Genomic DNA, 115,343 nt, shown 5'->3' with positions numbered 1-115,343 from the left:
TTACTGAAAGAAGATATGGCGCAGTATTTACGAGTTGCAAAAACGATTCAAAATGCTTACATTTATAAAAATGGAATTGCGATTGCCAAAGTAGCTGGTGATGAGTATTATGATCAAGTATTAATTGCGCAATCAGCTGATACGTTGTTGACGATGACAGGTGTAATTGCATCTTTTGTTATCGCAAAACGTGGGGAAAACTTTATCGGAATTAGTGGGCGTTCTTTAGGAGAAGTGAACGTACAGCTAATTATGGAAAACCTAGGGGGCGGTGGACATTTAACAAATGCCGCTACACAGATGAAAAATATAACGGTTGATGAAGCGGAAGATAAACTTCAATTTGTTATTGATGACTATTTACAGGGAGGCACACAATCATGAAAGTAATCTTTCTAAAAGACGTAAAAGGTAAAGGGAAAAAAGGAGAAGTAAAAAATGTACCGGACGGTTACGCAAATAACTTCTTATTAAAACAAGGGTTAGCTGCTGAAGCAAATAACAGTAGTATGAAGACGTTAGAAGCACAAAAGCGCAAAGAAGAAAAAGACGCAGCAGCTGAACTTGAAAATGCCAAAAAACTAAAAGAAACATTAGAAAAATTAACAGTAGAGCTAAAAGCAAAATCTGGTGAAGGCGGTCGTTTATTCGGCTCTATTACAAGCAAACAAATTGTAGATGCAATGCAAAAAGCTCATAATATTAAGCTTGATAAACGTAAATTTGAAATGGACGATGCAATTCGTGCATTAGGATATACAAACGTAATTGTAAAATTACATCCTCAAGTAACAGCAACAGTAAAAGTTCATGTTAGTGAGCAATAAAAATAAGTTAGGCAAGGAGGATTGCGTATGAGTGATGTATTTGCTGATCGTACACCTCCGCATAATATAGAGGCCGAACAAGCAGTTCTAGGGGCGATTTTCCTTGATCAAGATGCGCTAACTTCGGCTTCAGAACTGCTGCTACCTGAATCTTTTTATCGGACAGCACACCAAAAGATTTTTGGGGTTATGCTTGAACTATCTGATAAAGGAGAACCAATTGATTTAGTTACCGCAACAGCAGCACTTGCTGACCAAGGGTTGTTAGAAGAAGTTGGTGGTGTTTCCTATTTAGCTGAATTAGCGGAGGCTGTTCCAACAGCTGCTAACGTAGAGTATTATGCACGTATTATTGCGGAAAAAGCACTTTTGCGTCGTTTGATTCGAACGGCAACTCACATTGTATCAGATGGTTATGAACGCGAAGATGATGTAGAAGGCTTGCTAAATGAAGCGGAGAAAAAAATATTAGAAGTATCACATCAAACAAATGCAAAAGCATTCCAGAATATTAAGGATGTTCTTGTAGATGCTTATGATAAAATTGAACTTTTGCATAATCAAAAAGGTGAAGTTACAGGGATACCGACTGGATTTACTGAATTAGATAAGATGACAGCGGGATTTCAGCGTAACGATTTAATCATTGTGGCAGCCCGTCCTTCGGTGGGAAAAACGGCATTTTCACTGAATATCGCGCAGAATGTGGCGACTAAAACAGATGAAAATGTCGCGATTTTTAGTTTAGAGATGGGGGCTGATCAGCTTGTTATGCGTATGCTTTGTGCGGAAGGAAATATTGATGCGCAAAGGCTTCGTACGGGCTCATTAACTTCAGATGATTGGGCAAAGTTGACAATGGCAATGGGAAGTCTTTCAAATGCTGGAATATATATTGACGATACGCCGGGAATTCGTGTTAGTGAAATTCGTGCGAAATGCCGTAGATTAAAGCAAGAACAGGGACTTGGCATGATTTTAATCGATTACTTACAGCTTATTCAAGGTAGTGGGAAATCTGGTGAAAACCGTCAGCAGGAAGTGTCTGAAATTTCCCGTACATTAAAAGGAATTGCGCGTGAGCTACAGGTTCCTGTTATTGCCTTATCTCAGCTCTCTCGTGGTGTTGAATCTCGTCAAGATAAACGTCCGATGATGTCTGACATTCGTGAATCGGGAAGTATTGAGCAGGACGCCGATATTGTGGCGTTCTTGTATCGTGAAGATTACTATGATCGTGAAACAGAAAATAAAAACACGATTGAAATTATTATTGCAAAGCAACGTAATGGTCCGGTAGGTTCTGTAGAACTCGCATTCGTGAAGGAATTTAACAAATTCGTAAACTTAGAGCGACGTTTTGAAGATGGACATGCGCCGCCGGCATAGTAGGAGTATAAAAAAGAAACACATTTCTTATAATAAGATGTGTTTCTTTTTTTATAAATAAAAGATAGGGCTTTCATGGTGTGAATAAAGAATTCTTACGAACGAAACAGATAAAACATAAAAAAATGTTCGTTTTTAAATTGACTTCTCTTTTCATTTTGGTACAATTATATTGTTTGAAAAGTTCGTTTGAAAATTGCGGAGGTGCTTGAATAATGTCTTCAGTAGTAGTTGTAGGAACACAATGGGGCGACGAAGGAAAAGGTAAAATTACTGACTTTCTTTCTGAGCATGCGGAAGTAGTTGCAAGATATCAAGGTGGAAACAACGCAGGACATACAATTGTTTTCGGCGGTGTTAAGTATAAATTACACTTAATTCCATCTGGTATTTTCTATAAAGAAAAAATTTGTGTTATCGGAAACGGTATGGTAGTAGATCCAAAAGCATTACTTATAGAGTTAAAATACTTACATGATCGTGGTGTAAGCACTGATAACTTACGTATTAGTAACCGTGCTCACGTTATTTTACCTTATCATTTAAAACAAGATGAGTTAGAAGAAGAGAGTAAAGGTGATAATAAAATCGGTACAACGAAAAAAGGTATCGGTCCTGCATATATGGATAAAGCTGCTCGTATTGGTATTCGTATGGCTGATTTATTAGATCGTGAAGCATTTAAAGAAAAGCTTGAGCGCAGTTTAGCAGAAAAGAATCGTTTATTTGAAAAAATGTACGATACAGAAGGTTTCAGTGTAGAAGAAATTTTCGAAGAGTACTTTGAGTATGGACAACAAATCGCACAATATGTATGCGATACATCTGTCGTATTAAATGATGCATTAGATGAAGGTCGTCGTGTATTATTTGAAGGTGCACAAGGTGTTATGCTAGATATCGACCAAGGTACGTATCCATTTGTTACGTCTTCTAATCCAGTTGCTGGTGGCGTAACAATCGGTTCTGGTGTTGGTCCTTCAAAAGTTAATCGTGTAGTAGGTGTATGTAAAGCATATACAAGCCGTGTTGGTGACGGACCATTCCCTACTGAACTTCATGATGAAATTGGTCATCAAATTCGTGAAGTCGGTCGTGAATATGGTACAACAACTGGTCGTCCACGCCGCGTAGGTTGGTTTGACAGCGTTGTTGTTAGACACGCACGCCGCGTAAGTGGTTTAACAGATCTATCTTTAAACTCTATCGACGTATTAACAGGTATTCCAACTGTGAAAATCTGTATCGCTTATAAATATAATGGAGAAGTTCTGGATGAAGTGCCAGCAAACTTAAACATTTTAGCGAAATGTGAGCCTGTATATGAAGAGCTTCCAGGTTGGACAGAAGATATTACTGGTGTAAAATCATTAGATGAGCTTCCTGAAAATGCAAGACATTATGTAGAGCGTGTGTCTCAATTAACAGGTATCCAATTATCTATGTTCTCTGTTGGTCCAGATCGTAATCAAACAAACATCGTTCGTAACGTATACGGTGGTTAATTGATATAGAATTGGTTTATGTAAGAAAAAACTCATGTGAACATGAGTTTTTTCTTATCTTTTATAAAAAAATATAAAAAAGGTATTGTAAAAATAAAAGCTATTATGATATGATAACTCTTGTCGTCACGAAAATATGACGTTGGTGAGTATGAGCCATTAGCTCAGTTGGTAGAGCATCTGACTTTTAATCAGAGGGTCGAAGGTTCGAGTCCTTCATGGCTCACCATTTTATTTTTCGTGGCCCGTTGGTCAAGTGGTTAAGACACCGCCCTTTCACGGCGGTAACACGGGTTCGAATCCCGTACGGGTCATGTCTTTATATATGTTTTGTGGTCCCGTGGTGTAGTGGTTAACATGCCTGCCTGTCACGCAGGAGATCGCCGGTTCGACCCCGGTCGGGACCGCCACTTTTGTTTATACCACCATTAGTGGTTTTATATATATGTTTTGGCTCGGTAGCTCAGTCGGTAGAGCAGAGGACTGAAAATCCTCGTGTCGGCGGTTCGATTCCGTCCCGAGCCACTCTCAGGATATTAAGTGGGCCCACTTAATATCCTTTTTATTTGTTCAATTTTACAAATGAGAGTAGTTATTTTACAATAGAATGAGGAGCCTCTAGCAGTTGAAGCTAGGGGTTTTTCTGTAGATGGTACATGTTCCATTTATATGTGGATCATACGTGATTCTATGAGAATAGAGGAGAAAATACTCAAACAAAGGATACGATTATTTGGTTATATACCATACAAATAGTTGTGAATGTTTGAGAATGATTGACCATATTTTTATTAGGAGGAAACAAACAATGATGGGAAAGAAAATCTTAGTCGTTGATGATGAAAAACCGATTGCAGATATTTTAAAATTTAATTTAGAAAAAGAAGGCTTTGAAATTGTAATGGCACATGATGGAGATGAAGCCATTGAAAAGGCAAATGAAGAACAACCAGATATGGTTTTATTAGATATTATGTTACCAGGAAAAGATGGATTAGAAGTTTGTCGTGAAATACGAAAAAGCTCTGAAATGCCGATTATTATGCTAACTGCAAAAGACTCTGAAATCGATAAAGTATTAGGGCTTGAGCTTGGTGCAGACGATTATGTAACAAAACCGTTTAGTACACGTGAATTATTGGCACGTGTGAAAGCAAACTTACGCCGCCATCAACAAGGCGGAGCAGCTGAAAAAGAAGAAAACACAGAAATGGTTATTGGACCAATCGTTATTAATCCAAATGCGTACAGTGTAACGAAAAGAGAAGAAAGCATTGAACTTACTCATCGTGAATTTGAATTGCTTCACTACTTGGCGAAACATTTAGGACAAGTTATGACACGTGAGCATTTATTACAGACGGTTTGGGGTTACGATTATTTTGGGGATGTACGTACAGTAGATGTGACAGTACGTCGTTTGCGTGAAAAAATTGAAGATAACCCAAGTCATCCAACTTTAATTGTAACAAGACGTGGAGTAGGGTATTACTTGCGTGACCCAGAGCAGGAATAGTATATGAAGAAAGTTGGTTTTTTTCAATCGATTCATTTGAAGTTTGTGCTCATATACATGCTATTAATTTTGATAGCGATGCAGGTTATTGGTGTATATTTTGTTCGGGAACTTGAGAAGAGTCTCGTACAAAGTTTTAAAGATTCATTAACGCAGCAAACAAATTTACTGTCTTATAACTTGAAACAAGAGTTTGCAAAAGAGCGTGAAAAAAATGATGTACCTTTAGATGAGGCACTTAAAACATCAATTACTGATTTTGCTTTAGACCGGAAAAAGGATATTCAAGAAGTACGTGTTATTGACAAGGATAGGCGTTTATTAGCCATATCTAATCCATCTCCATCTAAACAAGGCATGGTAGGGAAAACAGTAACAGACATATCAGTCCAAAGGGCCCTTGTCCAAAAAAAAGCTGAAGGAAAAATTGAGAAGGATGGAACTACTGGACATCGCGTTCAAGTTATGGCAACCCCAATTGAAAATGATAAGGGGAACATAATAGGTGTCATTCACATCGTTGCTTCTATGGAAGATGTTTATAAGCAGATGAAGGATATCAATCAAATTTTTGCAACCGGGACAGTGATTGCTTTATTAGTAACGGCAGTTTTAGGAATTTTATTAGCTCAAACAATTACAAGACCAATTTCAGATATGCGAAGACAAGCAATTGAAATGGCAAAGGGAAATTACTCTCGTAAAGTAAAAGTCCATAGTCACGATGAGATCGGTCAATTGGCATTAGCGTTTAATAATTTATCAAAAAAATTACAACAAGCACGTTCTTCGACTGAAAGTGAAAGACGTAAGCTTTCGTCTGTTTTATCTCATATGACAGATGGAGTAATCGCTACTGATCGAAAAGGAGATATTATTTTATTAAATGACCCTGCAGAAAAGATGTTAAACGTTTCACGTGAAACGGCATTAGATCAGTCTGTTTTAGAAGTGTTGGGCATTCAAGAGGAGTTTACACTTGATCATCTCTATGAAGAACCAGATTCTGTGTTATTAGATTTTAGTACGCGAAATGAACCGTATATTCTGCGAGCTAGTTTTTCCGTTATTCAAAAGGAAACAGGTAAAGCAAATGGTTTAATCGCTGTATTATATGATGTGACAGAACAAGAGCGTATTGATCGTGAGCGCCGTGAGTTTGTGGCGAACGTGTCACATGAACTACGGACACCGTTAACAACGATGCGTAGCTATTTAGAGGCACTTAGTGATGGTGCATGGCAAGACCCAAATATTGCACCGCAATTTTTAACAGTTACACAAGAAGAAACGGAAAGAATGATTCGACTTGTAAATGCATTGTTACAATTATCTAAATTAGATAGTACAGAACATCGTTTAATGAAGGAATGGGTAGACTTTACAGATTTCTTTAATAATGTTATCGATCGTTTTGAAATGTCAAAAGAACAAAATGTAATCTTTAAACGTTCATTCTCTAAGAAGTCTCGATTCATTGATATGGATGCTGATAAAATTACACAAGTTTTATATAACATTATTTCGAATGCTTTAAAATATTCTCCTGAAGGTGGAACAGTAACATATCGCTTGCGTGATCGAGAAGATATGTTAGAAATTAGTGTGAGTGACCAGGGAATGGGTATCCCAAAAGAAAATGTAGAGAAGATTTTTGAACGTTTCTATCGTGTAGATAAAGCGCGTTCAAGGCAGATGGGTGGAACGGGCTTAGGTTTAGCTATTGCTAAAGAAATGATTGTGGCACATGGTGGATCGATTTGGGCAAAAAGTGAAGAAGGAAAAGGAACAACGATTTATTTCACTCTTCCAATGGCGAAGGAAGAAGAGGACGATTGGGAATGAATATGGAGAACTTTAAAACCATTGTTCTGATTAATCTAGTTGTCATTAGTCTGTTCCTTACTTTTAATTTATGGACGTACGTACCAGATTCTAATTCAATGCAAAGCACAAAATTTGTCCAAGGGAATGCAGAAGCACTAAAAAAAGATTTTTCAAATGTAATTGTCCCATCTTCTATGATTGTTCATAAGGATAAGAAGCATTTTGTAAATGAAAAGAGAGACAATATTAACTTGTTATATAGAGTTCTTGAAAAAGGTGAGTTTCATGATTTTAAGGATATCACGAGCTCTATCTCTAAAAGTGATTTCCTCTCTTATGTACATGGAGAAGGGAAGATTGAGATTGTCTTTCCGACCGAGGTTCCGTTTGATGCGATTAGGGGCGTATTAACAATTAAAGATAAGAAGTTAGATATGTATAATTTTGATCGTATTGTTATTGACCCTTCTAAAAGTCGGGATCAAAATATTGATGTGAATTTTGTTTCTTATAACCATCGTAAATTGTATAGAATGACATTAACAGGTGTAAATCTAAGTGACATTGTAAATGCACAAAATCAATTTTTAGCTTTAGCAAGACCTTATTTTGCTTATGACATAAATGATACAAAAAGAATATTTTTACCGGATGGTTCAACAGAAATGCAGGATTTTTTATATTTTACACGGGATTTGCCTGTAGAATCATTTAAAAATGTCCTATTTAGTGACCCGCGTTATGTGACTCCTATTTCTAATGAATTAGAAGAAACTTATACGGATGGTATTCGTCTTATGCAAATCAATAAGCAGAACCGAATGTTAAAGTATACAAATTCATCCGTGGTTAGCGGTGCACGTATGTATGGAAACATCCTTATGCAAAGAAGTTTCGAATTTGTTAATAGTCATAGCGGCTTAACAGATGCATATAGATTTGATTATCTAAATTCCAAAGGGAAAACAAAGTTCCGTTTATATGAAGAAGATTTACCAGTATTTAATAGCGAAGGCATGACTGCATTAACACAAGTATGGGGAGCAGAAGAATTAATTAGCTATAAGCGTCCATTATTTAATTTGGAGATTAATAAATATGAGGATAAAAAGACCGTACTTCCGGCTGGATGGACTGTTATAGAATCATTACAAAAAAAGTCGAATCTAGATAAAAAGTTAATTCAAGATATAGGAATTGGTTATAAATTAGTACCAGAAAATGGACCAAATGGACCAAATGGGCAGGTTGCAACTGGAAGCTTAAAGCCGATTTGGTATGTGGTTTACGGTGAAGATCATCAAGTACTTGAGTGGAGTGAAGAGAAGGAGGGAGAGCTAATTGGACTGGAATCGGATTAAGACAATATTTATTGTTACCTTTTTTATTTTAGACCTCTTCCTCGTGTTTCAATTCATTCAAAAGCAAGATAGTAACCAATTAGAGTTAATGGCAGAAACAAAGGTAGATCAACAGTTAAAAGATGATAAAATTACAGTTGGTGATTTACCAAAAGAACCAAAGAAAGATTCCTTTATTACAGCAAAAAATAAGGTATTTAAAGAAGAGGATATCCGTGCCTTAAAAAACCAAACAGTTAGTTTACAAGATGGAAACACAATTGTAAGTAAATTAAAGGAACCATTACTAAATGCAAAGACACTGTCTAAAGATAAATATAGTGATTTCTTGAAAAATTATGTGCTAGATGGTCAGAAATATGAGTTTGGTAAGGCAGAAGCAACAAAAATTTATTTTTTTCAAAAGTATAAAGATAAACCTATCTTTTATAATGATCATGGGATGATTGTTGTGGATGTAAATGAAAAAGGTGAATTTGTTTCATATACCCAAACAATGTTAACTGATTTAAAAGAGATGGGTGAGAATGAGAAAGCAAAAGAACAAGAGATTATTACAGCTCAAACAGCTTTAGAAAATTTATTCTTTAAGATTGAAATAAAACAAAATACGCATTTTAAAGAAGCACAGATTGGATATGCAACTCTTGTTACATCTACTGCTTCTAATATACAAGTGCTTGCTCCAACATGGAATTTAAAAACAGATCGGAAAGTAGATTATTTTGTAAATGCTATTGAGGGACAAGTTATTGAGTTAGGGAAAGAAAAGGAAAATGAAAAAGAAAAAATAATGGAGTGAGCAGAAATGAGTTTGCATTTTAGTGTACTTGCAAGTGGCAGTACAGGAAATGCGCTATATGTAGGAACTGATAAACAGAAATTGCTCGTTGATGCAGGCTTGAGCGGGAAAGCGACAGAAGCTTTATTTCGGCAAGCTGAATTGGATATTCAAGATATATCAGGCATTCTTGTAACTCATGAGCATAGTGATCATATTAAAGGTCTTGGTGTGTTAGCACGTAAATATCAGTTACCTGTGTATGCAAATGAAAAAACGTGGAATGCTATGGAACATTTAATTGGTAATATTCCAACGGACCAAAAATTTGTTTTCTCCATTGGTGATGTGAAAACATTTGGAGATATTGAAGTGGAATCGTTTGGCGTTTCTCATGATGCGGCAGAACCGATGTTTTATGCATTTCATCATAATGATAGGAAATTAGCCCTTATTACAGATACAGGGTATGTGAGCGACCGCATGAAAGGTATCATTAAAGGCGCAAATGCCTTTGTATTTGAAAGTAATCATGATGTTGAAATGCTTCGTATGGGACGCTATCCATGGAGTATAAAACGACGTATTTTAAGCGATGTAGGTCACGTTTCTAATGAAGATGCTGCACTTGCAATGACTGATGTTATCACAGATGAGACGAAACATATTTATTTAGCGCATTTGAGTTTAGATAATAATATGAAAGAACTAGCACGTATGTCTGTTGCGCAGGTGCTAGAAGAGAAAGGTTTTGCAGTTGGGGAAGCATTTGATATACATGATACGGATCCAAAGGCACCAACGAAAATTCAATACGTATAATTCTTGGTTTTAGTAAACAATAAAGGAGAATATAGTTGTTTTCGGGAGGATTGGTGAACAAGTATGTCCTTTATTGATGAAGAAGAATTTCGTATGAAACGAACTGGTAAAAAGAAGCACAAAGGTATCGTTATTTCTAGTATAGCAGGAACAATTGTTGGGGCTTCATTGTTTGCATTTGGAGCCCCTTTATTTTCTGATTCTGGTTCACAAACAATGAAGCAAGCGGAAGCAAGCGAAGGTACACCATCGCAAACAAATACAATGCGAGTAGGACATTCGGGATTTGTAGATGCTGTTGATCGTGCTTCTGAGGCTGTTGTTGGAATTATTAACATACAACGTGATAATTTTTCAGAAGCAGATGCGGAAGCAGGGACAGGATCAGGTGTGATTTATAAGAAAACAAATGGTCATGCTCATATCGTAACAAATCATCATGTTGTCGCAGGGGCAAATCGTATTGAGGTGAGCCTAAGCGACGGTAGAAAAGTACCTGGTAAAGTATTAGGTAGTGATGTAGTTACAGATTTAGCGGTTTTAGAAATAGATGCGAAACATGTAAAGAAAGTCATTGAGATAGGAGATTCGAATACAGTTCGTCGTGGGGAAGCGGTAATTGCAATTGGAAACCCACTTGGATTACAATTCTCAGGAACTGTTACGCAAGGGATTATTTCTGCAAATGAGAGAATTGTTCCTGTAGACTTAGATCAGGATGGGCACTATGACTGGCAAGTTGAAGTATTGCAAACAGATGCAGCTATTAACCCAGGAAATAGTGGCGGTGCACTGGTAAATGCGGCAGGACAATTAATTGGAATCAATTCAATGAAAATTGCAGCGAAAGAAGTAGAGGGAATTGGACTTGCTATTCCAGTTACAAGAGCAGTTCCTGTTATGAATGAGCTTGAAAAGCATGGAAAAGTAAGACGACCGTATGTTGGGGTTGAACTTAGATCTTTAAATGAAATTCCGAATTATTATTGGTCTGAAACGTTGCATTTACCAGGTAGTGTAGCAGCGGGTGTTTGTATTTTAGATGTGAAAAGCCCATCTCCTGGTGCAAATGCAGGACTTCGGGAACATGATGTAATTGTGGCTGTTGACGGAAAGCAAATAAACGATATTATCGGATTCCGAACGGTATTATATAATAAAAAAATTGACGATAAAATGACTCTGACATTTTATCGTGGTACAAAACGAGCAACAACAACGGTGAAATTAGGTAGTCAAAATTATTAAGAAAACAGGAGGATAGTCCTCCTGTTTTCTATTGTGGAATAGTGAGGTGAAAAAATATGAAGTTACCTTGTTGTTTAGAACATGTAGAATTAGCATTAGATATCATTGTGGATGAGTGTGAAGTGGCACCAGTTATCAACAATGTGGATAACTCAAAAAAAGAAGAAAAAACATGTGAATTTTGTCAAAACAAGGCGACATATGTTGTATCGAACACAGATTCTCACACAATATGTGGGTAGTTATTGTGGATATGTGGATAAGTTTTGTGGATAACGTGTTTGTAAGGTGGGGAATACGTGTGAATATCTCGATTATTTCGATTGGAAAATTAAAAGAAAAATATTTAAAACAAGGTATTGCAGAATACTTAAAACGACTTTCTGCGTACGCAAAAGTAGAAGTGATTGAATTACCGGATGAAAAGGCGCCGGAAAATTTAAGTGAAGCAGAAATGTTAATTGTAAAAGAAAAGGAAGGTATACGCATACTAGATAAAATTTCAGATGATACGCATGTGATTGCATTAGCAATTGAAGGAAAACAAAAATCATCAGAAGAATTTTCAGCAAATCTTGATCGTCTTGCTACATATGGAAAAAGTAAAATAGCATTTGTTATTGGGGGATCACTAGGGCTTAGTTCGGAAGTGATGAAGCGCTCTAACGAATCACTTTCATTCTCAAAAATGACATTACCGCATCAGTTGATGAGATTGGTGCTTTTAGAACAAGTATATCGGGCGTTTCGGATTAATCGTGGTGAACCGTATCACAAGTAAAAGGAACTACCTGTTAGGTGTGGTGTAACGATGAGGATAATTTGATATATGGAAAATATTTTGCATTAAAGTTTTTACAACATTGTAGTTATCCATTAGATCATTACTATTACGCAGGCCATTGGAAAAAATCCCCGATGGTCTTTTTAATGCTTCGTAATAATTGAACAAATAATTGTTTAGGTTGTAGTGGAATAAGTACAATACAATTATGTTCTTCTAAACAGAGAAAATGGTAAAATTAGTTTCCTAGAATAAGTATGTTTCTATTTATAAAAAATTGTGCTGTAATATTGATAGAACAATTTTTCATCTTGTTCTAAGCAGTTAAAGAAGTGGGGAATTGAGGTTGAAAAAGTTTAAGAAATTTTATTTAGAGATTACGAGTGTATGTAATCTTGCATGTAGCTTTTGTCCGCCAACAGAACGACAGAAGCAATTTCTTTCTGTGGAGGATTTTTCTAAGAGATTAGACCAAATTAAACCTCATACAGACTACATTTATTTACATGTAAAAGGTGAGCCGTTGCTCCATCCTAAAATAGACCAATTGCTAGACTTAAGTCATGAAAAAGGGTTTAAAGTTAATATTACAACCAATGGAACGTTAATTAATAAAAAGAGGCATAAATTATTAAATAAACCTGCACTAAGACAGATGAATTTCTCGCTTCATAGTTTTGACGGTCATCCAGGATCTGAAGATAAAGAAGGGTATGTAAGAAGCATCCTTTCCTTTATTAGAGAAGCAACAAGTCAATCAGAATTAATTGTTTCATTGAGGCTATGGAATCTTACACAAGACAATAAGACGAATCTGGAAATACAAAGAAACAGACAGTTATTAGAAATTATTGAGAAAGAATTTGATTTACCATATAAAATTGAAGAGAAGATTTCACCAGGAAGTGGTGTGAAGCTTGCGGATCGCATCTTCATTAACCAAGATTACGAATTCCAATGGCCGGCCTTGCATGAAGAAGAGGACGATGGAAGGGGCTTCTGTCATGGTCTTCGAAATCAAGCAGGAATTTTAGCAAACGGAACTGTTATTCCTTGTTGTTTAGATGGTGAGGGAATTATTAACCTTGGAAATATTAATGAGGCCTCATTCTCTGAGATTATTGAAAGAGATAGAGCCAAAAATATTGTAGATGGATTCTCACGTAGGGTAGCAGTAGAAGAACTATGTAGAAAATGTGGATACCGTAAGAGATTTGGAAAATAGATCGAATAAGAAAAAAATGAGCAAGTACGAAATAAAGTACTTTGCTCATTTTTTATATGATAATCAATATTTATTACATTTTTAATATACTTTATCACCATTAAAGATTGAGTTTTTCACGACAACATAATCCACAGTACGAATTGCATCTAATTTCGTTCCACCAGCATAAGAAATAGAAGATTGAAGATCTTGCTCCATTTCAATCAATGTGTCTTCTAAAGATCCTTTATGTTCGACAAACATTTTTTTGCCTTCTACGTTTTTCTTTTCGCCTTTTTGGAATTCTGAAGCTGAACCAAAGTATTCTTTGTAAAGCTTTCCATCTTTTTTAATTGTTTCGCCTGGAGATTCTTCATGACCAGCAAATAATGAACCGATCATAACCATAGTCGCACCAAATTTAATGGATTTTGCTACATCACCATGAGTACGAATACCACCGTCAGCAATAATTGGTTTGCTTGCAGCTTTTGCACACCAGCGAAGTGCAGCTAATTGCCAGCCGCCAGTTCCGAAGCCTGTTTTAATTTTCGTAATGCATACTTTACCAGGCCCGATTCCTACTTTTGTTGCATCAGCACCAGCATTTTCTAATTCTCTTACTGCTTCTGGAGTTCCAACATTTCCTGCAATAACAAAGCTTTCAGGTAAATGTTGTTTAATATGTTGAATCATTTTTATTACCGCATTGGAATGACCATGTGCGATATCTATCGTAATATATTCAGGACAAAGCTGCTCAGCAGCTAATTGTTGTACAAACTCATATTCTTCTTCTTTAACGCCAACACTAATGGATGCGATTAATCCACGTGAGTGCATATCTCTAATGAAAGAGATACGTTTTTCTGGCTCAAAACGATGCATGATATAGAAATATTTATTTTCAGCTAAATATACAGCAATCTTTTCATCTATAATTGTTTGCATATTTGCAGGTACGACAGGTAATTTAAATGTATGTTTTCCTAAAGTGACACTTGTATCACACTCTGAACGGCTATTTACTATACATTTTGCAGGAATTAATTGAATATCTTCATAGTCGAATACTTTTTCCACGAATTACACCCCTAAATACGAATATTTTATTTTAAAGATAGAAAAATGTTCGTCCGAATGATAATGTACATCATTTTTTTTATTAAGTCAAAGGTTTTAATGTTTATTTATTAAATATAGGGGTGAAATTTAAAAATATCGTAATTAATACCGAATTAAATTACTATATTGTTTTTATATTGTTCGTTTTTTAAAAAACTATATTATAAAAAACAATTGGTAATACCGAAAAAATATTTCAAAATATAATAATGGAATAACAAAAAAGAAGGGTATGAAAAATAACCTTCTTTTTTGTTATTTATTATCTTCAAGAGATTGATATTTCTTTTTTAATTCTTTTAAATCATTTACCAATTGATCCCCAATTATAGGAGCGAGGTCTTCGTATATAGGAGATAGTGTTTTTTCCCATTCTTTCCTTTCTAAATCAGTTAGTCTATGAATTTGGATGGATGAATTTTGTTTAATAAGTTCAAGTTGCTTTTCATTCATTTGAATGGATTGATGATTGTTCCATTCGGTGGTTTCTTTCATTGCTTCAAGTAATATTTGCTTCGTTTTTTCTGTTTGTTGATTCCATGTTTTTTGATCCATCATAACAACATAGCCTAAATACCCATGATTACTAATTGTCAAATAGTTTTGAACGTTATAAAATTTTTTAGAGTAGATATTTGATATTGTATTTTCTTCGCCATCAACTTTTCCGGTTTCTATTAATTTATATGTAGAATTAAATGAATCTTGATGTGCATCAACATTTAATAAATCAAATTGGGATTGGATCACATCACTTTGCATAATGCGAAAGGATTGTCCCTGTATATCTTTAGGTGTATGAATAGGCCCTTTATTTGAAGTAATTTGCTTAAAGCCATTTGACCAATGGGCAAGACCTTTAATTTTATCTTTCTGTAAGGAGTGAAGTAATTGGTCCCCAATTTTTCCGTTTAAGCCTTCTTGAATGGCTTCATAACTTGGAAAAGCAAATGGCAGATCTAGTACGCCCCATTCGTGAGACAGTATTCCAAGTTTTGAGGTAGAAGGGGCGATAAAATGAACTTGTCCAGCTTTTAAAGCATGTATTTCTTCTATATCAGAATAGAGGCTCCCGTTTGGGAAAATTTCTATTTTTATATTTCCGTTTGATTTCTCGTTAACAAGCTCAGCAAATTTACTAACCGCAAGTCCTTTAGGTGTGTTTTCTGCTACAACATGACTAAATTTGAAAACAATTTGTTTGTTTAGTCCTTCTTGGTCATCGTCATAAGCAAGTTTATCTTTGGAAAAAAGACTGTGAAATCCTACAAATAAAGCGCTAGTAATTAAAAAAATAAAAAGGAGTATAAAGGTAGCAATTTTTTTCATTTTAAACCTCCTCGTAGGTCGTTATTGTAAGCATACCGAGAAGATTTTTATTCGTAAAGATGCTTTTAGGGGAAAGGGGGACGGACAGTGAAACAATTGCCTATACGCTGGAAAATTACGATTTTATCCTATGCAGTAGTTATTTTTTCATTACTTATAGGTGGAATTATTATCATTGCAAATATTCAACAAAAGGAAGAAAAAGAATTAAGAATTAGATCTATGAATACGGCGCGGACGGTAGCAGAGCTGTCAGATGTAAAGAAATCACTTCAGGAAACAAAAGGGTGGTTTACATTGAATCCAGCTATTGAAAATATTCGAGTGATTAATGAAACAGACTACATAGTAGTAATGAATATGGGGCGAATTCGATATTCTCATCCTGTAAAAGAAATGATTGGGAGGCCATCAAAAGGAACGGACGAAGAACCAGCATTTGCGGAGCATATTTACTTTTCAAAGGCAAAAGGAGAGATAGGTACTGTAATTCGTGCTTTTATGCCTATTAAGGATCAGAATTTAAATCAAATTGGTGTTGTTGTTGTAGGGAACAAAATACCAAACTTTTGGGAAATTATGCTTGGATTAGTAGAAGAGATTATTTTTATTGTTATATTAACTTTAATATTTGGTTTGATTGGTTCATTGATGCTTGCCAATCATATTAAAAAACAGATGTTTCAGTTAGAACCTTATGAAATTAAACGAATGTTAGAAGAACGAACAGCAACCTTTCATTCGATTAATGAGGGTGTGATTGCAATTGATAATCAAGAAATTATTACTATTTTTAATGAAAAAGCAAAGCAAGTTTTTCAGGTAAACGGGAATGTTGTAGGGAAGCCTATTCGTGCAGTTTTAAAGGATACGAGACTGCCAGAAATCGTGGAGAGGAATCGGGCGGTATATAATGAAGAGATAAAAGTAAGTGGAAAGGTAATTTTAAGTAATCGCATACCAATCAAGAAAGATGATGAATTAATTGGAGCTGTGGCAATCTTTCAAGATCGTACTGAAGTTACAAAACTCGCAGAGGAATTAACAGGAGTGAAAACCTTTGTAGAGGCACTTCGAGTACAAAGCCATGAGCATATGAATAAACTTCATACAATAGCAGGTTTAATACAACTTGGTAAAGCAGATAAGGCATTACAACTTGCTTTCCACACTTCAGAAGAACAGGGAAGTGTAACAAATTTTTTAAATGAAACGATAAAAAATGATGCGATTGCAGGTCTTCTTTTGAGCAAGATAAGCCGCGGCAAGGAATTAGGGATACAAGTTGTAATTGATCAAAATAGTTATTTAGAAGCATTTCCTTATCAATTAGATCAACATGATTTTGTTGTATTACTAGGTAACTTAATTGAAAATGCGTTTGGATCATTTGAACAAACGGATGTGGAGAATAAGAGAATTGATATTAGTATTGAACAGTCTGAAGATGTATGTGCGATATTGATTGAGGATAATGGATGCGGAATAAAAGAGGAGCATTTACCAAAAGTGTATGAGAAAGGATTTACTGTAAATAAAATTAGCGGGACAGGTTATGGACTTTTTCTAGTAAAACAAATCGTTGAAAAGGGAAGAGGAGAAATTAGCATTTCATCTTTTCAAGGTGAAGGAACTTCTTTTATCATTACTTTTCCAATGGAGATGGGAGCGGAATTGTATGAAATGTAAAGAGGAAATTAAAGTACTATTGGTGGAAGACGATCCGATGGTTCAGGAAGTAAATAAAGAATTTATTAGAAGCGTAAAGGGATTTCACGTAGTTGCTGTTGCTAATAATGGTGAGGAGGGGATCCATCTCGCCAAAAAAATAAATCCAGATCTCGTTATTTTAGATATTTTTATGCCGAAAAAGAATGGCATTAAGGTATTGCAGGAATTTCGAAAACAGGAGTTAGAAACAGATGTAATTGTTGTTTCAGCTGCAAAGGATAGGGAAACAATTAAACTCATGCTTCAAAATGGGGCAATGGATTATATTATTAAGCCTTTTAAGTTATACAGAATTCAGCAAGCTTTAGAAAAGTATCGACAATATAGAATGAGTCTGAAGGAATCTGGGGCAATTTCACAAGAACAACTTGATGTATTATTATATGCTGGACGTTCTAAGAAGAAAGTAAGCAATTTGCCAAAGGGATTAAATGAATTTACATTAAATGAAATTGAGGCTTATGTAAAAAAACAAGATGAACCTCGTTCTGCAGAAGAAGTAGCCAGTGCGATCGGGATAGCTAGGGTTACGGCTCGGCGTTACTTAGATTATTTGGAAAAAGAGGGATTCATTCGTTTGGCAGTACAATATGGAGGGGTTGGAAGACCAATTAATCGTTATGTGTATCGCGAAGTGAAAAAGTGAGACCAAAATGACCAAAATATTCGTTATGACCATAAACTTCTCACTTTACATTGAAAACGCTATCATTATGTAAAAATATAAGGGTGGGAAAGTTTTCAAAAAAGGGGAGGAGAAATGAAGGTGAAACGATTATTTAAAAATTTAACCTTTCAAGTATTAACAGCTATTGTGCTAGGTGTATTAGTCGGGCTCATGTGGCCAAGTGTTGGAAAGGAAATGAAGCCGATAGGTGATACATTTATTAATGCTGTAAAAATGGTAATTGCACCAATTATTTTTTTAACAATTGTACTTGGTATTGCCAAAATGGGGGATATGAAGAAGGTTGGTAAGGTCGGTGGAAAAGCTTTTATTTACTTTGAAGTTGTGACAACATTCGCACTTGTTGTTGGATTAATCGTTGTAAATGTTATGAAACCAGGTTCAGGTCTTAACTTTAATGAACTTGCCAAAGGAGACGTATCTAAATATACACAAGGCGGAGGACAGGGTATTAATTGGATTGACTTTGTTACTCACATCGTCCCTTCTAATATGGTTGATGCGTTTGCTAAGGGTGATATTTTACAAGTGTTATTCTTTTCAATTCTCTTTGGGGTAGGTTTAGCTGCGCTTGGCGAAAAAGGAAATTCGGTGATTGATTTCTTAGACAAACTTTCACACGTATTCTTTAAAATTATTGGCTATGTAATGAAAGCCGCTCCACTTGGTGCATTTGGAGCAATGGCTTATACAATTGGTCATTTTGGACTGGCTTCACTCGTACCACTTGGAAAATTGATGATGTCAGTATATATTACGATGTTCTTATTCGTGTTTGTTGTTTTAAATATTATTTGCAAGATATACGGATTTAGCTTATGGAATTATTTGAAGTTTATTCGAGATGAAATATTAATTGTACTAGGAACAAGCTCTTCGGAATCCGTACTTCCGAGAATGATGAACAAGATGGAGAGATATGGCTGTTCAAAATCTGTTGTTGGTCTTGTCATTCCGACTGGTTATTCTTTTAATCTGGATGGTACATCTATTTATTTATCCATGGCAGTTGTCTTTTTAGCACAAGTATTTGGTGTCGATTTAACAGTCGGGCAGCAAATTACGATTATTTTAGTACTTATGTTAACGTCTAAAGGCGCTGCCGGCGTAACAGGAAGCGGATTTATTGTGTTAGCATCTACGTTAGCGGCACTAAAGGTTATTCCTTTAGAAGGATTAGCATTGCTTCTCGGTGTCGATCGTTTTATGAGTGAGGGAAGAGCCATTGTGAACTTAATTGGCAATGGAATTGCTACAATCGTTGTTGCAAAGAGTGAAAATGAATTTGATGAAACGAAGCATGCAGAGGCAGTTTCCAATATGAAAGTGTTAAAAGAGACAAAGGAAGCTGTATAAATCCATATAGAGCATAAAAGCAGACTTTATTTTGAGTTTGCTTTTTATTTTTATCAAATGATAAACAAGAGATTTCGATTAGGGAAATAATTGCAGTATAATGAAATATAGGTAATGACAAATATAATATTTAGATTATGGTTAAATAATAAATAAATGAAAATACATAACAAAATGAGGTTAGTACATGAGCGGAAAAAGTTTTAAAGAGTATGCATTGAGTAAGGAAATTATAAGAGCACTTACTAGTTTGAAATATGAGAATCCAACAGAAGTGCAGGGAAAAGTAATTCCAGTGGCACTAGAAAAGAAAGACCTTGTCGTGAAGTCACAAACTGGAAGTGGAAAGACGGCTTCTTTTGGGATCCCGCTTTGTGAAATGGTCAAATGGGAAGAAAATAAGCCGCAAGCATTAATACTTACACCAACGAGGGAGCTTGCTGTACAAGTGAAAGAGGATATCACGAATATAGGAAGGTTTAAACGAATTAAGGCAACAGCTGTTTACGGGAAATCCCCGTTTGCACGACAAAAATTAGAATTAAAGCAAAAAACACATATTGTTGTCGGAACTCCTGGGCGCGTGTTAGATCATATTGAAAAAGGTACCCTACGCTTAGAGAAACTAAAGTATTTAGTGATTGATGAAGCAGATGAAATGTTAAATATGGGCTTTATCGATCAAGTAGAAGCAATTATTGATGAATTACCTACAAATCGGATGACAATGTTATTTTCTGCGACATTACCAGAGGACGTGGAGAATTTATCACGCACATATATGAAATCGCCAATCAATATTGAGATAAAGGCATCTGGCATTACGACAGATAGAATTGAACATAGGCTTTTAGAGGTGAGAGAAGACGAGAAGTTTTCGCTTCTGAAGGATATCACAACTGTTGAAAATCCAGATAGCTGTATTATTTTCTGCCGTACACAAGAAAATGTAGACCATGTATTTAGACAGTTAAAACGTTCTGGCTACCCTTGTGATAAACTTCATGGCGGTATGATACAAGAAGATCGTTTTGCAGTAATGAATGATTTTAAAAGAGGGAAATTCCGTTATCTAGTAGCGACAGATGTGGCAGCGCGAGGAATTGATATTGAAAATATTACCCACGTCATGAACTATGATATTCCATTAGAAAAAGAAAACTATGTACACCGGACAGGAAGGACGGGGCGTGCTGGTAATAGTGGAAAAGCAATTACATTTGTAACGCCATATGAAGAGAGATTTCTAGCAGAAATTGAAGAATATATTGGTTTTGAAATTCACAAAATAGAAGCTCCGTCAAAAGAGAGTGTTACAAAGAAAAAAGCAGCCTTTGAAGGGAAAATAAACACGAAACCAATTATAAAAAAAGAGAAAAGTGCAGGCTTAAATAAAGATATTATGAAGTTGTACTTTAATGGTGGAAAGAAAAAGAAGATTCGTGCGGTAGATTTTGTCGGTACAATTGCTAAAATTCCAGGTGTCACAGCGGATGATATAGGAATTATTACGATACAAGATAATGTTTCTTATGTTGATATATTAAATGGTAAAGGTCCACTTGTTTTAAAAGTAATGAAAAACACAACGATAAAAGGTAAGCAGTTAAAGGTTCATGAGGCAATTAAGTAAAAGAACTACCCATCCGAACAGGTGGGTAGTTTTTAATGGTTAAGATTCTTTCAAATCATCAACTAATTTCTCTGCCAAACGTCTATACATATTACTCATTGTTACAAATGAAGTTAGCAGTAAAAATTTTTCTAACTCCGTATCTTCACATGGAGCAGCAGTTTTTACTTCAGCCACTCGGTTATCTACATCCCTTTTAAAATTCTCAACATTTATTTCTGTAAGTTCAAGATAATCTTTATAAAGGGTGTCTAGCACAAAGGTATCCTCGTTTATTAGTCTCTCATTGAGTTTCGTCAAAGAACTTTTAATATCATTAATTGAGAGAGCTCCTTTTAATTGATAAATTAAACTAATTAAAATCATATGGTCTTTTGAGTATTTCTTATTTTTTATAGGGATGAATAATTTTCCTTTTGCGTAGTTATTAATCATCGTTTTTGTAAGTACTTTTTCATCTTCTGTTCGTGTTGTATCACCGTAGTTATTTTCAAATAATTGAACCACTTGATCTACGTATAAATCTACATTAGGGATATCTTCAAGTGTAATATTTTTTTCTAAATGTAGTGTTTCGAGTAAGTTCTGTATGTTTTCCATATAAACCCTCACCTTTATAAGAATAATGTACAATTTATCTTTAAATATGGTATTACGAAACAAATAAAATGTAAATGTTGACCTCTAGGTTAATTGTGTATATAATTACATGTAGTTATCAAAACTACATGTAATTATATAAGGGGTTGTTAATGTGAATGCTTATGTAAGAGAACCAGTTAATGCGTTTACCCATCTAGGAGGCGCTATTTTATCATTTATTGCTTTGCTAGCTATGCTTGTTAAGGTCTCTGTAAAAATGCCATCTGTTTCTACAATTTCAGCGGTTATTCTATTTGGAGTAGGGATGATGGTACTTTATGCAGCCTCGGCCGTGTACCACAGTGTTGTAGCAAGCGAGCGTGTTATTTATTTCTTTAGAAAACTGGATCATTCAATGATTTTTATCTTAATTGCAGGCACATATGCACCTTTTTGTTTAATTACATTAGAATATGCAAATGGTTTATTATTATTTGGGTTAGTGTATGCAACTGCTTTGTGTGGTATTATTTTTAAAATGTTTTGGTTCAACTGTCCAAGATGGTTATCAACAGCAATTTATCTAATGATGGGATGGTTAATCGTTTTATTTTTCCCACCATTATCAGAAAATCTAAGTATAGAGGGTATTTTGTTCTTAGTACTTGGTGGTGTTTTTTACACGATTGGTGGATTTATTTATGGAGCTAAACCAAAATGGTTAGAATTTAAATATATGGGGCATCATGAGATTTTTCATATTTTTGTGTTATTAGGTAGTCTTGCTCACTTTGTATGTGTATACTGTTATGTAATTTAAGAAACAAATCGATATATTCTATTTATATAGGGGCTACATATCGTGCGGTATGTGGTCTTTTTTTACCCCGCATTAACGGGCAGTAATACTCCCACCTCAAAATTCGGCGGGAGCACAGAAGTTAGGTGGGAGATAAACTGCCCGTAAAAGCCCGATTGGTTCAACTAATAATCAGTGGGGGATGAAGAAAACCCCCGCTGATTAAAGTTTCACTTTATGGGAGGGGGAAGCGATACAATTAGAAACAACCTAAAATTAGGATGAATCTAATTGTGTGTAATCATTCATGGACGGAATAAAGGATTGCTTTCATAAAGCCAAATGAGTTGTTCCTTCACGTGCTAATACACTTGTTGAATGAACAATTTGTTTAGGCACGTTATTTCACCTTCCGTAAAAAATAAATTTAAAATATTCTATGATAGAGGTATGCCTTGTACAAGGCATATGATTTATTCTCTTTCTTTTTAACAGAAATAGGTTTTGACTGTAATTCTAGAATTTTCCTCGTTTATTTTTTGAAGTAATACTGTTATGATGATGTTATCGTTTTCAAGGTAAGTATATAGTAGGATAGGGGAATCTATTTGTTGCATCGAAAGAGATACATTTTATTGAAAACGTTTTAAATATTGCTGGATTTTGCTTATATTTTGTATTACTTCAATTTTAAAGGTAGGAAGTCTGACTTATTTTTCACGAAAGATAGCGGAACCAGTTATTGATATATTATTTTGATTTTATGTATTCCGTTCTAAATAAGAAGAAGAATACTACTAATATAATTTTATGATATGAGGAGGACAGTTTGTGAAAAGGAATGATTTTTCACATCAAAATGTATGGGTTATGTTGGATTATTACTTTCAGGTGCAGCGCTATTTTTAAATAGTCTTGTTATATTAGGGAAAGCAGAAGAAAAAAGTGCGGGTGTTTTTAATTTATTTGTAGGGGTGCTACAAATTGTAATTCCGTTTTATCTCATTATGATTTCCGATCAAAGCAATTGGACTGTGTATTCATATGCAGCCACTTTCTTATTTGGCTTAACTTATTTGTATGTAGGTATCACATTTATTACAGGAATGAGTGGTAACGGACTAGGATGGTTTTGTTTATGGGTAGCCATTGTTGCATTATTCTATATGGTTGTATCGTTTGTTCAATTTAACGATATCGTTAATGCACTGACTTGGTTTATGTGGGCACTTCTTTGGTATTTATTCTTTGTATTAAATGTACAAAAAAAGAATATAAACCAATATCTTGGAAGGATAGCATTTGTACAATCATGGGTAACGCTTACGCTTCCTTCGCTTCTTTATTTTATGGGAATATGGGGAACACCGGTGGTATATCAGGCATGTGTTTATGTGTCAGTACTTTCTATTTTATATTTTTGTTATTGTATTTTTAAATATCGAGTACGATAATTGCTGTAGTTGGAGAAGCAGAGAATCTGTATGGAGATTCTCTGCTTTTTATATATGTGAACAAGTATAATAAGGGTAGCACTTAGTAATTCAGTCATCATAAGAAATTAGAATAATTAGGGAATGGTGAATATGAAAAGGGTATTAGTACTAGGCGGAACTAGATTTTTTGGAAAACGATTAGTTGAAAGTCTTCTGGAAGCCGGAAATGATGTGACAATTGCAACGCGAGGAATTGGAATTACGAAAGATTCTTTTGGTAGTGCTGTTAAAAGAATTGTTGTAGATCGAGAAAATGAAGGGGCACTTCAGGAAGCGTTAGTAGGAGAAAGTTATGAAGTTGTATATGATAACCTATGCTATAGCTCTAATGCAGCAAAAATTATAGGAAATGTACTGCATAATAAAGTAAAGAAGTATATCGTTATATCCTCAATGGCTGTATATGAACCGATGCAATCTTTAAAAGAAGAGGATTTCAATCCGTATCAGTATCCGATTGTTTACGGAGATAGGAAAGATTTTTCTTACAGTGAAGGAAAAAGATTAGCAGAGGCTGTTTTATTTAAATATGCAACATTTCCTGTAATTGCAGTACGTTTTCCGGTTGTCATTGGTGAAAATGATTATACAAAGAGACTGCAATTTTATGTTGAAAATATCGTAAAGAAAACGCCTTTTGTAGTAGAGGATATAGAAGGAAAAATGTCTTTTATCCATGAAAAAGAGGCAGGAGAGTTTCTAGCTTGGCTTAGTACGATAGATGTAAGTGGCCCAATTAACGCATGTAGTAATGGTGTTATTTCCATGAGAGAAGTTATTGATTTTGTAGAAAGAAATACAGGGATGAATGCTTATATTGAAGCTAAGGGAGAAAACATAGCCCCGTATAATGGAATGACAAATTGTACGATAGATAATACGAGAGAGAGAGCTAGGGTTTCAGTTTAGAGAATTAAAGGTAGATATACATAATATATTGAGAAATTATATTGAAGTAATTTGATGGTTATTTATAAATCCCCCAGTGGCAATCTGGGGGATTTTGGAGGATTTCGACGATACTACTTTTACATTACCAAATTTACCTTATACGTATAATTAATGTTTTTGTGATTGAATTGCTTGTAAATACTTTTCATTTACTCGATCCCAGTTGACCGTGTTCCACCAATTTGTAACAAACTCTGGACGACGGTTTTGATACTTTAAGTAATAGGCGTGTTCCCATACATCAATTACGAGCAATGGGATTTTTCCTTCTTGCAAGGGTGTATCTTGATTTGGTGTGCTCATGATAGAAAGCTCCTCACCATCAAGTACAAGCCATCCATATCCACTTCCAAAACGGCTAATTGCTGCTTTGGAAAGCTGGTCTTTTAAGTTGTCAAAGGTATTGAAATAATAATCAATTACTTTTGAAACGTCTCCATTAGGTTCGCCTCCACCTTTCGGACTCATCACTTCCCAAAAAAGACTATGACAGTAATGCCCACCACCATTATTTCTTACAGCAGTAACAATATCTGATGGAAGGGTGTTTAAATTACATAATAATTTTTCTAAAGGTTTGTTCTGCAATTCTTTATAACCTTCCAAAGCTGTATTTAAATTTTTTACATACGTGGCGTGGTGCTTCCCATGATGAAGTGCCAAAGTATCACTATCAATATAGGGCTCTAGCTCGTCATAGTCATATGAGAGCTTAGGCAAATGAAATGAAGACATATAGTTCACCTCCTTTCAACCAAAAGTTGCATTAGGTAAAAAAAATTTACATAACTCAAAAATACACTCGTTTTTTTAAGAAGTCAATAAAAAACATATAATTCTATTAATTTTCTGAAAATATGAGTTCTAGTAAAGAACAGGAACTTTCTTGATTTCGTTTGTTACTACATTTGTTTTTGCTTATACTGTAAAGTAGTAGTGTCTTGTTGAAATAAAAGGAGATTGCTTATGAACAAAAGGAAAGCATTAATAGATGAAGCAAGAGAATTTATTATAACTTGCTATCAAGAGCTTGGTAGAGAAGAGCGAATAGACGGGCGTCTCAACCAAATTGTATCGGAAATAGAACAGACGGGGACGTATGAGCACACCTTTGATGAGCTTGTTCATGGTGCACGCATGGCCTGGAGAAACAGTAATCGATGTATCGGAAGATTGTTTTGGAATAAAATGCACATACTAGATGCTCGCGAAGTGAATGATGAGGAGGGTGTATATCAGGCACTTATTCATCATATTCGCTATGCAACAAATAACGGGAAAATTAAACCGACAATTACAATTTTTAAGCAGTATAGAAATGAATATGATAATATTCGTATTTATAATCATCAATTGATTCGTTATGCGGGATATGAAACAGAAGTAGGAGTGATCGGAGACTCGCATTCTTCTTCATTTACAGCGTTCTGTCAGGAACTTGGTTGGAAGGGTGAAGGTACGAATTTTGATGTATTACCACTTTTATTTTCTGTTGATGGAAAAGAACCCGTATATAACGAAATTCCTAAAGAAGAAGTAAAAGAAGTGAACATTGAACATCCAGAATATCCATTTTCATCTCTTGGAGCGAAGTGGTATGGGGTACCGATGATTTCAGATATGCGCTTAGAAATTGGTGGGATTTCTTATACGGCGGCTCCTTTCAATGGTTGGTATATGGGAACTGAGATTGGGGCTCGTAATTTGGCGGATCATGATCGTTATAATTTCCTTCCTGCTGTTGCAGAAATTATGAACTTGGATACATCTAGAAATAGTACGCTATGGAAAGATAAAGCATTAGTCGAGTTAAATATAGCTGTTTTACACTCCTTCAAAAAGCAAGGGGTAAGTATTGTCGATCATCATACAGCAGCACAGCAATTTGCACAATTTGAAAAGCAAGAAGCTGCTTGCGGCCGCGTTGTGACGGGGAATTGGGTCTGGCTTATTCCGCCGTTGTCACCGGCGACAACTCATATTTATCATAAGCCTTATCCAAACGATATTCTTACTCCAAATTTCTTTCATAAATAATAAAAAAGCATTGGAATAAGAGATTTCAATGCTTTTTTGTTTGATTGAGTCTAGTCTAGTACTTTTCCTTTTGTTTCAGGTACACACACTAACATTGTAATTAAACCAATTGGATAGATGATAAAGATAAGGGATAATGCTCCAAGTAAATGGCCACCTGTAGCGAGTAACCCAATGATTATTGGTCCAAAACCAGCTAAACCACGTCCTGTACCAAAAATGAAGTTCTCAGCTGTCGAACGTGCTTCTGCTGGATAATTTTCTGCCAGAATAGCTCTAAATCCCCCCATCATGCCGTTAGCGAAGAAACCGAGTAACGCGCTGCCCCATAATAATAATGTTGCATCTGTAAATAGGAAGAAGTAAACCAAACAGTATATAGTACCACCAATGTAATAAATTGCGAAGGTTTTACGGCGCCCAATTTTATCTGCCAGAATCCCGATTGGTTAGGCTAATAACCAGTGGGGATGGAGAAAAAACCACGAATTAAAGTTTTAATTTACATGAATGAAGAAGTTGAACGACTCGCATGAACTTGTATATAAACAATGGGCAAGGCCCTCGAATATGATAATAAATTATAAGGTGATTTGTTTAGGGTGGATGAAAAATTATGGGTTCAAGAAGTTTAACAGTTACGGGAGCATGGTTTCAAGCTGGTGGAAATATTATATCGGCCATTGGAGCTACAAGAGCATTTATTGGGGAGGAAGATGTAGAGGATGCATTAACGATTGTTGGGGAATCGGTGCAAGCAATTGGGGGTGTCTTGCAAGGGCTGGAACAAACGGAAGATACAGAAGGAGAAACTGAGAATAAAGAAGACACCAAACAACTAAATGGATCATTCAAGAAAATGGAAAATGAAGATGAAAGCATCGGAAAATCCAATGATTCCATAGAGGAAACAGGGACTGAAATGCAGCTGAGCGAGAAATCAGGTTGTTCATTGGGAAGGACAAGTGCGTTCGTACAAGCATTAGGGAATACTTCCGATGTAATTGGAACGGCCCTTAATCTAGAGAATGAAGAGAAGGAAAATGATTATTTAATTATAGCTGGGAATAGTTTGCAGTCTTTCGGTGCTTTTTTAGCAGTTGTTGATGAACTTAGGGATACTCAAAATATTCAATGGTTAGGGGTTATCGGGAACTCATTACAAACAGTAGGAGCAGGATTACAAGCATTTCAAGCTTTATATAATGTACTGAAAGAAGAAGAAATGGAAAAAAAGAATGAAAATGATAAGGAAAGTAGTAATAATCAGAAGAATGAAGAGGAAAAGAAAGAGAACAAAGTTGATGAACAATTAATAGGGCTAATTGGGAGCTGGGTACAGGCAACTGGAGCGGTACTTGGTGCGATTGGAGAAACAATAGAGCCTGAGGATTGATGAAGGGATGTTTTCAAAATAAAGAAAACATCCTATTTTTATATAATTTTAGTTTCGTTGGTTTATTCATCCTTGACTCTTACTCCATTATTTTCCGATAATAAAACTAACTAAACAAATAAAGGATGAATCACAGATGCTAGATTTAGTACTTATGATGATCGAACGTGTTGGACTAATTGTTATATTAGGTTTTTTACTTTCGCATATTAAAACATTTCGACGTCTTCTGCATAAACAAGACGGGTATACAGACAAGCTCATGCTTATTTGTATTTTTTCATCATTTACAATTGTAAGCAATTATACAGGGATTGAAATTGCAGGTAATACAATTATGAATGAAAATTGGCTACAAGGTGTCTCTTCATCGAGTACGATTGCCAATACGCGTATTATGGGAGTTGGAATTAGTGGTTTATTAGGTGGACCCATTATTGGGATTGGCGTTGGATTCATTGCTGGCATTCACCGCTATATGCTTGGGGGGACAACGGCAATTAGTTGTGCGGTTTCTTCTATCTTAGCAGGTTTTATTACTGGTTATATTGGTCGTATTTTTCAAAAGCATAATCGTACCGTCACACCTAAATTTTCGGCTATTTTAAGTGTTTTTATTGTATCTTTAGAAATGGTAATGATTCTGTTTATTGTAGAAGATGGACTTAATATCGTGAAAACGATTGCAATTCCGATGATTCTCGTGAATAGTTTCGGTAGTTTTATTTTACTTTCTATGGTGCAAGCCATTTTGCGCCAAGAAGAAAATGCAAAGGCTTTACAAACTCATAAAGTACTGCGGATTGCAGATAAGACACTACCGTACTTCCGTCAAGGCTTAACAGAAGAATCTTGTAAGCATGTGGCACAAATTATCCATCGTTTTACAGGGACAGATGCGGTATCCTTAACAGATACAGAAAAAATATTAGCACATGTTGGGTTAGCAGCAGATCACCACATTCCCTCTCATAGTTTAATTACGGGATTATCGAAAGAAGTATTAAAAACAGGGAAAATAATGAAAGCGAAATCACGAGAGGTTATTAATTGTCAACATGAGGGATGTCCATTGCAAGCAGCGGTAGTAATCCCATTAACATCACATGGGAATACAATTGGGACATTAAAGCTTTATTTTAAAAATCCAAATCAGTTAAGTCGTGTGGAAGAAGAATTAGCAGAAGGATTAGCGAAAATTTTTTCGACACAGCTTGAATTAGGAGAAGCAGAATTGCAAGGTAAACTGCTTCAAGACGCAGAAATAAAGGCATTGCAGGCACAAATTAATCCGCATTTTCTATTTAATGCAATTAATACGGTGTCAGCTTTATGCCGTACAGATGTAGAAAAAGCAAGAAAGCTCTTATTACAACTTAGCGTTTATTTTCGTTGCAATTTACAGGGGGCACGTCAGTTGCTTATTCCATTAGAGCAAGAACTAAATCATGTACATGCATATTTATCATTAGAGCAAGCGAGATTTCCAAATAAATATGAGGTAAAAACGTACATTGGAGAAGGGTTACAGACAATTTTACTTCCACCATTTGTATTGCAATTGTTAGTAGAAAATGCACTGCGCCATGCTTTTCCAAAGAAACAACCGATTTGCCAAGTAGAGGTTCATGCACATGCTAAGGGAGATATGATTCATTTTCAAGTGAAGGATAATGGTAAGGGAATTGAAGAGGAGCGTCTAGAACAATTGGGAAAAGCGGTTGTGTCATCAAAAAAAGGGACTGGCACAGCTTTATATAATATTAATCAACGGTTAATGGGACTGTTTGGGAAAGAAACAATTCTTCATATTAAGAGTGAAGTAGGAACAGGGACAAAGATTTCATTTACAATACCGATTCAAAACATAGGGGAGGAAGAAGGCAGTGTTAAAGGTATTAGTGGTTGACGATGAAATGTTAGCGCGGGATGAATTGAAATATTTATTACAGCGTACGAGAGAAGTTGACGTAATTGATGAAGCCGATTGCGTGGAAGATGCATTAGAAAAGTTAATGGGGAACAAGCCAGATCTTGTCTTTTTAGATATTCAGCTTTCAGATGATAACGGATTTGAGATTGCGAATATATTAAAGAAAATGAAGAATCCACCGGCCGTTGTTTTTGCAACAGCATACGATCAATATGCGCTGCAAGCATTTGAAGTGGATGCATTAGATTATATTTTAAAGCCGTTTGATGAAGAGCGGATTGCACAGACACTGAAAAAATATAAGAAGCGCAAGCAGGGTGAAACGGAGAAAAAACAGGATGTAAAAGCTCCAGATGTTACGACGGAGATGTATAAGCTTGCCCTGCCCATAGAAGAGTCCATTGTACTTGTGAATATTGAGGATATTGTTTATGTAGGGCTTGTGGACGGAAAGGTGACTGTAAAGACGATTCGAGAAACATATGCAACCCATGATACACTTGTTATTTTAGAAAAGAAGTTACCACAAACGACTTTTATGCGTGTTCATCGCAGTTTTATTGTGAATATCAATCATATTTCAGAAGTACAGCCATGGTTTAATTCCACGTATAACTTAATTATGAAAGATAGTTCGAAAGTTCCAGTAAGTCGCACGTATGCCAAGGAACTTAAAAAGCTGCTTCGTATTTAAGAAGCAGCTTTTGTATTTCATCCTGTTATTTTTGTAACTAATTCTGTATATTTGACGTTCCGATATGTAAGCGCTTACTTAATCGTTTGCATCATATACAATAAAGGTACCAAATCGAAAGAGGTGGCCAAAATGAGTACAAAAAAAGTATACAGTTTCTTATCACAAGTATTTGTTTTCTCAGCTATTATGTTGGTTTCTCATATTATTGCAACGCACTTACCAATTCCAATGCCTTCATCAGTAATCGGATTAGTTATTTTGTTTAGCCTATTATGCTTAAAGGTCATTAAATTGGAGCAGGTTGAATCACTTGGAACAGCGTTAACAGGTATTATCGGATTTCTTTTCGTACCATCTGGTATTTCTGTTATTAACTCTCTTGGTGTAATGGGACAATATTTTGTACAAATCATAACTGTAATCGTTGTGGCAACAATTATTTTACTAGCAGTAACTGGTTTATTTGCACAATTTATTCTAGGTAAAGAAGAAAAAGAAACAACAGATACAAAACAATTAGATGTTGCACATAAAGGACGCAAACATGGAAAAGTTGCGTAACCATTAGACCAAACAAGGTTAGGAGGTAATGAACATGGCAAGCACAATGACTCCATATTTCGGAATTGTCGTTTCATTAATCGCATACGGGATCGGAACATTCTTATTTAAACATTCAAAACGATTCTTCTTATTCACACCACTGTTTGTAGCAATGGTACTTGGGATTGTCTTTTTAAAAGTTGGTAACTTTACATTTGAAGAATATAATACTGGTGGTAAAATGATTAGCTTCTTCTTAGAGCCAGCAACAATTGCTTTTGCAATTCCGTTATACAAACAAGTTGATAAGTTAAAAAAATATTGGTGGCAAATTTTATCTGCTATCGTTGTTGGATCTGTTTGTTCAGTAATTGTCGTGTTCATTGTTGCTAAAGCAATTGGATTAGATACATCTGTAATGAATTCTATGTTACCACAAGCAGCAACAACGGCAATTGCTTTACCGATATCTGAAAGCATCGGTGGTATTCCAGCAATTACATCTTTTGCAGTTATCTTTAACGCAGTTATTGTATATGCACTTGGCGCTTTATTCTTAAAAACATTTAGAGTGAAAAATCCAATTGCAAAGGGCTTAGCACTAGGAACAGCAGGACATGCGCTTGGCGTTGCAGTTGGAATTGAAATGGGCGAAGTGGAAGCAGCGATGGCAAGTATTGCAGTAACAGTCGTTGGGGTTGTAACAGTAGTTGTTATTCCGATGTTTATGCCATTTATCGGTTAACAAAATATATTCGATAAAAAGGAAAAGCAAGCTATTCGTAGGACAGATTTCTACTGATAGCTTGCTTTTTGTGTTACAGTAGTGGTAAGACCCATTTTAATATGGGAAGAAAGGAGATTTTCCTTAAATCTTCATTAATACTTTATAGAATGCGTTCTGAAAAGGACAATTGTATTGTAAAATAGAAAGGTAACACCATGTATCCCGAGCTTAAATCTAGCGAAAGCAAAGAAATTGGTAGAGGATATTCATAAACGTCAAATTTGTGTGGGAGATAAAGAAAACCCACTTTGTAAAGTTTCACTTTATAGGACAGGAGAGATCACTCGTCAATTATGCAAATGAAAAACCTGTTTCAAAGCAAAGGATTTCAGAGGTTACTTGTATTACTCTTGCTAGCTCTTATGTTATATGGGCTAAAAAGCATGTTCAATTTAATTTTAATTACGTTTATTTTTACGTATTTAATGGATCGATTCCAAAAGTTTATTTCTCGAAAATTGAATCATTTCATGCCAATTAATCGAAAGATTATTATAGCATTCTTATATGTAATGTTAGTTGGTGGAATTTCCATCACGTTATTTAAATATTTACCAGTATTGACGGTGCAAATTTCACAATTGATTTACCAGTTCAATGTGTTTCTTAAAAATCCACCAGACAATGAGATTATAAAGGCTTCAATTAACGCAATTAACCATATGGAGCTTTCAAAATATGTCGGGCAAGGTGTAGATATTCTTTATAAATCTATTGCCAATGTCGGAAAGTTTGGTTTGCAATTTTTACTTTCTCTCATTTTAAGTTTATTCTTCTTATTGGAGAAAGCTCGTATTGTGGCCTTTACTGCAAAATTTAAAGAGAGTAGGCTGGCCATTTTTTATAATGAAATCGAATATTTCGGGAAGAAATTCGCTCGTTCGTTTGGAAAGGTAATTGAAGCGCAGTTTCTCATTGCGGTTGTTAATTGTATCCTATCAGTAATTGCACTATGGATTTTAGGATTTCCCCAGTTACTGGGGTTAGCGTTAATGATCTTTTTACTCGGTTTAATTCCAGTAGCTGGTGTAATCATTTCGCTCGTTCCACTTTGTATGATTGCTTATAATATTGGTAGCATTACTTATGTAGTTTATATTTTAGTAATTGTTGCTGTTATTCATGCACTTGAAAGTTATGTTTTAAATCCTAAATTCATGTCACAAAAAACAAATTTACCGATTTTCTATACATTTATGGTATTAATTTTCTCAGAACACTTTTTAGGTGTATGGGGACTAATTATTGGTATTCCGGTCTTCATGTTCCTTTTAGATGTGTTAGATGTGACGAGTGATGAAAAAGAGCTTGCCTAAAAATAGAGAGAAAGAAAAAGCATCGGGCGCCGATGCTTTTTCTTTTATAACTTCCATATATATATGCAATACTGTAAGAAGAATGAAAGAATAGGGGTGAAGTAAATGGCTGTAAATGAAAATATAGAACTTGCTACGTTTGCTGGAGGATGTTTTTGGTGTATGGTTTCACCATTTGAAGAGATGGAAGGTATCATTAAGGTTGTTTCAGGTTATACAGGTGGGCATAAAGAGAACCCAACATATAAGGAAGTATGTTCAGAAACGACAGGGCATTATGAAGCAGTACAAATTACATTTGATGCGAATAAAATGCCTTATGGAAAGTTGTTAGATATTTATTGGAGACAGATTGATCCGACAGATATTGGTGGTCAATTTCATGATCGTGGACAGTCTTATGAAACGGTAATTTTTTATCATAATGAGAAGCAACGTGAACAAGCGGAAGCTTCAAAAACAGCACTTGCTGAGAGCGGGCGTTTTTCAAAACCAATTGCAACAAAAATTCTTCCTGCTGCTATTTTCTTTCCTGCTGAAGAGTATCATCAGGGATATCATAAGAAAAATTCTTTTCGCTATGAACTATATCGTCAAGGATCAGGACGGGACGCCTTTATTAAAAAACATTGGCCGAAAGATAACGCACACTTAAAAGAACGATTAACAGATATGCAATTTTATGTAACACAAGATAACGGTACAGAGCCGCCTTTTCAAAATGAATATTGGAATCATAAAGAGGAAGGTATCTACGTGGATATTGTATCTGGTGAACCACTCTTTACTTCTTTAGATAAATTTGATAGTGGATGTGGTTGGCCAAGTTTTACGAAGCCGGTTATGTCAGGTAGTGTAAAAGAGAAAATGGATGTTAGTCACAATATGACGCGTACGGAAGTAAGAAGTAAGGAAGGAGATTCTCATCTTGGTCACGTATTCCCCGATGGACCAGGCCCAAATGGCCTTCGCTATTGTATTAATTCAGCGGCACTTCGCTTTATTCCGAAAGAGGAATTAGAGAAAGAAGGCTATGGAGATTTTCTAATTTTGTTTAATAATAAGAAATAACCTCGCATGCAGCGAGGTTATTTCTTTATTCTACGATTTTCTTTTTCTTTTTAAACTTGCTGAGTACTTCATACACAATTGGAACGATAAGTAGTGTTAATAATGTTGAACTTGTTAATCCACCAATTACGGTTACTCCAAGGCCTTTAGAAATTAATCCACTGCCTTCAAAGCCTAGTGCAAGTGGGATAAGAGCGCCAATTGTTGCGATTGCAGTCATTAGAATTGGACGTAAGCGAGTTGCACCAGCTTCTAATAAAGCTTCGCGTGTCGATAGACCTTCATTTTCTTTATGAATTACACGGTCGATAAGAACAATCGCGTTCGTTACAACGATACCAATCAACATAAGAGCCCCAATCATTGCTGATACACTTAATGTCTCACCTGAAATTAGTAAGGCAACAAGGGCGCCGATAATTGTAAATGGTAGTGAGAATAAAATTGCGAATGGCGCAAGAGCACCGCCAAATGTAACAACAAGAACGAAGTATACAATGGCAATCGCAGCTAACATTGCTAATCCAAGTTGCTGGAATGATTCTTGGATATCTTTTGTTACACCGCCCATAGAAATATCTACACCAGAAGGGAGATCCATTTTATCGACTTCTTTCTGAATAGCAGCTGATGCTTTTGAAACATCATCGGATGTTAATTTAGCAGTTACTTCTGCATAAACACGACCATCGCGATGAGTTACTGTATTAGATGTTTCACCTTCTTTTACAGTCATAACATCTTTTACAGCCACTTCATTTCCAAGTGGTGTTTTAATTTTACGGTTTGTTAAATCATCAATTGTTTGATAATCATGCTTTTCAGCTTCTACATATACGTTAACATCTTTACCGTCTTTTTTGATTGTAGTAAGAACAGGGCGATCGTGTGGATTAGAAAGACCCATTCCAATTTGAGCAGCAGTTAGACCCATTTTACTTAGTTTTTCTTGATCTGCGACTAATGTGTATTCTACATATGTTTTTGCAAGACTAGAGTCGATATCTTTCAAGTCTTTTTCTTTCTTCATGATATTTTGAATATCTTTTACGACAGGTTCGATATCTTCTGAGCTATCTCCATATACATACAGCTTAATTTCATTGCTACCCCCGCTAGCCCCAAAGTCTTGGTTTTTCCATTCACCTTTTCCTGTCATCTTTTGTAAATCTTTAATAACTTGTTCTTTTTCTTTCTCAAAGTTTTTTGTGTCATTATCATATTGAACAAAGAACATAGCTTGATTTGTGTTGCCTGGGCTCATTGGATTTTCTCCACCTAATGAGAACTGAATTGTTTTTACATCCTTCTTATTTTGGAAGTGCTTTTCAGCTTTTGTTGTTATTTTTTCAACATCTTCTAAAGTTTGCCCTGGTTCAGGGTTATACGTTGCAATAATCATTTTTTCTTCTTCAGATGGTAAGAAGCTAACACCGATAATCGGTACAAGTGCAAGGCTACCTACTAATAGAAGAACAGCTATGCTAGATGTAATGATTTTATGGTTTAATGCCCAATCAAGTATACGTTTATAGATATTTGCTAATTTACTTGGTTTTTCTTCATGATGAACTTGTTTTTCTCTCACACTTTCTTTTTTAAATAAAGAATGAGCTAACATTGGTACAATTGTAATTGCTACAAGTAGTGAAGCTAATAGTGCGAATACAATTGTTAAAGCAAATGGTAAGAACATTTCACCAATCATACCTTTTACAAGTCCAAGAGGTAAGAAGACGGCAATGGTTACGATTGTGGAAGACATAATTGGAACAAACATCTCTTTTGTTGCTTCACGGATTAAGTCCATGCCTTTTAATTTTTCGCCGGATAAGGACATGCGTCTATAAATATTTTCAATAACAACGATTGAATCGTCGACAACACGTCCGATTGCGACGGTCATTGCTCCAAGTGTCATCATATTAAGTGTAATATCCATCTGTTTTAGTAATAAAACAGCAATTAGTAAGGAGAGTGGTATAGAAACGACAGAAATCAATGTTGTTCGGATATTGCGTAAAAACAACATAATAATGACAATAGCAAAGATAGCACCGAAGATTGCTTTGCTAAGCATAGTATCAACTGATTTTTCAATTGGTGCACCTTGGTCAAATGTTGAGATGATTTCTAAGTCTTTATATTTCTTCTCAAATTCCTTAACTTGATCTTTGACTGCGTTTACGACATCAACAGTGTTTGCATCAGCAGATTTAACAATTTGAATACCAATTGCTTCTTTTCCATTTGTACGGGAAATAGATTCTGCCTTCCCAACTTCTTTAATATCAGCAATTTCTTCTAATGTAACAGTTGGGATACCATCAGATATCGCTGGATTCATTTGAGGTGCTTGAGCTCCTGCACCTGGATTACCTTGACTATTTGCTCCTGAAGGAACAGCAGGGATCTTCATTTCTTTTAAAGCTTTGATTGTTGTAATGTTTCCATCTACAGCAACTGATTTCTCAGTATCTTTGAATGTATATAGGCCAAGTGGTAAAGATACATCAGAGCCTTTAATCATATTTTTAACTGTATCTTCACTTAAACCTAATTCTTTCATCTTATCTTTTTTAAAGACAAGTTGTACTTCATCTACTTGTTGTCCTGAAATTTGAACAGATGCAACGCCATCAAGTCTTTTTAATCCTGGGACAATATTTTTTTCAACTTTTTCAGTTAAAGTGGCTAAAGATTCATCTTTACTCGCTACACTTAATGAAATAACAGGAAAGGCATTAAAGTTTACTCGAGAAACTTTTGGATCTTTTACGCCCTCTGGTAATTTTACATTTGCAAGTGCTTCTTTAATCTCGGTTTCAGCTTTCTCCATATTCTTATCAAAGTCATACTCTACTTGAATAGAAGAGGCATTTTGATAAGAGGAAGAACTAACAACATTGACCCCGCTCAAATTTTGCAGTTGCTGTTCCATCGGTTTTGATACCTTATCAGCTACTTCCGCTGGTGTAGCACCAGGATAAACCGTTGTTACTGTTACAACAGGTGTTGTAATGTCAGGGATTGTTTCGAGCTTCATATTAAGCCCAGAATAAATTCCTGCCACGGTAACGAGAATGGTTAATAGCCAAACTGCGAACTTGTTTTTTAACGAAAAGTTAATAATTTTGTTCATGTTTGCACTCCTTTTTATAATAAATATTGACCAACCGGTCAGTATAATACATAATATAACTGACTGGTTGGTCAGTCGTCAATAAAAAAGCGTGGTATGGTAAAATGAAAAAATTTGTAATGTTATGATAGAATTTTATAATGTGGGTATAAGCGTTTTTGAATAAATAGGAGAGAGAAAAAATGAAAGAAAAAGAACGTTTAATTATAGAAATGGCAATAAAGTTATTTGCAACTAAGGGTATGAATGCAACGTCAGTGCAAGAAATCGTAACAGCGTGTGGAATATCAAAGGGAGCATTTTATTTATATTTCAAATCAAAAGATGAATTGTTATTAGCGACAATTCGATATTATTATGACAAAATTTACAACAAGACGATGGCTATTGATGAAGAATCTTTGCTACCACGTGAAAAGTTTGAAAAGCAATTGTATTGCCAGTTTAATGATGTCCAAGAACATAAGGAATTTCTTATTATACTTGCGAGAGAAAATGCAATCCCGTTTAATAAAGAAGTAGAAGCTTTTATGGTGAAAATGAAGTTAGAGTCGCATGCCTTTTATCGAAATAGCTTATTATCTATTTATGGTGAAAAGGTTATTCCATATGTATTAGACCTTGTGTTTATGGTAGAGGGGATATGCCGAAGTTATTTAGAATTAATTATTTTTAATTTAGCTGAAATTGATATACCTCACGTCTCTACATTTATTTTAAAGAGAATGGATGATCTTGTAGAGGGGCTTGTACATTCTGAGGACATGCCCGTTTTGAAGGAAGAGCAAATGAACCAATTATTTGGTAGTTCAGAGCTTATTAAAGAGCAAGCAAAAGAGCATTTTTTACAGGAAATTATTACGTTTAAACGTACATTAGCAGATCAATTAGAAAATGATGAGTTGTTAGTTACTTTAGATGTTCTTGAATCTGAAATGAAATTGTCAAATCCGAGAATCCCAGTTATTCAAGGAATGCTGGCTAATTTAAAATCTTATGATGACTTGAGGGATTTTCGGTTGAGACTAGCTGGGTACTATCATATAAAAGTTAGGTAAGAGAGAAGAATATATTCATAATAAAAAAGGGATCTTAGTAGATCCCCTTTTTATTAGCTGTTAGATTGTGCCCATTCTTCTACGTTCCAAACTTTTGTTATCCAATCTTGGTAGAAGTCTGGTTCGTGACATACAAGAATAATGGTCCCTTTGTATGCCTTCATTGCCTTTTTCAGTTCTTCTTTTGCTGTAACATCAAGATGATTTGTTGGCTCATCGAATAGTAGCCAGTTACTCTCTTCACCCATTAGCTTACATAAACGAACTTTTGCTTGCTCTCCACCGCTTAATTGGCTTAATGGACGAGAAATATGCTCGTTTTTCAAACCACATCGTGCTAACATTGCACGAACTTGGTGCTGATCTAGACTTGGGAATGTATTCCATACATCATCGATTGGCGTTAAATTCTCAGCCTTTACTTCTTGTTCGAAGTATGCAGGTTCTAAGAAGTCACCAAGGCTTGTTTTCCCGCTTAATGGTTTAATTTTACCTAGGATTGTTTTTAATAATGTTGACTTACCAACACCATTACATCCAACAATAGCGATTTTTTCTCCACGCTCAATTGTCATCGTTAGTTTTGGCAATAATGCATGTGTGTATCCAATTTCTACGTCTTCACCTTCAAAGACAAAGCGACTGCTTGCGCGACATTCTTTGAAAGAAAATTCGGGTTTAATTGCTGTTTCTGGGCGATCGATACGCTCCATGCGATCAAGTTGCTTTTGACGGCTCTTTGCACGACCTGTTGTGGAATAACGGGCTTTGTTTTTGGCGATAAAATCTTCTTGTTTTTTAATGAATTCTTGTTGTTTTTGATAAGCGTTTAAATGTTGATTTTTATTGATTTCAGCTAACTCTAGGAATTTTTCATATGTCGCTGTGTAACGCGTCATTTTTGAGAATTCTAGATGGAAAATAACATCGACACATTTGTTCATAAATTCCGTATCATGGGAAATTAAAAGGAACGCATGTGGATATTCTTTCAGGTAATTTGTTAACCATTGAATATGTTCAACATCTAAATAGTTGGTAGGCTCATCCAGTAATAGTACTTCTGGTTGTTCAAGTAATAGCTTGGCAAGTAATACTTTTGTACGCTGCCCACCACTTAATGCAGAAACATCACGGTCTAATCCAATTGCATCAATTCCAAGACCACGTGCAGCCTCTTCAATTTTAATATCTAGTAAGTAGAAGCCACCTGCTTCAAGTGCATCTTGTATTTCTGCCATTTGGTCTAGAAGTTCTTCCAATTCTTCTGGTGTAGCCGTTCCCATTTTTTCTGTAATAATATTGAGTGTTTTTTCTTTTTCAAATAAAGGTAAGAATGCATCTGTTAATACGTCACGAATCGTTCTGCCTGGTGTTAAAATTGTATGTTGGTCTAAATATCCATAGTGTGTACCAGGTGTCCATTCTACGCGTCCCTCATCATGGATAAGCTGTCCAGTAATGATATTCATAAATGTTGATTTACCAACGCCGTTTGCACCAACTAATCCAACATGTTCTCCTGCCAATAAACGCATTGATACGTCTTTAAATAGTGTGCGGTCACCAAATGTATGACCTAAATTTTCAACTGTTAATAAGCTCATAGTGTCCTCCGTCCATTTCAAAATAGTATCTTGAATCATGATACTAAATTCTTAGAGATAATACCATCCTTTCAAAATGTATATTTTTTCAAAAATAGGATTGTTTTTTTCTGGAAAAGGGATATAATGTAATTGAACAGCGGTTAATTAAATTGTGAGGTATGAGAGATGTCGCCAAGAAGGGCAGTTAAACAAGAATTAACAAGAGAAATGATTATGAATGCAGCGAGGGACTTGTTTATAAAACAAGGGTATCAGCATACTTCCATGCGTAAAATTGCAGCAGCATTAGGATACAGTCATGGTTCGATTTATTATCATTTTAAGAATAAAGCAGAGCTTTTTTATGCGATGATTGAACAAGATTTTCAATTATTAAATGAAACACTAGATGAAATTAATGCTCTAAATTTAAAACAGGAAGAGCAATTAAAAGCAGTTTTATTTGGATTTATTGAATTCGGTTTACGAAATCAAAGTCATTATGAAATCATGTTCTTGATTAAAGATGATGAATTAAAAGAATGTTTAGCAGATGGACCAAATGTTAGTTATGAGAAGTTCGCTTCTGTTATATCTTCTTTATGTAAAGGAAATATAAATGCAATGACAGTATGGTCTGTTTTTTTATCATTACATGGATTTGTTGCGCATTATTGTGGAAGTGGTCAAACGTTTGAAGATGTACAAGATTTAGCTAAAGCGCATGTAAATTTTATTGCAAAATCGCTTCTGATGTAAGTGATTTTCTTTTTAATATTAATTGAACACCGGTTAATTAAAGGGGGATATGATGATGAAAAAGGCGCTAGTGTTGGGAGCATCTGGGGCAATGGGATATGCCATTACAAAAGAATTATGTACTCTTGGGATAGATGTGGTTGCTTTTGCGAGAAAGAGGGAGAAGCTAGAAACTTTATTCCGTGAGGAAGAAAACATACAAATAGTAGCAGGAGATGTATTTAAGCAAGCAAATATAATGGAAGCTGCTAAAGGTGTAGATGTTATATTTCATGCTGTAAATATTCCGTACACAGATTGGGGGACAAAGCAGCCAGAGTTACTAAAAAATATATTAGAAACGACGAAGTGCCAAGGTGCTAAATTAGCGATGGTAGATAATATTTATGCGTATGGAAAACAAGGAAGAGGGAAGGTAACGGAAGAAGCTTTAAAGAATCCACATACAAAGAAGGGGAGAATTCGTTTACAGCTTGAATTGATGGCGAAGCAAGCAGAGGTGCCGGTACTTATTGCTCATTTTCCGGACTTTTATGGACCAAATGCGGAAAGCACACTCGTTCATCATACACTGCAAGGTGTTCTTGCAAATAAAATATCTAGTTTTGTTGGGGATAAGAAGCTTGCTAGGGAATATATTTTTACACCGGATGGAGCTAAAGCTATTGTTGAATTAGCATTACGTGATGATGCATATGGGCAAAATTGGAATATACCAGGATCAGGTGTAATTACAGGGGAAGAAATGATTAGGCATATAAGAGAATTAACTGGATATACAAAACCTATAATGACTGTAAAAAAACGTATGATCGGAATGATTGGCCTATTTGATAAACAAATGAAAGAGTTTGTAGAAATGTTATATTTGACAGAAGAACCGGTTGTATTAAGTGGAGAAAAGTATGAGAGGTATATCGGTAAAGTGCCAAAGACATCTTACCGTGAGGGACTAAAGGAGACGATTTCGTTTTTAGAGAGAGAAACTAGATGAAGTGGAACTTTAATCAGTGGGGACTCTATTCCCCACTGATTATCAGTCCTCACCAATCGAGCTGCCCGTTAATGCAGGATAAAAAAGAAGAGCAAACTGTTCTAATATTGAACGGTTGCTCTTCTTTTTTATTTAAAATACCCTCGAACGATTCCTTTTAAACGATTTGCATGGAATTTACGTTTGTCGTTCGAAATATTTTGTGTCATACGGAATGTAGCGGCTGCAACCGCGCGTAAAAAGTAAGGGAAGCCATAATGTAAACGAATTACTCTTCCGAAACCACCGGCATAGGAAATAGCCCTTTTTAATGATTGCTCATTAATCACTTCTTCTTTTACTGGATGGTATACGAATAGGTCTTTTCTAAATAGTCCTGTATATCCATTTTTCATACCGCGCAGTACGAAATCAGTTTCTTCACCAGCTCCGTAAATTGTTCCAGATCCAACACCTAAATCTTCATCAAACATATCAACATCTTGTACAAATTGTTTCGTAAAGAATAGTGTGAAAGACGGTCCCATGAATCCGTACTTATCATTTAAAATAATATCGGTTTCTGGTGCATGTACTAATGAGCCTGTTCCTTCCACATTTGTAGTATTCGTTGATATAAACTGAATATCTTTATTGCTGTTAAATGTTTCTAGAATGCTTTCTAACACATTTGTTTCATAGATACAATCGTCATCTGGGAAAGCAATGATATCGCCATCAGCTACTTTTAAACCTGTATTACGGGCACGGGATAAACCTTTAATAGGGGTATAAATATAGTTTATGGCGAACTTTTCTTTGTAATCCTCAAATAGATCAGAAATTGGTGTATCATTTTGGTCAACTACAATAAGTTCGAAGTTTTTATATGTTTGTTTTTCTAATGATTGTAGTAAATCAAGAATATCGTCACGTCTACCACAAGTGGCCATGATTAAAGAGAATTTCAATTGTAACAGCTCCTTTAAGAGGTTGCATTTAAGCTTTTTTAAATCGTGCTTTTATTTTGTCTAATAGCATAAAGAGAATTTCATCTTTCGCTATGAATAGAATAAGTGCATAAGCGAATCCACATGCTAACATTGTGATGATAACTTGTAGGGTTTGTCCTGAAATTATTGTATTCACTAAGAATGCTATTGGTAAAAATGTCAGTGAATAAAACAGGTATCGTAGCTTTTGCATATCGAACAATGTGTAATTTACTTTTAATTTCTTTTTCACATAAATATATTCAAATATAATTAATAAACAGTTAGCAATTGTTGTTGTGAAAATTGCTGTTGTTGGTGTAAGTACATCAAAGTATATAAGCGCAATATTAGATGCAAGGTTTATGAAACCGCAAATGAATAAAAAGCGTACTAAAATACTTTCTTTCTTTTTCACGTAAATAATTTGGTTTGCTAAAATAGATTCAATTCCTACTGAAATCATATAAAATGCAAACACGATTAATGTATTACCAGCTCCAGCAAACTCATGTCCGCCGTAAATGACAACAGCTCCATGAGCAATAAGCATTAAACCGATAGCGGCTGGGAACAACGTAATGAAATATACTTTTGAGATTTTATTTAGTAATGCTTCATATTCTCCTTCAGTTGCGTTACCTGATAAATAGGAGAGTCTTGGAATTGTAACTTGTACAACACTTAACATAAGTGTATTAATAATGGTCATAATTTGAAAGGCCATTACATAGAAAGCAACTGCAGCTTTTCCGGCATATTCCCCTAAAACAAGGCGATCTAGCTGTGTGTAGAGAATATTAGCATTTGAAAAAATAACAACTAAAAATAAAGGTTTTAAATGTGGAACAATTGTTAAATTGGAAAAATCAAACTTAACTTGGCGCTTCACATATATAAAACTAATAAAATGGTTTAAAAATGTTGATAAAACTAACAAACCGGCAAATTGCTTATAGTCATCTGCTCCATGAATAAAAGTGAAAAGAAGCACAACATAAATCAGACGAACAATAACGGTTTTTTTCGTAATGAAATCATAATTCTCATGCGCTTCATTAAACCATTCTACATAGAATAAATTAGCAATGAAATTAAATCCGAAAATGAGAAGTACAGGAAATAAATCTTGGTTCCCATAGCCGATATAGCTAAAGAGTGAAAATGCTATTAAAGCCAGAATACTTGTTGTAACGTTAATTACATATAAACTCGTGAACAATTGTGCAACTTTCTTCTTATCATTTTTTATTAAGCTGATTTCACGCAATCCATATTGATATACACCAAATACAGCAAAAATGAAAAAATAATTAAAAATCGTTTCAGCAAAATTAACAGTTCCCATGGATTCGGCACCAAGCATCCTGTATGCGTAAGGTCCTACTAGAATTGGGAGAATAATATTAAAGGTATTCAGCAATATTTTATAGAAAATATTTGAGACAAGTGACTTTTGCATAATTTCACCTTTCCACACAAATGAAAGTTAAATACGTATCTTTCATGATCATTGTATTAATTATTGAAATAGATTCCTTCTGCATGTTCTATAGGAAGTAATTCAATATTAGAAGCAGAGTTAGAAGAATCCCAATCTGCATTTTTAATCATATAATTTGGTCCATAATTGTCTGTTAAATACTGCTCATAATTACTAGGAACAGCAAATGTTTCACCTTTAAACGGGATTGTTCCCATATTGGTAAATGTAGAGATTGCTCTCTTTGTTTTCCAACCAGTTGAAACGCGATATGTTTCATGATTTGTAAACGTTACATTTTTGCCACCTTCAAAGAAATAACACCATACTTTATCATCAGCTTCTTTAAAGTAGTAGAAAATATCTACATATACACCATGATAAACATATGTTTCCTCTACAGTTTTTCCATCAATCATAAATGCTCGTTCTTTTATAAAGCCTCTTTGTTTCATTTGGTCTTCAATAGCTTGCCTCATATTTTCATCTACGTAAAAAGCTCCAACATCAATATCATCATCATGACCGATGAAGTCTTTTTCACGTACAGCGCCTAATAAAGTACCATAATCTAGCCAGAATGTATGTCCTGCAGCTTCAAAAGCTTCTTGCATTAGAATCAGTGATTTTAATCCATACTGTTCCATATTTGCTCTTCGAATACGAAGTGTTTTATTTTGAGAATAGTTTTGGATAACAGGGATTGATTTGATTTTGCTATAAAGTGGGTTGTTTTTAATCCGTTGTATAAGTTTCAAGAGATGTCCTCCATATTGAATAAATTAATATTGGTAATCAATAACTACGGATATAAGTGTACCGCATATAAACTTTGTAAATCAACTATTGGTTAATTAGGGGAATAGATGAATAAATGCCCCAAGTCCACTTGGGGCATTTATGTTATCTATATTTTAAATTAGAAAGTGATTGTATTATACGTACAATTCCATAGGAAGCGATTAGACATATGATTGGTATTACGAAATACCCGTAGCGATCTATAGCAAGGAATATATTAGCAGATGCTACATATATGACAAGACTGCTTACTAACATCATCAAACGCTTATGCTTAAAGGAATTTAACATAAAGCAGAAAGAACTTATAGCTGTAAAAGCTATTAAGAGTTGATGATATCTTTTCACAAGTGGATAGAAGGAATAATTGTCTACCCAAGATGGTCTTATAAATAATTCAATTGTTTTCCCAACAGTAAACCAGGAGAACCAATAGGTAAAGTCAGTAGAAAAACCTTGCTTGATTAAATGCTTTGCATACTCTGATTTGTCTGTATATCCCGCTGTATTCATATCATTGATGATATTCATATAGCCTGTTTTATAAAATGGGTCTGCCCCTGCAATAAGAGGATCGCCCCCTTGGGTAGAGAACGGAACAAATTGATGTAAAGCTAGGAAATTTCGGAATACCCATGCTCCAATAATAAAAATAGGACCAATACACCAAAGTAATCCAATTTTGATTGATTCTTTTATTCCATACGTATAAATAACAACAATCATTGGAATTAGTAACATAGGTGCAGGGTTTGGTCGGAACATAAGTAATATTGATACGATGATACCGAACCAAACATGATATTTTACTTTGTTATGTTTCCATGCAAGAACAAATAAATAGATTGAGAAACATAATAAAAACATAGACGGTGGTTCCGTTAATAGTAAACGGAAATAGTGATATATACTAAAGTAACTAGCGTATAACCCGCTTGCAATAAGGCCATATGCTTTTCGTTCAAACAATTCTTTTCCTATTAAATATAAGAGAAGAATTGTTAATAAATCGAAAATCGTATTAAAACTAGTAGCGACATAATAGTATGGTATAGAAGTTATCTTTGATACGATAAGCGCTCCAGCCAATAATAGGGGCTGACCAGGTGTTACATAAGCATTTTTCTGTGGTGGATCGCTTGGCTCCATATATACATATCCAAATACACCATGTTCTAATAATTGTTGAGCTGATAATGTATAGTTATATGCATCGTTGGCACCATATGTCTTTTTAATTTGTTCTGCATCTACGCCGGGTTGTTTTACTAGGCAAATAATATGTAGTATCAGAGATAAAGTCAAAATGATATATAGTGACTTAGGTAATTTTTTTAAAAGCCTTAACATAATAGTCTCCTCTCCTTTTATGTAGCAATATATTACCAAGCTTATATTATAGGTTATTTTATGTAGTATAACCACTTTTATCTTTTTGATGTGTTTATAAAAAGGGCTCTTTTTTTGAAAGGGCCCTTTTGTAAAATGAATATTATATACATTCAACCTTAAAATCTATCGCATTACTTTTTTGTAGAGAGATGAAAAGAATTGAATAGTGAAGAAAGAACTTAATATACAGATGCAAGGAATAATGAAGAAACCGTATCTAGACATAACTAAAAACATATTTGAAAGTACAATATAGACCAATACAACAATAGATAAAAATAAGACTTGTTTATTTTTTCTATATGAAAGGAAGCAACCTAATCCAGTTAGCACGACAAAGAGATGTTGATAGTCAAAGAACTTTATAATCCAAGGTTTAAAGTAACTTGTATAGAAATTTAAGGCGTGTGCTTCATTAAATAAATAAATCGTTTTTCCTACGGTAAACCACGAAAACCAAATAGGGAATTGATTTGTAAGGCCTTCCTTAATTAAATGTTTACCATAATCACCTTTTCCCTCTGATGTATCAGGATAACCCGCATTTATCATATCTTGATCCATATTATCTTCGTCCCATAAATAATATGGATTTGCCCCAGATAGTAAAGGGTCACCTGCGTGAGAAGAAAATAAATAAGCTTTTCCAAATACCATAAAGTTTCGAATAACCCAAGGGCCCATAATTAGAACAGGACCAATACACCAAATAAACCCAATTTTAATGGCCTCTTTTAATCCATGTTTATAAACCATAATCCCCCATGCAAGGAGTAATAATGGTGCAGGCGTAGGCCTAAACATTAATGTAATGGAGGCGATAATACCAAATAAAACATGAAGACGAAACTTATTTTTTTGCAATAGTAGCAGAAAAATAAGCATAGACAGCATAAAGAAAAACACAGACGGTATTTCTGTTAATAGTGATCTAAAAAGATGATAAGCAGAAAAATATGTTGTGTACAACATACTTGCTAATGACGATATAAATATATTTTTAAAGAGTAATTGCGAGATAGCGTAAATAATAGCAATGATTCCTAAATTTAAAATCATATTCATAATACGCGATAAGACAATGTGATCGACATGCAACCATTCAGAAACTTGGAATATTCCCGCTAAATAAAATGGCTGACCAGGGGTTACAAAGGCATTTGGTTTTGTATCAGCATAGCCATATATCCCGTCATGTAGTAATTGCCAAGCCATGTTTGCATATTTAGAGGCATCAAGAGAACCATAGGTTGCAACGTGTTTACTAAATACTTCTGGTTCGTTGTAAACAGAACCAGGGTGCTTTAATAAAAAGTACATATGCATTAGAAATGCGAATATTAAAATATATAAAAGTGGACTTTTAATCATTTTATATACTTTATTTAATATCATATAAAGTACACCTCATTTGAATTTCATTGATATTTTATAACAAAGTTCGTAATTTCAGGCTAGTAAGTAAATTTGATTTTTCCTTTAACGGGCAAACAAGCAGTAATCAATTAGATTTTAGCGAAAAAAATCTAAACTGCTTGCTGCCAGTATATAAAGAACTCCCTATTGGGAAGAAACCTGTTTTAAACACTTTATTTCGAATGTTCTTGTTCTTTTGCTAATGTTTGTTTTAATAATGCATACTCTTGCGTTAATGTCACGAGTTGGTGATGTTGTTTTGATAATTTTCGAGTTAAATCAAAAATTAGGATGAAACAAAACAGCAAGCCAAACAAGAATAAAATAGATGGTGGATATTCTACATGCAGTAGTTGTCCAATCCAGTTTATAATGCGATCGGTAGAACTTAGAATAGCCATGGATACACAAACAAAGATCCATAGAATTGAGTATTTTGTTTCTAAAGCTCCTTTACGAATGGAGTTAATAATAATCAAAAACATCAAAAGAATAAAGATAAATGAAAAGGTAACTATTGACATATATGATCAGCCTTTCACGATTTTTTGCATTAATATAGCGAGACTTACTTTAATCATGTAATATGCAGATTTTAAAGGAGTAATAGAAGATTGTCCGCCCTGTCTTTCTTGCATATTTACAGAAATCTCGTTAATGCGTAAGCCTTTTTTCTTTAAGTGGATTAAAACTTCTGGTTCTGGGTAATCCTTTGGATAGTTATAAGAAAAGATTTCAATTACCTTTCGGTTAATTGCACGATAACCAGATGTTGGATCCATAAATGTTTGTCTTGTTAATAATTTTAATAGGGCTGTAAAGTAAAAAATGCCAATTCTACGCGAGATGCTACCTTTATAAGCCGTTTTTTTAGTAAAACGTGAACCGAGTACCATATCGCACTCATCTTCAGCGATAGGTTTAATAATTTTGTATAAGTCCTCAGGATTATGTTGACCATCTGCATCAAATTGAATCGCGATGTCGTATCCATTCACATCCGCATATTTGTAACCAGTTTGTACAGCAGAACCGATTCCTAAATTGTATGGTAAATTTACAATGTTAACTGGGAATTCTTTTACAATTTCTGCTGTTCGGTCGCGTGAACCATCATTAATAACACAAATATCTAATTGTGTGAAATGTTCTTTCAGTTCTAATAGTCTCGTTAATGTATCTCCAATTGCTTCTTCTTCATTATAAGCAGGAATAATAATCAGCGTTTTCGGTATTGAAATTGGTACTTCAACAGACATTTTTGCACCATCCTTAATATAAAATGATTAATGAGATTAAATGAAACAAGATAATTTAAGCACACTTTACTTAATATACCATTAAAATTATAACAAAATAAAGGACAAGGTATGTAATTTTTGTAAATAGAAAAGTTAGACTATGCATTCTTTTGAAAAAAATAACGAATATAGTAAGACTATATTCGTTAAGGGATGTCAATTTTTGGGATTTTAACTTATACACTCCAAGGTTTATTCAATGTTAATACATCAGCCATTTCTTTACTTTGTGCCCGGCTATCTTTTCTGCTTTGTGCACGTTCTTTTCCTGTTTTATATAACCAATGTTCTTCTTCTGTTTCTGGTAGCACTTGTGGTACAGAAGAGGGCTTTCCATCTTTTAATGCTACGAATGTAATGAAGCAGGTAGCCGCGATGCGACGTTCCCCTCCTAATAAATGCTCTGCAACGACTTTCACAAATACCTCCATAGAGGATCTTCCGGTATAGCAAACGAATGCCTCATAGCAAACGGAATCCGTTTGGTGGATTGGAGTTAAAAAGTCAACGGAATCAATGGAGGCTGTTACGCAATGTTTTCGGCTATGTCTTGCTGCTGCGATAGATGCGATGCTATCAATTTCCGCTAATAATTTTCCACCAAATAATGTTTGATGGTTGTTTAAATCGTTTGGAAAAACCCGCGTTGTTTTAATTGCTTTTGATTCTCTCATAAATTTCTTATCCATATAATCGACTCCTATTTATGTTTTCAATCAGAGTGGCATGCCTGTTTACTGTATAAAAAAGGTTCGTGTCTTCTATTGAATGTAATTTGCTATTTAAACAATTGATATTCGATAAACAGTGTACTTTATTAAAATAGAATAATATTGCATTTCTATTCGTATAACTGAAAGAAAATTTATTTTGTATAGGTTGTAGTGTAAAAGAGGTTTCGCTTACATTGCAAGTGAAAAAGTGACTGCTATATTTTTTTCATATAAATTTTTTAACTGTCATGTGTCCATTCATGATAGAATCGTTGTGTTATGAATGGAAATAGAGGTGCAATATACATATGAATCATATACAAACAGGGTTTTCATCTTTTTTTAGTAAAATGATTATTGGAACTATGCTTGCCTTTTTTGTTTATTCCTGCTGGAACGCCTTCGAGGGAAGTAAGCAGTTTTTAGGAGGAAGCGCTACGAGTTTAACGATTGTGCTCTCGATTTTTGTTATACTGCTGTTGCTTCTCTCGTCTATTTTGCAATATCGCTTTACGGATAAACAGTTTCTCATTTTTCTAATGAGTATGACGGTGCTTATTCGACTTGGAGCAGTTCTCTTTTTTGATGCTCCAGTTATAGGAGATATGAGAGCTATGTATGAGACTGCAAAACAAGTTGCGCTGGGGAGCAGTAATATAACTCTTGTTAGTCAAATACCTTTCATTATATATGAGTCAGTATTAATTCGTGTGTTTGGCGATGCTACATTTGTTTTGCAATTATGTAATGTTTTATATTGCGCAGGAACAACATTTTTCATTTATCGAATTGCGGCAATTTTATTTCAAGAAGAATGCGGTCGAATTGCGGCGGTGTTTTACTCACTATATTTGCCCAATATTCTTTCTTGTTCATTATTAACAGGGGAATCACTCTCTATATTTTTATTTTACTTTGCGAGTTACATATTACTGCATAAAGGGTTGAGTCATTCTTACACATGGGCATGTGCTGCCATACTATTTGCCATTAGTAATATGATGTATCCAGTAGGTGTATTTATACTTATTTTAGTAATTGTATATGTTTTACTAGTGGAAATATTCCAAAGTGCAGATAAACAAAATGTATTGTTAAAACTGATCGGGGTTTTGGCTGTATTTTATGCAACTCATTTCGCTATGAATTACGGAATTCAAGCAATGGGAATAAAGCAGTATGCCATCTCTAATGATGCGTATGTGCAATCGGTTTTAATTGGGGAAGAGCGTAATAAACAAGAAACGGTTCAAGCAAAAAGCATGAAAGAACGCCTGAATCAGAAATTAAATGAGTTAGAAACGGAAAGGTTAGCCGCTGTTAAGCCGAGTGTAGATCAACTATCTGCAGAAGGAATGAATGGGGTATTGCTAAAAGGCGAGAAACTTATTTTTCTAGTTGTATCTTTATTTATGTCGATTGCGCTTTTACATTTTCTTATTCAAAAACAAAAGAGCGAAGGTTATATGTTCCTCCTGTTACTTATAACCGGATATATTGGCATGAAGCTTTTAAATAAAGATATGGTATATAGTAATTTAACTATACCAAGTCTATTCATTTTACAAAGTTTAGGTGTCTATATGCTGTCATTCTATTGTCAAAAGCTATTTTTCAAAAAATAGGGTGAAATCCTTTTGTAGCAAGATATTTTTATTCTATATCTTTTAGGGATATACTGAGGTATATGAGAAAGGAAGACTCACCATTTTTTAAGTGGTGAGTTTTCTATTTAGGCATAAATAAAGAGAATTCACTTTGAATTCTCTTAATGACTTTTACCCCGCATTAACGAGCAGTAAGACCCCCACCTCAAAATTCGGCAAAAGCAAAGAAGTTAGGTGGGAGGTCAACTGCCCGTAAAAGCCCGATTGGTTCAACTAATAATCAGTAGGGGATGAAGAAAACCCCCACTGATTAAAGTTTCACTTTATTAGCATTTGCCTTTGCATGACTTTTAAAGAAGACTGGAAAATGCACATTATATATAACAGTGACTACACGTATGATGAATGTTACTAGTAAGCAAATATAAAAGGCTAATACGTGTGCACCCATTTCATACGTAATTAGGAAACTAATTGCACCTAAAATAGAAGCAATTGCATAGATCTCCTTGCGGAATACATAGGGAATATCTTGAGCGCAAATATCACGCAAAATCCCTCCGCCAATACCTGTAATAACACCCATCGAAACAACTAAGAAGGAAGCATCGACGTGATGTGACATAGCAGCATTTGCGCCAATAGCAGTAAAAACGCCTAAACCGACAGCATCTGAAAGCATAATGACAACTTGAAGTTTATTAATACGTTCAAAAAACATACAAGTAAAGAGAGCTGCTAACACGCTGACAAAAAAGTAAATCGGTTGTACAAATGCAACGGGAGGTAGGTTACCAATCATAATATCACGAATAATTCCGCCACCGAGTGCAGTAGCTACAGCTAAACAAAGGACACCAAATAAATCTAAATCTTTCTTTAAACCAACTAATGTACCAGAAATGGCAGCGGCGATGATGCCGAGAAACGTAAATATTTCGATTAATAACATGGCTCTAATCCCTTCCTCTTAAAGATGTTCCAGAGCAAAATATACACTAAAGTTTTAGAAATAACAATTACTTTTCGTTACATGTAGAAAAAAAGAAAAAACGAGGAAAGAAAGCGTTTGAAAATACGGGATATGCAACATATAAGGAAGAGATTTATTATCTAATATCTATATAGATAGTAATTGAAAATAGCAAGTGGTTAACTGAAAAATTATGTTATAATAAATATTTGAGACAAGTTAAAGGTTTATTGTAAATTGTATAAAGTGAGATAAGGTTATGATAGTTATGGGGGTTCGAGATGTTAGAAAATAATAGTTTAGGTAATAAATTTGGAAATTTTTTATTGATTTTCATTATGTTACAGCCAGTTTTAGACTTACTCACATCATTTTGCATCATGGTTTTGAAAATTGATACAACAATTGGAATTATTACGCGTTTATTAGTAATGGCTCTTGGTGGAATCTATATTTTGCTTCAAGCAAAAGAAAAAGAAAATCGTAAATATATCATCTATTTAATAGTAGTAGGCATTGTTTTTGCTATAGGTTTAGTAAATAATAAACTTGTCAAAAGCCCTATTATGTTGGCAGAAGAAGTTAAATTCATAGCAAAATCGTTATACCCATTAATTATGCTTACTTGTTACATTTTTGTGTTTAAATCATTAAGAGAAAAAACAAATACGTATTCCAAAATGCGTAACTATATTGTGTATGCAACGTTAATTATAAATAGTATCATGGTTATTTCCATTGCGACAGGAACGGATTATAACAGCTACGAATGGGTGAAACTTGGTTCACGTGGTTGGTTCTATGCAGGAAATGAATTAGGGGCCATTTTAGCAGTTATATGTCCAATTGTTGTCCTATACTCAATTGAAAAAACAACAAGCATAGCGAAGAGTTATTTTTGGATTCCTTCTATTTTAATTATCTTCTCATTATTTGCTGTTGGTACAAAGGTCGGTTTTGGAGCAATTTTTGGTACAATGGTTGTTGCTGTTTTCATGTGCTATGTTCAAGCATTCCTGCAGCGTAAAGATAGAAAGAAGAAGCCATATTTATTGAATGGTATTCTAGCAACTGTCGTTTTTGCTGGAGTATTAGCGTATACACCATTTTCACCATTCTTAAAAAATATAGGACTTCACTTCCAAATTTTTGAGCAAAAACAAGAAGTGAAAAAAGCGGAAGAAAAGAAAGAAGAAAAGAAACAACATAAACCTCCTGTTACAAAAGAGGAACAAGAAAAAGAAATAGCGAAAGAAAAAGAAGTAGAGAAAAAAGAAGAAACACAAGCAATTATTTTCAGTGGGCGTGAGCTATTCCAACAAATGTATAAAGACTATTATGCAAAAGCTCCGACATCTCAAAAATTATTGGGCATGGGGTATGCTGGGAATTTCAAAGAATATCCGAAGCTAATTGAACGAGACTTTCATGATTGGTTCTATTCATTTGGAATTGTTGGTTTCGCTCTACTTTTAATCCCATTCTTATACTTCGGTGTGAAAATTCTTCTCGTATTAGTAACTAGGTTTAAGGATGTATTTACGGTGAAATACGGATTATTAGCAACCGCATTAGCTTTAGCGCTGGGTATCGCATTTATAGCGGGACATGTATTAACGGCGCCTGGAGTAAGTATTTATTTTGCTGTAATCTTTGCATATTTAATTGTTGATTTAGAAATTGAATGATAGAAAAATAAAAGCTAGCGTCACGTTAGCTTTTATTTTTTGTTATAGTAATTATAAGAGAACATAAAGATGGAGGAAGAAAGAGATGAAAGTGTTGCATATGAATGCTGGAGCAGAAGAAGGTGGCGGGAAAACTCACATTATTTCACTTTTGTCGCAATTTCCAAAAGATGAAGTTGAACTACTTGTGTTTGAAGAAGGTGCAATTGCTAGAGAAGCGAGAGAGCTTGGAATTAAAGTGCACGTTTTTTCCCAATCATCTCGTTATGACATATCGATTCTTTCCAAAATACGTATGTTTATTAACGAAGAACGCTTTGATATTGTACATACACATGGCGCGCGCGCGAACTTTTATCTTTCTCTTCTAAAAAGGAAGATACGTGCAAAATGGGTAACAACAGTTCATAGTGATCCAACTCTTGATTTTATGAAGCGCGGTTTAAAAGGTTGGATTTTTACAAAGTTAAATTTGCGGTCTTATAAGAAAGTTGATTTATTTTTTGCAATTACGGAACGTTTTAAGAAAAATACAGTAGCACTCGGTGTGCCAGAAGATAAAATTTGTACGGTTTATAACGGAATTGAGTATGATAACATTCCAACAAAGTCGTATAATATGAAAGATGAATTAGGTGTACAAGAAGGGACATTTATTGCCATTCAAGTAGCACGTCTTCATCCTGTAAAAGGACATAATATTTTATTTGATGCTTTGCAAAAACTAAAAATTCCTAACATAAAGGTATTATTAGTTGGAGATGGCCCAATTGAAACAGAATTGAAAGAGACAGTAAGGCAGAAGGGCTTAGAAGATAAAGTAATGTTTTTAGGGTATCGTTCGGATGTTAAAGAATTATATGCATCCGCTCATATTAATTTATTAACTTCTTATAGTGAAAGCTTCCCACTTGTATTATTAGAAGCAGCAAATCAACGTTTAACATCTATTGCAACAAATGTTGGTGATATGGAAGAATTGATTGTTGATCATACATATGGATGGATTGTACCAATTGGTGATGTGCATGCATTAGCAAGTGCATTAGAGGAAAGCTATAAGAAATGGATGAATGGTGAATTAGCATCAATGGGTGAACGTTTGTATGAGCATGCTTCTTCTCATTTCTCATTACGAAATCTATATGAAGATACTCATAAAGCATATAAAAAACTTTTATTGAAATAGAGAGGATTATTATTATGGCAGTACAAACAGTTGATATTTTAGGTGTCCCTTTCTCTACGATGACAATGGAAGAGACAATTCAATATATCATGAAGCAGTTAGAATTAGAACAAACTCATACATTTCAAGTTGTAACAGCGAATCCGGAAATTGTAATGTGTGCGAAAAAAGATCCAAGTTTTCATCAAACACTTTTGAAAACAGATTTAATCACACCAGATGGTATTGGAGTTGTAAAAGCAAGCGGCATGCTAGGCACACCATTAAAAGAGCGCGTAGCAGGTTTTGATTTAATGAGTGATTTATTTGGGACGTTGTCGAAAGAGAATAAATCCGTATCTGTTTTTTTACTTGGAGCAAAACCGCATGTTGTGAAAGGTGCTGCTGATCATTTAACAAAAACATATTCAGCTGTATCTATTGTGGGAACACAAGATGGATATTTCAAACAAGAAGAGGAAGAAGATATTATTTCTCGTATTCAAGAAGCAAAGCCAGATCTATTACTTGTAGCACTTGGATTCCCAAGACAAGAAAACTTTATACAAAATAATAAACATCGTTTGCAAGCAAAGATAGCTGTTGGTGTAGGTGGTAGTTTGGACGTTTGGGCAGGAGAAGTAAAACGTGCACCAAAATGGATTCAAGCCATTCATTTAGAATGGTTTTACCGTCTATGTAGTAATCCGACGCGTTGGCGTCGTCAGCTTGTATTAGCTGAATTTTTAAAAGAAGTGATGCGTTCGAAAAAGTAGCGAAATATCGCTGCTTTTTTTTTGAAAGTTGAATATGCGGCATCCTTAACCTTCACTTTATCCCGCTATTTTAGGGAAGTAAGATCCACGCCTTAAGATCCAGAGGAGAACGAGGTAGATAATTGGAGAATAATTGCTCGTAAAAGCCCGATTTTTAAGGGCTAATCATCAGTAAAACCCTACTAATGGAAGCTCCACTTTATGGGAAGATTAAAAAGGAACCTTTAAGTAAAAATAGGAATGAAATTATTTTACTTATACAATACACACATGTAAAATGATGTGTAAAGACACCTGTGTAAGGAGGACTTTTTGTGGGGAATGTAAAAGAAATTTCAAAGCGCAAGCTTCTTGGAATAGCGGGGCTAGGCTGGCTATTTGATGCAATGGATGTGGGTATGCTGTCATTTGTCATCGTTGCACTGCAAAAAGAATGGGGACTAAGTAGTCAAGAGATGGGCTGGATAGGGAGTATCAATTCTATTGGGATGGCTGTGGGTGCACTCATATTTGGGATACTAGCGGATAAGATGGGAAGAAAATCGGTCTTTATTATAACGTTATTATTATTTTCTATCGGTAGCGGCTTAACCGCATTAACAACAACATTGACTATGTTTCTCATATTGCGCTTTTTAATCGGTATGGGTCTTGGCGGAGAATTACCAGTCGCTTCGACGCTTGTATCTGAAAGTGTTGAAGCTCATGAACGTGGAAAAATTGTTGTATTACTAGAAAGTTTTTGGGCTGGTGGTTGGTTAATTGCAGCTTTAATTTCTTATTTTGTCATTCCAAACTACGGTTGGCAAATAGCGATGGTATTAAGTGCAATCCCAGCTTTTTATGCGCTATATTTACGATGGAATTTACCGGATTCACCAAGGTTTGAAAAGGTTGAGGAAAAACAATCTGTTATTGCAAATATAAAAGCGGTTTGGTCTGGAGGATACAGAAAAGCAACGATTATGCTATGGGTTTTATGGTTCTGTGTGGTCTTTTCTTATTATGGCATGTTCCTTTGGCTGCCAAGTGTGATGGTGTTAAAAGGATTTAGTTTAATAAAAAGTTTCCAGTATGTGTTGATTATGACGTTAGCGCAGCTTCCAGGGTATTTTACTGCTGCATGGTTTATTGAACGTCTCGGCCGTAAATTTGTGCTAGTTACGTATTTAATTGGCACGGCATGTAGTGCTTACGTCTTTGGAGTAGCTGAATCGCTCACGACATTGTTAGTAGCAGGAATGCTATTGTCCTTCTTTAATCTAGGAGCATGGGGTGCACTATATGCATATACACCTGAGCAGTATCCGACAGTGATTCGCGGTACTGGGGCTGGTATGGCTGCGGCATTTGGTCGTATTGGTGGTATTCTCGGTCCGTTGTTAGTAGGTTACCTTGTTGCTTCTCAAGCTTCTCTCTCTTTGATCTTTACAATCTTTTGCAGTTCCATTTTAATAGGTGTGCTTGCAGTGGTTGTACTTGGACAGGAAACGAAGCAACAAGAATTAGTATAATAAGGGAAGGAGGTCCAAAAGACTTCCTTCCTTTGTTTTTTGAGAAAAAGGGTAGCTTATTAAATAGAAAATATGCATAGAAAAAGGGATTATTTTGTACTAAAGCGAATGTATACAACAAGACATATGGACAAAACAATTAGGTGGTTGGGCAGATGAAAATTTTACTTATCATGGAAGAGGCAGAAAATAGAAATCGATTAATAGAGACATTTACAGAAAGTATGCGAAATATAGAGTGCTTTGAAGCAAGAACAGGAATGGAGTCTTTACAAGTAGCCAAAAAGCATATTCCTGATTTTGTTTTTTTAGATACAAAATTAAAGGATGGCACAGGGTTCGAATTCTCTAGCTTATTAAAGCAATTAAGTAGCGATACAAAGTTTATTTTTATGGGTGAGAATATAGAAGAGGCGGTAACAGCATTTCGCTTCCAAGCGTTTTATTATTTACTACGACCTTTTCATGCAGAAGATTTACAATTTCTTTTGCATAGACTAGAACAAGAAAAAGGAAAGAGTATAAAAAATCATTTGCGCAAACTTCCGATTGAAAGTCATGAAGGAATTACGTATCTTTTCCCAGAGGATATTGTATATGTAAGTAAAAATAAAGAGAATAAAACCGTCTCGATATACACAACAAATAATCAATATATTTCAACATACACACTCCAAGAATTAGAAAATAAATTAACAGCATATGATTTTTTGCGCGTTCATAAAAGTTATTTAATAAATGTTATGTATGTTCAAGAACTAAAGCCTTATTATAACGGAACTTATAATCTTTATTTAGAAAGATATGATGAGCAGCCGATTCCTGTTAGTCGAAATTATGTCAAACGACTTCGAAATAAAATTGAACTATGACAAGTCATAGGTGAATTTCAACATGTTAACATAAGAATCCTTCATGATAAGGAGGATTTAACTAAAATATTCAGAAAATTTAGTACAATCTCCACTAAGAAGTAGTATAGGGGGGATTGTATGTGAAGGCATTTAAGTCAATTTTACTTTGGGGTGTAATCGCAGCAATAGGAGCAGCTGGATTTGGTGTAATTGCTTTATCACAAGGCGAAACGATTAATGCTGTATGGTTATTAGTCGCAGCAGTTTCTGTATATGCGATTGCGTATCGTTTCTATAGTAGATTTATCGCACGAAAAGTATTTGAACTAGATAATAATCGACAAACACCTGCTGAGACGCTAAATGATGGGAAGGATTATGTTCCAACAAATAAATGGGTATTATTTGGACATCACTTTGCGGCAATTGCTGGAGCGGGCCCACTAGTAGGTCCAATTTTAGCAGCGCAGATGGGATATTTACCAGGAACAATTTGGATTATTGTTGGGGTTGTAATTGCTGGAGCAGTACAAGATTTTGTTATTTTATTTGCTTCAATGAGACGTAATGGAAAATCATTAGGTGAAATGATTAAAGATGAGATTGGTCCTGTAACAGGATTGATCGCGATGATTGGTATTTTAGGTATTATGATTATTTTATTAGCGGTATTAGCTTTAGTAGTTGTGAAAGCGCTTGTTGGTAGCCCTTGGGGAATGTTTACAATCGCAGCGACAATTCCAATCGCTATTTTAATGGGTGTTTATATGCGTTACATTCGTCCTGGACGAGTCGGGGAAGGATCCGTTATCGGTATTATTTTACTTCTTTTATCTCTTGTAGGAGGACAATATGTAGCTGAGAATCCTACACTCGCAAGTATGTTTACTTTTAGTGGTGAAACAATTGCAATTATGCTTATTGTATACGGTTTTATTGCGTCTGCATTACCGGTGTGGATGCTCTTAGCTCCACGTGATTATTTAAGTACCTTTTTAAAAGTGGGTACGATTGTTGGGCTAGCAATTGGGATCCTCATTGTAGCACCAGACCTACAAATGCCAGCTGTGTCCAAGTTTATTGACGGAACAGGACCGGTGTTTTCTGGAAATCTATTTCCGTTTTTATTTATTACAATTGCATGCGGGGCTGTATCAGGGTTCCATGCTTTAGTTTCTTCTGGTACGACGCCGAAGATGATCGAAAGAGAAGGACATGCCCAGCCAATTGGTTACGGGGCAATGCTAATGGAATCGTTCGTTGCAGCGATGGCAATGATTGCGGCTTGTGTATTAACACCAGGAACGTACTTTGCAATTAACAGTCCAGCAGCTCTTATCGGGACCGATGTCTCACAAGCGGCTCAAGTGATTTCTTCTTGGGGATTCACGATTACACCAAATGAATTAAAAGAGCTGGCTGTAAACGTTGGTGAACAAACGATACTATCTCGTACAGGAGGAGCGCCAACATTAGCAATTGGGATGGCCTATATCTTTTCACAAGTAATTGGTGGCACTGCGATGATGGCGTTCTGGTATCACTTTGCTATTTTATTTGAAGCATTATTTATTTTAACTACAATTGATGCTGGTACACGTGTAGGACGATTTATGATCCAAGATATTTTAGGACACGTATATAAACCGTTTGCGAAAACAGATTCTACACTGGCTAATGTCATTGCAACAACGTTATGTGTGTTAGGATGGGGATACTTTTTATACCAAGGTGTAGTGGATCCGCTCGGTGGTATTAATACATTATGGCCACTCTTTGGAATTGCTAACCAAATGTTAGCGGGAATTGCGTTATTACTTGGAACAACAATATTATTCAAAATGGGGAAAAAGGCATATGTTTGGGTTACCCTTATTCCGACTATCGGTTTGCTAATTGTGACAATGACAGCCGGCTATCAAAAATTATTCCATGAGAATCCGAAAATTGGATTTTTATCGCATGCAAAAGTATTCCAAAATGCTTTAGATGAAGGGAAAATACTAGCACCGGCCAAAAATGTAGCACAAATGAAGCAAATTATTTTCAATGATTATGTTGATGCTGCGCTTTGTGGAATTTTCATGTTAGTTGTAATAGCGGTTCTTATTTCAGCTATTCGTATATGGATTAAAGTGTTGCAAAATAAAGCAACACCATTAAAAGAAGCACCATATATTCCAAGAGATGAAAGTGAGTCGAGAAATTATGCTTAAAAAATTTGGGAAGGTGTGGAGGGCACGTAAGCAATTTATTAGTTTGCTTGTTGGAGTGCCGAGTTATGAAACGTATGTTACTCATATGAAACAACACCATCCAGAAGAACCGATTCTATGTCGAAAGCAATTTTTTGCAGAAGCACAAGAAGCTAGATTCAATGCGAAGGGCGGAAAAATATCAAGATGTTGTTGAAGAGAAAGAGCGATTCGTCGCTCTTTTTCACCTTTTTTGTTGTTTCACGTGGAACAACAAAAAAGGTAAAAAATTTCGGGATTATAGAGATAAAGTGAAACTTTAATCAGTGGGGGTTTTCTTCATCCCCCACTGATTATTAGTTGAACCAATCGGGCTTTTACGGGCAGTTGATCCCCCACCTATCTTCCTCGTTTCTCTCTGAATCTTGAGGTGAGGGTCTTACTGCCCGTTAATGCGGGATAAATTAGCATCATAAAAAAACAAGCTATCCATGGATAGCTTGTTTTTTATTTCTTATACAAGTTCTTTTCCAGCAGCAAATTTACGATATGCACCGTGATGTGTTGGTCCGATGTATTTGTTTAATTTGAAAGAGTGACGAATCGCAGCTGTGATAAATTCTTTTGCGATTGCTACAGCTTCTTTTACAGATTTACCTTTTGCAAGTTCTGCTGTAATTGCTGCAGAATATGTACAACCTGCGCCGTGTGTATTTGTTGTATCAATTTTCTCTGATTCTAGAAGATCGAATGTTTCTCCATCGTATAATACGTCGATTGCAGTTTCTGTACCTAGTTTGCTACCGCCTTTAATAAGTACATATTTTGCACCTAGAGCATGGATTTTTTTCGCAGCTTCTTTCATGTCTTCAAGGGAATTAATTTTTACACCGCTTAATTGGTATGCTTCAAATAAGTTTGGTGTAACAACTAATGCTTTTGGAACAAGTACATCGCGTAAGCAGTCATTTGTTTCCGGATGCAATGCTTCATCTGCACCTTTACAAACCATAACTGGGTCTACTACTACATTTTGTAGATTATGCTTTTCGATTGTTTCAGCAACCATTTCAATAATTTCAACTGATCCAAGCATACCTGTTTTTAAAGCATCAACACCAACACCTTCAATTGTTGTTTCTAATTGTGGTTTTAGTGTAGAAGCTTGAATAGGGAATACGTTGTGTGCCCACCCGTTATACGGATCCATCGTTACGATTGTTGTAAGAGACGTCATTCCGTATACTCCAAGTTCTTGGAATGTTTTTAAATCCGCTTGTATACCAGCGCCACCGCTTGTGTCAGAACCAGCGATTGTAAGTGCTTTGTTTAATGTCATTGTGAAAGCCCCCTCAGGTGATATAATGAAAACTACATTTTTAACCATTATATCAATGTTACGAATAAGTAAAAAGTGAAAAAGTAACTAGATTTTTTGAGAATACATTGAATTTGATACAATGAAGAAAGAAAATATTATATGTAGGAGAAAATTTATGTTTCAAGGAAATCGTATAAGCGAACTAGCTATATTAAAAGAAATTGCAGAAACATTAAATACATCTAATGATACATATCATGTGCTGCAAGCGGTATTAGAGAAGTTATTGCATGTAACAGGATTAACAACAGGGTGGGTTTTTCTTGCTGATGAAAATGGTAGGTATACAAAGTTAATTGATTATCATTTACCAGCAGCCCTTTCTTTTCAAAATAAAAGGCCAATGTGTGAAGGAGAATGTTGGTGTTTGCGTCGGTTTGTAGAAGGAAAATTAGAGCGAGCTGTTAATATTATTGAATGTAAGCGAATTAACAACGCGGTTGAAAATAATTGGGGTGACACTGAGGGGATCCTTCATCATGCAACTGTTCCATTAAAAGCTGGTGGAGAAGATTTTGGAGTTTTAAATGTCGCAAGTCCAGGGAAAATACATTTTTCTGAAGAAGAACTTATGCTGTTGCAATCGGTTGCTCTGCAAATTGGAACAGCTTTAAAAAGAACGAAACTATATGAAAGTGAAAAGAAAAGGGCTCATTATTATGTGAAACTAGAGCGTTTTATTCAGGAACTAAGAAAAATTCATAAATTAAGTACATTGCCAGAAGAAGTTGTGAAACAAGTGGGAGATGTATTTCTATGGGAGCAAGTTGCATTTTTTATAAAAGAGGAAAAGCTCTCTATGCGAGCTTTCTATAAGAAGCATACAGTACAAGAGGATTTTGGCTTAGAGAGGGCAGCAAAGGAAGCAATAGAAAAGAATCGACCTATTTTAATGAAAAGACAAGTGGAAAATAGCGTTCATCCTAACGGTTCTATTCTTGCAGCTCCAATACATATTCGAAATCATGTGTTCGGTGTTTTATGTGTGAGTTCAAACAAGGGTGAGTTTGATATAAATGCCATAGATATTCTTCAAGCGTTAACGAATCATATTTCATTAATGATTGAGAATTTACGATTAAATGAACAGCGCCGTGAACTTGTCAGAATGGAAGAACGTAATCGTTTGGCAAGAGACTTGCACGATTCAGTTTCACAAAAACTATTTTCACTAACCTTCATGGCGAAGGGCACAGAAGCTGTTTTAAAAGGACAAAATGAAACGGTAGATCAATCTCTTCATGAGATAAGAGAGTTAGCGCAAGGTGCTTTAAAAGAAATGCGGACACTCATTTGGCAACTTCGTCCAGCGGGACTAGAAAAAGGTTTGCTTCCAGCTTTAAAGCAATATGGAGAGAATTTAGGGCTGAAGATTCGTGAGCAAGTTACAGGGGTGCGCGATTTACCACGTGTAGTGGAAGAAACGCTATGGCGAATTGGACAAGAGGCGTTAAATAATGTGAGTAAACATGCGGGGGTAACAGAGGCGACAATTTATTTGAAAGTAAGGGAGAAAGAAGTGTCTTTAGAGATAGTTGATTACGGGCTTGGTTTTATAGAAGAAGACATAAAAGAGAAAAAGTCGCTCGGTATGACAACAATGCGTGAGCGTACAGAGTTAATTGGCGGATGTATTACGATTGTAAGTGAGAAAAAACGAACGAGTATAAAAGTTATCGTACCATTATAATGCCATGTGAAAATGAGGGGAATTCGTGAAAATAAAAGTATTATTAGTTGATGATCATATAGTTGTTTTAAAAGGCTTAGCATTCTTCTTAAGCAGGCAAGAAGATTTGGAGCTAGTTGGAGAAGCTAATAACGGAAAAGAAGCGCTAATGAAAGTAGAACAGGTGCAGCCAGATGTTGTACTAATGGACTTATATATGCCAGAGATGGATGGTATTGAAGCAACCTCGTGTATAAAAAAAGAGTATCCAAATGTAAAAGTGCTCGTATTAACTAGTTTTTCGGATCAAGCACATGTTTTACCAGCTTTAAAAGCTGGCGCAAGTGGATACATTTTAAAGGATGTCGAGCCGGATCAACTTGTGGAAGCAATTCGTAGTGCATATAAAGGGAATATTCAGCTTCATCCTGATATTGCAAGTGCACTTCTTTCTCAAACGTTGCCGCAAGAAGAAAAACAGGAGTTATCAAGTATTCATGTAGATGTACTAACGGCAAGGGAGAATGAAGTGTTGCAACTCTTAGCAAAAGGGATGAGTAATAAGGAAATTGCATCTGTTTTAGTTATTACCGAAAAAACAGTAAAAGCGCATGTAAGTAGTATTTTAAGTAAATTAAATCTATCGGATCGTACACAAGCTGCTTTATATGCAGTGAAAAATGGAATTGTATAAGACAAAAGTCGTAGGACTTAGTTCGACTTTAGGAGGCGGACTTTTTTTATGGAAAGATACGTCTATGTGAGGAAGAAATTGTTGGAATGAGAGGATAGAATATATTTGTAAGCAACAACAATTACAAGGGATTATCCCTTTTAGCGAGTAAATAATAAACAACGTAAGAGTGAGTACTAGGAGGAAAATAAAACATGACAACAGTTTTATTCGTGAAGGCTAACAACCGTCCCGCAGACCAAGCGGTTAGCGTGAAACTATATGAAGCATTTTTAGCAAGCTATAAAGAATCACATCCAAATGATACAGTAGTAGAACTTGATTTATACAAAGAGGAATTACCGTATGTAGGCGTAGATATGATTAATGGTACATTTAAAGCAGGTAAAGGAATGGACTTAACAGCGGAAGAAGCAAAAGCAGTAGCTGTTGCTGATAAATATTTAGATCAATTCCTTGCAGCTGATAAAGTAGTGTTTGGTTTCCCATTATGGAACTTAACAATTCCAGCGGTACTTCACACATATATCGATTACTTAAACCGTGCTGGTAAAACATTTAAATATACACCAGAAGGCCCTGTAGGTCTTATTGGTGATAAGAAAGTTGCACTATTAAATGCACGTGGTGGCGTATATTCTGAAGGTCCAGCAGCTGGTGTAGAAATGGCTGTTAAATATGTAGCAAGCATGATGGGCTTCTTCGGTGTAACAAATATGGAAACAGTTATCATTGAAGGTCATAATCAATTCCCAGATAAAGCAGAAGAGATTATTGCAGAAGGTCTTGAAAAAGCTGTGAAAGTAGCAAGTGCATTTTAATTAAAAATATAATCGTCACTCAAACATGGCAAGTACCCTTGCAGTATCAACGCTTTTAAGACGTTGGTACTGCTTTTTTATTGTCCCTTAAGCTCATCTGCCAACTGTTGTAATTGCTCTCGATCCTGTATGAAATACATTCTTCCTTCTTTTTTTAACCAATTTTGCTGACAAAACTGCTTTAATACATATAAGAGATGACGATAACTAACGTTTAAGTATTCAGAGGCCTCTGTATGCTTTTCGAGATAATAATTGTTTTGCTCAGTTAACAGAATAAAAGCTGCTAATCGATTTTCTAAAGGGTAGTTATAGCTTCTTGCATATTGTTCAGTTCGAGTAAGTGTTTTTTCTCCAATAAATTTGCATAGCTGTTGTAAGAAGTATGCGTCTTGTAATAAGAGATGATGACAATCTTTTAGAGGAAGAGCTAGACAGATACATGATTCCATAGCTTCGATACCTTTTGTTATAGATTCGACTCCAATTAATCCTAATTCTCCAATAATCGATGGTGCTTTTACAAAGTCAATTAAGGAAATTCTCCCATTTTGATGGCTCATATATATTTTTGCTTTTCCAGAGATTAAGTAATAGAGATAAGGAAAGTCTTCTCCTTCGTTACAAATGCTTTCTTTCTTTTGAAACGAATGAATTTCTATATATGGAAAAACATCAAATGAGAAGAACGTTTGAAAATTGAAGCGTTGTACATAACTATAAATTTCATCTGAATTTTTTTCGATTTTCATTTCTTCACCTCTCATTTAGTATGAGATATCTCCTATTCCTTTTACAAGTGGGAGTGATACGATTTATTTGAGAATAAAAGAAAAAATGTGTTTTTATAGTGGAAAGGGAGAGAAACAACATGAAGAAATATCAAACATTACTATTTGATGTAGACGATACCTTATTAGATTTTAAAGCAGCTGAAAGAACGGCGTTACATTTACTTTTTGAGGAACAAAAAATGCCTTTAACTGATGAAATTACAGCACATTATAAAAGAATAAACCAAGGTCTGTGGAAATCCTTTGAGGAGGGAAAAATGGACCGATATGAGGTAGTAAATACTCGATTTTCAATTTTATTTAAGCAGTGCGGTCAGGAAGTTGATGGACCTTTGTTTGAACAGAATTATCGAAGATATTTAGAAGAAGGGAATCAACTCATTGATGGAGCTTTTGAATTCATAACAAATCTCCAAAGCGAATATGACTTATATATTGTTACAAATGGTGTTTCTAAAACACAGGAGAAACGTTTACGTAATTCAGGATTACATTCACTCTTTAAAGATATTTTTGTTTCAGAAGACACGGGCTCTCAAAAGCCAATGAAGGAATACTTCGATTATGTTTTTGCACGAATTCCTAATTTTTCTGTGGAGAAAGGGTTAATTATCGGTGATTCCTTAAGTGCAGATATTAAAGGAGGACAGCTAGCAGGATTAGATACTTGCTGGTTTAATCCGGGAAGGAATTCGAATCAAACGGGGATTGTACCAACCTATGAAATACAAAGTTTTGATGAGTTATATGAGATTTTAACAGTCACCCGACAGAAGTCCCCTTCTTCAAACGACTCGTAAGAGTGTTAAGGAGGGGTCATTCATAAGGATAGTTTAAAAAGAATTTTTATTTGTAAAAATAAACACTCTTTAGTCAAAAAGCAAGTACCATTACTTATATAGTGACGGTACTTGCTTTTCATTTGTTTATTTCATTATTTGGCATTTTCAAGAGCTGCTTGTTTACCCTCACTATGGTTAGGAAGTGGAAATAAATTACCAATCATTGCGGCTCCAAGCATCGGTAATAGTAAATTGATTGGGAAAAACATAAGTAATAATAAGGTAATAGCAATTGGTTTTCGAAGTGCATAGCTTGAAATTGCTGTTGTCACGGTTGCTACAGCAGCAATTGGGTCTACTGGTATGACTGTGGCCATAGCATATCCAATACTTGCACCAGAGAATATAATCGGAAAAATGTGTCCTCCGCGCCAACCCGTATTTAAACAAACTGCCGTTATACATAATTTTAAAATGCCTGAAAGAAGTAACACCCAAAATGATAATTCTGTCCATTCATGTACGAGTTCTTTTAATTGATGTTCTCCTGAAAACATTGTATATGGGAGATAAGTTCCAGCAATCCCTAAAAGGATACCGCCAATAATCCCTAATGTTACCTTATATTCTTTAAAAGGATGTACTATTTTCTCCAATATATGTTCTATCTTGAAATAAAAATAGCCTACACTAGCTCCTATACAAGCAAGTGGTAAAAAGGAAACCCACTCACGAAGTGCAAAAGATCCTTCTCCAAAGTTAACGATAAAAGATCCTCGATTATCAAATTTACTCAGCAATAAATAAACAGAAAAACCAGCAAAAGTAGTAGCAGCATATACAATAGCCTTTTTTCCTTTAGAAACTTCAGCAAGTCGTTCATTCTCATTTTCGTTTGGTGCTAAATAGCCGAATAATGGTGCATTAAAAATAACACTTAAAGTAGCACCAATCCCAATTTCTGTTAGCCCCTGCATTCCTTTTACAGCAAAGTGAAAGCGATCGCCAACCCATGTACAAAGCCCACCTATAATCCCAACAAGTGCGGCTTCGGGGCCTAAGCTTGCTCCAAATGTTAAAACAATAATGGCTGTTAATGTAGCCTTATGTACAAAGCGGTATTCAATTCTACCCGTTTTCTTATATTCAACCATTACCTCTGGCATTAAACGCGGGTATGTACCAAAGTATTTTTGTGATAGTCCAATAAGAATACCACCGATTGTTGTTATACAGATTGTGTAATAGGATGGTAATGCGAATTCTTTCGGTAAATACTCCCATACGAAATGAATTCCAGCATTGGTGACAACTAAAAATAACCATACTGTAGCACCAACAATAGAACCTAGAAACATACCGTACACGATAAGTAAATAGTGCACGTCTCTTCTAATTGTCATTTTGTAAACCTCCTTATTGTACGCGATGATGAAAAAATTAGAAATTATGATATGAAACCGATTGGATAGTTCATTCGATATGTATATGATTTTGGAAGGAGAATGACTTAGTCATAAATGTATTGTATACATATAAAAAAACAGATGTAGATAAAAACATATAACTCTTTCATTTTACATAGTTAGCAATGGCTTTAAAAGTTATTCTTTTTCTTTAGAGGGAACATTTCTTGCCCATATATTAAGTTTGAATTGTAAGAATAAACGATTAAAATGTTAATAAAGTTTATTGTAAACATTCAGAAAAATAATTGACATTAGGAAATAATTGCTATAAAATCAACGGTAATTGCATAGTCTTATCAAGAAAAGGTGGAGGGACAGGCCCTATGAAACCTTGGCAACAGCCGCATAGCGGAATTGTGCCAAATCCTGCAGGTAATAAATCCTGAGAGATAAGAAAGAGACTTTAGAGCGTGTTTTCAAACTGCTTCTTTCTTATTCAGGAAAGAAGCAGTTTTTTTATTTTCTATAAAAGAAAGGAGTATGAGAAATGGGAGAATCATGGGGAAAAGGAACCATTTGTGTGCAAGGTGGCTATTCACCAAAAAATGGTGAACCGCGTGTTTTACCGCTTTATCAAAGTACGACGTACAAATATGATACATCAGATGATTTAGCGGCACTCTTTAATTTAGAGGCAGAGGGCTATATTTATACGCGTATTGGGAATCCGACACTAGCAGCATTTGAACAAAAGTTATCAGAGCTTGAAGGTGGAGTCGGAGCTGTTGCGACAGCCTCTGGTCAAGCAGCTATTATGCTTGCTGTTTTAAATATTTGTAGTAGTGGTGATCATTTACTTTGTTCTTCAACCGTTTATGGGGGAACATTTAACTTATTTGGGGTAAGTCTACGTAAATTAGGAATTGATGTTACATTCTTTAATCCAAATTTAGCTGCTGATGAGATTGTGGCACTTGCAAATGACAAAACAAAGCTGATTTATGCAGAATCGCTTGGAAATCCAGCGATGAATGTTTTAAATTTTAAAGAGTCTTCAGCGGCGGCAAAAGAACTAGAAGTACCTTTTATTGTGGACAATACTTTGGCGACACCATATTTGTGCCAAGCGTTTGAACATGGGGCAAATATCGTTGTTCATTCTACAACGAAGTATATTGATGGTCATGCAAGTTCATTAGGCGGGATTGTTATCGATGGCGGAAATTTTGATTGGACAAATGGAAAATATCCAGAGCTTGTCGAACCAGATCCAAGTTATCACGGTGTAAGTTATGTGCAGAACTTTGGGCAGGCAGCATATATTGTGAAAGCTCGTGTTCAACTATTAAGAGACTATGGAAACTGTATGAGCCCATTCAATGCGTATATTAGCAATATTGGTTTAGAAACATTGCATTTACGAATGGAGCGTCATAGTGAAAATGCTCTTGCAGTTGCGAAGTGGCTTGCTAATCATGATTGTATTGAATGGGTGAATTATCCGGGATTAGAAAGTAACGAAAGTTATCCGCTAGCACAAAAGTATTTAGAAAAAGGTGCAAGTGGTGTTTTAACATTTGGAATTAAAGGAGGATTAGAATCTGCGAAAGAGTTTATTGCAAATGTGAAGTTAGCAACACTTGTAACGCATGTAGCAGATGCGAGAACATGTGTGATTCATCCTGCTAGTACAACGCATAGACAGTTAAATGAAGAAGAACAGCGTTTAGCAGGTGTTACATCTGATTTAATTCGCCTATCAGTCGGTATAGAAGATGTTTCTGATATTATTGCGGACCTAGAGGAAGCATTAGTTGGAGGCAAAGCACATGCCGATCATTGTTGATAAGGATTTACCAGCTCGTAAAGTATTGCAAAAAGAGAATATTTTTGTCATGACAAAAGAACGAGCTGAAACACAAGATATACGTGCTTTAAAAATTGCAATTTTGAACTTAATGCCAACAAAACAAGAAACAGAAGCGCAATTGCTCAGATTACTCGGTAATACACCACTTCAATTAGACGTGCATTTGCTCCATATGGAGTCTCATGTATCCCGTAATGTAGCGCAAGAGCATTTAACAAGTTTTTATAAAACGTTTCGCGATATTGAGGGAGAAAAATTTGACGGTCTCATTATTACAGGAGCGCCGGTTGAAACACTTCCTTTTGAAGAGGTAGATTATTGGAAAGAACTTGGGCGTATTATGGAATATTCAAAAACAAATGTAACATCTACTCTGCATATTTGTTGGGGAGCGCAAGCTGGTTTGTATTATCACTATGGAATTCCGAAACATCCGCTTGAAGAAAAGATGTTTGGTGTATTTGAACATGAAGTACGTGAGCAACATGTGAAATTATTACAAGGATTCGATGAGCTCTTTTTTGCACCACATTCACGTCATACGGAAGTACACGCATCTGATATTGAAAAAGTACAAGAGTTGAAGTTACTAGCAACATCAGAAGAAGCGGGTGTACACCTTGTTATGGGACAAGATGGAAAGCATGTTTTTGCTCTTGGTCATAGTGAATACAGCTGCGATACATTAAAAGAGGAATATGAACGTGATAAACAAAAAGGGCTAGATATTAAGGTTCCGAAAAACTATTTTAAACATAATAACCCAGCTGAAAAGCCACTCATAAGATGGCGCAGTCATGGAAATTTATTATTTTCAAATTGGTTAAATTATTATGTGTATCAAGAAACCCCTTATATTTTGTAAGATGATCATTATATAACACGTGGCAACGCTTTCTTTGTAAGGATTATCTTATATTTTTCTAAATGTTCAAAATACATTGTTTTTCAGAATTTTACCTTATATAATGGCATCTAAATACAATTCTTTAGAGGGGTGGACAGTATCATGAATGAAATTCAAGTAGGCTTATTAGGCCTTGGAACAGTTGGCAGCGGTGTGGTTCGTATTATTACGGATCATCAAGATCGATTGATGCACCAAGTTGGTTGCCCAGTGAAAGTAACAAAGGTATTAGTGCAAAATATTGAGAAAGAGAGAGAGGTCCAAGTCCCCTCTACTTTATTAACGAAAAATGTAAATGAAATTATAGATAATCCTGATATCGATGTTGTCATTGAAGTGATGGGCGGCATACAGGAAGCAAAATCCTATATTTTAAAAGCTTTGAACAATGGTAAACATGTTGTTACTGCTAATAAAGATTTAATGGCATTGCACGGGGCGGAATTACTGACAGTAGCAAAGGAAAATCAAGCTGATTTATTTTATGAAGCGAGCGTAGCTGGAGGGATTCCAATCCTACGCAGCATTGTAGAAGGGTTTTCCTCGGATCTTATTACGAAAGTGATGGGAATCGTGAACGGAACAACAAACTTTATTCTGACAAAAATGTCTGACGAAGGGAGAGCATACGACGACGTGTTAAACGAAGCGCAACAGCTTGGATTTGCAGAAGCAGATCCAACATCAGACGTAGAAGGTTTAGATGCAGCAAGAAAAATGACGATTTTGGCTACTCTTGGTTTTTCTACAAATGTAGAACTTGGAGATGTGAAGGTGAAAGGGATTACTTCCATTACAGAGGAAGATATTGCGTATAGTAAAAGCTTAGGATACACAATTAAATTAATTGGGCTTGCAAAGCGCGATGGTGAAAAGTTAGAGGTAACAGTTGAACCAACGCTACTTCCGAATACACATCCTCTTGCAGCTGTTCAAAATGAATATAACGCCGTATATGTGTATGGTGAAGCGGTAGGGGAAACGATGTTTTACGGGCCTGGTGCAGGAAGTTTACCAACAGCGACAGCGGTTGTTTCTGACTTAGTCGCGGTAATGCAAAATGTACGCCTTGGTGTGACTGGGAATAGTGCGGTTTCTCCTCAGTATGCGAAGGCATTAAAAGAGCCTGATGAAATTTTTGTGAAAAAGTTTTTAAGATTACATGTAAAAGATGAAATTGGTGTGTTCGCAAAAATCACATCTTTATTTTCCGAACGCGGTGTTAGCTTTGAAAAAATTATTCAAATGCCACTTAGTGAGAAAGGAAAGGCTGAGGTTGTTATCGTAACGCATCGTGCATCACTTGCAGACTATGAATATATTTTACATACACTGGGCACATACGAAAAAGTAGATTGTGTAAAAGCAAACTACCGAATCGAAGGAGATGCTAAGTAATGTGGAAAGGTTTGCTTGCTGAGTATAAGGAGTTTTTGCCTATTACGGAAAAAACACCACCCTTAACATTGCATGAAGGCAATACACCACTTGTTTTACTAGAAAATCTTTCAAAGCAGTGGGGCGCAACAATTTATGGGAAAATAGAAGGAGCGAATCCGAGCGGATCCTTTAAGGATCGCGGCATGGTAATGGCGGTAGCTAAAGCAAAAGAGGCGGGAAGCGGAGCAATCATCTGCGCTTCTACGGGTAATACATCTGCATCTGCAGCAGCATATGCAGCTAGGGCAGGATTGTCATGTATTGTTATTATTCCAAATGGGAAGATTGCATACGGTAAATTAGCGCAAGCTGTCATGTATGGTGCCGAGATTATCAGTATTGATGGGAATTTCGATCATGCTTTGCAAGTTGTACGTAAGCTAAGCAGCTCATCGCCGATTACACTTGTAAATTCTGTTAATCCATACCGGATTGAAGGGCAAAAAACAGCTGCATTTGAGATTTGTGATGCGCTTGGGAAAGCACCAGATATTCTAGCAATTCCAGTCGGTAATGCGGGAAATATTACAGCGTATTGGAAAGGATTCAAAGAGTATCATGAAAGACTTGGTACGGGTCTGCCAGAGATGCATGGCTTTGAAGCGGAAGGAGCAGCGGCGATTGTACGTGGACATAAGATTGAAGAACCAGAAACAATTGCAACAGCGATTCGAATTGGAAATCCAGCAAGTTGGGAGCAAGCTGTCCTCGCTGCAGAACACTCTCAAGGTAAAATCGACGAAGTAACAGATCGTGAAATTCTTGAGGCATATGAATGGCTAGCCAAGTACGAAGGAATCTTTGCAGAACCTGCTTCATGTGCTTCTCTCGCAGGTGTTTATAAACACCTGCAAAGCGGTGAAATTGCAAAAGGGAGCCAAATTGTAGCAGTATTAACAGGTAACGGTTTGAAAGATCCAAATATCGCCATTGATACGAAGAAAATTCAGCCAGTTGTGTTACCAAATGATGAGAAAGTTATCTTTGATTATATTCAGGGAGCTGTCTTTCAATGAAATAGATGAAGCCTACTGAGCGTGATGCTCAATAGGCTTTTTTATGTTAAGAACCTTTGTGCCAATCTGAATAAATGCTTGAATAATCCATCCTGTTGTAAATGAAAGGATAATTGTACCAAAATAAATAGGACCGTCTAATAAAAAGCTGCATGTTAAAAATAAAAAGGCTAACGAAATTTCTGTCTTGCGAAATGTCCACTTTTTCTTTTCAGCCATGGTTAAGACGAATGCTTCTTGCGGTGCGGCACAGAGCTTTGTTGATACATAAATGCCAATTCCAGCACCAACAAATAGATTTCCACAAATAAGTGTTATATATTTTGGAAGAGAGCGGATAGAATTCATAATGACATCGATAGAACCAATCCAATCAACAAAAACAGATATAAGAACCATAGTAACAATTGTTCCTATTGTAATCTGCTTTTTATTTAAAAACAGCACAATAAGCGTAAAAGCTAAGTTAATCATAAAAATCCAGAAGCCAATACTTACTCCAAAATTTTGATATAATGCAATGAAAAATGAATCATAAGGACTAAGGCCGAATGAAGTAATCGTTGTCATCATGTTAATTCCAAGAGATAGAATGAGTAGCCCGCTAATAAAAAATATATAGTCTAGTTTTAGGCATATCATATGTTTCAAATCCTTTCCGAATGTACTTGCTAGGAAAGGATATATTGTGGAAAGCTTACTAGGTCAAGAGAGAATTTTTCGATGAGGTTTATTTAAATGATGGGAAGGGGAAGAAGTAAGGTGACAAATATAAAAAAGATTGCTGAGATTGCTGGTGTATCAGTTTCAACGGTTTCAAGGGTATTAAATAATCATCCGTATGTAAGTGATAAAAAGAGAAAAGAAATTTTAGCAATTATTGAGGAATTAAATTACACACAAAACGTGAATGCGATTCATTTAGTGAAAGGAAAAACGAATGTAATTGGTGTTTTATTGCCGCATGTAAATGATCAATATTATAGTGCGATTATTGAGGGGATATCGAAAGAAACTGCAAAGAATAATTATCATATGATGCTTTGTCAGACGAATTATAGTGAAGAACGGGAACTTGAAATTTTGCAGATGTTAAAAATGAAAAAGCTTGATGGAGTCATTATATGTTCACGGACAAATGATAAGGAAAAGCTCGAGGAGTATACGAAATTTGGGCCAATTGTAGTGTGTGAAGAAATAGATTCGAATTTCATCTCGAGCGTACATATTGATTATTATAAAGTGTTTTCACAAGGAATGAAAAGCTTGATAGATGCTGGTCATACTTGTATTGGATATTGTATTGGAAGAGACAATAGCATTAATAGTCAAAGAAGAAAACAAGCGTACGAGGATGCACTGCAACATATTTCTATTACACCTGCAGATAACTGGAAATTTAAAAGGTGTTTTAAGGTGGATGACGGACGTAATGTAATAAGGGAATGGATGCGGATGTCTGTAAAGCCGACAGCATTCCTTATTTCTTGTAACTATATTGCAGCAGGGGTGGTAACAGAAGCAAAGAAACATAGGATTCGTGTTCCGGAAGATTTAGCTATTATTGGATGTGATGATCAAGAAGTAGCAGATGTATTAGGAATTACAACGATTGCTCATTCTAGTAAAGCAGTTGGTGCAAAAGCATTTGAAATACTATATGAGAAGATAAAAGATGAAAAAATAGATGTGAAGAGTATTGAACTCTTGCCGCAATTGACTATTCGTGAAACTACCTAAATTATAGAAGAGATGAAAATCGCTTTTCAAATGGGCGTTTGGTATAATATGGGCAATCTACCAGGCTAAAAGGGGTTTTGATATGAGATCAAAATTAGTAAAAGGACTTTTACTCATTACAATTGCATCTTTTTGTTTATTTGCATATGGCTTTATTGCGGGTATTAATGATGTATTAAATCCGAAAGCTTCAAATTTAACTACGAAGACAGAACAAAAACAAGTGAAAGGGAAACAAAACCCAGGAACATTAAAAGTTGTCAGCTTAGGTGATTCTTTAACTCGCGGCGTTGGTGATAAAGAGGGAATCGGCTATGTGGGTCGAGTAAAAGAAAGTCTACAAAAGGATTATAAACAAAAGGTTGCGTTAACGAATTTAGCTGTTAGTGGTGCGAAGATGCCAAATTTGTTAAAGCAAATAGAGAGTAGTGGTGCTCAGTATTCAATTAAGCAAGCGGATCTTATTGTTTTAACAATTGGAGGAAATGATTTATTTCCAGGATGGGAATCACTTGGAAAGATAGATCTAGAAACATATCGCCCTAATACAGAAACATTTCAAAATCAGGCGAAGCAAATTTTAGCCGAAATCCGAAAGCTAAATTCAGATAGCCCGATTTTTTGGCTTGGTTTATACAATCCTTTTGAGGATGTAGAGGATTTAAAAGGTTCTTCATCCATCGTTGTAGATTGGAATGCATCTTTAGAGAAATTAGCAATAGATAATAAAAATGTATATATAACGCCAACGTTTGATCTGTTTCAAAACAGAGGGAAAGAATTATTATACTCAGATCATTTCCATCCAAACGAAACAGGCTACTCATACATGGCAACTCGCTTGTTACAAAATGTTGTAAGTAAGCTGCAGCTAGATGGAGGAGAGGCGAAATGACGATAATACTTTCAGTGCGGGATGTGAAAAAGGTAATTGGAAAAAAAACGCTTGTTGAAAACATTTCATTTGATGTGAAACAAGGAGAAGTGTTTGGATTCTTAGGTCCAAATGGAGCTGGGAAAACAACAACAATTCGGATGCTAGTAGGGCTTATTAAAGCAACTGAAGGTGAGATTGCGATTGGTGGCTATCATATTAAAGAGAACTTTCGGGAAGCGATGCGGCAAATTGGGAGTATCGTGGAAAACCCAGAACTTTATACATATTTAACAGGATGGGAAAACTTAAAGCAATTTGCACGGATGCTTGGCGGTATATCAGATGGACGTATTTTAGAAATTGCAAAAATGGTTCATTTGGATGAACGTATCCACGATAAAGTGAAAACGTATTCTCTTGGTATGAAGCAGCGCCTCGGCATTGCTCAGGCTCTTCTTGGAAATCCGAAACTCCTTATACTAGATGAACCGACAAATGGCCTAGACCCAGCTGGTATAAGAGAGATGAGGGAGTTTATACATAAGCTTGTGAAAGAAGAAAATATGAGCGTCTTTATTTCAAGTCACTTGTTAAGTGAAGTGCAAATGATATGTGATCGCGTTGCTATTATTCATAAAGGGAAAATGATTACAGTTGCACCAATTGAAGAGTTAATTAAAACTGCGAGCGATCGTGTTGAGTGGATTGTTACACCGATTGCAAAGGCAAAGGATATGTTAGAAGAGGCAGAAGAAGTAAGAGAAATTAGTGTAGACAATGAACGTTTACTTTGCCGGATGGACATTTCATCAATTAGTACTTGGAATAAACGTTTTGTAGAAAAAGGAATAGATGTACATAGCGTGAAGGAACTTGTGTTTACGTTAGAAGATTTATTCATTGAACTCACAAGGAGTGAGCAGCATGCGTGAATTTGCAAATCTTGTTTTAAATGAATCAGAGAAAATCTATCGAAAAAAACGTATTTTTGTCGTTATGCTCATATTGGCAATTTTAATTCCTTTGTTTGTGTATGCACAGTATCGTGAAGTGCAAACAACGCAAAAACGCCTTGGTACGAGCGATTGGAAAGTAGCGCTTCAGCAGCAAATTGTTGATTCACAAAATCGTTTAAATAATTCAAGGTTGCCAGAAGAATGGCGGGATTGGCTGAAAGTACGAGTCGAACAACAACAATATTACTTAGACCATGATATTAATCCGACTGCACCGGGGGCACCGACATTTGTACGAGCATTCATTGAACAGGGGATTACATTATTTATTCCGCTTCTTGTAATGATTGTTGTAATTGACATTGTATCGGGAGAACGAAGTGATGGAACGATGAAGATGCTTCTAACACGGCCGATTCGGCGCTGGAAAATCCTTCTCAGTAAATATGTGACGATGTTATTATTTATTTCACTTATATTGCTCCTGGTCGGGATTTTTTCCTATGCATTATCGGGTGTTGTTTTCGGATATGCTGGGTGGAATTTACCGGTATTGACAGGGTTTGGAATTGATAAAGAAACATTGAATACGAATTTTGTCCATCTTATTCCGCAGTGGCAATACATTTTAATGGCTTATGGACTGGCGTGGTTTGTGGCAATTGTTGTGGGAACAATATCCTTTATGGTTTCGGTGTTAATTCGCAATACACCAGCTGGTATGGGAGTCATGCTGGCAGCATTAATTGCAGGTGGTATCTTAAGCTCTTTCGCAACGTCTTGGGAAGGGGCAAAATATATTTTTAGTGTGAATTTATCACTAACAGATTACTTATCAGGAAAGTTACCAGCATTGCAAGGTCTATCAATGAGCTTCTCATTGATGAATTTAACTGTTTGGGCAATAGCTTCTCTTATCGTTTCGTTTGTAGTCTTTACAAAGCAAGACATGGTGAATTAAGTGAAGAGGAAGTGAAGAGATGGAACATATTTTAAAGAATGATTGGGAGCCGTTACTTGCACCAGAATTCGAGAAACCATACTATCAGAAACTAAGGCAGTTTTTAAAAGAAGAATATAGTACGCATGTAGTATATCCAAATGCCAATGATATTTTTAATGCATTGCATTATACAAGTTATGGGGATACGAAGGTTATCATTTTAGGACAAGATCCATATCATGGGCCAGATCAAGCGCATGGGCTAAGTTTTTCTGTACAACCTGGTGTGAAAACACCACCATCACTGCAAAATATGTACAAAGAACTGCATGCAGACCTTGGCTGTGAAATTCCGAATAACGGTTATTTAGTGAAATGGGCAGAGCAAGGTGTGTTATTACTTAATGCGGTGTTAACTGTCAGACAAGGGGAAGCAAATTCTCATAAAGGAAAGGGGTGGGAGCATTTCACTGATCGCGTAATTGAGCTTTTAAATGAACGAGATAAACCAGTGATTTTTATACTGTGGGGACGCCATGCACAGGCAAAGAAAAAGCTGATTACAAATGCAAATCATCATATTATTGAATCTGTACATCCAAGTCCCTTATCAGCAAGACGCGGTTTCTTTGGAAGTAAACCATTTTCGAAAGTGAATGATATCTTATCTAGTATGAATGAGAAAGAAATTGATTGGCAAATTCCAAACCTTTAAAAAAGGTAGCTAACAGGATGATTGTTAGCTACCTTTTTACTTATTGTGGTTCATTTTTTAATTTTGCATCTAGTACGAACGTACCAAATGGGATAACGGAAGCAACGAATGCACCTAAAGCCCATAAGATCGACTTACGATGTACGATTGTTACTTGAATCACTGCAAAGATGAATAGGATAAATAGTACGCCGTGAGCCATACCTGTAATTTTAACGGCTGCTGGAAAATCCGCGAAGTATTTTAGCGGCATTGCTACGAATAATAATAGTAGGAAGGAAATCCCCTCGACTAATCCAATTGCTCTTAATCTTCCGATTGGTGTAGATAACATGAAACAGCCTCCTTATAATATGAGCTTGTATATAGTAAATTTGTATTCTAATTCAAAATAAAATAGTCTATTTTGTTTCATTATATACAAAAACAAAGTTTACACTACGGGAATGTTGTAAAGTTCAAAATATCTTCACAAAGCTACTTGCATTTAAATAAAAACCCCTTTGAAGTGTTTGACTTCAAAAGGATTTTGTGAATGGATTTATATAAGTACAAATTAAAGTACAGACAAAAACCCTCTCTTTTTAGGTGGGGAGAGAGGGAGTGTAAGTTACCTTTTGATTTCATAGTAGCAATGTGTATGTTGAAAAATTTATATATTAAACTAGAACTTCAGTTTTAAGTACAAATTTCTCTACAACTTTAGCAACGCCGTCATTCATATTTGTATCTGTTACGTAGTTTGCAATTTCTTTAATATCATCTGGAGCATTTCCCATCGCAACGCCAAGACCAGCGAACTCAATCATTGCTTGGTCATTATAGCTATCACCCATTGCGATTACTTCTTCGCGCTTAATACCAAGCTGTTGAATTAATTGGTTTAAGCTTGTTCCTTTTGTAACACCAGCTTCTGTGAACTCTAAGAAAAACGGCTTAGAACGCATTACACTTAGTTTACCTTCTAATTGTTTTTGTAGTTTCTTTTCTACTTCAATAAGGCGCTCAGCTTCTTTATTCATTAATACTTTTACAACAGGTTCTTGCACGGCTGCAGTAAAACTATCTACTTGAATAATTGGCATGCCTGTCAATTGGCCTTCGATTTCTGTATATGGATTATTCTCTTCTGTTACGATGTCATCTTCGATATACGTATGAATCCAAACGTCTTCATGCTTACTGATTTCATATAGACTGTGAACGATTTCAGGAGATAGTGTACTACTGAATAGTTCTTCATCTGTTTTACAGTTAATAATTTTAGCACCATTAAATGATAGGATAAAACTACCGTATTCTTCTAAACGAAGTTCCTTAGCAATATGGCGCATACCAAATGTTGGACGTCCAGAAGCGAGTACAACCTTTACTCCTTGTTCTTGGGCTGTCATTAAAGCTTGTTTTGTACGCTCTGAAATTGTATGGTCATCGCGTAGTAAAGTATCATCTAAATCTAAAACAATCATTTTATAAGACATATAGAAAGTTCCTTTCTTTGTTGAAATAATGATTAGTATTGTTAGAAATTCATTCTAGCAAAATAATGAGAAATAAATAGTAAGATATCGAACCTCTTTGAAGATATATAAATGCAAATTGAAAAATATAGAAACCCACTTTTTTTAGCCCCATGCCATGTGAAAACACAAGGAGAAAATGAGAGCAGGGCTTTTTTTGATTTCCGAGCCGTAATTTCTATGTTGAAAAATCAAAATCGATTTATATGGTGAAGTTAATTACTGTATTGTTAGTATATATTATCATGGGCGTATTGCCCATGATAATTCTATCATATCTTTCGAGAGAACTCCCACCTCTAAACAATGGAAGTTTTCCAATTTATGATGGCTGTTTTTCCTTTGAACGGGAAAATAAAACTTCAAGCAAAATAGCCATAACAGAACCAAGTACAAGGCCGTTACTTAAAAATGATGCTAAAAATGGGGGTAGAGTAGAGAATGCCTGTGAAGGAACAAACATAACCCCAATTCCAGTAAAAAGTGAAAGGCCAGCAACGCGGAATAAACGTTCTTTATTTTGCACAGTGTCATATTCACGGAAGGCAAGACCAATCATACTTGCAAATACAGGATAAATAGCAGCATATCCAACAGCGACTGGAATAGCTGCAAAGAATGATGTTATCTTTGGAAATATACTAATTACAATGATAAAGCTTGAACCTAACATAAATGGAAGACGTTTATAAATATTTGTTGTTGCAATAAATCCAGCCGAACCTGAAATAGCTACTGGTCCAATTGCTGAAAAAAGGCCACCTAAAAGCTGATTTATGCCCGTTATAATTCCAGCGGGTTTAAATCGATTTTGCATAGCATCTTCTTCATATTTAGAAACAACCTTTTGTACAACACGGATGCTTGCTAACATGTTCGTTAAAAGTAACATTGTGACAAAGATAACGGTAATTGCCATATTCCATTCAATACGAGGGTATCCAAATACGAATAGAGATGGAAGGCGAATGATATCTGTTACCGGTGTAACAGGATTAGATAAACCGAAGCATGCAAATAAAATCCACCCGAAGACAATGCTGAAAAGAACAGAGTATTGTCCGATAACAGGTAGCTTCATCATGAAAAAAGATAGTAAAATAACAATGAGTGAAAGGATGAATACATTTGGTTGTACTTCAGCATGTTGTCCATCAAGACCGAACATTCCTTTTAGGAAAGAACCGCTGAGCTGGGCAACGAGAAGGAATAAATATGTTCCGATTACGGTTGGTGTGAAATAATGAACAAGCTTATCAATAAGTCCCAAAACACTAAGAATAATACAGATAATGCCGCTTAAAAGAAATGCGTATTGCAAGACTCGAAGGGTTTCACTATTTGATCCGAATAATACGACACCTAAGCTTGCATATAGCGAGAAGATTCCCCACCAAAGGCCAGCGGGACCTTCTTGAATAGGGAGTCTATGACCAAATATAGCTTGCAAAAGGCCAGCGAAACCAAGAACAAACAATGTTCGTTGTACAAAAGCGATAGCTTCGGCACCTTCAAGCCCGTAGTTGGCAGCAACGCTAATTGGCACAATCAGGCTTCCTGCTAAAATAAATAATGCCCACTGCAAGGCAGAAAGAAATGTTTTCATCATATCAACCTCTTTCATAGATTCCGCTTCTAGTATATACGTATTTTATTTACTATGGCAAAGGTTGTAGATAGAGAAAAGAGTTGAAGAAGAGTATGAATGCAAAAAGGCAATTATGCATCGCTGTTATATGTATGTGTTTTGTTGTTATCCTTGGAACAATTGGATTTATGATAATAGAAGAAATTAGTTTGTTTCAAGCCTTTTGAATGACAATGATTACAGTGTTAACAGTTGGATATGGAGATGCAGTTCCGTTAAAACAGGCAGGGAAGATTTTTGCGCTTCTTATTATTCCTGTTGGGGTAGGAATTGTTACATATGCAATTGGGGTAGTAGCGGCAATGATTATTGAGGGGAATTTATTTCATGCAGTGCGGAGGAAGAAGATGGACAAACAAATAGCAGAGTTACAGGGCCATATTATCGTATGTGGTTTTGGTAGAGTAGGGCTTCAAGTCGTACATGAGTTACAAGAGAAAAAGATTCCGTTTGTAGTCGTCGATAAGGAAGAATCAGTGCTAGAGAGGAAAAAGCTTTTATACATACATGGCGATGCTACCGAGGATCATGTATTACATAAGGCAGGGATTACAAGAGCTGCTGGTTTAGTAGCAATTGTTGCAAACGATGCTGAAAATGTGTTTATTACATTAACAGCACGAGGATTAAATAGTAAGATTAAAATTATAGCTAGAGCCGAAAAGCCAGAAACAGAAGATAAAATACGCCGTGCAGGTGCAAATAAAGTGATCAATCCATCTAGTATGGCTGGCATCCATATTGCAAAAGGAATTGCCAATCCATTAACAGTTAATTATATTGATACAGTGCTATATGGAACAGAACAAGCCTTTGCAATAGAAGAAGTGAAAATTGGGAAAGGGTCTGTTGTAGCTGAGAAAACATTGCTGGAAAGCGATGTAAGAAATAAGTTCGATGTTACGATTTTAGCGATTTTACGGGATGGAAATATTATTCATAACCCAACAGGGCAGGAAAAATTGCAAGAACATGATATGATAATAGTATTTGGTTCAGTAGGGAAGCTGGGGCAATTTGAGAAAGAATTACAAAGTACGAGGTGAAAAAGGAATGCAAGTATCTAGCGATAAGATTTTAAATAAAATGGCAAATGAAATTATGAAAGCAAAAAGTAGTGATGGACAGAAGGCGAAAGAACATTTATCAGTTGTTCGTGCTCTATGTGATTTACTTTTAGATGAACAGAGTGAATCTCATACATATGTAGAGCCGAAATTACAATCACAAGTTATACCATCTCATCCGATGACAATGACAGCAACAACTCAGCAAGTGGTACCAGTTTCGGGGGAACCTGTATACATGAAAGAAGACGATGCAAACGGCAACTCTTTATTTGATTTTTAAAAGTTAAAAAGGTTGGCTTATATGTAAAAATTTCTTATCATAAAGATAAAAAAGGGGAATTCCAATGAAAATCTTCTTATTATTAGGCTGTATTGCAGCTGGCTTATCTGTCGCATTAGGTGCCTTTGGTGCACACGGTTTAGAAAATAAAATTTCTGCAAAAATGCTAGAAGTTTGGAAAACAGGTGTTACATACCAAATGTTTCATGCTGGAGGGCTATTTATCGTAGCCTTATTAATGGATAAAATTCAATCTTCTTTACTAAGTACAGCAGGCTGGTTTATGGTAGCTGGAATTATTATGTTCTCTGGAAGTCTCTATGCGTTAAGTACAACAGGTATTAAATTTTTCGGACCAATTACACCACTTGGTGGAGTAGCATTTATTATCGGTTGGATTTTATTGGGAACTGCGGTTGTAAAAGGATTATAAAGACAAAACAAAAGCTGGCATTTGCCAGCTTTTATTATTACCTTGGAGGATATGCTGCTGGTTGAACAGGTAAATAGTTAATTTCTTCAGGGAATTCTACATAATCTAAATAAATCATAAGCAATAAGTAACGTTTTCCAGACTGTGGCTCACTTATGACGATATGATCGCGTCCAGCAGCTTCAATAATTCCTGTATAGGATTGTGTGCCAAGCGAACTACCACGCTCATATGTCATAACCACAGTCGCTTGTTTTCCTTTGTTTAAGCGAAGGATGTTTTCGATATAGGATTGCTCTAGTGGGAGCATACCTTGAGATGCTGCAAGTTGTGCTTGAGCTTGTTGTTGCATTGCTTGTTGTTGCATCATTTGTTGCTGTTGTGGTGTCATTTGTTGCTGTTGTTGTCCTGGTGGTAGTGGAGTTCCAGAAGGTTGGAAAAAAGTTCCATAGTATGGATTTTGTTGCTGTGCCATTCAAAAATCCCTCCTCGTTTTCATTCTTTAATATACTGCTGGGCATTCTCCGCTAGATGGTTGGAAAAAGCAGTGTTTTTTAAATCGACCAGAATTTTGCTGATTATACCAAGTTGGTGGACAAGGACCGTCTGGTCGGAAAAACCATAAAGCAAAATTAGCAGGCCAAAATCGTTGTCCTTCAATAACACGTCTTGCAAGGACAATATCTTGTTCGCGTGCACGCTGATAAAAGTATCCTTTTTGTGTTGCTTCAAAACCACCAGGCCTTTGAAATACCATTTGTTGTAGATTACGTATGTTTTTGAAGTCTAAACAATTGCCTTTAACGCGATTTACACCGACATTCCCAACCATTAGCATGCCTTGTTGTCCTTCCCCTTCAGCTTCAGCTCGCATAAGTCTTGCTAATAATTTTACATGTTCTTCGTTATAAGAAATTACACCCATTTGTTTCACCTCTTTTTCACCATTTTTACAGAAAGAGGAGCTGGTAAAAACGGTGTAGAACAATTACTAGTTCATACGTATGAGAAAAAAAAGCCAGATATGACAACCAAACAAAGTTTTAAGAAGTAGGATTTTGGCGTTATATATATCCATAAGTCATTGTTACGGGGGAGAAACATTTTCTCGCTGCTTTCACTTGGGGGCATGGGACAGGGAGAAGGTTTGAACGTTTCTATGCATAGCTAGATGCTCACTTTCGTCGAAAAGAAAAGGTGTTATGTCAGTTTTAAAATTTGGGTTTATATAGAGGGAGAGACATAATAAAAAAGCTAGCAATTTGCTAGCTTTCCATTATCCAAATACTTTTGACCACATATTTGAGAAGGAGTCACCAATGGATCGCATTGTTAATACGAATCAATTTGCTTTTTTTACTTCTTCTGTTGTTTTTGCAGTGACTTTCATTTTCTTACTTCCATCTAAAAATCCGTATTGATCAGTTGATTCTAAAACAAGGGAGCCTACTTTTGTATCTTTCTTAATAGGTGCCATTAATTTTTCATCTTCAGTAAGTGATTTATCTGCCTCAGTGGAAACTTTGTAAGGTGGCTTGCTACCTTTTTTCGTGATGACTATTATCTCTTTTTCAGGCGTCACAGTTACGTTGTCTACTTTTCCTTTTGTGACAGAAATTGTATTATTTTTATCTACTTTCAATTTCTGTTTTTCAAAGTTATTAAAACCGTAATCAATTAATTCGCGGGATTCTGTGAAGCGTTCATCCATTGATTTTGTCTTAATAATAACGGAAATAAGACGTAAGTCACCGCGTTTTGCTGTAATTGTAAACCCGTATCCAGCTGTATCTGAACTTCCTGTTTTTAAACCATCTGTTCCTTCATAAGCGAAAGCGGCACCTGGTAGCATCCAGTTCCAGTTTTCCATACGGATTGGTTTTGGATGGTTGTCTGGGAAGTTTTTAAATCTTTGTTTTGTATCCTTTAGCAGTTCTGGATACTTTGTAATAATCGTTTTTGATAGAATACCCATATCGCGAGCTGATAAGGAATTTTCTCCGTTTGGATCAGTTCCTTCCGGATGCTTTCCTTTTAAATCAGCATTATTTAATCCAGTGGCATTTACAAATTTATATTTCTTTAACCCTAGTTTTTTTGCATGTTCATTTGCAAGATTTAAGAAGTTCTTTTCACTTCCTGCAAGAAGTTCAGCTAGCGCGATGCTAGATCCGTTTGCAGAGAAGATAACAATAGAATGATATAATTCTTTAACTGTATATTGTCGTCCTTTTTCGAAAGGGACGTTGGAGAATTCATTATTACGGGAAATTTCATAAGCGTAATCAGAGATGTTTACTTTTGTATCCCATGTAATTTTCCCCTCTTTAATAGCTTCTAAAACGGAGTAAATAACAATAAGTTTTGACATACTAGCAATAGCTAGTAATTCATCTGGATTTTGCTCATGCAGTATTTTTCCTGTATCTGCATCAAAAAGAATGGCAGCGGCAGCTTCTATGTGTATTTTTTCTTCTGCATGGGAGGTTGTTACTCCTAGGGAAGTAAATGACAATAGAAACACTAGTAAAATAGATAAAATTTTCCTCATGTAAATTATCACCTTCGCATCGTTATTAGCATATAGCTCGTATCATTTTAGCGTAATTTTGAATATGAGAAGGTTATGATTTAATAAGAAATTTGACAAGTTTTTGTCTATTGTTGTTTAAATTTGATGAAAAAAGAGGATTTTTGAAGGTTTTTTGTAGGATATTAAGAAAAAGGAACGGATTTCGTTCCTTTTTTGTATTATACATATAAAAATTTAGCTACTTTTTCGCTTGGCAAAATGTTACCAACGAAGAAAGTTCCAAATTCACCATAGCGAGCACTTACTTCATCAAAGCGCATTTCATATACAAGTTTTTTAAATTGAAGGATGTCGTCAGCGAATAGTGTTACGCCCCACTCGTAATCATCAAAGCCGACAGAACCAGTAATGACTTGACGAACTTTACCTGCGTATTGACGACCGATTTTTCCGTGGCTATACATAAGTTTTTTGCGATCTTCCATCGGAAGCATGTACCAGTTGTCATCCCCTTGACGACGCTTGTCCATTGGATAGAAACAAATGTGTTTTGCTTCTGGTAATTCTGGGTATAAGCGTGCGAGGATTTGTGGGTTTTGGTATGGGTCTTCCTCAGCTGGCAAGTAGTTACTTAGTTCAACAACAGATACGTAAGAGTATGCAGGAACCATATATTCAGCTAATGTTGTTTTATTTAACTCTGTTTCAATTTCATTTAATTCTTCCATTGTTGGACGTAAAATCATAAACATAATATCAGCTTTTTGACCAACAACTGTATACATTGCATGGCTACCTTGTTTTGCGGCTGCTACTTTATTCCATTTCTCAATGACGTTTAAAAATTCAAACATTGCTTGTCCGCGTTCGTCACTAGATAATGTTTTCCATGCTACCCAGTCGATAGAACGTAAATCATGTAAACAATACCAACCATCTAACGTTTTTGCTGCTTCACTCATTCTATTCACCTCAGTTAATGATATTTTACACGTTAACTATAGCATATATAGGTTTAAAGTCACCTATGTAAAGCTTGAGTGCATAAAATTGTCACATTTTTAAATGCTAGATAGAGGAGTATGGATAAAGGCTTTTTGTTATCACTTGAAAAGTCCGGCTATGAAACCAAAAAGAGTCCTACACCCATGTTCTCTTTGTGTTTTCACATGGCATGGAGCAAAGAAGGGCACTGACCGGATCTATGCATGGCTGGACGCTCTCTTCCATCTAAAAAAGAAAGTTTTTTCATGTTTTCCATAATAAATTAACCATGCTGAATTTTATGAAAATATAATCATTTTCATTTTACCTATTTTTTAGGAGCTATAAGTTTAAAATATAGATGAAAAGAAGTATTCTTAAAGATAGAGTTTTTTAACATTTGTAGGAGGGTTTATTCGTGAGCGATTTATTTACAACAGTAAAAGAAAAGGTTCAAGGAAAAGGCATTTCTATCGTACTTCCTGAAGGAACTGATGAAAGAATCTTAGGCGCTGCAGAGCGTTTAGCAAAAGAAGAGTTAGTAAAACCAATTTTAGTTGGTAATAAAGAAGAGATTAGTGCAAAAGCTGCTAGCATGAACTTAACATTAGCAGGCGTTGATATTTATGATCCAGCTACATATGAAGAAATGGATGCAATGGTGGCATCTTTCGTTGAACGCCGCAAAGGTAAAGCAACAGAGGAAGCTGCTCGTGAAATTTTAAAAGACGAAAACTACTTTGGTACAATGCTTGTATATATGGGCAAAGCACAAGGTTTAGTAAGTGGTGCAGCTCACTCTACAGCTGACACAGTTCGTCCAGCACTTCAAATCATTAAAACAAAACCAGGCGTTACAAAAACTTCAGGTGTATTTATCATGGTACGTGAAGATGAGAAGTATGTATTCGCTGATTGCGCAATCAATATTGCACCAAACAGCCAAGATTTAGCTGAAATTGGTATTGAAAGTGCAAAAACTGCTGAGCTATTCGGTATCGATCCACGTGTTGCAATGTTAAGCTTCTCTACAAAAGGTTCTGCGAAATCTCCAGAAACAGAAAAAGTTGTAGAAGCAACTCGCATCGCAAAAGAAATGGCTCCTGAATTAACATTAGACGGTGAGTTCCAATTTGACGCTGCATTTGTACCATCTGTAGCTGAGAAAAAAGCACCAGGTTCTGTTATTAAAGGTGATGCTAACGTATTCGTATTCCCAAGCTTAGAAGCTGGTAATATCGGTTACAAAATTGCACAACGTCTAGGTAACTTTGAAGCAGTGGGACCAATCTTACAAGGTTTAAACATGCCGGTAAACGATTTATCTCGCGGTTGTAACGAAGAAGAAGTGTACAAGTTAGCTTTAATTACAGCAGCTCAAGCACTATAAAAACGAAAGGCCTCGCTATATAGCGGGGCCTTTGTTATTTCTCAAGACTAAGTGCTTTATTATTGCGGTCAATCATACGCTGCAAGTTCATTTCGTATAAAGGAACTTCATCCACCGTTAATTGTGATGGTGTTAATCGCGGCGCAAACTGCTGCAGTGTTTTTAATAAACGCATCATTAAATCTTGAACGGTAATCGTTTCACCAAGTAATTCAGATAAAGAAGCCATTGTACTTGGTATAATTTCAGGATAAGTAAATCTCGTTTCTTCACCTTGAATTGCTAAGTTGTAAAAATCACGAACCAGTGCCGCACGTTCGGAGCCGCTACCTGTAGCACATAAGTAAATTTGTACAGCAACCCCTCCGCGAATGCGGCGCTGTGAAATACCTGCAAATTTCTGATCACGAATACTTAAGTCATAGCTGCCAGGACAATAAGAGCCAACGATTTCTTTTGCCTCGATATCAACATCGTAATCTTTTAACATTTCTTTAATTAAATGCCACATCGTATCGTATCCAAGGTCGATATCAATTCCTTTTTCGGTTTCTTGAAATAGAAGCGATACGTTTAAAACCCCTTCATCAAGTACGACTGCAAGACCACCTGAATTACGAACAATGACATTGAAATCCTTCTGTTTTAAAAAAGAAATCCCTTCCTGCAAATGAGGAAGACGAGAATCTTGAATGCCAAGAACAATTGTATTGTGATGAACCCAAGAGCGCATCGTCGAAGTAGATGTACCATTTCCGATCGTTGTGCACAATGTATCATCCATAGCGAATGATTGAAGTGCGTGGAAGGTCTGTCCTAAACTGGACTGATCTACAATACGCCACTCAGGTTGAGATAAGATTGAACGGGAATTGCTCATATAACTAACCCCTTATTTATAAAATGACAACCTTTATTATAGCAAAAAAGTGAGAAGAGAGGAGAGTTGTGAAAAAGAACCTTACGAGATTGTAATGTTACTGTAAGGAAAGGAGATTGGTAAAAGCCGTTTTTGTCATTAAACTGAGAACTGTCATTATAGTTTTAGGAGGAATATAAATGAAAAAAGTAAAATTAGGACTTGTAGCGATTATGTCAGCTGCGGTATTTAGTGGTTGTTCAATTATGGACATGATTGCCCCACAAGCAAACGGCGTATTGATGTATGGTGATGAAACAGTTGTACAACAAACAATTGATCAACATAAAAAAGAAATAGAATCTGAAGCGAAGTATACTGTTAAATTTGATAAGGTAAATGACCAAAAAGTATTAATCATGAATAAAACGACAGCAGAAAAGTTTGTAAAAGAAAAGCTGTTAAGAAAAGTAGATGGTGAAGAAACGAAACTAATTACAACATTACCATCTGTCTCTAATGATACGAGTATTGTATTTGCAAAAAATGAGCAAAATGATGTCATGATTGGCGATAAAAAAATGAAGTACGAAGGTAACGTAATTATTGGAGATGCTCGCAAATATGCAGATATGTTCGCGGTAGTAAGTGATTCTGCATATGAAGCGATTAGTGCTCCAGTAAAAACAGTTGGGGTAGTGGAATTTAAAGAAAATCCGAAAAAAGAAATCTATCCAAACATTCGCAAGGATTCTAAGTTAGAAGAGTCTCATATGTTGAATTTAAAACCAGAATAAAAAGGATGCAGACACCTGCATCCTTTTTATTCTGCAATTTTCTCTAAGTTACCGTTTCGATCCATACGGAAAGAGGTTTGCGTTGGCTCTTCATCATCCATTAATGCTAATTTACGAGCGCGGTTCATAATATTCATGAGCGTTTCGTAATCTTCTTGTACTGTATTAGATTGTTGTTCTAGCTTTTCTAATTTCTTTTCTAATTCTTCATTACGAAGTATTTGAGCTTTCATTTCTTGTTTCAATCTCGTATTCTCGTTTTCGAGTGCTGTTACTTTTACGTTTGAAGACCCCACAGTTTGTAAAAAGTAAATTACATCTTGCATTGTTATAGAAGTGTTAGATACAACTGGTTCTGAACGAGGGACAGTTGTGTTTACAACAGGTTCTTCATCATTCGTAATTATCGCTGAAGCTGGTGGCGTATAAAGTAGGCGTTTTTTTGCCTGTTCGCCGCTAGCGGCACGCATTTTATCTTTTCGATGTCTTTTTGCTAGCTGTAAAGCTTGCTCGTAGCTATAACGCACAACAGCATTCCAGCGAAATCCACAAGCAGCTGAGGTGCGATTTAATTGATCACCAACTTCTTCAAATGCATTTAATTGTGTACTTCCTTCTCGAACATGACGTAGTACGGTTTCCGCAAGTAATAAATCGTCCTCGTCTGTCCAAGCATCTTGTCTTACTTTCATAGATTCAACTCCCTTTCTTTTTATGAACTTCCTATTTTTATAATGGGCAAAAGAAATGGCTTTTATACAAAGCTTTTAAAAATATGGTAGATTTTGATGGAAGTAAGAAATTGTTGCACGAATGAAGGGAGTTTATAAAGGGAAAAATGAAGGGGAAAGTGAGGTTTTCTATCGCGTAGGACCCATAGAGGGAAACTTGCATCAAGCCTCAAAGAGCGGTAAAATACCATTTAGTGTTTATTGTTAAATGTACTTGTGAAAAGTTAAAAATAGAGGAAGTGTTATATAGAATGGGAAATGAATTTCGTGTGTGTGATGATTGTCAGGCGACGAACATTAAGACCTTGATACCAAAGCTCAAAAAAGTAGATTCATGTGCAAATATTGAGGTTGGTTGTCAATCTTATTGTGGACCAGGTCGTAAAAAATCATTCGCTTTTGTGAATAATCGTCCAGTTGCAGCGCCAACTGAAGATGAACTGATTAAGAAAATCGAAGCGAAATTAAGTAAGTAAGAAGAGTGAATATTTTACTCTTCTTTTTTTATTGTGGAAATTAAAAATTATTTTTAAATACTGATATACGATGAACATGTATGAATGGATAAATTACATATTATGATATTGGTTTTATATCAATTACATTAGTTTGATATTGCAAAATAATGGTTGACAGCCTTTTGTACCGGTAGGTAGAATAGAATTATGATTCTGATAATCATTATCAAAAAGGTGGATACACCCGATTTTCTTTTGCTGTTTCTTGAGAATGAATCTCATTTTATTAAATATATGTTGTTGGTTAGGGTGGTTGAGGGATGGAAGCAAGCGCGAGGAATATTGAGCAACAGGAATTAAATGTGAAAGAGATTAAGAGTAGACCGCTTATTGCTTCTATTATTTTAATAGCGGGAACAATTTTGTTAGCTTTAAGTATGGCAACTTCAATCTCATTTGGTGCAGCGGATATTAGTTTGAAAACTGTATGGCAAGCTGTCTTTCAGTTTGATGGTTCTTTGACGCATCATAATGTGATTTGGGAGCTACGTATGCCTAGGGCAATTGGCGGAGTTGTTGCTGGTGCCTTTTTAGCAGTATCCGGTGCGATTATGCAAGGGATGACACGGAATCCGCTTGCATCTCCATCATTAATGGGGATTACTGATGGAGCGGTATTTGGGATTGCAATTATGTATGCGTTTTTCCCAAATTCACCGTATTTAATGTTTGTTATCGCTTCTTTTATTGGAGCAGCATTTGGAGCAAGTATTGTATACGGCATTGGGGCATCTTCACCGGGCGGATTAACACCTGTTAAATTAGCGTTAGCTGGAGCAGCAATTAGCGCTCTACTAGGGGCTATTTCATCTGGTATCGCACTCTATTTCAATCTTGCACAAGAGGTGAGTATGTGGAATGCAGGCGGCGTTGCTGGTGTGAAATGGCAGAGTATTGACATGCTCTTGCCGATTGGACTTGTTTGTCTTGTTATAGCGATTATGATGTCGAGATACATTACCATTTTAAGTTTCGGTGAAGAAATTGCAATTGGTCTTGGTCAAAATACAACATTAATTAAATTTATCGGAACTGTACTTGTGCTTGTGTTAACAGGTTCAGCAGTATCTATGGCAGGATCCGTTGGGTTTGTTGGGCTTGTCATCCCGCATATGACACGTTTTCTTGTCGGTTCAGATTATAGATGGGTGATTCCGTGTTCTGCTGTATTAGGTGGATTGTTAATTGAATGTGCGGATATGCTATCACGAATTATTAATCCGCCGTTTGAAACACCAATTGGAGCCATTACAGCACTAATTGGTGTTCCATTCTTCCTCTACTTAGCACGTAATGAAGGGAGAGGGAAAATGTGAAGGCAACCGTCTTAACAAAAAAGAACATTTCAGTCATAACAATTTTAGCTTGTTTAATTGTTTCAGTATTTCTTATTAGTTTAAATACAGGAACATTTAAAATCCTCCCAATGGATGTATTAAAGTCATTGGTAGGATTAGGGGCAGAAGATCAGTCAGTTATTTTATTTGAATTTCGTATGCCACGTATGGTAATTGCTATATTAGTTGGTTCAGCATTAGCAATGTCCGGTGCTATTATGCAAGGATTATCACGAAACCCACTTGCTGATCCTGGAATTATCGGTATTAATGCCGGTGCAGGATTAACTGTTGTTGTTTTCGTTTACTTCTTTTTTGGAAAAGTAGGGACTGGTACTCTTCTGTCCGTATTCATTCTTCCATTCTTTGCATTAGTCGGTGCAATACTAGCAGCAGTCATTATTTATGTACTGGCATGGAAGGACGGCGTTTCATCAACTCGTTTAATACTCGTTGGTATCGCGGTTGCAGCAGGGTTTGGTGCTGTTAGTTTAATTTTTTCAATGAAAATGACATCGAATGATTTCCGTTTTGCAACGATTTGGTTAGCGGGAAGTTTATGGGGAACAGACTGGAAATTCGTATTAAGCGTACTTCCATGGATGCTTATATTTTTACCAATTGCAATTCGTAAAGCGCATGTGCTAAATGTAATGAATTTAGGAGACGCTGCGGCAGTTGGACTTGGCGTAAACGTAGAGAAAGAAAGACGAAAATTATTATTTATTGCTGTTTGTTTAGCAGGGGCTTCTGTTGCAGTCGCTGGCGGAATTGGCTTTATTGGTTTAATGGCGCCGCATTTGGCGAGGCGACTTGTCGGCGGGAAACATCAAATTATGTTACCGACAGCAGCATTAATTGGAACATTCCTACTACTATTTGCAGATTTGATTTCAAGAAGTGTACTAACGACATCTGAAATACCAGTCGGTCTTGTTATTTCTGTAATCGGTGCACCATATTTCATTTATTTACTTATGAGGACAAAATAAAGGGAGGCTTTTTGTATGGCAACTTTAGCGGTTGATTCGGTATCTGTTGGCTATAATGAAGGGTTAATTATTGATGGATTGTCAGTGGAAATTCCAGAAGGGAAAATTACAACGATTATTGGACCAAATGGATGCGGGAAATCCACATTGTTAAAAACAGCTTCTCGTATTTTAAAAGCAAAACGAGGTACTGTATATCTTGATGGGAAAGCAATTGAGAAGCAGCCGACAAAAGAAATCGCAAAGAAAATGGCGATTTTACCACAAACTGCAGAGGTGCCAACAGGTCTTACTGTGTTTGAACTTGTTTCATATGGACGTTTCCCGCATCAAAAGGGATTTGGAACACTGAAAGAAGAGGATTATCGTTACATCCACTGGGCGCTTGAAGTGACAGGGATGACAGAGTTTGCGAACCGTCCAGCAGAAGCTCTATCAGGTGGGCAACGCCAACGTGTCTGGATTGCAATGGCTCTTGCGCAAGGAACGGATTTGCTTGTGCTAGATGAGCCAACAACATACTTAGACATGGCCCATCAATTGGAAGTATTAAATTTATTGAAAAAGTTAAATCAAGAAGAAGGCCGCACAATCGTTATGGTTATTCATGATTTAAACCATGCTTCTCGTTTTTCAGATCATATGATTGCGTTAAGAGCAGGTAAGTTAATGAAACAAGGGACGCCAGATGAGGTTATGACGTGCGAAACGCTTCGTAATGTGTTTGAAATTGAAGCACAAATTGTTCCATGCCCTGTCAACTGTAAACCGATTTGCTTAACTTATGATTTAACAATGATAAATAAACAAGTACGCAAGCAAGCATAAGAGAAATCCTCTTCCTATCCGTATTTAGATAGGGAGAGGGATTCTAATGGACGTTGAGCTTCTCATTCAACATGGGAAGTTGAACGTCCGTTAGAACGGGCTACATACAACACTTAATTAATATATATTAATGTTAGTGTGTCGTTTCTTATAGTTACGTACAACTTATAAGAGAAATATATCCAGAAGGAGTGGGAATATGAAGAAATTTAAAGCGGTATTATTAGCGATGGTACTAGTCGTTACTTCTGTACTATTTGCAGCCTGTTCTTCTGACAAGAAAGAAGAAAAGAAAGCAGACGCAAAAGTGGAAGAGCGTACTGTACAACATGCAAAAGGTGAAATTAAAATTCCTGCAAATCCAAAGAAAATTGCTGACCTTAGTGGTTCAACAGAAGAATTATTAATCTTTGGAATGAAACCAATCATTACTGCAAATACGTCTCAAGAAAAAATTGATGCTCATATTGCGGATAAATTAAAAGATGTAAAACCAGTTGGCTCTGCTTGGGGCGACAAAATTAACATCGAAGCAGTAGCTGCTGCAAAACCAGATTTAATTCTTGTGAACAATCGTCAAGAAAAAATCTATGATCAATTATCTAAAATTGCACCAACTGTTATGTTAAAAACTCCATTAGATCAATGGCGTCCAAAGTTTGAAGAGTTAGGTAAAATCTTTGATAAAGAAAAAGAAACAACTGCATGGTTCAAGAAATATGATGAAAAAGCAAGCAAGTTACACGATAAAATCGTTGCAAAAACTGGTGATGCGAAGTTCATGAAAATGGCTGCATATCCAAATGCATTTCGTGTATACGGTGACTACGGTTACGGTAGCGTAATCTTCAAAGATTTAAAATTACCAGCAGTTCCAGGTACACCAATGGATAAACCATTAGTACAAGTACAAAAAGAAGCATTAATCGACTACAACCCAGATTACTTATTCGTATTTACAACTGGTGACGGTTCTCAGCGCTTAAAAGAATTCCAAGAAGAAACAATTTGGAAAAACATGAACGCTGTTAAGAACAACCACGTATTTACAATCAAGAACGAAGACCTAAATAAAGGATACTTCCCACTTGGTAAAGAAATGATCCTAGATGAAATTGCTGAGTTCGTTTTAGGAAAATAATATACAAAGAAAATCACTTTCGTTATAACGGAAGTGATTTTCTGCATTTCTATATAAATCCAATTCGAGTTTCTAATAGATGAATTATGATTATGGAGAACAAATAGAGACTTTTACTCATTTTCTCCTTTTGTTTTTACATGGCATGGGGCTAAAAAAGGTACTGACCGTTTCTATGCATGGCCGGATGCTCTCGTCCATCTAAAAAGAATGGTTTGATGTTAGTTTTTTAATTTGGATTTATATATAGTCTTTCGTTTCTTTCTCTTTCCTATTTCGTTTATAATATAAAGTAAGAATGCAGTAAGGAAGGAGGATGTCGATATGGTATATTTAAACGACAAACTCAGCGAAACAAAAGTGTTTAAAGACCCAGTACATAAATATGTACACGTGCGTGATCGTGTCATTTGGGATTTAATCGGAACGAAGGAATTTCAACGTTTGCGCCGTATTAAGCAGCTAGGAACGACGTTTTTTACATTTCATGGTGCAGAACATAGTCGCTTTACTCATTCATTAGGTGTATATGAGATTATTCGTCGTATGATTGATGATGTGTTTGATGGCAGACCAAATTGGAATGCAGAAGATAGATTGTTATGTTTATGTGCAGCTCTCTTGCACGATGTGGGACACGGTCCGTTCTCCCATTCCTTTGAAAAAGTTTTTTCATTAGATCATGAGAAGTTCACGCAAAAAATTATTGTCGATGATACGGAAATCAATGATGTACTTAGCCGTGTAGACCGAGAATTTCCACAAAAAGTAGCAGATGTGATTGCAAAAACGTCTGATAATAAATTAGCGATTAGTATGATCTCTAGTCAAATTGATGCAGATCGTATGGATTATTTATTAAGAGATGCATATTTTACTGGTGTAAAGTATGGGAATTTTGATATGGAACGTATACTTCGTGTCATGCGTCCATACGGCAATCAAGTCGTGATTAAAAATAGTGGTATGCACGCTGTTGAGCATTATATTATGAGCCGCTATCAAATGTACTGGCAAGTATACTTCCATCCAGTAACGCGCAGCGCAGAAGTGATTTTAACAAAGATTTTACACCGTGCAAAAACATTGCATGAGCAGTATTATACATTTAAGTATCATCCGGTTCATTTCTATTCTTTATTTGAAGAGGAAGTAACAGTAGAGGATTATTTAAAGCTAGATGAGAATGTAATGTATTACTATTTCCAGGTATGGCAAGATGAAGATGATCAAATTCTAAGTGATTTATGTCGTCGTTTTATGAACCGAAATCTCTTTAAATATGTAGAATTTACAGAGAATCATGGTTTAGATAATTGGATGGAATTAAGTAGTTTATTTAAAAAGATTGGGCTCGATCCAGAGTACTATTTAGTTGTGGATTCAACATCAGATTTACCGTATGACTTTTATCGTGCTGGAGAAGAAGAAGAGAGATTGCCAATCTTACTTCTTATGCCAAACGGAGACCTCAGGGAGCTTTCGCGTGAGTCGGATATTGTAGAGGCGATTACTGGTAAGAAGAGAAGGGATCAGAAACTTTTCTATCCACATGATTTAATTTATGAAGATGGAAGAAAAGGAAAATATAAAGAGAAAATTATTGAGTTATTAGAAGGAAAGAAATAAGAAGCAACCCCATGGACTGCTTCTTATTAAAGAAACTTGAAATTATTTGTCGCTTAAGCGTTTTCCGCCAACTGCATAATGATTTTTAGACATTTCTTCGATGAAAACAACGATGTTTTCTTCTGGAGCACCAGTTGTTTCGCTTACTGCTGCAGTTACTTTCTCAGCAAGAGCTTTCTTTTGTTCTTCTGTGCGTCCTTCTAGCATTTTCACTGTTACGTATGGCATGTACAATCGCTCCTTTTATGTAAGTTACAATCTTATTATAACGGATTATGAAGAAGAACAATCGAAAAAAATATTTTTTTCGACATAACGAAGAGGAGATGGAGTATGGAGAACTTTTTTGTATATCCACTGCACCAAATACCGTTGGTCGCAATGGCTATTGTTATTGCATTGTCTGTGCATGAATTTGCACATGCATATGTTGCATATAAGTTTGGAGACGATACCGCGAAAAGGCAGGGGCGTTTAACGTTATCGCCAATGTCCCATTTAGATCCGATAGGGATGATTGCTATATTAATCATTGGATTTGGTTGGGCGCGCCCAGTTCCTGTTAACCCGTATAATTTTAAAAAGCCACGTCTTGCTGGTGTACTTGTTTCGATTGCAGGGCCAATTAGTAACCTCATTTTGAGTGCGATTGGGTTAATTATTTTATATAGTTTAGATACATTTGGTGTATTAAATGCAGTTCCATTTGCAGTAGCAGATACGCTAATTCAATTCTTTCAAATTTTTATTACTCTTAATATTGTTTTATTTGTGTTCAACCTATTACCGATTCCACCACTTGATGGATATCGTGTAATTGAAGATTTAGCACCAGCAAATGTTCGTGCGAAAATGACGCAGTATGAGAAATATGGAGCGATCGCTTTATTGATTCTTGTTATTACACCGCTGGATCGTTATACAATTCAACCAATCTTCCAGGTGGTTATTCCGTATGTATTAGGTATTTTGCAAAGCGTTATTGCACCTATATTTGGATTAATGTAATACATGAGTGAGGAGGAGTTTACATATGACAGAGAAAAAGAAAAAAATCGGTTTTAATATTGTGAAAAACGATTCAACAGATGGACATGGTGGTTTTGGTGTTGGAGCACTAAGTTTAGAAAATATTTCACCTGTTTTCGTAGACGTAATTGAGCAAACTGCATTCGTTGATATCGGGGCGATGCATGCACGTAGTACTGTTGAAAAGGGAATTAAATTTTTAACGAATAAAGACGAAGTTCCAAATGGAAAGCCGTATTGGCTCGTATGGGTAACGATTGAGAGAACAGCAAAAGGTGCTTATTATGCAGGTGTAACAGCTTGTGAAATGACAGTTGACCGTGAAATTCGCCGTGGTTATAAATCACTTCCAGAGCACGTAAATAAGATGGATAAATCATTAAAACGTCACATCATGGTTGACCATATGGATGAGCCATCTAAGAAGGTGCTTGGCACATTCTTAAAAGAGCATAATGAAGCAATTTGGAATGAGTCTAGTGAAGAATTGCGTCAAGCATTATTAGGAGAATAAATTTAAGGCTACCAGGAGAACTTCTGGTAGCCTTTGCTATTATATGGCAAGTACTGATATGTGATGTGAAAAGGTCAATATATTGGGATTACCATGGAAAATACCTTTTCCACCAGCCTTCTTTTTTCTTTTCTTTGCTAGCCTTCTCGAATTCTTCCTTGTCATCCACATGATCTATGCAGTATTCGGTCGGTTCTGTTCCTTTTGTAAAATACATTTTTACAGAGACAGGACAGCTTTTCGTTGCGATTTTCCCATTTTCGGGATTGATATTTACAGCAACAACGTCACTTGGTTGTTTGAAATCCTTTTTAGGCTGACCTTCTAGTCCCTTTTCCATCGCAATGGCCCAAATCTTTTTGGCGTAGCCTTGTTCAGCTGGATTGGAAATAGATTTAGGCCTGTCGTATCCTACCCAAACACCAGTTACAATTTGCGGCGTGAAGCCAATCATCCAGCTATCCGTTTCTGTGGAGCCAGACTTCCCTGCATACGTACGCGATAGTTTTGGAAGAAGGGTATGTCCTGTAACAGATGCATAACCACTTAGCTTGTCATTGAACATTCCTGTCATCATCTCTTCCATTACAAACGTATTGTTTTTATCGAGAATTTGTTTACTTTCTAAATGTGCATCATATAAAATGTTTCCTTCGTTATCGACAACGCGACGGATAAAGGTTGGCTTTACTTGCTTTCCTCCATTTGCAAACATGCTGTATGCGCCCACCATTTCAATTGGTTTGACAGGAGAAGTACCAAGGGCAAGGGACGGTACGTCTTTTAATGAACTTGTAATACCGAATTGTTTCGCAGTTTTAGTAAGAGAATCTTCGCCTAAAAATAAATGTGTTTTCACAGCATATACGTTATCTGATACTGCAAGAGCTTGCGCCATCGTTACAAAGTCATCGGCATAATAATCTTTATAATTTTTCGGTTTATATTTAGAAACACCATCACCTAACGTAAATACCGTATATTCACTTTTTAAGCGAGTCGCTGGTGTAAATCCTTTTTCGAGTGCCGCGTAATATAAAAACGGCTTAAAGGTGGACCCTGGTTGGCGAGCCGCTTGAATCGCTCTGTTAAATTGACTCTCTTTATAATCTTTTCCACCAACAAGAGCTGCTACTTCCCCTGTTTTTGGATTCATTGAGACAAGAGCCGTTTGTATACTAGTTGTTTCTGGAATCGTATCTTTTACAGCTTGCTCAGCTATTGTTTGTAGTTTTGGGTCTAGTGTTGTATAGATACGGAGTCCACCACGCTGCAAAGTTTGCTCATCGAGTCCAATGTCATGGAGGAGAGATGATTGTACAGCGTCCTGAAAATAAGGTGCAATTTCTGTGACCTTTTTTGTTTCTAACGAAGCAAACGCAAGCTTTTCTTGTTTCGCAGAATTTGCTTGATTTTTTGTAATATATCCTTGTTCTACCATTTCATCTAAAATAATAGACTGCCTTGTTTTTGCCCGTTCTTCTTTTACATGGGGAGAGTATACGCTAGGACCTTTTGGAATGCCAGCTAACATACTTGCCTCTGCTAATGTTAAGTCACTAGCTGATTTATTAAAGTAAAGACGAGAAGCAGCTTCAATACCATAAGCGCCGTGCCCATAATAAATTGTATTTAAATATCCTTCTAAAATATGATTCTTATTGTAATTGACCTCAAGGCGAATCGTATAGAGTGCTTCTAACGCTTTTCTTTTCCAAGTTTTATCATGATCTAAATATAGATTACGGGCATACTGCTGCGTAATCGTGCTAGCACCTTGAACCTTTGCCATTGCTTTTATATCTGCAACGATTGCGCCAGCAATTCGTTTCATATCAAAACCATGATGATTATAAAATCGTTGGTCTTCAATAGAAAGCGTCGCTTCTCTTACATAAGGAGAAATTTGGTCGAGGGACACGTTATAGCGCTTTTGCATTCCATTACTTTGTCCCATTACAGTATCATCATTCGCATAAAAGGTGCTTGTTTGTGGAACAGCAATGGGAGGTGGTCCCATAATCTTTGCAACAATAATGATAATAAAAAAAGAAAAAACGAAAAAAAGAACGCATGAAAAAAGTGCGGTGAAGAAAAGACGTTTATATTTTTTAAGTTTTGGATTTATAGTTTGATCCATCTTTTTCATCCCCTCATCATATACTTTTATCCCGCTATTCGAGGGCAGTAATCCCCTACCTCAAACCTTAGCAAAGGAAAAGAAGTGAGGTGGAGGGATAAATTTCCCGTAAAAGCCCGATTGGTGAAGGCTAATAATCAGTGGGAGATGAGGAACCCCTCACTGATTAAAGTTTCACTTTAATAGTATTGAGGGTTTTTTCGTATTTTAAACACAAAACAAAAAAGAGCTCCCTTATTTAAGAAAGGAGCTCAAAAGCACGCATCGGCCAATCTGTAATAATAACATCTACGCTGTAATCAATCATAGTTTGTAAATCTTTATATTCATTGATTGTATAGGGTCGGAATACATATCCTTGTTGCTGTGCAGTTTGGACAAATTCTTTTGTTAATAGCTGAAAATTAGGGTGTAATCCGGTCGCTTCTCTTTTCTTTGCTTCAGCAATTGGATCAGCAATTGGTTCATCATATAAGATAGCTCTCGGGATTCCAGGAGCAAGTTCTGCAAGCAAAGAAACAGAATCATGGTTAAACGATGAGAATATAATTTGGTTTAAAAGGTGATATTCCCGAACAAGATCAACAACTTTCTCTTCGATACCTGGATAGTGGATTACGTCTGTTTTTAATTCAATATTAAGTTGTAAATTTGTCGTAGATAACCAAATGAGAACTTCTCGTAAGGTTGGGATTTTTGCTTGGTGAAAAGAGGGGTCTTTATGGCTTCCTGCATCAAGCGATTGTAATTCCGCTACTGTTTTCTCAGAAACAAGTCCAATCCCATTTGTCGTACGGTCAACAGTCTCATCGTGAATTACAACAAGCTCACCATCTTTCGCAAGGTGAACGTCAAGTTCAATGCCGTGAGCACCAACGCGCTCTGCTTCTTGGAAAGCGATCATTGTATTTTCTGGATGTGTGCCTTTCACTCCGCGATGGGCAAAAATAAGTGGTTTTTTCATCTGAAAATCTCCTTGTGAGTTCATTTCTTTCATTATGAAACTACGGTGAAAAAAATACAATTCATATGCCAAACATTTACAAAAGTATAATAGTTGCACAAAAGTTAACGTTAACGTAAAATGTAATGATGTGATAGAAGGAGGAATATACATGTATAAGATTGATGAAGTAACAAAGCAAGTTGGATTAACAAAGCGTACACTTCGTTATTATGAGGAAATTGGCCTGATTCATCCGCCGGAGCGTAGTGAAGGAAATATTCGTCTTTATACAGATGAAGATATTACACGTATTAAGAGGATTGTAGAAGCAAAAGAAGTATTAGGAATTACACTTCAAGAAATGCATCATTTCTTATCATTAAAAGAGCGCATGGAGCAAAGAAGAAATAGCGAAAATCCACGTGATCGTGCAGTGATTCAAGAAATTAAGGATATGCTTGAGAACCAAGTACAAACTCTTGATACAAAAATGAAACAAATAGAGCGCGTGAAATCAGAATTAGAGACTAGTTTAGAGCGCGCAACTAGATTCTTGGAGGAAACAAAAGGAGAGTAATAAAAATGGAGAGCAAACAAAAATTGGGAAGATTGATTACAGTACCGGCTACTTTCCTTGCCTTTTCAGGCATCGGAGTAGTCGATCCTATTTTGCCGATTATTGCTGAGAAAATTGGTGCCACACATTGGCAAGTGGAAATGTTATTTACAGCATATATTTTAACGATGGCAATTATGATGTTGCCTGCTGGTTTATTTGCAGCACGATTTGGCGATAAGAGAATGATGACAATTGGTTTATCGATTGTAACTGTATTTGCTTTTATATGCGGTATATCACAAACGATTGCACAGTTATCTCTTTTCCGCGCTGGCTGGGGGCTAGGAAATGCGATGTTTTTCGCAACAGCGATGACATTATTAATTGCTTTAAGTAAAGAAGTACATGAAGCAGTTGGTTTATACGAAGCTGCGATTGGTTTAGGGATGGCAGGTGGTCCATTATTAGGTGGATTACTTGGCGGATATTCTTGGCGATACCCGTTTTTTGCGACAAGTCTTTTAATTTTATTAGCATTTATTCTTGTTTTCTTTTTTGTAAAAGAACCGGAGCGTAAAGTGCAGCGTAAAGCCGCTGGAGTAGGTGAATTACTTAACCTAATTAAATATAAACCATTTATGCAAGGTGCAATTTCAGGCATGTTATATTATTATGGATTTTTCGTTGTATTAGCATATTCACCACTCATTATGCATCTATCTGCAATTCAACTCGGTTTCGTATTTTGCGGCTGGGGACTTGCGCTAGCATATGGGTCTGCAATATTAGCACACAAGTTAGAAGGGAAATATGAACAAAAAGCATTGTTAAGATTTAGTTTATTTGTATTCGCGATTCTGTTAATTGCGTTATTCTTTGTTAAAGTGATGTGGTTGCAAATCGTTCTTATCGTTTTATCTGGATTAACATCTGGATTAAATAACGCTCTGTATACAAGCTATGTCATGGATATTTCACCTTATGAAAGATCTATTACGTCTGGTGTATACAATTTCGTCCGTTGGCTTGGTGGGGCGATTGCACCAATTTTATCAGGAATTATTGGCCATACAATTTCACCACAAAGTCCATTTTTAGTTGGGGGAATCGTTGTACTAGTTGGTTGTATCATGATTTTAATTCCTGTTCGAGAAGGTTCTAAATTAGAAGCAGAAACCCTTTCATAACCAGCTTGTTGGGAAACAGGAGCTAGGGGCTCCTGTTTTTTGTCGTTTTTTGTTGGTTAGTCGATATCCTTTGTCGAATCGCCGATAAAATTTCATTCATCACTTTATACGAAAAACCCTCATCAAATCACCATGTTTCTTTTTATAATCTTATAGCATTTTCCTTTCTCCACGGCTTGATGAACCCTGTTATAAGAAAGGGTTTTCTTTATTGTTAAATATAGTGTTTAAGTAATATGTGAATAAAAATACTTTAATTAAAATATATTTTCGGTATTTTTGTACTTTTAACTATACATTTTGTATGTTTTGTTTTATTTTTGTTAGGGGACATTAATGATGTCCCTATTATAAATTTGCAGCGAAAGGCGTGATTGTACGATGGAACTATGGTTCACTGAAAAACAAACAAAACATTTTGGAATTACGGCGCGTATTAACCGCACATTACATACGGAGCAAACAGAATTTCAAAAGCTTGATATGGTTGAAACTGAAGAATTCGGAAACATGCTTATTTTAGATGGCATGGTTATGACAACAGAGAAGGACGAGTTCGTGTATCATGAAATGGTAGCACACGTACCTTTATTTACACATCCAAACCCTGAGAACGTATTAGTTGTTGGCGGTGGTGACGGTGGTGTAATCCGTGAAGTATTAAAGCACCCAAGCGTAAAGAAAGCAACACTTGTTGAAATCGACGGTAAAGTAATTGAGTACTCTAAACAGTACTTACCATCAATTGCAGGTGCATTAGATAACGAGCGCGTTGAAGTAAAAGTAGGAGACGGTTTCCTACACATCGCAGAAAGTGAAAATGAATATGATGTAATCATGGTTGACTCTACGGAGCCAGTAGGTCCAGCAGTAAACTTATTTACAAAAGGATTCTACGCGGGAATCTCAAAAGCGTTAAAAGCAGACGGTATCTTCGTTGCGCAAACGGACAACCCTTGGTTTACACCAGAATTAATTTCAACTGTGTTTAAAGACGTAAAAGAAATCTTCCCAATTACACGTCTATACACAGCGAATATCCCAACATACCCAAGTGGAATGTGGACATTCACAATTGGATCTAAAGAACACGATCCATTAAAAGTAAGCGAAGAGCGTTTCCACGAAATTGAAACGAAATATTACACAAAAGAACTGCACAAAGCAGCATTCGTATTACCAAAGTTTGTTGGAGATTTAATTAAATAGAAAAGCGGAAGCGAAGCCACCGAGCATTCTAGCCGCTGTAGCTAGACGAAAGAAAAGCGGAAGTGGCTCATTCAAGGTGTACGATAGAACGGACATGCTAGCTGCTTTCGCTACTATAAATGAAATAATCTTCTTATCGTTAAAAGAAGATTGAGGTAAATCGAGAAAGAGGAGTATAGTGCTCCAAATTTGAGAAATAATGAAAGGTTGGGATACCTTAAGTTCCACATAAGGAGGAAAAGAATATGCGTTTTGATGAAGCTTATTCAGGTAAAGTATTTATTAAAAGTCATCCAAGTTTTGAAGAGTCAGAGGCTGTTATTTACGGAATGCCAATGGATTGGACAGTAAGCTACCGTCCAGGTTCCCGTTTTGGCCCTGCACGTATTCGTGAAGTATCACTTGGACTAGAAGAATATAGTCCATATTTAGATCGTGAACTAGAAGAAGTGAAATATTTTGATGCTGGTGATATTCCGTTACCATTCGGAAACCCACAGCGCAGCATAGACATGATTGAAGAATATGTAGCAAAACTATTAGATGCTGGTAAGTTTCCATTAGGTCTCGGCGGTGAGCACCTAGTGTCTTGGCCAATTTTTAAGGCAATGGCAAAAAAATATTCGGATTTAGCAATTATTCATATGGATGCTCATACTGATTTACGTGAGTCGTATGAAGGGGAGCCGTTATCTCACTCTACACCGATTCGTAAAGTGTGCGATTTAATTGGTCCGGAAAACGTATATTCTTTCGGAATTCGTTCTGGAATGAAAGAAGAATTCGAATGGGCAAAAGAAGTGGGCATGAACCTATACAAATTTGACGTATTAGAACCGTTAAAAGAAGTATTGCCAAAGCTTGCAGGACGCCCAGTCTATGTCACAATTGATATCGACGTATTAGATCCAGCACATGCTCCTGGAACAGGGACATTAGAAGCTGGTGGTATCACATCTAAAGAACTATTAGATTCCATCGTAGCAATTGCAAATTCAAATATAAAAGTAGTTGGAGCAGACTTAGTAGAAGTAGCTCCAGTATACGATCATAGTGACCAAACACCAATCGCAGCAAGCAAATTCGTGCGGGAAATGCTTCTTGGTTGGGTAAAATAAAAGCGGAAACGGCTCGTTCAAAATGGGAGGGGGATGGAGCTTCAGACGTAGAGGAAATTTTTGCCTCGCAGGAAAAAGTGAAGCCACCGAGCATTCTAGCCGTTGCAGCTGGATAAAAAGAAAAAGGAGCGAGTTCCATTCATGGAACTCGCTCCTTTTTCTTATGCAACTTTTTCTTTCGAAGTGATTCCGCGAATTTCATCAGCGGTACGAATTGGGTACTTACGGAAAATAATTGTTCCGATATAACCAATAATTGTGGTAACAATTCCACATAATATAGCTGCAATTGTTACCTTTATTACATCGTTGAATCCGAATAGAACAAGAATCCCTGGAATTGGTGATGCTGTACCAGGTGCGTTATTCACAAGTTGGAATAAGGATGTAATAATGCCGGCAAGTGCACCGCCGACAAAGTTTGTCGCATAGATTGGAATTGGATTTGCTGCGACAATGTCAGCTTGTGTTAATGGTTCAATTGCTACAGCAATTGTATCTTTCTTTGAACAAATCTTTAAACGCTTAAAGAAAATAAAATTCATTGGAGCAGAGGCTGCTACTGCGAGACTACCAATGGCCATTGGTAAGCCCGTTAAACCAAGCATAGCAGTTAGAGCCATGGAGCTTAATGGTGATGTAGAGATAACTGTGATGAGACCGCCAAGCATAATCCCCATAATAACCGGGCTTTCTGTAGTCGCAATTGAAATAATAGAACCGATTTTTCCAAGTGTTGCATTTACAACTGGATCCATAAGCATAGCCATTCCGCGTGAAAGAGGGGCAGCGATGAACAAGATTGCTAAAAATTCTACGCCAGCAGGTAATTTCTTTTCGAGAAATTTCACGACAAATGCGCAAACATAGCCAGCAAAAAATCCTGGTAAAATACCGAATCCACTTGTGGCAATCCCAATTAAAACAGCATATACAGGAGATACACCTATTGCGAGTGCCACTAAAATTGCAGCTGCGACACCGCTCATGCCACCAGAGGCTTGCCCAACCGATTGCAGAAAGTCATTATGAAACATTTCTCCACCAATATAACGATGAAATGCTTCAATAAGAAAACTTGCGATTGCAGCGTTGGCCAAGGCACCCATTGCTTTCATTCCGTAAGGAGCACGGTAGCTAAACAGTGTGAAAAGAAAAAGTACAACAAGTAGTAGTGCTAAACCTTGCAAGATAGCCATTTGATAACTGTCTCCTTTTTGATATTTGTTATAAAAATTTGTATTATTCAATAATAATACAAAAATTGCTTAAACGGAAAATTTTTTTATTCGGAAAATACTACAAACAATTTTTCTTACACGATTGTAAGGAAAGTGTAAGGCGTTTCGATAGAGTATAGTATGTCCTTTTCCGTATAATACAAATATGAGTATAGGAATGGTAAGAAAGATATACAAGCAGGAGGCACATATATGAAATTGGTAATGAGAGTTTTAGTCGTTTTTGCCATTCTTTTAGGTGGAACGGCATATTATTTACAATCAAAAACAGAAGGTGTAGGGGCATTTGTCGATAACTTCTTTTCAAATAAAGAAATACAAGATTATTACGCGGTTATAAATAAAGGTGAGAAAAAAGATGACGAATATTTATATACATTAAAGGGCTACACAGAAGATGGAAAGAAACAAGTAATCAAAAAAATGGTGAACCGCCAACTTCCGTCAGGTGTTTTTGTTAAGATTTATGCTAAAGGTATGCAAGGAAAAAGCTTTGCTGAAATTCCAAAAGAGGCGATTCCTGAAAAGGCATTACAACAATTACAAAAAGGGTAAAAGGAGCGAATTAAATGATTCGCTCCTTTTTTAATGCGTTAAAAGTGTGATGGATGTTTTTGTTTTGTTCGACGTAATTTGTACACGCCCACCGATAGGGAAAGTGAATATTGGTGTCGTATGGCCAAAGTTAGCATTTGAAATGACAGGAATGTGGGAAAGCTCTTGTTTTGAGTAAATCATTTCTTGTATATCTTCTATAACAGCTTCAGACGCTTTTTGCAGTTTTCCAATGACAATACCTTTTACATATTCAAATTCAGGTTGTTGCATAAGGGAGTGTAAGTAACGATCGAATGTCTGTACAGTTGCGTTTCCCGTTAAAGCATCTTCCTCTAAAAATAATATTTTATCTCGTAAGCTCGGCATATATGTTGTGCCTTGTAGTAAATTAAAGGTACTCATATTACCGCCAACAATTTCGCCAACTGCTTCACCTTCATGTAAGGAAATATACCCTTCATTTTGAAAGAAAGTTCGATTTTCTTGATCCATATACCAAGAGTCATCACTCCACGTTTCAGCAGGTTGTATTTCTATCGGCTCTTCAGAAGTCATGCATTTTAAAAAGTAATCTATCGTATAATCAAGCCCTTTTTCCATTCCAAAAGAAGAAAAGTGAGGACCCGAATATGTAATAAGCCCAGTCTTTGCATAAATTGCATTGCCTAGAGCTGTAATATCAGAATAACCACATAAAATTTTTGGATTGCTGCCAATTAAGTCATAATTTATATGGTTTAGTAGCCCATTGGAATTATATCCTCCAAGTGTTGTTAAGATTGCTTTTACGCTTGGATCAGCGAAAGCTTCATGAAGATCATGAATACGAGAAGTAACAGAGGAAGAAGCAAAACGATCGATTTCTTCCGCATTTTTTGAAAAGGTAACATGAAATCCTAGATCTGTTAGTCGTTGTATAGCAAGATCTCGATTGTAATCTGAAACAATACTTAAACTAGAAGACGGCGAAATAACTCGGATCTCATCTCCCCTTTTTAATTTTGGTGGTATCATTTGCAACATCCCCTTTTAATGAAAGAAAATTTAGATTTAAAAGATATTTTATCATAGGAGATAGATCTTTATAAATTGTTTTTTCGAAACAGGGTTTTCCTGATTTTTCAGCAGACAGACAGAGGCTTTTTTTGATATGATAGGAAAAGTGATTTATTATAAAGTTTATTTAATATCTATAACATGTTGAAAGGTGTGCAAGACGTGGAGAAACAACTTGCAGGCTTGCCAATGCACGTTCATTTCGTAACAGAAATCCGTGAAGGGGCACGAAAGGAGACCGTTGCTTTTGAAGCAAATGGTCAATACTATGTAAAAGGTCAAAGTACATATGTAACATTTCAAGAGCCGAACGAACAAGGCGAAGTGAAGACAATTATCAAAATTCAAGGTGAACAAGTTCTCATTATGCGTTCAGGTGCTGTTTCTATGCGTCAGACGCATGTGAAAGGTGAATGGACAACTGGTACGTATACGAGTGAGCTTGGTACGTTTGCATTGCAAACGAAAACCGATAATGTTCTTTTTAAATGGTCGGACGAGAAGAAAAAAGGACAACTCTTTTTAACGTACGCACTGCTTCTAAGTGAACAAGAGGCTGGCCGATATACAATTACGATTAATTTGAAGGAGGCAAAATAATGAACTCTTTAGAACAAGTAAAAGAATTGATTAAAGACGAAATTAAAGCTGCGGTAGTAAAAGCTGATTTAGCAACAGAAGAACAAATTCCAAACGTTGTATTAGAATCTCCGAAAGATAAAACACATGGTGACTTCTCTACAAACATGGCGATGCAACTTGCGCGCGTTGCGAAAAAAGCACCTCGTATGATTGCAGAAGAATTAATTGCAAACTTTGATAAAGCGAAAGCTTCTATCGAAAAAATTGAAATTGCTGGTCCTGGTTTTATTAACTTCTATATGGATAACAGCTACTTAACAGATTTAATACCGGCAATTGTTAAAGCTGGTGAGGCTTATGGTGAAACAAACACTGGTAAAGGTGAAAAAGTACAAGTTGAGTTCGTATCTGCAAACCCAACAGGCGACCTTCACTTAGGACATGCACGAGGTGCAGCAGTAGGTGACACATTATGTAACGTATTAGCAAAAGCGGGATATGATGTATCTCGTGAATACTACATTAATGACGCTGGTAACCAAATTCATAACTTAGCGCTTTCTGTTGAAGCTCGTTACATGCAAGCATTAGGGCTAGAAAAAGAAATGCCAGAAGACGGCTACCATGGTGCAGATATCATTGGAATTGGCCAACGCTTAGCTGAAGAGTTTGGCGATCGTTATGCAAAAGCTGATGAAAAAGAAAGCTACGAGTTCTACCGTGAGTACGGTTTAAAATATGAGTTAGCAAAACTTCAAAAAGACTTAGAAAGCTTCCGTGTTAAATTTGATGTTTGGTTCTCTGAAACATCACTATACAAAAACGGAAAGATTGATCAAGCTCTTGCAGTATTAAAAGAGCGCGACGAAATCTTTGAAGAAGAGGGCGCAACTTGGTTCCGTTCAATGACTTATGGCGATGATAAAAACCGTGTATTAATTAAAAACGACGGTTCTTACACGTACTTAACGCCAGATATCGCATATCACCGTGATAAACTAGAGCGCGGATTTGATAAATTAATCAACATTTGGGGCGCTGACCATCACGGTTACATTCCTCGTATGAAAGCAGCAATTCAAGCGCTTGGTTATGATAAAGAGACGTTAGAAGTAGAAATCATCCAAATGGTACAACTATACCAAAACGGTGAAAAAGTAAAAATGAGTAAGCGTACAGGGAAAGCTGTTACACTTCGTGAGCTAATGGAAGAAGTAGGCGTGGACGCAATGCGTTACTTCTTTGCAATGCGTAGCGGTGACTCTCACTTAGACTTTGATATGGACTTAGCGGTATCAAAATCGAACGAAAACCCTGTATACTATGCACAATACGCTCATGCACGCGTATGCAGTATTCTTCGTCAAGGCGAAGAGCTTGGATTAACTGCAGGTGGAGATGTAAACTACAAACTGGTTGCTTCTGAAAAAGAAGTGGACTTACTGAAAAAACTTGGTGAATTCCCAGCAGTAGTTGCAGACGCAGCGCAAAAACGTTTGCCACACCGCATTACAAGCTATGCATTTGAATTAGCAGCAGCGCTTCATAGCTTCTACAATGCAGAAAAAGTATTAAACCAAGATAACTTAGAGTTAAGTAAAGCTCGTTACGACTTAATGCGTGCAGTACGCATCACACTTCAAAATGCATTAGCATTAGTAGGTGTATCTGCGCCGGAGAAAATGTAATAGCCAAAAGAAAAGATGCTTATTTTGTTTAGAAGTGATATAAGAGTTGATGTAAAAATGTCTGATCGTTCTATAGATTGATCAGACGTCAAAGAAGCACACCGGAAAGTCGTATGGGGAGACCCTCATGTACGGCTTAATGAGGGGGAGCTGAAACAGAGAAAAGAGATGGCAAAGCCATCTCTTTTCTCTGTTTCCTAATCTAAATATATGTGACAAATATATGTTATAGTGATGAGACGAAAATAGAAAAACATCAATTAACTATTGATTTTTAGGAACGATTCTAGAATAATAGGTTGTCGGGGGTAAAATTATCAAAAAGCTGTACATGTAGTATTAGTTGGGGGAATGTTAGCAGGAAATGGTGTGTTCTTTGTAAATGATATTGTTACAACTATGCGAAATACTAAACTAACATTTCATCTAACCAAGTATCTACACAATTAGTAAAGTAAGTAATCTTGAAAACTTCCAACCTAGTCAAAAAACTAGGGGGGTTTATGTCTAAAATAGTACATATAGTCCAACTAAAGTTTTCATGATTTGATAAAAATTATGAAAGGATATAAATCTCTCGATTTTGATATTATCATCACTTATATATATAAATCTCTCGATATTAAAATGTAATGTCGCCCTAGAAAAGCTAACTCTTCTTAGCGAGTAAGTGAAATGTATGTATAAGTTCATTTTAATTCTTCGACATAGCCATAGATCCATTAGGCAAATTACTTTTTCTCGACACTCATTTATAGACTCCAAAAATGAAAAGGCTGGATTTCATATTTCTGCACGATTCATATGAAATTGGTTGCCAATCAAACTCTTTTTTATTTACCCCTAAATTCGTTCCATTGTATTCAGATTTGGAGAATATGACTTTTATCTTCATAGGCAAACAATACTTCGTCCGGAGAGTTTTTTATCATATAGCGCTTATATTGGAACGTTTCTTGTTTTTCTTGTCTGATTGTTTCGGTGTGTAGTTCAGTTGTGCAACGAAACATAAAACGTTTTAACATATGGCTAATTTTACTGCGACTCATGATGACAGAAAACGAAGACATATCTTCAATGACACCCTTTAGAATACGAGTATCCTAGCACGTTTCGCAGCCATAACCTTCTTCGGCTGATTTGCTAAATTCGATTGTACGCTGTATTTCTTGTTATTCTTTATGAAGATAATTATGAAAATTAGCTAAATGCATATTTGCTGTGAAGTAGCTCGTCCATACTGATCCGCAATGAAATTTTTGCGTATTGAGCAATCGTTTGCGCTGGATATGAAGAAATTTCGGGAACCCTACGGCATAATAAGACGAATGACTGTCATGAGTTTTATCGTGAATGCTTGTTGAATTGTCTTCTCTTGACTTTGAAGTTGTCCTATGACCTGTTCATATGTATTTATAATTTGAATTCCTTTATCTATTTTTGTTAAACAATATAGACTAGAAATAACACAGTTTAGACATGTCGAAGAAATTAGATGAACCTATATAAAAAGCAAATTTCAAATCTCTAAGTAATAGAAGAGTTGAAAAAAGAGAAAAAGATGATAATAGCTATCAAACATATTTAAGGAAAATAGCTTAATGACATTGAATAATAGAATCTTTGTCATAGTATGTTTGTACCAGGATTTATATGCATTCAATTTTATAGGAGGGAATCACACAAAGTATGTATTTAAAAAGAATAACTTCGATTTTTTCGATTATAATGATTTTGATGTTTACTATAGGTCAGAGTTTGCTGCCTATAATAGCCAATGCACAAGAGTTAAATACATTAGGACTTGTGGATAATTTTACGATTGGTAAAACAAATCTACAGACCGGGGAATCAACAAAAGTAACTGTAAACTTCAGTGAAAAAGATGGAGTTAGGCTGAAGCCTGGAGACACACTAACATTAACACTGCCTCCAGAATTACATGGATATAAGGGAACGATTCAGTTAGATGATTATGGTACTTGTAAAGTAAATCAAGGTACTGTGGTATGTACATTTAATGATAAAGTAGATACGCATGAAAATATTAAAGGTTTTTTAGACTTTAACGTGTTAGCTACTGGTGTAGGAACTGATGAAAAGAAAGAGATTGAAACAAATTTTGGTACAAATTTAGATAAGCAAGCTGTAACAATTACTGGCCCGAAAGGTGGCGGTGGTACAGACCCTGGAAAGGGACCGTTTTTTTATAAAGCTGGAGACATGCTCGGTAATGAAAATGAAGTGCGCTGGTTCTTGAATATAAACTTAAATAAAGAAGAGTTAAGTCGTGATATTGTTGTGACTGATAAATTACAAGAAGGTCAAACACTTAATAAGGATAGTTTCTCTATAACTGTTAATGATTATCTGGGTAATCGAAATTTAACGCTAAAAGATTTTGAAAACCAAGGTTATGGAAAGATTACCTTTAACGATGACAACTCATTTAAAGTTGTGCTTTATCAGAATAAAGCGCGTCTTGCTTCTTTTACAGTTCAATATACATCTACTATAACGGAAGCCGGAAAGAAGCAAGAATTCCTTAAGAATGATTATACGATTGATTACCAGGTTCTAAACAAAGACCTAGTTTCTGATTCAGGTACTGCCCAAACTCAAAATATGTCAGCTGGCGGTGGTGCTGAAGGTAACCAGGTTCCAAAAGGAATACTAAAAATTGTTAAACATATTGAAGGAAATAAAGAAAAAGTAATCCCAAATGTTTCGTTTAAGTTATATAAAGAGTCTGGTGAACAAGTTGGGAGCGAATATAAAACAAATGAAAAAGGGATAATTGAAACTCCTAAATTAGCACCAGGTAAATATTATGTGCAAGAGGTTTCAGCTCCAGACTATATTGATTTTGATCCTCAGGCAAAAGTAGAGTTTGAAGTGAAATCAAATGATGTAAATGGAGTGGAATTGCCGATTCCGAATAAGGTGAAAACTACATCTGTTACAGGAACAAAGATATGGAATGACAACAACAACAAGTTCAACACGCGCCCAGAAAGCATCAAGGTTCAATTGCTTCAAAATGGAAAAGAGTTCAAAACACAAGAAGTGAAAGCGGACAAGGAAGGCAACTGGAACTTCAACTTCAAAGACCTTCCGAAGTACGATGAACAAGGAAACGAGTACACGTACACAGTAAGTGAAGTGAAAGTAGACGGCTATGAAACAAAAGTAGAAGGCACAACGATTACAAACACTTATAAGAATGTGGAAACAACAGAAATCAGTGGTAAGAAAGTATGGGACGACTACAATAATAAGTTTAATACACGCCCAGAAAGCATCAAGGTTCAATTGCTTCAAAATGGACAAGAGTTCAAAACACAAGAAGTGAAAGCTGATCAAGAAGGGAACTGGAATTTCAGCTTTAAAGAACTTCCAAAGTATGATGAACAAGGAAACGAATACACGTACACAGTAGGTGAAGTGAAAGTTAAAGACTACGAAACAAAGGTAGAAGGCACAACAATTACGAATACTTACAAAAATATGGAAGCGACAGAAATCAGTGGTAAGAAAGTATGGGACGACTACAATAATAAGTTTAATACACGCCCAGAAAGCATCACAGTTCAATTGCTTCAAAATGATAAAGAGTTGAAAACACAAGAAGTAAAAGCTGATGCAGAAGGCAACTGGAATTTCAGCTTCAAAGAACTTCCA

The 115,343-nt window shown here is 35.9% G+C and carries 103 protein-coding genes, 4 tRNA genes, 5 pseudogenes and 1 riboswitch (1 of these 113 running past the window's edge); of the genes and pseudogenes, 78 read left to right on the top strand and 34 right to left on the bottom strand.

Features of this window, described 5'->3' with window-relative positions; translation table 11 throughout:
• The 17 genes from HRG09_RS11410 to HRG09_RS11330 form a co-directional block, all read left to right on the top strand.
• Window positions 1–384, top strand: partial view of a DHH family phosphoesterase gene (locus tag HRG09_RS11410; RefSeq protein WP_174100921.1) — the 3' end only. Its footprint begins 1,590 nt before the window's first position; 384 of the gene's 1,974 nt are visible here — the last part of the coding sequence; the start codon falls outside the window, past its left edge; its stop codon occupies window positions 382–384.
• A complete protein-coding gene (rplI, locus tag HRG09_RS11405; RefSeq protein WP_174100920.1) occupies window positions 381–827 on the top strand; it encodes a 50S ribosomal protein L9 in 447 nt (148 codons plus the stop codon). The genes HRG09_RS11410 and rplI overlap by 4 nt, the downstream gene beginning before the upstream one ends.
• Window positions 828–854: 27 nt before the next feature.
• Window positions 855–2,216: a replicative DNA helicase gene (dnaB, locus tag HRG09_RS11400; protein WP_174100919.1), complete on the top strand. Its 1,362-nt coding sequence runs from the start codon at window positions 855–857 to the stop codon at window positions 2,214–2,216.
• A 215-nt stretch (window positions 2,217–2,431) separates the two neighbouring features.
• Window positions 2,432–3,721 carry an adenylosuccinate synthase gene (locus HRG09_RS11395; RefSeq protein WP_174100918.1) on the top strand — a complete coding sequence of 430 codons (1,290 nt, stop codon included), beginning with the start codon at window positions 2,432–2,434 and terminating at the stop codon, window positions 3,719–3,721.
• A gap of 153 nt (window positions 3,722–3,874) precedes the next feature.
• A tRNA-Lys gene (locus HRG09_RS11390) sits at window positions 3,875–3,950 on the top strand.
• 13 nt (window positions 3,951–3,963) lie between these two features.
• Window positions 3,964–4,035 (top strand) — tRNA-Glu (locus tag HRG09_RS11385).
• A gap of 20 nt (window positions 4,036–4,055) precedes the next feature.
• A tRNA-Asp gene (locus tag HRG09_RS11380) sits at window positions 4,056–4,131 on the top strand.
• 42 nt (window positions 4,132–4,173) lie between these two features.
• Window positions 4,174–4,246: transfer RNA gene (locus HRG09_RS11375), tRNA-Phe, on the top strand.
• Between the two features lie 283 nt (window positions 4,247–4,529).
• Window positions 4,530–5,237 (top strand): cell wall metabolism DNA-binding response regulator WalR, encoded by a 708-nt coding sequence (walR, locus tag HRG09_RS11370; protein WP_002174499.1) that lies wholly within the window; start codon window positions 4,530–4,532, stop codon window positions 5,235–5,237.
• A gap of 3 nt (window positions 5,238–5,240) precedes the next feature.
• Window positions 5,241–7,082, top strand: coding sequence for a cell wall metabolism sensor histidine kinase WalK (gene walK / locus HRG09_RS11365; RefSeq protein WP_174100917.1), 1,842 nt, complete (start codon window positions 5,241–5,243; stop codon window positions 7,080–7,082).
• On the top strand, window positions 7,079–8,425 hold the full coding sequence (locus HRG09_RS11360) for a YycH family regulatory protein (protein WP_174100916.1): 1,347 nt from the start codon (window positions 7,079–7,081) through the stop codon (window positions 8,423–8,425). The genes walK and HRG09_RS11360 overlap by 4 nt, the downstream gene beginning before the upstream one ends.
• Entirely contained in the window at window positions 8,406–9,227 is an 822-nt protein-coding gene (locus HRG09_RS11355; RefSeq protein WP_174100915.1) for a two-component system regulatory protein YycI, read from the top strand. The genes HRG09_RS11360 and HRG09_RS11355 overlap by 20 nt, the downstream gene beginning before the upstream one ends.
• Before the next feature lie 6 nt (window positions 9,228–9,233).
• The gene (locus HRG09_RS11350; RefSeq protein WP_174100914.1) at window positions 9,234–10,028 is read left to right on the top strand and encodes an MBL fold metallo-hydrolase; all 795 of its coding nucleotides are present in this window, start codon (window positions 9,234–9,236) and stop codon (window positions 10,026–10,028) included.
• 63 nt (window positions 10,029–10,091) lie between these two features.
• The gene (locus HRG09_RS11345; RefSeq protein ID WP_174100913.1) at window positions 10,092–11,276 is read left to right on the top strand and encodes a S1C family serine protease; all 1,185 of its coding nucleotides are present in this window, start codon (window positions 10,092–10,094) and stop codon (window positions 11,274–11,276) included.
• A 56-nt stretch (window positions 11,277–11,332) separates the two neighbouring features.
• Window positions 11,333–11,518, top strand: a complete 186-nt coding sequence (locus HRG09_RS11340; RefSeq protein WP_174100912.1) for a CxxH/CxxC protein — start codon at window positions 11,333–11,335, stop codon at window positions 11,516–11,518.
• A 59-nt stretch (window positions 11,519–11,577) separates the two neighbouring features.
• On the top strand, window positions 11,578–12,057 hold the full coding sequence (rlmH, locus tag HRG09_RS11335; protein ID WP_174100911.1) for a 23S rRNA (pseudouridine(1915)-N(3))-methyltransferase RlmH: 480 nt from the start codon (window positions 11,578–11,580) through the stop codon (window positions 12,055–12,057).
• 349 nt (window positions 12,058–12,406) lie between these two features.
• Window positions 12,407–13,285, top strand: a complete 879-nt coding sequence (locus tag HRG09_RS11330; RefSeq protein WP_174100910.1) for a radical SAM/SPASM domain-containing protein — start codon at window positions 12,407–12,409, stop codon at window positions 13,283–13,285.
• Between the two features lie 81 nt (window positions 13,286–13,366).
• Here HRG09_RS11330 and guaC read toward each other — a convergent pair whose 3' ends face one another.
• Window positions 13,367–14,350 (bottom strand): GMP reductase, encoded by a 984-nt coding sequence (guaC, locus tag HRG09_RS11325; protein WP_174100909.1) that lies wholly within the window; start codon window positions 14,348–14,350, stop codon window positions 13,367–13,369.
• 297 nt (window positions 14,351–14,647) lie between these two features.
• Window positions 14,648–15,721, bottom strand: coding sequence for a DctP family TRAP transporter solute-binding subunit (locus tag HRG09_RS11320; protein ID WP_174100908.1), 1,074 nt, complete (start codon window positions 15,719–15,721; stop codon window positions 14,648–14,650).
• A gap of 87 nt (window positions 15,722–15,808) precedes the next feature.
• On the opposite strand from HRG09_RS11320, the gene HRG09_RS11315 reads away from it, so the two are divergent.
• From HRG09_RS11315 to HRG09_RS11300, 4 genes are all read left to right on the top strand, one after another.
• Complete coding sequence (locus HRG09_RS11315; protein WP_174100907.1) at window positions 15,809–17,410, top strand: ATP-binding protein; 1,602 nt, start codon at window positions 15,809–15,811, stop codon at window positions 17,408–17,410.
• Window positions 17,400–18,098: a response regulator gene (locus HRG09_RS11310; RefSeq protein WP_174100906.1), complete on the top strand. Its 699-nt coding sequence runs from the start codon at window positions 17,400–17,402 to the stop codon at window positions 18,096–18,098. Before HRG09_RS11315 ends, HRG09_RS11310 begins: the two co-directional genes overlap by 11 nt.
• 114 nt (window positions 18,099–18,212) lie before the next feature.
• Window positions 18,213–19,496 carry a C4-dicarboxylate transporter DctP gene (gene dctP, locus HRG09_RS11305; RefSeq protein WP_174100905.1) on the top strand — a complete coding sequence of 428 codons (1,284 nt, stop codon included), beginning with the start codon at window positions 18,213–18,215 and terminating at the stop codon, window positions 19,494–19,496.
• Between the two features lie 187 nt (window positions 19,497–19,683).
• Window positions 19,684–21,129, top strand: coding sequence for a DEAD/DEAH box helicase (locus HRG09_RS11300; RefSeq protein ID WP_174100904.1), 1,446 nt, complete (start codon window positions 19,684–19,686; stop codon window positions 21,127–21,129).
• 39 nt (window positions 21,130–21,168) lie between these two features.
• On the opposite strand, the gene HRG09_RS11295 is transcribed toward HRG09_RS11300, so the two are convergent.
• Window positions 21,169–21,729, bottom strand: coding sequence for a DUF1836 domain-containing protein (locus HRG09_RS11295; protein WP_174100903.1), 561 nt, complete (start codon window positions 21,727–21,729; stop codon window positions 21,169–21,171).
• 154 nt (window positions 21,730–21,883) lie between these two features.
• Here HRG09_RS11295 and trhA point away from each other — a divergent pair, with 154 nt between their 5' ends.
• The 3 genes and pseudogenes from trhA to HRG09_RS11280 all read left to right on the top strand — a co-directional run bounded on the left by trhA (window position 21,884) and on the right by HRG09_RS11280 (window position 24,970).
• Window positions 21,884–22,531 carry a PAQR family membrane homeostasis protein TrhA gene (gene trhA / locus HRG09_RS11290; protein WP_174100902.1) on the top strand — a complete coding sequence of 216 codons (648 nt, stop codon included), beginning with the start codon at window positions 21,884–21,886 and terminating at the stop codon, window positions 22,529–22,531.
• An 842-nt stretch (window positions 22,532–23,373) separates the two neighbouring features.
• On the top strand, window positions 23,374–23,964 hold the full coding sequence (locus tag HRG09_RS11285; protein ID WP_174100901.1) for an AmiS/UreI family transporter: 591 nt from the start codon (window positions 23,374–23,376) through the stop codon (window positions 23,962–23,964).
• Window positions 23,965–24,087: 123 nt separating this feature from the next.
• A pseudogene (locus tag HRG09_RS11280) lies at window positions 24,088–24,970 on the top strand (NAD-dependent epimerase/dehydratase family protein).
• Window positions 24,971–25,065: 95 nt separating this feature from the next.
• Here HRG09_RS11280 and sodA read toward each other — a convergent pair.
• Window positions 25,066–25,692 carry a superoxide dismutase [Mn] gene (sodA, locus tag HRG09_RS11275; RefSeq protein WP_174100900.1) on the bottom strand — a complete coding sequence of 209 codons (627 nt, stop codon included), beginning with the start codon at window positions 25,690–25,692 and terminating at the stop codon, window positions 25,066–25,068.
• A 231-nt stretch (window positions 25,693–25,923) separates the two neighbouring features.
• Here sodA and HRG09_RS11270 point away from each other — a divergent pair, with 231 nt between their 5' ends.
• Window positions 25,924–26,994: a nitric oxide synthase oxygenase gene (locus HRG09_RS11270; RefSeq protein ID WP_174100899.1), complete on the top strand. Its 1,071-nt coding sequence runs from the start codon at window positions 25,924–25,926 to the stop codon at window positions 26,992–26,994.
• Window positions 26,995–27,044: 50 nt separating this feature from the next.
• Here HRG09_RS11270 and HRG09_RS11265 read toward each other — a convergent pair.
• A pseudogene (locus HRG09_RS11265) lies at window positions 27,045–27,437 on the bottom strand (MFS transporter); the annotation flags it as partial.
• A 173-nt stretch (window positions 27,438–27,610) separates the two neighbouring features.
• Between HRG09_RS11265 and HRG09_RS11260 the strand changes: the two are divergent.
• From HRG09_RS11260 to msrB, 8 genes and pseudogenes are all read left to right on the top strand, one after another.
• Entirely contained in the window at window positions 27,611–28,390 is a 780-nt protein-coding gene (locus HRG09_RS11260) for a DUF6944 family repetitive protein (RefSeq protein WP_174100898.1), read from the top strand.
• 136 nt (window positions 28,391–28,526) lie between these two features.
• A complete protein-coding gene (locus tag HRG09_RS11255) occupies window positions 28,527–30,299 on the top strand; it encodes a sensor histidine kinase (protein ID WP_174100897.1) in 1,773 nt (590 codons plus the stop codon).
• Entirely contained in the window at window positions 30,277–31,017 is a 741-nt protein-coding gene (locus HRG09_RS11250) for a LytR/AlgR family response regulator transcription factor (protein WP_174100896.1), read from the top strand. The genes HRG09_RS11255 and HRG09_RS11250 overlap by 23 nt, the downstream gene beginning before the upstream one ends.
• A gap of 132 nt (window positions 31,018–31,149) precedes the next feature.
• Window positions 31,150–31,581: an antiholin-like murein hydrolase modulator LrgA gene (gene lrgA, locus HRG09_RS11245; protein WP_174100943.1), complete on the top strand. Its 432-nt coding sequence runs from the start codon at window positions 31,150–31,152 to the stop codon at window positions 31,579–31,581.
• A 34-nt stretch (window positions 31,582–31,615) separates the two neighbouring features.
• Entirely contained in the window at window positions 31,616–32,308 is a 693-nt protein-coding gene (gene lrgB, locus HRG09_RS11240) for an antiholin-like protein LrgB (protein WP_174100895.1), read from the top strand.
• A 335-nt stretch (window positions 32,309–32,643) separates the two neighbouring features.
• The gene (locus tag HRG09_RS11235; protein ID WP_174100894.1) at window positions 32,644–33,666 is read left to right on the top strand and encodes an AI-2E family transporter; all 1,023 of its coding nucleotides are present in this window, start codon (window positions 32,644–32,646) and stop codon (window positions 33,664–33,666) included.
• Window positions 33,667–33,771: 105 nt separating this feature from the next.
• A pseudogene (gene msrA, locus HRG09_RS28870) lies at window positions 33,772–34,239 on the top strand (peptide-methionine (S)-S-oxide reductase MsrA); the annotation flags it as partial.
• Window positions 34,240–34,284: 45 nt separating this feature from the next.
• Window positions 34,285–34,737, top strand: a complete 453-nt coding sequence (gene msrB, locus HRG09_RS28865; protein WP_309232113.1) for a peptide-methionine (R)-S-oxide reductase MsrB — start codon at window positions 34,285–34,287, stop codon at window positions 34,735–34,737.
• A 25-nt stretch (window positions 34,738–34,762) separates the two neighbouring features.
• Here the strand turns inward: msrB and HRG09_RS11225 are convergent, their stop codons facing one another.
• The gene (locus tag HRG09_RS11225) at window positions 34,763–37,879 is read right to left on the bottom strand and encodes an efflux RND transporter permease subunit (protein ID WP_174100892.1); all 3,117 of its coding nucleotides are present in this window, start codon (window positions 37,877–37,879) and stop codon (window positions 34,763–34,765) included.
• A 182-nt stretch (window positions 37,880–38,061) separates the two neighbouring features.
• On the opposite strand from HRG09_RS11225, the gene HRG09_RS11220 reads away from it, so the two are divergent.
• Window positions 38,062–38,937, top strand: coding sequence for a TetR/AcrR family transcriptional regulator (locus tag HRG09_RS11220; protein ID WP_174100891.1), 876 nt, complete (start codon window positions 38,062–38,064; stop codon window positions 38,935–38,937).
• 53 nt (window positions 38,938–38,990) lie between these two features.
• Here the strand turns inward: HRG09_RS11220 and HRG09_RS11215 are convergent, their stop codons facing one another.
• Window positions 38,991–40,583, bottom strand: coding sequence for an ABC-F family ATP-binding cassette domain-containing protein (locus HRG09_RS11215; protein WP_174100890.1), 1,593 nt, complete (start codon window positions 40,581–40,583; stop codon window positions 38,991–38,993).
• A gap of 129 nt (window positions 40,584–40,712) precedes the next feature.
• Between HRG09_RS11215 and HRG09_RS11210 the strand changes: the two genes are divergently transcribed.
• On the top strand, window positions 40,713–41,285 hold the full coding sequence (locus HRG09_RS11210) for a TetR/AcrR family transcriptional regulator (protein ID WP_174100889.1): 573 nt from the start codon (window positions 40,713–40,715) through the stop codon (window positions 41,283–41,285).
• 55 nt (window positions 41,286–41,340) lie between these two features.
• Complete coding sequence (locus tag HRG09_RS11205; RefSeq protein WP_174100888.1) at window positions 41,341–42,279, top strand: SDR family NAD(P)-dependent oxidoreductase; 939 nt, start codon at window positions 41,341–41,343, stop codon at window positions 42,277–42,279.
• Window positions 42,280–42,407: 128 nt separating this feature from the next.
• Here HRG09_RS11205 and HRG09_RS11200 read toward each other — a convergent pair whose 3' ends face one another.
• From HRG09_RS11200 to HRG09_RS11165, 8 genes are all read right to left on the bottom strand, one after another.
• Complete coding sequence (locus HRG09_RS11200) at window positions 42,408–43,229, bottom strand: glycosyltransferase family 2 protein (protein ID WP_174100887.1); 822 nt, start codon at window positions 43,227–43,229, stop codon at window positions 42,408–42,410.
• Between the two features lie 28 nt (window positions 43,230–43,257).
• Window positions 43,258–44,712 carry an oligosaccharide flippase family protein gene (locus HRG09_RS11195; protein ID WP_174100886.1) on the bottom strand — a complete coding sequence of 485 codons (1,455 nt, stop codon included), beginning with the start codon at window positions 44,710–44,712 and terminating at the stop codon, window positions 43,258–43,260.
• Between the two features lie 56 nt (window positions 44,713–44,768).
• The gene (locus HRG09_RS11190; RefSeq protein WP_174100885.1) at window positions 44,769–45,491 is read right to left on the bottom strand and encodes a LicD family protein; all 723 of its coding nucleotides are present in this window, start codon (window positions 45,489–45,491) and stop codon (window positions 44,769–44,771) included.
• A 145-nt stretch (window positions 45,492–45,636) separates the two neighbouring features.
• Entirely contained in the window at window positions 45,637–46,884 is a 1,248-nt protein-coding gene (locus HRG09_RS11185; protein WP_174100884.1) for a glycosyltransferase family 39 protein, read from the bottom strand.
• Between the two features lie 165 nt (window positions 46,885–47,049).
• Window positions 47,050–48,321, bottom strand: a complete 1,272-nt coding sequence (locus HRG09_RS11180; protein WP_174100883.1) for a glycosyltransferase family 39 protein — start codon at window positions 48,319–48,321, stop codon at window positions 47,050–47,052.
• Between the two features lie 194 nt (window positions 48,322–48,515).
• Entirely contained in the window at window positions 48,516–48,866 is a 351-nt protein-coding gene (locus HRG09_RS11175; RefSeq protein ID WP_174100882.1) for a DUF2304 domain-containing protein, read from the bottom strand.
• 6 nt (window positions 48,867–48,872) lie between these two features.
• Window positions 48,873–49,601 (bottom strand): glycosyltransferase family 2 protein, encoded by a 729-nt coding sequence (locus tag HRG09_RS11170; RefSeq protein WP_174100881.1) that lies wholly within the window; start codon window positions 49,599–49,601, stop codon window positions 48,873–48,875.
• 218 nt (window positions 49,602–49,819) lie between these two features.
• Entirely contained in the window at window positions 49,820–50,332 is a 513-nt protein-coding gene (locus tag HRG09_RS11165; RefSeq protein WP_174100880.1) for an acyl-CoA thioesterase, read from the bottom strand.
• Window positions 50,333–50,664: 332 nt separating this feature from the next.
• Here HRG09_RS11165 and HRG09_RS11160 point away from each other — a divergent pair, with 332 nt between their 5' ends.
• Entirely contained in the window at window positions 50,665–51,981 is a 1,317-nt protein-coding gene (locus tag HRG09_RS11160; RefSeq protein WP_174100879.1) for a glycosyltransferase family 39 protein, read from the top strand.
• A gap of 292 nt (window positions 51,982–52,273) precedes the next feature.
• On the opposite strand, the gene HRG09_RS11155 is transcribed toward HRG09_RS11160, so the two are convergent.
• Window positions 52,274–52,915 carry a trimeric intracellular cation channel family protein gene (locus HRG09_RS11155; RefSeq protein WP_174100878.1) on the bottom strand — a complete coding sequence of 214 codons (642 nt, stop codon included), beginning with the start codon at window positions 52,913–52,915 and terminating at the stop codon, window positions 52,274–52,276.
• A 302-nt stretch (window positions 52,916–53,217) separates the two neighbouring features.
• Here HRG09_RS11155 and HRG09_RS11150 point away from each other — a divergent pair, with 302 nt between their 5' ends.
• The 7 genes from HRG09_RS11150 (at window position 53,218) to HRG09_RS11120 (ending at window position 61,348) form a co-directional block, all read left to right on the top strand.
• The gene (locus HRG09_RS11150) at window positions 53,218–54,624 is read left to right on the top strand and encodes an O-antigen ligase family protein (protein ID WP_174100877.1); all 1,407 of its coding nucleotides are present in this window, start codon (window positions 53,218–53,220) and stop codon (window positions 54,622–54,624) included.
• A gap of 85 nt (window positions 54,625–54,709) precedes the next feature.
• Entirely contained in the window at window positions 54,710–55,813 is a 1,104-nt protein-coding gene (locus HRG09_RS11145; RefSeq protein ID WP_174100876.1) for a glycosyltransferase family 4 protein, read from the top strand.
• Between the two features lie 14 nt (window positions 55,814–55,827).
• Complete coding sequence (locus HRG09_RS11140; RefSeq protein WP_174100875.1) at window positions 55,828–56,568, top strand: WecB/TagA/CpsF family glycosyltransferase; 741 nt, start codon at window positions 55,828–55,830, stop codon at window positions 56,566–56,568.
• A 314-nt stretch (window positions 56,569–56,882) separates the two neighbouring features.
• Entirely contained in the window at window positions 56,883–58,082 is a 1,200-nt protein-coding gene (locus HRG09_RS11135) for an MFS transporter (protein WP_174100874.1), read from the top strand.
• 155 nt (window positions 58,083–58,237) lie between these two features.
• Window positions 58,238–58,954, top strand: a complete 717-nt coding sequence (locus HRG09_RS11130; protein ID WP_174100873.1) for a LytR/AlgR family response regulator transcription factor — start codon at window positions 58,238–58,240, stop codon at window positions 58,952–58,954.
• Window positions 58,955–59,076: 122 nt separating this feature from the next.
• A complete protein-coding gene (gene cstA, locus HRG09_RS11125; protein WP_174100872.1) occupies window positions 59,077–61,152 on the top strand; it encodes a carbon starvation protein CstA in 2,076 nt (691 codons plus the stop codon).
• Complete coding sequence (locus HRG09_RS11120) at window positions 61,145–61,348, top strand: YbdD/YjiX family protein (RefSeq protein ID WP_174100942.1); 204 nt, start codon at window positions 61,145–61,147, stop codon at window positions 61,346–61,348. The genes cstA and HRG09_RS11120 overlap by 8 nt, the downstream gene beginning before the upstream one ends.
• 297 nt (window positions 61,349–61,645) lie before the next feature.
• Here HRG09_RS11120 and pdxK read toward each other — a convergent pair whose 3' ends face one another.
• Complete coding sequence (pdxK, locus tag HRG09_RS11115; protein WP_174100871.1) at window positions 61,646–62,470, bottom strand: pyridoxine/pyridoxal/pyridoxamine kinase; 825 nt, start codon at window positions 62,468–62,470, stop codon at window positions 61,646–61,648.
• 157 nt (window positions 62,471–62,627) lie between these two features.
• Between pdxK and HRG09_RS11110 the strand changes: the two genes are divergently transcribed.
• The 3 genes from HRG09_RS11110 to HRG09_RS11100 all read left to right on the top strand — a co-directional run bounded on the left by HRG09_RS11110 (window position 62,628) and on the right by HRG09_RS11100 (window position 65,696).
• Window positions 62,628–64,202 carry a GAF domain-containing sensor histidine kinase gene (locus HRG09_RS11110; RefSeq protein ID WP_174100870.1) on the top strand — a complete coding sequence of 525 codons (1,575 nt, stop codon included), beginning with the start codon at window positions 62,628–62,630 and terminating at the stop codon, window positions 64,200–64,202.
• 25 nt (window positions 64,203–64,227) lie between these two features.
• Complete coding sequence (locus HRG09_RS11105; protein WP_174100869.1) at window positions 64,228–64,875, top strand: response regulator; 648 nt, start codon at window positions 64,228–64,230, stop codon at window positions 64,873–64,875.
• Window positions 64,876–65,069: 194 nt separating this feature from the next.
• Entirely contained in the window at window positions 65,070–65,696 is a 627-nt protein-coding gene (locus HRG09_RS11100) for an FMN-dependent NADH-azoreductase (RefSeq protein ID WP_174100868.1), read from the top strand.
• 77 nt (window positions 65,697–65,773) lie between these two features.
• Here HRG09_RS11100 and yeiL read toward each other — a convergent pair whose 3' ends face one another.
• Entirely contained in the window at window positions 65,774–66,448 is a 675-nt protein-coding gene (gene yeiL, locus HRG09_RS11095; protein ID WP_174100867.1) for a transcriptional regulator YeiL, read from the bottom strand.
• A gap of 119 nt (window positions 66,449–66,567) precedes the next feature.
• Here yeiL and HRG09_RS11090 point away from each other — a divergent pair, with 119 nt between their 5' ends.
• Window positions 66,568–67,290, top strand: coding sequence for a YjjG family noncanonical pyrimidine nucleotidase (locus HRG09_RS11090; RefSeq protein WP_174100866.1), 723 nt, complete (start codon window positions 66,568–66,570; stop codon window positions 67,288–67,290).
• A 134-nt stretch (window positions 67,291–67,424) separates the two neighbouring features.
• Here the strand turns inward: HRG09_RS11090 and HRG09_RS11085 are convergent, their stop codons facing one another.
• Complete coding sequence (locus tag HRG09_RS11085; RefSeq protein WP_174100865.1) at window positions 67,425–68,675, bottom strand: chloride channel protein; 1,251 nt, start codon at window positions 68,673–68,675, stop codon at window positions 67,425–67,427.
• A gap of 356 nt (window positions 68,676–69,031) precedes the next feature.
• A riboswitch (SAM riboswitch) is annotated at window positions 69,032–69,137 on the top strand.
• 91 nt (window positions 69,138–69,228) lie between these two features.
• On the opposite strand from HRG09_RS11085, the gene HRG09_RS11080 reads away from it, so the two are divergent.
• The 4 genes from HRG09_RS11080 (at window position 69,229) to thrC (ending at window position 73,914) form a co-directional block, all read left to right on the top strand.
• Window positions 69,229–70,527 carry a bifunctional O-acetylhomoserine aminocarboxypropyltransferase/cysteine synthase gene (locus tag HRG09_RS11080; protein WP_174100864.1) on the top strand — a complete coding sequence of 433 codons (1,299 nt, stop codon included), beginning with the start codon at window positions 69,229–69,231 and terminating at the stop codon, window positions 70,525–70,527.
• On the top strand, window positions 70,511–71,416 hold the full coding sequence (gene metA, locus HRG09_RS11075; RefSeq protein ID WP_174100863.1) for a homoserine O-acetyltransferase MetA: 906 nt from the start codon (window positions 70,511–70,513) through the stop codon (window positions 71,414–71,416). Before HRG09_RS11080 ends, metA begins: the two co-directional genes overlap by 17 nt.
• A 144-nt stretch (window positions 71,417–71,560) precedes the next feature.
• Window positions 71,561–72,856: a homoserine dehydrogenase gene (locus tag HRG09_RS11070; RefSeq protein WP_174100862.1), complete on the top strand. Its 1,296-nt coding sequence runs from the start codon at window positions 71,561–71,563 to the stop codon at window positions 72,854–72,856.
• A complete protein-coding gene (thrC, locus tag HRG09_RS11065) occupies window positions 72,856–73,914 on the top strand; it encodes a threonine synthase (RefSeq protein ID WP_174100861.1) in 1,059 nt (352 codons plus the stop codon). Before HRG09_RS11070 ends, thrC begins: the two co-directional genes overlap by 1 nt.
• Before the next feature lie 12 nt (window positions 73,915–73,926).
• Here thrC and HRG09_RS11060 read toward each other — a convergent pair whose 3' ends face one another.
• Window positions 73,927–74,556 (bottom strand): YczE/YyaS/YitT family protein, encoded by a 630-nt coding sequence (locus HRG09_RS11060; protein ID WP_174100860.1) that lies wholly within the window; start codon window positions 74,554–74,556, stop codon window positions 73,927–73,929.
• Between the two features lie 120 nt (window positions 74,557–74,676).
• Here HRG09_RS11060 and HRG09_RS11055 point away from each other — a divergent pair, with 120 nt between their 5' ends.
• The 5 genes from HRG09_RS11055 to HRG09_RS11035 all read left to right on the top strand — a co-directional run bounded on the left by HRG09_RS11055 (window position 74,677) and on the right by HRG09_RS11035 (window position 79,145).
• Window positions 74,677–75,654: a LacI family DNA-binding transcriptional regulator gene (locus tag HRG09_RS11055; protein ID WP_174100859.1), complete on the top strand. Its 978-nt coding sequence runs from the start codon at window positions 74,677–74,679 to the stop codon at window positions 75,652–75,654.
• Window positions 75,655–75,736: 82 nt separating this feature from the next.
• A complete protein-coding gene (locus tag HRG09_RS11050; RefSeq protein ID WP_174100858.1) occupies window positions 75,737–76,549 on the top strand; it encodes an SGNH/GDSL hydrolase family protein in 813 nt (270 codons plus the stop codon).
• Window positions 76,546–77,463: an ABC transporter ATP-binding protein gene (locus HRG09_RS11045; protein WP_174100857.1), complete on the top strand. Its 918-nt coding sequence runs from the start codon at window positions 76,546–76,548 to the stop codon at window positions 77,461–77,463. Before HRG09_RS11050 ends, HRG09_RS11045 begins: the two co-directional genes overlap by 4 nt.
• Window positions 77,456–78,448, top strand: a complete 993-nt coding sequence (locus HRG09_RS11040; RefSeq protein WP_174100856.1) for an ABC transporter permease subunit — start codon at window positions 77,456–77,458, stop codon at window positions 78,446–78,448. The genes HRG09_RS11045 and HRG09_RS11040 overlap by 8 nt, the downstream gene beginning before the upstream one ends.
• 19 nt (window positions 78,449–78,467) lie before the next feature.
• The gene (locus tag HRG09_RS11035) at window positions 78,468–79,145 is read left to right on the top strand and encodes a uracil-DNA glycosylase (RefSeq protein WP_174100855.1); all 678 of its coding nucleotides are present in this window, start codon (window positions 78,468–78,470) and stop codon (window positions 79,143–79,145) included.
• 40 nt (window positions 79,146–79,185) lie between these two features.
• Here the strand turns inward: HRG09_RS11035 and HRG09_RS11030 are convergent, their stop codons facing one another.
• From HRG09_RS11030 to HRG09_RS11020, 3 genes are all read right to left on the bottom strand, one after another.
• Complete coding sequence (locus HRG09_RS11030) at window positions 79,186–79,479, bottom strand: DUF3817 domain-containing protein (RefSeq protein WP_174100854.1); 294 nt, start codon at window positions 79,477–79,479, stop codon at window positions 79,186–79,188.
• A 325-nt stretch (window positions 79,480–79,804) separates the two neighbouring features.
• Entirely contained in the window at window positions 79,805–80,626 is an 822-nt protein-coding gene (locus tag HRG09_RS11025) for a Cof-type HAD-IIB family hydrolase (protein ID WP_174100853.1), read from the bottom strand.
• A gap of 361 nt (window positions 80,627–80,987) precedes the next feature.
• The gene (locus HRG09_RS11020) at window positions 80,988–82,271 is read right to left on the bottom strand and encodes a purine/pyrimidine permease (protein WP_174100941.1); all 1,284 of its coding nucleotides are present in this window, start codon (window positions 82,269–82,271) and stop codon (window positions 80,988–80,990) included.
• A gap of 95 nt (window positions 82,272–82,366) precedes the next feature.
• Here HRG09_RS11020 and HRG09_RS11015 point away from each other — a divergent pair.
• From HRG09_RS11015 to HRG09_RS11005, 3 genes and pseudogenes are all read left to right on the top strand, one after another.
• Window positions 82,367–83,359 (top strand): annotated as a pseudogene (locus HRG09_RS11015) (potassium channel family protein).
• A 7-nt stretch (window positions 83,360–83,366) separates the two neighbouring features.
• On the top strand, window positions 83,367–83,663 hold the full coding sequence (locus HRG09_RS11010) for a YwdI family protein (protein ID WP_174100852.1): 297 nt from the start codon (window positions 83,367–83,369) through the stop codon (window positions 83,661–83,663).
• A gap of 64 nt (window positions 83,664–83,727) precedes the next feature.
• A complete protein-coding gene (locus HRG09_RS11005) occupies window positions 83,728–84,096 on the top strand; it encodes a DUF423 domain-containing protein (RefSeq protein ID WP_174100851.1) in 369 nt (122 codons plus the stop codon).
• Between the two features lie 37 nt (window positions 84,097–84,133).
• On the opposite strand, the gene gerQ is transcribed toward HRG09_RS11005, so the two are convergent.
• The 4 genes and pseudogenes from gerQ to hemQ form a co-directional block, all read right to left on the bottom strand.
• On the bottom strand, window positions 84,134–84,571 hold the full coding sequence (gene gerQ, locus HRG09_RS11000) for a spore coat protein GerQ (protein WP_174100850.1): 438 nt from the start codon (window positions 84,569–84,571) through the stop codon (window positions 84,134–84,136).
• A gap of 27 nt (window positions 84,572–84,598) precedes the next feature.
• Window positions 84,599–85,021, bottom strand: a complete 423-nt coding sequence (locus HRG09_RS10995; RefSeq protein ID WP_174100849.1) for a cell wall hydrolase — start codon at window positions 85,019–85,021, stop codon at window positions 84,599–84,601.
• A 351-nt stretch (window positions 85,022–85,372) separates the two neighbouring features.
• Window positions 85,373–86,647, bottom strand: a pseudogene (locus HRG09_RS10990) (serine hydrolase).
• 200 nt (window positions 86,648–86,847) lie between these two features.
• On the bottom strand, window positions 86,848–87,591 hold the full coding sequence (gene hemQ / locus HRG09_RS10985) for a hydrogen peroxide-dependent heme synthase (protein ID WP_174100848.1): 744 nt from the start codon (window positions 87,589–87,591) through the stop codon (window positions 86,848–86,850).
• Between the two features lie 440 nt (window positions 87,592–88,031).
• Between hemQ and pta the strand changes: the two genes are divergently transcribed.
• Window positions 88,032–89,003 (top strand): phosphate acetyltransferase, encoded by a 972-nt coding sequence (pta, locus tag HRG09_RS10980; RefSeq protein WP_174100847.1) that lies wholly within the window; start codon window positions 88,032–88,034, stop codon window positions 89,001–89,003.
• A 34-nt stretch (window positions 89,004–89,037) separates the two neighbouring features.
• Here pta and lipL read toward each other — a convergent pair whose 3' ends face one another.
• A complete protein-coding gene (gene lipL / locus HRG09_RS10975; RefSeq protein ID WP_174100846.1) occupies window positions 89,038–89,883 on the bottom strand; it encodes an octanoyl-[GcvH]:protein N-octanoyltransferase in 846 nt (281 codons plus the stop codon).
• A 179-nt stretch (window positions 89,884–90,062) separates the two neighbouring features.
• On the opposite strand from lipL, the gene HRG09_RS10970 reads away from it, so the two are divergent.
• Window positions 90,063–90,659, top strand: coding sequence for a lipoprotein BA_5634 family protein (locus tag HRG09_RS10970; RefSeq protein ID WP_174100845.1), 597 nt, complete (start codon window positions 90,063–90,065; stop codon window positions 90,657–90,659).
• Between the two features lie 26 nt (window positions 90,660–90,685).
• On the opposite strand, the gene HRG09_RS10965 is transcribed toward HRG09_RS10970, so the two are convergent.
• The gene (locus tag HRG09_RS10965) at window positions 90,686–91,351 is read right to left on the bottom strand and encodes an RsfA family transcriptional regulator (protein ID WP_174100844.1); all 666 of its coding nucleotides are present in this window, start codon (window positions 91,349–91,351) and stop codon (window positions 90,686–90,688) included.
• A 290-nt stretch (window positions 91,352–91,641) separates the two neighbouring features.
• Here HRG09_RS10965 and HRG09_RS10960 point away from each other — a divergent pair, with 290 nt between their 5' ends.
• From HRG09_RS10960 to HRG09_RS10935, 6 genes are all read left to right on the top strand, one after another.
• Complete coding sequence (locus HRG09_RS10960) at window positions 91,642–91,866, top strand: YuzB family protein (protein ID WP_174100940.1); 225 nt, start codon at window positions 91,642–91,644, stop codon at window positions 91,864–91,866.
• 302 nt (window positions 91,867–92,168) lie between these two features.
• A complete protein-coding gene (locus HRG09_RS10955) occupies window positions 92,169–93,224 on the top strand; it encodes a FecCD family ABC transporter permease (RefSeq protein ID WP_174100843.1) in 1,056 nt (351 codons plus the stop codon).
• Window positions 93,221–94,237, top strand: a complete 1,017-nt coding sequence (locus HRG09_RS10950; protein WP_174100842.1) for a FecCD family ABC transporter permease — start codon at window positions 93,221–93,223, stop codon at window positions 94,235–94,237. The genes HRG09_RS10955 and HRG09_RS10950 overlap by 4 nt, the downstream gene beginning before the upstream one ends.
• 15 nt (window positions 94,238–94,252) lie before the next feature.
• Window positions 94,253–95,065: an ABC transporter ATP-binding protein gene (locus HRG09_RS10945; protein ID WP_174100841.1), complete on the top strand. Its 813-nt coding sequence runs from the start codon at window positions 94,253–94,255 to the stop codon at window positions 95,063–95,065.
• A gap of 199 nt (window positions 95,066–95,264) precedes the next feature.
• Window positions 95,265–96,206 (top strand): ABC transporter substrate-binding protein, encoded by a 942-nt coding sequence (locus HRG09_RS10940; RefSeq protein ID WP_174100840.1) that lies wholly within the window; start codon window positions 95,265–95,267, stop codon window positions 96,204–96,206.
• Window positions 96,207–96,530: 324 nt separating this feature from the next.
• Window positions 96,531–97,835 (top strand): HD domain-containing protein, encoded by a 1,305-nt coding sequence (locus HRG09_RS10935; protein WP_174100839.1) that lies wholly within the window; start codon window positions 96,531–96,533, stop codon window positions 97,833–97,835.
• A gap of 42 nt (window positions 97,836–97,877) precedes the next feature.
• Here the strand turns inward: HRG09_RS10935 and HRG09_RS10930 are convergent, their stop codons facing one another.
• Complete coding sequence (locus tag HRG09_RS10930; protein ID WP_001147171.1) at window positions 97,878–98,063, bottom strand: 2-hydroxymuconate tautomerase; 186 nt, start codon at window positions 98,061–98,063, stop codon at window positions 97,878–97,880.
• 105 nt (window positions 98,064–98,168) lie between these two features.
• Here HRG09_RS10930 and HRG09_RS10925 point away from each other — a divergent pair, with 105 nt between their 5' ends.
• On the top strand, window positions 98,169–98,843 hold the full coding sequence (locus tag HRG09_RS10925) for a site-2 protease family protein (protein WP_174100838.1): 675 nt from the start codon (window positions 98,169–98,171) through the stop codon (window positions 98,841–98,843).
• Between the two features lie 25 nt (window positions 98,844–98,868).
• Window positions 98,869–99,378 carry a YwhD family protein gene (locus tag HRG09_RS10920; RefSeq protein ID WP_174100837.1) on the top strand — a complete coding sequence of 170 codons (510 nt, stop codon included), beginning with the start codon at window positions 98,869–98,871 and terminating at the stop codon, window positions 99,376–99,378.
• An 88-nt stretch (window positions 99,379–99,466) separates the two neighbouring features.
• On the opposite strand, the gene HRG09_RS10915 is transcribed toward HRG09_RS10920, so the two are convergent.
• Both HRG09_RS10915 and HRG09_RS10910 read right to left on the bottom strand, forming a co-directional pair.
• Entirely contained in the window at window positions 99,467–101,518 is a 2,052-nt protein-coding gene (locus HRG09_RS10915; RefSeq protein ID WP_174100836.1) for a transglycosylase domain-containing protein, read from the bottom strand.
• 238 nt (window positions 101,519–101,756) lie between these two features.
• On the bottom strand, window positions 101,757–102,482 hold the full coding sequence (locus HRG09_RS10910; RefSeq protein ID WP_174100835.1) for a glycerophosphodiester phosphodiesterase: 726 nt from the start codon (window positions 102,480–102,482) through the stop codon (window positions 101,757–101,759).
• Between the two features lie 151 nt (window positions 102,483–102,633).
• Here HRG09_RS10910 and HRG09_RS10905 point away from each other — a divergent pair, with 151 nt between their 5' ends.
• The 4 genes from HRG09_RS10905 (at window position 102,634) to speB (ending at window position 106,537) form a co-directional block, all read left to right on the top strand.
• Window positions 102,634–103,041, top strand: a complete 408-nt coding sequence (locus HRG09_RS10905; RefSeq protein WP_174100834.1) for a MerR family transcriptional regulator — start codon at window positions 102,634–102,636, stop codon at window positions 103,039–103,041.
• A gap of 5 nt (window positions 103,042–103,046) precedes the next feature.
• Window positions 103,047–104,210 (top strand): MFS transporter, encoded by a 1,164-nt coding sequence (locus HRG09_RS10900; RefSeq protein WP_174100833.1) that lies wholly within the window; start codon window positions 103,047–103,049, stop codon window positions 104,208–104,210.
• Window positions 104,211–104,591: 381 nt separating this feature from the next.
• The gene (gene speE, locus HRG09_RS10895) at window positions 104,592–105,419 is read left to right on the top strand and encodes a polyamine aminopropyltransferase (RefSeq protein WP_174100832.1); all 828 of its coding nucleotides are present in this window, start codon (window positions 104,592–104,594) and stop codon (window positions 105,417–105,419) included.
• A gap of 245 nt (window positions 105,420–105,664) precedes the next feature.
• Window positions 105,665–106,537 (top strand): agmatinase, encoded by an 873-nt coding sequence (speB, locus tag HRG09_RS10890; protein ID WP_174100831.1) that lies wholly within the window; start codon window positions 105,665–105,667, stop codon window positions 106,535–106,537.
• Between the two features lie 161 nt (window positions 106,538–106,698).
• Here speB and HRG09_RS10885 read toward each other — a convergent pair whose 3' ends face one another.
• Window positions 106,699–107,736 (bottom strand): PTS sugar transporter subunit IIC, encoded by a 1,038-nt coding sequence (locus tag HRG09_RS10885; RefSeq protein ID WP_174100830.1) that lies wholly within the window; start codon window positions 107,734–107,736, stop codon window positions 106,699–106,701.
• A gap of 234 nt (window positions 107,737–107,970) precedes the next feature.
• On the opposite strand from HRG09_RS10885, the gene HRG09_RS10880 reads away from it, so the two are divergent.
• On the top strand, window positions 107,971–108,333 hold the full coding sequence (locus HRG09_RS10880; protein ID WP_174100829.1) for a YxeA family protein: 363 nt from the start codon (window positions 107,971–107,973) through the stop codon (window positions 108,331–108,333).
• A gap of 30 nt (window positions 108,334–108,363) precedes the next feature.
• Here the strand turns inward: HRG09_RS10880 and HRG09_RS10875 are convergent, their stop codons facing one another.
• Window positions 108,364–109,350 (bottom strand): S66 family peptidase, encoded by a 987-nt coding sequence (locus tag HRG09_RS10875; RefSeq protein WP_174100828.1) that lies wholly within the window; start codon window positions 109,348–109,350, stop codon window positions 108,364–108,366.
• Between the two features lie 204 nt (window positions 109,351–109,554).
• On the opposite strand from HRG09_RS10875, the gene HRG09_RS10870 reads away from it, so the two are divergent.
• The 3 genes from HRG09_RS10870 to HRG09_RS10860 form a co-directional block, all read left to right on the top strand.
• Window positions 109,555–109,992 carry a YwiB family protein gene (locus tag HRG09_RS10870; RefSeq protein ID WP_174100827.1) on the top strand — a complete coding sequence of 146 codons (438 nt, stop codon included), beginning with the start codon at window positions 109,555–109,557 and terminating at the stop codon, window positions 109,990–109,992.
• Window positions 109,992–111,662: an arginine--tRNA ligase gene (argS, locus tag HRG09_RS10865; RefSeq protein ID WP_174100826.1), complete on the top strand. Its 1,671-nt coding sequence runs from the start codon at window positions 109,992–109,994 to the stop codon at window positions 111,660–111,662. Before HRG09_RS10870 ends, argS begins: the two co-directional genes overlap by 1 nt.
• Window positions 111,663–113,351: 1,689 nt before the next feature.
• Window positions 113,352–115,343 (top strand): Cna B-type domain-containing protein (locus HRG09_RS10860; RefSeq protein ID WP_174100825.1); only part of this gene is annotated, 1,992 nt, incomplete at its 3' end.

Source organism: Bacillus sp. Xin1, assembly GCF_013314535.1.
Taxonomy (GTDB): Bacteria; Bacillota; Bacilli; order Bacillales; family Bacillaceae_G; genus Bacillus_A.
This window is presented reverse-complemented; position numbering and strand designations above follow the sequence as displayed.

Bases quoted from the DNA above. Each gene is read 5' to 3' on its own strand.
- HRG09_RS11295 (WP_174100903.1), bottom strand. From the start codon at position 21,729: ATGGAAAACATACAGAACTTACTCGAAACACTACATTTAGAAAAAAAT.
- HRG09_RS11110 (WP_174100870.1), top strand. From the start codon at position 62,628: ATGTTTCAAGGAAATCGTATAAGCGAACTAGCTATATTAAAAGAAATT.
- HRG09_RS11195 (WP_174100886.1), bottom strand. From the start codon at position 44,712: ATGCAAAAGTCACTTGTCTCAAATATTTTCTATAAAATATTGCTGAAT.
- HRG09_RS11350 (WP_174100914.1), top strand. From the start codon at position 9,234: ATGAGTTTGCATTTTAGTGTACTTGCAAGTGGCAGTACAGGAAATGCG.
- HRG09_RS11180 (WP_174100883.1), bottom strand. From the start codon at position 48,321: ATGATATTAAATAAAGTATATAAAATGATTAAAAGTCCACTTTTATAT.
- HRG09_RS11120 (WP_174100942.1), top strand. From the start codon at position 61,145: ATGCTTAAAAAATTTGGGAAGGTGTGGAGGGCACGTAAGCAATTTATT.
- pdxK (WP_174100871.1), bottom strand. From the start codon at position 62,470: ATGACATTAAACAAAGCACTTACAATCGCTGGTTCTGACACAAGCGGT.
- metA (WP_174100863.1), top strand. From the start codon at position 70,511: ATGCCGATCATTGTTGATAAGGATTTACCAGCTCGTAAAGTATTGCAA.
- HRG09_RS11050 (WP_174100858.1), top strand. From the start codon at position 75,737: ATGAGATCAAAATTAGTAAAAGGACTTTTACTCATTACAATTGCATCT.
- HRG09_RS11225 (WP_174100892.1), bottom strand. From the start codon at position 37,879: ATGAACAAAATTATTAACTTTTCGTTAAAAAACAAGTTCGCAGTTTGG.
- sodA (WP_174100900.1), bottom strand. From the start codon at position 25,692: ATGTCTTCATTTCATTTGCCTAAGCTCTCATATGACTATGACGAGCTA.
- HRG09_RS11010 (WP_174100852.1), top strand. From the start codon at position 83,367: ATGCAAGTATCTAGCGATAAGATTTTAAATAAAATGGCAAATGAAATT.
- HRG09_RS10935 (WP_174100839.1), top strand. From the start codon at position 96,531: ATGGTATATTTAAACGACAAACTCAGCGAAACAAAAGTGTTTAAAGAC.
- HRG09_RS11165 (WP_174100880.1), bottom strand. From the start codon at position 50,332: ATGGATAAGAAATTTATGAGAGAATCAAAAGCAATTAAAACAACGCGG.
- HRG09_RS11170 (WP_174100881.1), bottom strand. From the start codon at position 49,601: ATGTCTGTTGAAGTACCAATTTCAATACCGAAAACGCTGATTATTATT.
- argS (WP_174100826.1), top strand. From the start codon at position 109,992: ATGAACTCTTTAGAACAAGTAAAAGAATTGATTAAAGACGAAATTAAA.
- HRG09_RS10965 (WP_174100844.1), bottom strand. From the start codon at position 91,351: ATGAAAGTAAGACAAGATGCTTGGACAGACGAGGACGATTTATTACTT.
- HRG09_RS11130 (WP_174100873.1), top strand. From the start codon at position 58,238: ATGAAAATTTTACTTATCATGGAAGAGGCAGAAAATAGAAATCGATTA.
- HRG09_RS10905 (WP_174100834.1), top strand. From the start codon at position 102,634: ATGTATAAGATTGATGAAGTAACAAAGCAAGTTGGATTAACAAAGCGT.
- HRG09_RS11045 (WP_174100857.1), top strand. From the start codon at position 76,546: ATGACGATAATACTTTCAGTGCGGGATGTGAAAAAGGTAATTGGAAAA.
- HRG09_RS10960 (WP_174100940.1), top strand. From the start codon at position 91,642: ATGGGAAATGAATTTCGTGTGTGTGATGATTGTCAGGCGACGAACATT.
- HRG09_RS10885 (WP_174100830.1), bottom strand. From the start codon at position 107,736: ATGGCTATCTTGCAAGGTTTAGCACTACTACTTGTTGTACTTTTTCTT.
- HRG09_RS11080 (WP_174100864.1), top strand. From the start codon at position 69,229: ATGGGAGAATCATGGGGAAAAGGAACCATTTGTGTGCAAGGTGGCTAT.
- HRG09_RS11030 (WP_174100854.1), bottom strand. From the start codon at position 79,479: ATGTTATCTACACCAATCGGAAGATTAAGAGCAATTGGATTAGTCGAG.
- HRG09_RS11300 (WP_174100904.1), top strand. From the start codon at position 19,684: ATGAGCGGAAAAAGTTTTAAAGAGTATGCATTGAGTAAGGAAATTATA.
- HRG09_RS10940 (WP_174100840.1), top strand. From the start codon at position 95,265: ATGAAGAAATTTAAAGCGGTATTATTAGCGATGGTACTAGTCGTTACT.
- HRG09_RS10970 (WP_174100845.1), top strand. From the start codon at position 90,063: ATGAAAAAAGTAAAATTAGGACTTGTAGCGATTATGTCAGCTGCGGTA.
- HRG09_RS11005 (WP_174100851.1), top strand. From the start codon at position 83,728: ATGAAAATCTTCTTATTATTAGGCTGTATTGCAGCTGGCTTATCTGTC.
- HRG09_RS11255 (WP_174100897.1), top strand. From the start codon at position 28,527: ATGCTAGATTTAGTACTTATGATGATCGAACGTGTTGGACTAATTGTT.
- HRG09_RS11140 (WP_174100875.1), top strand. From the start codon at position 55,828: ATGGCAGTACAAACAGTTGATATTTTAGGTGTCCCTTTCTCTACGATG.
- HRG09_RS11345 (WP_174100913.1), top strand. From the start codon at position 10,092: ATGTCCTTTATTGATGAAGAAGAATTTCGTATGAAACGAACTGGTAAA.
- HRG09_RS11155 (WP_174100878.1), bottom strand. From the start codon at position 52,915: ATGTTATTAATCGAAATATTTACGTTTCTCGGCATCATCGCCGCTGCC.
- HRG09_RS11210 (WP_174100889.1), top strand. From the start codon at position 40,713: ATGTCGCCAAGAAGGGCAGTTAAACAAGAATTAACAAGAGAAATGATT.
- HRG09_RS10995 (WP_174100849.1), bottom strand. From the start codon at position 85,021: ATGGGTGTAATTTCTTATAACGAAGAACATGTAAAATTATTAGCAAGA.
- HRG09_RS11340 (WP_174100912.1), top strand. From the start codon at position 11,333: ATGAAGTTACCTTGTTGTTTAGAACATGTAGAATTAGCATTAGATATC.
- gerQ (WP_174100850.1), bottom strand. From the start codon at position 84,571: ATGGCACAGCAACAAAATCCATACTATGGAACTTTTTTCCAACCTTCT.
- HRG09_RS11395 (WP_174100918.1), top strand. From the start codon at position 2,432: ATGTCTTCAGTAGTAGTTGTAGGAACACAATGGGGCGACGAAGGAAAA.
- rplI (WP_174100920.1), top strand. From the start codon at position 381: ATGAAAGTAATCTTTCTAAAAGACGTAAAAGGTAAAGGGAAAAAAGGA.
- HRG09_RS11035 (WP_174100855.1), top strand. From the start codon at position 78,468: ATGGAACATATTTTAAAGAATGATTGGGAGCCGTTACTTGCACCAGAA.
- speE (WP_174100832.1), top strand. From the start codon at position 104,592: ATGGAACTATGGTTCACTGAAAAACAAACAAAACATTTTGGAATTACG.
- HRG09_RS11085 (WP_174100865.1), bottom strand. From the start codon at position 68,675: ATGACAATTAGAAGAGACGTGCACTATTTACTTATCGTGTACGGTATG.
- HRG09_RS11100 (WP_174100868.1), top strand. From the start codon at position 65,070: ATGACAACAGTTTTATTCGTGAAGGCTAACAACCGTCCCGCAGACCAA.
- walR (WP_002174499.1), top strand. From the start codon at position 4,530: ATGATGGGAAAGAAAATCTTAGTCGTTGATGATGAAAAACCGATTGCA.
- speB (WP_174100831.1), top strand. From the start codon at position 105,665: ATGCGTTTTGATGAAGCTTATTCAGGTAAAGTATTTATTAAAAGTCAT.
- HRG09_RS10955 (WP_174100843.1), top strand. From the start codon at position 92,169: ATGGAAGCAAGCGCGAGGAATATTGAGCAACAGGAATTAAATGTGAAA.
- HRG09_RS11060 (WP_174100860.1), bottom strand. From the start codon at position 74,556: ATGATATGCCTAAAACTAGACTATATATTTTTTATTAGCGGGCTACTC.
- HRG09_RS10875 (WP_174100828.1), bottom strand. From the start codon at position 109,350: ATGATACCACCAAAATTAAAAAGGGGAGATGAGATCCGAGTTATTTCG.
- HRG09_RS11220 (WP_174100891.1), top strand. From the start codon at position 38,062: ATGAAAGAAAAAGAACGTTTAATTATAGAAATGGCAATAAAGTTATTT.
- HRG09_RS11175 (WP_174100882.1), bottom strand. From the start codon at position 48,866: ATGTCAATAGTTACCTTTTCATTTATCTTTATTCTTTTGATGTTTTTG.
- HRG09_RS10915 (WP_174100836.1), bottom strand. From the start codon at position 101,518: ATGGATCAAACTATAAATCCAAAACTTAAAAAATATAAACGTCTTTTC.
- HRG09_RS10945 (WP_174100841.1), top strand. From the start codon at position 94,253: ATGGCAACTTTAGCGGTTGATTCGGTATCTGTTGGCTATAATGAAGGG.
- HRG09_RS10930 (WP_001147171.1), bottom strand. From the start codon at position 98,063: ATGCCATACGTAACAGTGAAAATGCTAGAAGGACGCACAGAAGAACAA.
- HRG09_RS11285 (WP_174100901.1), top strand. From the start codon at position 23,374: ATGGGTTATGTTGGATTATTACTTTCAGGTGCAGCGCTATTTTTAAAT.
- HRG09_RS10880 (WP_174100829.1), top strand. From the start codon at position 107,971: ATGAAATTGGTAATGAGAGTTTTAGTCGTTTTTGCCATTCTTTTAGGT.
- yeiL (WP_174100867.1), bottom strand. From the start codon at position 66,448: ATGAAAATCGAAAAAAATTCAGATGAAATTTATAGTTATGTACAACGC.
- dctP (WP_174100905.1), top strand. From the start codon at position 18,213: ATGAAGGTGAAACGATTATTTAAAAATTTAACCTTTCAAGTATTAACA.
- thrC (WP_174100861.1), top strand. From the start codon at position 72,856: ATGTGGAAAGGTTTGCTTGCTGAGTATAAGGAGTTTTTGCCTATTACG.
- HRG09_RS11185 (WP_174100884.1), bottom strand. From the start codon at position 46,884: ATGTTAAGGCTTTTAAAAAAATTACCTAAGTCACTATATATCATTTTG.
- HRG09_RS11025 (WP_174100853.1), bottom strand. From the start codon at position 80,626: ATGTCTTATAAAATGATTGTTTTAGATTTAGATGATACTTTACTACGC.
- HRG09_RS10925 (WP_174100838.1), top strand. From the start codon at position 98,169: ATGGAGAACTTTTTTGTATATCCACTGCACCAAATACCGTTGGTCGCA.
- HRG09_RS11320 (WP_174100908.1), bottom strand. From the start codon at position 15,721: ATGAAAAAAATTGCTACCTTTATACTCCTTTTTATTTTTTTAATTACT.
- HRG09_RS10910 (WP_174100835.1), bottom strand. From the start codon at position 102,482: ATGAAAAAACCACTTATTTTTGCCCATCGCGGAGTGAAAGGCACACAT.
- hemQ (WP_174100848.1), bottom strand. From the start codon at position 87,591: ATGAGTGAAGCAGCAAAAACGTTAGATGGTTGGTATTGTTTACATGAT.
- HRG09_RS11235 (WP_174100894.1), top strand. From the start codon at position 32,644: ATGCAAATGAAAAACCTGTTTCAAAGCAAAGGATTTCAGAGGTTACTT.
- dnaB (WP_174100919.1), top strand. From the start codon at position 855: ATGAGTGATGTATTTGCTGATCGTACACCTCCGCATAATATAGAGGCC.
- HRG09_RS11205 (WP_174100888.1), top strand. From the start codon at position 41,341: ATGAAAAAGGCGCTAGTGTTGGGAGCATCTGGGGCAATGGGATATGCC.
- walK (WP_174100917.1), top strand. From the start codon at position 5,241: ATGAAGAAAGTTGGTTTTTTTCAATCGATTCATTTGAAGTTTGTGCTC.
- HRG09_RS11360 (WP_174100916.1), top strand. From the start codon at position 7,079: ATGAATATGGAGAACTTTAAAACCATTGTTCTGATTAATCTAGTTGTC.
- HRG09_RS11070 (WP_174100862.1), top strand. From the start codon at position 71,561: ATGAATGAAATTCAAGTAGGCTTATTAGGCCTTGGAACAGTTGGCAGC.
- HRG09_RS11260 (WP_174100898.1), top strand. From the start codon at position 27,611: ATGGGTTCAAGAAGTTTAACAGTTACGGGAGCATGGTTTCAAGCTGGT.
- HRG09_RS11020 (WP_174100941.1), bottom strand. From the start codon at position 82,271: ATGAAAACATTTCTTTCTGCCTTGCAGTGGGCATTATTTATTTTAGCA.
- HRG09_RS11145 (WP_174100876.1), top strand. From the start codon at position 54,710: ATGAAAGTGTTGCATATGAATGCTGGAGCAGAAGAAGGTGGCGGGAAA.
- HRG09_RS11040 (WP_174100856.1), top strand. From the start codon at position 77,456: ATGCGTGAATTTGCAAATCTTGTTTTAAATGAATCAGAGAAAATCTAT.
- HRG09_RS10920 (WP_174100837.1), top strand. From the start codon at position 98,869: ATGACAGAGAAAAAGAAAAAAATCGGTTTTAATATTGTGAAAAACGAT.
- HRG09_RS11270 (WP_174100899.1), top strand. From the start codon at position 25,924: ATGAACAAAAGGAAAGCATTAATAGATGAAGCAAGAGAATTTATTATA.
- HRG09_RS11090 (WP_174100866.1), top strand. From the start codon at position 66,568: ATGAAGAAATATCAAACATTACTATTTGATGTAGACGATACCTTATTA.
- HRG09_RS11215 (WP_174100890.1), bottom strand. From the start codon at position 40,583: ATGATTCAAGATACTATTTTGAAATGGACGGAGGACACTATGAGCTTA.
- HRG09_RS11310 (WP_174100906.1), top strand. From the start codon at position 17,400: ATGAAATGTAAAGAGGAAATTAAAGTACTATTGGTGGAAGACGATCCG.
- lrgA (WP_174100943.1), top strand. From the start codon at position 31,150: ATGAGTACAAAAAAAGTATACAGTTTCTTATCACAAGTATTTGTTTTC.
- HRG09_RS11150 (WP_174100877.1), top strand. From the start codon at position 53,218: ATGTTAGAAAATAATAGTTTAGGTAATAAATTTGGAAATTTTTTATTG.
- HRG09_RS11160 (WP_174100879.1), top strand. From the start codon at position 50,665: ATGAATCATATACAAACAGGGTTTTCATCTTTTTTTAGTAAAATGATT.
- lipL (WP_174100846.1), bottom strand. From the start codon at position 89,883: ATGAGCAATTCCCGTTCAATCTTATCTCAACCTGAGTGGCGTATTGTA.
- lrgB (WP_174100895.1), top strand. From the start codon at position 31,616: ATGGCAAGCACAATGACTCCATATTTCGGAATTGTCGTTTCATTAATC.
- HRG09_RS10900 (WP_174100833.1), top strand. From the start codon at position 103,047: ATGGAGAGCAAACAAAAATTGGGAAGATTGATTACAGTACCGGCTACT.